This is a genomic window from Streptomyces yangpuensis (assembly GCF_001005295.1).
GTDB classification, from domain to species: Bacteria; Actinomycetota; Actinomycetes; order Streptomycetales; family Streptomycetaceae; genus Streptomyces; species Streptomyces yangpuensis.
In genome coordinates, this window is record NZ_LBMK01000001.1 from 440,406 (window position 1) to 552,373 (window position 111,968).

At 72.2% G+C, this 111,968-nt stretch carries 107 protein-coding genes, 3 tRNA genes and 1 pseudogene (2 of these 111 cut by a window edge); 54 read left to right on the forward strand and 57 right to left on the reverse strand.

The features are described from left to right. From AAT21_RS01900 to era, 7 genes are all read left to right on the forward strand, one after another. On the forward strand, positions 1–238 hold the 3' portion of the coding sequence (locus AAT21_RS01900) for a PhoH family protein (protein ID WP_079025385.1). 800 nt of this gene lie to the left of the window's left edge; 238 of the gene's 1,038 nt are visible here — the last part of the coding sequence; its start codon lies beyond the left edge, outside the window; its stop codon occupies positions 236–238. A 13-nt stretch (positions 239–251) separates the two neighbouring features. Continuing rightward, the gene (gene ybeY / locus AAT21_RS01905; protein WP_046774947.1) at positions 252–749 is read left to right on the forward strand and encodes an rRNA maturation RNase YbeY; all 498 of its coding nucleotides are present in this window, start codon (positions 252–254) and stop codon (positions 747–749) included. Beyond that, complete coding sequence (locus tag AAT21_RS01910; protein WP_046774948.1) at positions 746–2,050, forward strand: hemolysin family protein; 1,305 nt, start codon at positions 746–748, stop codon at positions 2,048–2,050. Before ybeY ends, AAT21_RS01910 begins: the two co-directional genes overlap by 4 nt. Then, entirely contained in the window at positions 2,047–2,400 is a 354-nt protein-coding gene (locus AAT21_RS01915; RefSeq protein ID WP_046774949.1) for an MmcQ/YjbR family DNA-binding protein, read from the forward strand. The genes AAT21_RS01910 and AAT21_RS01915 overlap by 4 nt, the downstream gene beginning before the upstream one ends. A gap of 80 nt (positions 2,401–2,480) precedes the next feature. Continuing rightward, complete coding sequence (locus AAT21_RS01920) at positions 2,481–2,837, forward strand: cytidine deaminase (RefSeq protein WP_046775520.1); 357 nt, start codon at positions 2,481–2,483, stop codon at positions 2,835–2,837. Positions 2,838–3,342: 505 nt separating this feature from the next. Beyond that, the gene (locus AAT21_RS01925; protein WP_046774950.1) at positions 3,343–4,635 is read left to right on the forward strand and encodes a WxL domain-containing protein; all 1,293 of its coding nucleotides are present in this window, start codon (positions 3,343–3,345) and stop codon (positions 4,633–4,635) included. Positions 4,636–5,615: 980 nt separating this feature from the next. Continuing rightward, entirely contained in the window at positions 5,616–6,566 is a 951-nt protein-coding gene (era, locus tag AAT21_RS01930; RefSeq protein WP_030649798.1) for a GTPase Era, read from the forward strand. A 55-nt stretch (positions 6,567–6,621) separates the two neighbouring features. Here the strand turns inward: era and AAT21_RS01935 are convergent, their stop codons facing one another. From AAT21_RS01935 to AAT21_RS01950, 4 genes are all read right to left on the reverse strand, one after another. Next, on the reverse strand, positions 6,622–7,317 hold the full coding sequence (locus AAT21_RS01935) for a class I SAM-dependent methyltransferase (RefSeq protein WP_046774951.1): 696 nt from the start codon (positions 7,315–7,317) through the stop codon (positions 6,622–6,624). Positions 7,318–7,469: 152 nt separating this feature from the next. Continuing rightward, on the reverse strand, positions 7,470–8,297 hold the full coding sequence (locus AAT21_RS01940) for a GNAT family N-acetyltransferase (RefSeq protein ID WP_046774952.1): 828 nt from the start codon (positions 8,295–8,297) through the stop codon (positions 7,470–7,472). A 27-nt stretch (positions 8,298–8,324) separates the two neighbouring features. Next, the gene (locus AAT21_RS01945) at positions 8,325–8,594 is read right to left on the reverse strand and encodes a protealysin inhibitor emfourin (protein ID WP_046774953.1); all 270 of its coding nucleotides are present in this window, start codon (positions 8,592–8,594) and stop codon (positions 8,325–8,327) included. Between the two features lie 10 nt (positions 8,595–8,604). After that, positions 8,605–9,678 carry a M4 family metallopeptidase gene (locus AAT21_RS01950; RefSeq protein ID WP_046774954.1) on the reverse strand — a complete coding sequence of 358 codons (1,074 nt, stop codon included), beginning with the start codon at positions 9,676–9,678 and terminating at the stop codon, positions 8,605–8,607. 406 nt (positions 9,679–10,084) lie between these two features. Between AAT21_RS01950 and leuA the strand changes: the two genes are divergently transcribed. Next, positions 10,085–11,848 (forward strand): 2-isopropylmalate synthase, encoded by a 1,764-nt coding sequence (gene leuA / locus AAT21_RS01955; RefSeq protein WP_046774955.1) that lies wholly within the window; start codon positions 10,085–10,087, stop codon positions 11,846–11,848. A 68-nt stretch (positions 11,849–11,916) separates the two neighbouring features. Here the strand turns inward: leuA and AAT21_RS01960 are convergent, their stop codons facing one another. Further along, on the reverse strand, positions 11,917–12,675 hold the full coding sequence (locus tag AAT21_RS01960; protein WP_046774956.1) for an SDR family NAD(P)-dependent oxidoreductase: 759 nt from the start codon (positions 12,673–12,675) through the stop codon (positions 11,917–11,919). Positions 12,676–12,825: 150 nt separating this feature from the next. Between AAT21_RS01960 and AAT21_RS01965 the strand changes: the two genes are divergently transcribed. From AAT21_RS01965 to AAT21_RS34305, 6 genes are all read left to right on the forward strand, one after another. Next, a complete protein-coding gene (locus tag AAT21_RS01965; RefSeq protein ID WP_046774957.1) occupies positions 12,826–13,521 on the forward strand; it encodes a TerB family tellurite resistance protein in 696 nt (231 codons plus the stop codon). Positions 13,522–14,069: 548 nt separating this feature from the next. Continuing rightward, positions 14,070–15,593, forward strand: coding sequence for a nucleobase:cation symporter-2 family protein (locus AAT21_RS01970; RefSeq protein ID WP_046774958.1), 1,524 nt, complete (start codon positions 14,070–14,072; stop codon positions 15,591–15,593). Positions 15,594–15,705: 112 nt separating this feature from the next. Next, positions 15,706–17,049, forward strand: coding sequence for a phospholipase D-like domain-containing protein (locus AAT21_RS01975; RefSeq protein ID WP_167350553.1), 1,344 nt, complete (start codon positions 15,706–15,708; stop codon positions 17,047–17,049). A gap of 63 nt (positions 17,050–17,112) precedes the next feature. Continuing rightward, the gene (recO, locus tag AAT21_RS01980) at positions 17,113–17,859 is read left to right on the forward strand and encodes a DNA repair protein RecO (protein ID WP_046774960.1); all 747 of its coding nucleotides are present in this window, start codon (positions 17,113–17,115) and stop codon (positions 17,857–17,859) included. A gap of 11 nt (positions 17,860–17,870) precedes the next feature. Then, complete coding sequence (locus AAT21_RS01985; RefSeq protein ID WP_030840962.1) at positions 17,871–18,689, forward strand: isoprenyl transferase; 819 nt, start codon at positions 17,871–17,873, stop codon at positions 18,687–18,689. Positions 18,690–18,738: 49 nt separating this feature from the next. Beyond that, positions 18,739–19,275 carry a YcxB family protein gene (locus AAT21_RS34305; protein WP_052757615.1) on the forward strand — a complete coding sequence of 179 codons (537 nt, stop codon included), beginning with the start codon at positions 18,739–18,741 and terminating at the stop codon, positions 19,273–19,275. Positions 19,276–19,306: 31 nt separating this feature from the next. Here the strand turns inward: AAT21_RS34305 and AAT21_RS01995 are convergent, their stop codons facing one another. From AAT21_RS01995 to AAT21_RS02010, 4 genes are read right to left on the reverse strand one after another with little or no spacing between them, the layout of a single operon-like run. Continuing rightward, a complete protein-coding gene (locus AAT21_RS01995; RefSeq protein ID WP_079025387.1) occupies positions 19,307–19,735 on the reverse strand; it encodes a Fur family transcriptional regulator in 429 nt (142 codons plus the stop codon). Positions 19,736–19,787: 52 nt separating this feature from the next. After that, a complete protein-coding gene (locus AAT21_RS02000; RefSeq protein WP_046774962.1) occupies positions 19,788–20,651 on the reverse strand; it encodes a metal ABC transporter permease in 864 nt (287 codons plus the stop codon). Further along, positions 20,651–21,469 carry a metal ABC transporter ATP-binding protein gene (locus AAT21_RS02005; protein ID WP_046774963.1) on the reverse strand — a complete coding sequence of 273 codons (819 nt, stop codon included), beginning with the start codon at positions 21,467–21,469 and terminating at the stop codon, positions 20,651–20,653. Before AAT21_RS02005 ends, AAT21_RS02000 begins: the two co-directional genes overlap by 1 nt. Next, a complete protein-coding gene (locus AAT21_RS02010) occupies positions 21,469–22,494 on the reverse strand; it encodes a metal ABC transporter substrate-binding protein (RefSeq protein ID WP_046774964.1) in 1,026 nt (341 codons plus the stop codon). Before AAT21_RS02010 ends, AAT21_RS02005 begins: the two co-directional genes overlap by 1 nt. Positions 22,495–22,650: 156 nt before the next feature. Here AAT21_RS02010 and AAT21_RS02015 point away from each other — a divergent pair, with 156 nt between their 5' ends. Next, positions 22,651–24,033 carry a glycine--tRNA ligase gene (locus AAT21_RS02015; RefSeq protein WP_046774965.1) on the forward strand — a complete coding sequence of 461 codons (1,383 nt, stop codon included), beginning with the start codon at positions 22,651–22,653 and terminating at the stop codon, positions 24,031–24,033. A gap of 82 nt (positions 24,034–24,115) precedes the next feature. Here the strand turns inward: AAT21_RS02015 and AAT21_RS02020 are convergent, their stop codons facing one another. The 3 genes from AAT21_RS02020 to AAT21_RS02030 all read right to left on the reverse strand — a co-directional run bounded on the left by AAT21_RS02020 (position 24,116) and on the right by AAT21_RS02030 (position 26,218). Next, on the reverse strand, positions 24,116–24,709 hold the full coding sequence (locus AAT21_RS02020; RefSeq protein WP_046774966.1) for a TetR family transcriptional regulator: 594 nt from the start codon (positions 24,707–24,709) through the stop codon (positions 24,116–24,118). Positions 24,710–24,730: 21 nt separating this feature from the next. Further along, a complete protein-coding gene (locus tag AAT21_RS02025; protein WP_046775522.1) occupies positions 24,731–25,780 on the reverse strand; it encodes an aldo/keto reductase in 1,050 nt (349 codons plus the stop codon). Between the two features lie 93 nt (positions 25,781–25,873). Continuing rightward, positions 25,874–26,218: a DoxX family protein gene (locus AAT21_RS02030; RefSeq protein ID WP_046775523.1), complete on the reverse strand. Its 345-nt coding sequence runs from the start codon at positions 26,216–26,218 to the stop codon at positions 25,874–25,876. Between the two features lie 91 nt (positions 26,219–26,309). Between AAT21_RS02030 and AAT21_RS02035 the strand changes: the two genes are divergently transcribed. Next, positions 26,310–26,765 carry a MarR family winged helix-turn-helix transcriptional regulator gene (locus AAT21_RS02035; RefSeq protein WP_046775524.1) on the forward strand — a complete coding sequence of 152 codons (456 nt, stop codon included), beginning with the start codon at positions 26,310–26,312 and terminating at the stop codon, positions 26,763–26,765. A 261-nt stretch (positions 26,766–27,026) separates the two neighbouring features. Here AAT21_RS02035 and AAT21_RS02040 read toward each other — a convergent pair whose 3' ends face one another. Then, positions 27,027–28,475: an MFS transporter gene (locus AAT21_RS02040; RefSeq protein ID WP_046774967.1), complete on the reverse strand. Its 1,449-nt coding sequence runs from the start codon at positions 28,473–28,475 to the stop codon at positions 27,027–27,029. Positions 28,476–28,526: 51 nt separating this feature from the next. Between AAT21_RS02040 and dusB the strand changes: the two genes are divergently transcribed. The 3 genes from dusB to AAT21_RS02055 all read left to right on the forward strand — a co-directional run bounded on the left by dusB (position 28,527) and on the right by AAT21_RS02055 (position 34,129). Then, positions 28,527–29,669, forward strand: coding sequence for a tRNA dihydrouridine synthase DusB (gene dusB, locus AAT21_RS02045; RefSeq protein WP_046774968.1), 1,143 nt, complete (start codon positions 28,527–28,529; stop codon positions 29,667–29,669). A gap of 364 nt (positions 29,670–30,033) precedes the next feature. Further along, positions 30,034–32,742 (forward strand): pyruvate, phosphate dikinase, encoded by a 2,709-nt coding sequence (gene ppdK, locus AAT21_RS02050; protein WP_046774969.1) that lies wholly within the window; start codon positions 30,034–30,036, stop codon positions 32,740–32,742. A gap of 388 nt (positions 32,743–33,130) precedes the next feature. Next, positions 33,131–34,129 (forward strand): ArsR/SmtB family transcription factor, encoded by a 999-nt coding sequence (locus AAT21_RS02055; RefSeq protein WP_079025389.1) that lies wholly within the window; start codon positions 33,131–33,133, stop codon positions 34,127–34,129. Positions 34,130–34,237: 108 nt separating this feature from the next. Here the strand turns inward: AAT21_RS02055 and AAT21_RS02060 are convergent, their stop codons facing one another. Beyond that, positions 34,238–35,398 (reverse strand): alkaline phosphatase PhoX, encoded by a 1,161-nt coding sequence (locus tag AAT21_RS02060; RefSeq protein ID WP_046774971.1) that lies wholly within the window; start codon positions 35,396–35,398, stop codon positions 34,238–34,240. Between the two features lie 448 nt (positions 35,399–35,846). Here AAT21_RS02060 and AAT21_RS02065 point away from each other — a divergent pair, with 448 nt between their 5' ends. Both AAT21_RS02065 and AAT21_RS02070 read left to right on the forward strand, forming a co-directional pair. Beyond that, positions 35,847–36,302, forward strand: coding sequence for a group III truncated hemoglobin (locus AAT21_RS02065; protein ID WP_046774972.1), 456 nt, complete (start codon positions 35,847–35,849; stop codon positions 36,300–36,302). Between the two features lie 123 nt (positions 36,303–36,425). Then, a complete protein-coding gene (locus AAT21_RS02070) occupies positions 36,426–36,839 on the forward strand; it encodes a VOC family protein (RefSeq protein WP_046774973.1) in 414 nt (137 codons plus the stop codon). Positions 36,840–36,861: 22 nt separating this feature from the next. Here AAT21_RS02070 and nirD read toward each other — a convergent pair whose 3' ends face one another. The 3 genes from nirD to AAT21_RS02085 are packed head-to-tail and all read right to left on the reverse strand — an operon-like array spanning position 36,862 to position 41,001. After that, on the reverse strand, positions 36,862–37,194 hold the full coding sequence (gene nirD, locus AAT21_RS02075; protein WP_046774974.1) for a nitrite reductase small subunit NirD: 333 nt from the start codon (positions 37,192–37,194) through the stop codon (positions 36,862–36,864). Next, positions 37,191–39,716 (reverse strand): nitrite reductase large subunit NirB, encoded by a 2,526-nt coding sequence (gene nirB, locus AAT21_RS02080; protein WP_046774975.1) that lies wholly within the window; start codon positions 39,714–39,716, stop codon positions 37,191–37,193. The genes nirD and nirB overlap by 4 nt, the downstream gene beginning before the upstream one ends. Position 39,717: 1 nt before the next feature. Beyond that, positions 39,718–41,001 (reverse strand): NAD(P)/FAD-dependent oxidoreductase, encoded by a 1,284-nt coding sequence (locus tag AAT21_RS02085; RefSeq protein WP_046774976.1) that lies wholly within the window; start codon positions 40,999–41,001, stop codon positions 39,718–39,720. 157 nt (positions 41,002–41,158) lie between these two features. Between AAT21_RS02085 and AAT21_RS02090 the strand changes: the two genes are divergently transcribed. Both AAT21_RS02090 and AAT21_RS02095 read left to right on the forward strand, forming a co-directional pair. After that, positions 41,159–42,454: a ferredoxin reductase family protein gene (locus AAT21_RS02090; protein WP_046774977.1), complete on the forward strand. Its 1,296-nt coding sequence runs from the start codon at positions 41,159–41,161 to the stop codon at positions 42,452–42,454. A 553-nt stretch (positions 42,455–43,007) separates the two neighbouring features. Then, entirely contained in the window at positions 43,008–43,784 is a 777-nt protein-coding gene (locus tag AAT21_RS02095) for a sulfite exporter TauE/SafE family protein (protein WP_046774978.1), read from the forward strand. 15 nt (positions 43,785–43,799) lie between these two features. Here AAT21_RS02095 and AAT21_RS02100 read toward each other — a convergent pair whose 3' ends face one another. Both AAT21_RS02100 and AAT21_RS02105 read right to left on the reverse strand, forming a co-directional pair. Continuing rightward, positions 43,800–44,429 carry a class F sortase gene (locus AAT21_RS02100; RefSeq protein ID WP_046774979.1) on the reverse strand — a complete coding sequence of 210 codons (630 nt, stop codon included), beginning with the start codon at positions 44,427–44,429 and terminating at the stop codon, positions 43,800–43,802. Between the two features lie 129 nt (positions 44,430–44,558). Further along, positions 44,559–45,089, reverse strand: coding sequence for a hypothetical protein (locus AAT21_RS02105; RefSeq protein WP_046774980.1), 531 nt, complete (start codon positions 45,087–45,089; stop codon positions 44,559–44,561). Positions 45,090–45,401: 312 nt separating this feature from the next. On the opposite strand from AAT21_RS02105, the gene AAT21_RS02110 reads away from it, so the two are divergent. Beyond that, positions 45,402–45,896, forward strand: a complete 495-nt coding sequence (locus AAT21_RS02110; protein ID WP_079025390.1) for a gamma-glutamylcyclotransferase family protein — start codon at positions 45,402–45,404, stop codon at positions 45,894–45,896. On the opposite strand, the gene dnaG is transcribed toward AAT21_RS02110, so the two are convergent. From dnaG to AAT21_RS02130, 4 genes are all read right to left on the reverse strand, one after another. Further along, positions 45,893–47,848 (reverse strand): DNA primase, encoded by a 1,956-nt coding sequence (gene dnaG, locus AAT21_RS02115; protein WP_046774981.1) that lies wholly within the window; start codon positions 47,846–47,848, stop codon positions 45,893–45,895. The genes AAT21_RS02110 and dnaG overlap by 4 nt on opposite strands. Before the next feature lie 34 nt (positions 47,849–47,882). After that, positions 47,883–49,157, reverse strand: a complete 1,275-nt coding sequence (locus tag AAT21_RS02120; RefSeq protein ID WP_046774982.1) for an NAD(P)/FAD-dependent oxidoreductase — start codon at positions 49,155–49,157, stop codon at positions 47,883–47,885. A 93-nt stretch (positions 49,158–49,250) separates the two neighbouring features. Continuing rightward, positions 49,251–50,576, reverse strand: coding sequence for a deoxyguanosinetriphosphate triphosphohydrolase (locus AAT21_RS02125; RefSeq protein WP_046774983.1), 1,326 nt, complete (start codon positions 50,574–50,576; stop codon positions 49,251–49,253). Positions 50,577–50,612: 36 nt separating this feature from the next. After that, positions 50,613–51,335: a sirohydrochlorin chelatase gene (locus AAT21_RS02130; RefSeq protein ID WP_046774984.1), complete on the reverse strand. Its 723-nt coding sequence runs from the start codon at positions 51,333–51,335 to the stop codon at positions 50,613–50,615. Between the two features lie 480 nt (positions 51,336–51,815). Between AAT21_RS02130 and AAT21_RS02135 the strand changes: the two genes are divergently transcribed. From AAT21_RS02135 to AAT21_RS02140, 3 genes are all read left to right on the forward strand, one after another. Further along, positions 51,816–52,472 carry a SanA/YdcF family protein gene (locus tag AAT21_RS02135; RefSeq protein WP_107081175.1) on the forward strand — a complete coding sequence of 219 codons (657 nt, stop codon included), beginning with the start codon at positions 51,816–51,818 and terminating at the stop codon, positions 52,470–52,472. Between the two features lie 27 nt (positions 52,473–52,499). Further along, positions 52,500–52,652 carry a hypothetical protein gene (locus AAT21_RS37310; protein ID WP_157879608.1) on the forward strand — a complete coding sequence of 51 codons (153 nt, stop codon included), beginning with the start codon at positions 52,500–52,502 and terminating at the stop codon, positions 52,650–52,652. A gap of 68 nt (positions 52,653–52,720) precedes the next feature. Further along, a complete protein-coding gene (locus tag AAT21_RS02140) occupies positions 52,721–54,808 on the forward strand; it encodes a molybdopterin oxidoreductase family protein (protein ID WP_046775526.1) in 2,088 nt (695 codons plus the stop codon). Between the two features lie 51 nt (positions 54,809–54,859). On the opposite strand, the gene AAT21_RS02145 is transcribed toward AAT21_RS02140, so the two are convergent. Genes AAT21_RS02145 through AAT21_RS02155 form a run of 3 tightly spaced genes read right to left on the reverse strand, consistent with a single transcriptional unit; the run spans position 54,860 to position 57,132 of the window. Beyond that, positions 54,860–55,324: a hypothetical protein gene (locus tag AAT21_RS02145; RefSeq protein WP_030841074.1), complete on the reverse strand. Its 465-nt coding sequence runs from the start codon at positions 55,322–55,324 to the stop codon at positions 54,860–54,862. Between the two features lie 3 nt (positions 55,325–55,327). Next, positions 55,328–56,689, reverse strand: coding sequence for a hypothetical protein (locus AAT21_RS02150; RefSeq protein WP_046774986.1), 1,362 nt, complete (start codon positions 56,687–56,689; stop codon positions 55,328–55,330). After that, entirely contained in the window at positions 56,689–57,132 is a 444-nt protein-coding gene (locus tag AAT21_RS02155) for a hypothetical protein (protein WP_046774987.1), read from the reverse strand. Before AAT21_RS02155 ends, AAT21_RS02150 begins: the two co-directional genes overlap by 1 nt. A 250-nt stretch (positions 57,133–57,382) precedes the next feature. Between AAT21_RS02155 and AAT21_RS02160 the strand changes: the two genes are divergently transcribed. Then, a complete protein-coding gene (locus AAT21_RS02160) occupies positions 57,383–58,435 on the forward strand; it encodes an RNA polymerase sigma factor (protein WP_046774988.1) in 1,053 nt (350 codons plus the stop codon). 63 nt (positions 58,436–58,498) lie between these two features. Here the strand turns inward: AAT21_RS02160 and AAT21_RS02165 are convergent, their stop codons facing one another. From AAT21_RS02165 to AAT21_RS02180, 4 genes are all read right to left on the reverse strand, one after another. Then, a complete protein-coding gene (locus AAT21_RS02165) occupies positions 58,499–60,421 on the reverse strand; it encodes an ABC transporter ATP-binding protein (RefSeq protein ID WP_046774989.1) in 1,923 nt (640 codons plus the stop codon). Further along, the gene (locus tag AAT21_RS02170) at positions 60,418–62,151 is read right to left on the reverse strand and encodes an ABC transporter ATP-binding protein (protein ID WP_046774990.1); all 1,734 of its coding nucleotides are present in this window, start codon (positions 62,149–62,151) and stop codon (positions 60,418–60,420) included. Before AAT21_RS02170 ends, AAT21_RS02165 begins: the two co-directional genes overlap by 4 nt. Before the next feature lie 153 nt (positions 62,152–62,304). Continuing rightward, the gene (locus AAT21_RS02175; protein ID WP_046774991.1) at positions 62,305–63,753 is read right to left on the reverse strand and encodes an FGGY family carbohydrate kinase; all 1,449 of its coding nucleotides are present in this window, start codon (positions 63,751–63,753) and stop codon (positions 62,305–62,307) included. A 99-nt stretch (positions 63,754–63,852) separates the two neighbouring features. After that, entirely contained in the window at positions 63,853–64,158 is a 306-nt protein-coding gene (locus AAT21_RS02180) for a hypothetical protein (protein WP_046774992.1), read from the reverse strand. A 145-nt stretch (positions 64,159–64,303) separates the two neighbouring features. Here AAT21_RS02180 and AAT21_RS02185 point away from each other — a divergent pair. The 3 genes from AAT21_RS02185 to AAT21_RS02195 all read left to right on the forward strand — a co-directional run bounded on the left by AAT21_RS02185 (position 64,304) and on the right by AAT21_RS02195 (position 64,713). Next, positions 64,304–64,376: transfer RNA gene (locus AAT21_RS02185), tRNA-Asn, on the forward strand. Between the two features lie 5 nt (positions 64,377–64,381). After that, positions 64,382–64,454 (forward strand) — tRNA-Asn (locus tag AAT21_RS02190). Between the two features lie 185 nt (positions 64,455–64,639). After that, positions 64,640–64,713 (forward strand) — tRNA-Ile (locus AAT21_RS02195). 64 nt (positions 64,714–64,777) lie between these two features. Here the strand turns inward: AAT21_RS02195 and AAT21_RS02200 are convergent. Then, on the reverse strand, positions 64,778–65,935 hold the full coding sequence (locus AAT21_RS02200) for a carboxylate-amine ligase (protein ID WP_079025391.1): 1,158 nt from the start codon (positions 65,933–65,935) through the stop codon (positions 64,778–64,780). A gap of 215 nt (positions 65,936–66,150) precedes the next feature. On the opposite strand from AAT21_RS02200, the gene AAT21_RS02205 reads away from it, so the two are divergent. Beyond that, positions 66,151–67,413: an MFS transporter gene (locus AAT21_RS02205; protein ID WP_046774993.1), complete on the forward strand. Its 1,263-nt coding sequence runs from the start codon at positions 66,151–66,153 to the stop codon at positions 67,411–67,413. A 130-nt stretch (positions 67,414–67,543) separates the two neighbouring features. Here the strand turns inward: AAT21_RS02205 and AAT21_RS02210 are convergent, their stop codons facing one another. Then, entirely contained in the window at positions 67,544–67,906 is a 363-nt protein-coding gene (locus AAT21_RS02210) for a cupin domain-containing protein (protein ID WP_046774994.1), read from the reverse strand. A 48-nt stretch (positions 67,907–67,954) separates the two neighbouring features. On the opposite strand from AAT21_RS02210, the gene AAT21_RS02215 reads away from it, so the two are divergent. Beyond that, positions 67,955–68,776 (forward strand): helix-turn-helix domain-containing protein, encoded by an 822-nt coding sequence (locus AAT21_RS02215; RefSeq protein ID WP_046774995.1) that lies wholly within the window; start codon positions 67,955–67,957, stop codon positions 68,774–68,776. A gap of 38 nt (positions 68,777–68,814) precedes the next feature. Here AAT21_RS02215 and AAT21_RS02220 read toward each other — a convergent pair whose 3' ends face one another. Both AAT21_RS02220 and AAT21_RS02225 read right to left on the reverse strand, forming a co-directional pair. Continuing rightward, positions 68,815–70,164 (reverse strand): carboxyl transferase domain-containing protein, encoded by a 1,350-nt coding sequence (locus tag AAT21_RS02220; protein ID WP_107081177.1) that lies wholly within the window; start codon positions 70,162–70,164, stop codon positions 68,815–68,817. Positions 70,165–70,460: 296 nt separating this feature from the next. Continuing rightward, positions 70,461–71,141 carry a hypothetical protein gene (locus tag AAT21_RS02225; protein WP_052757617.1) on the reverse strand — a complete coding sequence of 227 codons (681 nt, stop codon included), beginning with the start codon at positions 71,139–71,141 and terminating at the stop codon, positions 70,461–70,463. A 70-nt stretch (positions 71,142–71,211) separates the two neighbouring features. Between AAT21_RS02225 and AAT21_RS02230 the strand changes: the two genes are divergently transcribed. Next, positions 71,212–71,652 carry an Lrp/AsnC family transcriptional regulator gene (locus AAT21_RS02230; RefSeq protein WP_046774996.1) on the forward strand — a complete coding sequence of 147 codons (441 nt, stop codon included), beginning with the start codon at positions 71,212–71,214 and terminating at the stop codon, positions 71,650–71,652. Positions 71,653–71,717: 65 nt separating this feature from the next. Here the strand turns inward: AAT21_RS02230 and AAT21_RS02235 are convergent. Continuing rightward, positions 71,718–72,428, reverse strand: a pseudogene (locus tag AAT21_RS02235) (sensor histidine kinase); the annotation flags it as partial. 50 nt (positions 72,429–72,478) lie between these two features. Then, positions 72,479–73,516 (reverse strand): rod shape-determining protein, encoded by a 1,038-nt coding sequence (locus AAT21_RS02240; protein WP_030957548.1) that lies wholly within the window; start codon positions 73,514–73,516, stop codon positions 72,479–72,481. A 221-nt stretch (positions 73,517–73,737) separates the two neighbouring features. On the opposite strand from AAT21_RS02240, the gene AAT21_RS02245 reads away from it, so the two are divergent. Both AAT21_RS02245 and AAT21_RS02250 read left to right on the forward strand, forming a co-directional pair. Beyond that, positions 73,738–74,448 carry an esterase/lipase family protein gene (locus AAT21_RS02245; protein ID WP_046774997.1) on the forward strand — a complete coding sequence of 237 codons (711 nt, stop codon included), beginning with the start codon at positions 73,738–73,740 and terminating at the stop codon, positions 74,446–74,448. A 107-nt stretch (positions 74,449–74,555) separates the two neighbouring features. After that, positions 74,556–74,981, forward strand: a complete 426-nt coding sequence (locus AAT21_RS02250; protein ID WP_052757618.1) for a hypothetical protein — start codon at positions 74,556–74,558, stop codon at positions 74,979–74,981. A gap of 42 nt (positions 74,982–75,023) precedes the next feature. On the opposite strand, the gene AAT21_RS02255 is transcribed toward AAT21_RS02250, so the two are convergent. Further along, positions 75,024–75,605 carry a hypothetical protein gene (locus tag AAT21_RS02255; protein ID WP_046774998.1) on the reverse strand — a complete coding sequence of 194 codons (582 nt, stop codon included), beginning with the start codon at positions 75,603–75,605 and terminating at the stop codon, positions 75,024–75,026. A 78-nt stretch (positions 75,606–75,683) separates the two neighbouring features. Here AAT21_RS02255 and AAT21_RS02260 point away from each other — a divergent pair, with 78 nt between their 5' ends. Beyond that, complete coding sequence (locus tag AAT21_RS02260) at positions 75,684–76,394, forward strand: SCO2400 family protein (RefSeq protein WP_046774999.1); 711 nt, start codon at positions 75,684–75,686, stop codon at positions 76,392–76,394. A 35-nt stretch (positions 76,395–76,429) separates the two neighbouring features. Here AAT21_RS02260 and AAT21_RS02265 read toward each other — a convergent pair whose 3' ends face one another. Next, positions 76,430–76,852, reverse strand: coding sequence for a MarR family winged helix-turn-helix transcriptional regulator (locus tag AAT21_RS02265; protein WP_046775000.1), 423 nt, complete (start codon positions 76,850–76,852; stop codon positions 76,430–76,432). A 96-nt stretch (positions 76,853–76,948) separates the two neighbouring features. Here AAT21_RS02265 and AAT21_RS02270 point away from each other — a divergent pair, with 96 nt between their 5' ends. From AAT21_RS02270 to AAT21_RS02280, 3 genes are all read left to right on the forward strand, one after another. Beyond that, on the forward strand, positions 76,949–77,971 hold the full coding sequence (locus AAT21_RS02270; protein ID WP_046775001.1) for an NADP-dependent oxidoreductase: 1,023 nt from the start codon (positions 76,949–76,951) through the stop codon (positions 77,969–77,971). A 65-nt stretch (positions 77,972–78,036) separates the two neighbouring features. After that, positions 78,037–78,459 carry an organic hydroperoxide resistance protein gene (locus tag AAT21_RS02275; protein WP_046775002.1) on the forward strand — a complete coding sequence of 141 codons (423 nt, stop codon included), beginning with the start codon at positions 78,037–78,039 and terminating at the stop codon, positions 78,457–78,459. 65 nt (positions 78,460–78,524) lie between these two features. Further along, a complete protein-coding gene (locus tag AAT21_RS02280; RefSeq protein WP_046775003.1) occupies positions 78,525–79,325 on the forward strand; it encodes an EI24 domain-containing protein in 801 nt (266 codons plus the stop codon). A 60-nt stretch (positions 79,326–79,385) separates the two neighbouring features. On the opposite strand, the gene AAT21_RS02285 is transcribed toward AAT21_RS02280, so the two are convergent. Further along, a complete protein-coding gene (locus AAT21_RS02285; RefSeq protein ID WP_046775004.1) occupies positions 79,386–80,279 on the reverse strand; it encodes an imine reductase family protein in 894 nt (297 codons plus the stop codon). 96 nt (positions 80,280–80,375) lie between these two features. Between AAT21_RS02285 and AAT21_RS02290 the strand changes: the two genes are divergently transcribed. The 3 genes from AAT21_RS02290 to AAT21_RS02300 all read left to right on the forward strand — a co-directional run bounded on the left by AAT21_RS02290 (position 80,376) and on the right by AAT21_RS02300 (position 84,208). Further along, entirely contained in the window at positions 80,376–80,711 is a 336-nt protein-coding gene (locus AAT21_RS02290; RefSeq protein WP_046775005.1) for a winged helix-turn-helix transcriptional regulator, read from the forward strand. 214 nt (positions 80,712–80,925) lie between these two features. Further along, on the forward strand, positions 80,926–82,608 hold the full coding sequence (locus AAT21_RS02295; RefSeq protein WP_046775006.1) for a hypothetical protein: 1,683 nt from the start codon (positions 80,926–80,928) through the stop codon (positions 82,606–82,608). A gap of 13 nt (positions 82,609–82,621) precedes the next feature. Beyond that, positions 82,622–84,208: a DUF2142 domain-containing protein gene (locus AAT21_RS02300; RefSeq protein WP_046775007.1), complete on the forward strand. Its 1,587-nt coding sequence runs from the start codon at positions 82,622–82,624 to the stop codon at positions 84,206–84,208. Between the two features lie 70 nt (positions 84,209–84,278). Here the strand turns inward: AAT21_RS02300 and AAT21_RS02305 are convergent, their stop codons facing one another. Together AAT21_RS02305 and AAT21_RS02310 are read right to left on the reverse strand one after the other, a co-directional pair. After that, positions 84,279–84,995 (reverse strand): carbon-nitrogen hydrolase family protein, encoded by a 717-nt coding sequence (locus tag AAT21_RS02305; protein ID WP_046775008.1) that lies wholly within the window; start codon positions 84,993–84,995, stop codon positions 84,279–84,281. A gap of 4 nt (positions 84,996–84,999) precedes the next feature. Then, positions 85,000–85,908 carry a LysR family transcriptional regulator gene (locus AAT21_RS02310; RefSeq protein ID WP_412180291.1) on the reverse strand — a complete coding sequence of 303 codons (909 nt, stop codon included), beginning with the start codon at positions 85,906–85,908 and terminating at the stop codon, positions 85,000–85,002. Positions 85,909–86,000: 92 nt separating this feature from the next. On the opposite strand from AAT21_RS02310, the gene AAT21_RS02315 reads away from it, so the two are divergent. After that, the gene (locus AAT21_RS02315; protein WP_046775009.1) at positions 86,001–86,324 is read left to right on the forward strand and encodes a putative quinol monooxygenase; all 324 of its coding nucleotides are present in this window, start codon (positions 86,001–86,003) and stop codon (positions 86,322–86,324) included. Positions 86,325–86,370: 46 nt separating this feature from the next. Here the strand turns inward: AAT21_RS02315 and AAT21_RS02320 are convergent, their stop codons facing one another. Next, positions 86,371–86,946 (reverse strand): TetR/AcrR family transcriptional regulator, encoded by a 576-nt coding sequence (locus AAT21_RS02320; RefSeq protein ID WP_030957523.1) that lies wholly within the window; start codon positions 86,944–86,946, stop codon positions 86,371–86,373. Positions 86,947–87,123: 177 nt separating this feature from the next. Between AAT21_RS02320 and AAT21_RS02325 the strand changes: the two genes are divergently transcribed. Beyond that, a complete protein-coding gene (locus AAT21_RS02325; RefSeq protein WP_046775010.1) occupies positions 87,124–89,577 on the forward strand; it encodes a beta-glucosidase in 2,454 nt (817 codons plus the stop codon). 88 nt (positions 89,578–89,665) lie between these two features. Here the strand turns inward: AAT21_RS02325 and AAT21_RS02330 are convergent, their stop codons facing one another. After that, complete coding sequence (locus AAT21_RS02330; protein WP_046775011.1) at positions 89,666–90,562, reverse strand: SGNH/GDSL hydrolase family protein; 897 nt, start codon at positions 90,560–90,562, stop codon at positions 89,666–89,668. Positions 90,563–90,812: 250 nt separating this feature from the next. On the opposite strand from AAT21_RS02330, the gene AAT21_RS02335 reads away from it, so the two are divergent. Then, positions 90,813–91,307 carry a DUF3145 domain-containing protein gene (locus AAT21_RS02335; RefSeq protein ID WP_046775012.1) on the forward strand — a complete coding sequence of 165 codons (495 nt, stop codon included), beginning with the start codon at positions 90,813–90,815 and terminating at the stop codon, positions 91,305–91,307. A gap of 76 nt (positions 91,308–91,383) precedes the next feature. On the opposite strand, the gene fabF is transcribed toward AAT21_RS02335, so the two are convergent. From fabF to AAT21_RS02360, 5 genes are all read right to left on the reverse strand, one after another. Further along, complete coding sequence (gene fabF / locus AAT21_RS02340) at positions 91,384–92,649, reverse strand: beta-ketoacyl-ACP synthase II (protein ID WP_046775013.1); 1,266 nt, start codon at positions 92,647–92,649, stop codon at positions 91,384–91,386. 79 nt (positions 92,650–92,728) lie between these two features. Next, a complete protein-coding gene (locus tag AAT21_RS02345) occupies positions 92,729–92,977 on the reverse strand; it encodes an acyl carrier protein (RefSeq protein ID WP_030227178.1) in 249 nt (82 codons plus the stop codon). Between the two features lie 56 nt (positions 92,978–93,033). Continuing rightward, positions 93,034–94,038 carry a ketoacyl-ACP synthase III gene (locus AAT21_RS02350; protein ID WP_046775014.1) on the reverse strand — a complete coding sequence of 335 codons (1,005 nt, stop codon included), beginning with the start codon at positions 94,036–94,038 and terminating at the stop codon, positions 93,034–93,036. A gap of 19 nt (positions 94,039–94,057) precedes the next feature. Beyond that, positions 94,058–94,975, reverse strand: coding sequence for an ACP S-malonyltransferase (locus AAT21_RS02355; RefSeq protein ID WP_046775015.1), 918 nt, complete (start codon positions 94,973–94,975; stop codon positions 94,058–94,060). Between the two features lie 89 nt (positions 94,976–95,064). Continuing rightward, complete coding sequence (locus AAT21_RS02360; RefSeq protein ID WP_046775016.1) at positions 95,065–96,282, reverse strand: PucR family transcriptional regulator; 1,218 nt, start codon at positions 96,280–96,282, stop codon at positions 95,065–95,067. Positions 96,283–96,374: 92 nt separating this feature from the next. On the opposite strand from AAT21_RS02360, the gene AAT21_RS02365 reads away from it, so the two are divergent. Further along, entirely contained in the window at positions 96,375–97,031 is a 657-nt protein-coding gene (locus tag AAT21_RS02365; protein ID WP_046775017.1) for a pirin family protein, read from the forward strand. Here AAT21_RS02365 and AAT21_RS02370 read toward each other — a convergent pair. Then, positions 97,028–97,846 carry a serine hydrolase domain-containing protein gene (locus AAT21_RS02370; RefSeq protein WP_046775533.1) on the reverse strand — a complete coding sequence of 273 codons (819 nt, stop codon included), beginning with the start codon at positions 97,844–97,846 and terminating at the stop codon, positions 97,028–97,030. The genes AAT21_RS02365 and AAT21_RS02370 overlap by 4 nt on opposite strands. Positions 97,847–97,924: 78 nt before the next feature. On the opposite strand from AAT21_RS02370, the gene AAT21_RS02375 reads away from it, so the two are divergent. Both AAT21_RS02375 and AAT21_RS02380 read left to right on the forward strand, forming a co-directional pair. Next, positions 97,925–98,335 carry a MerR family transcriptional regulator gene (locus AAT21_RS02375; protein ID WP_046775018.1) on the forward strand — a complete coding sequence of 137 codons (411 nt, stop codon included), beginning with the start codon at positions 97,925–97,927 and terminating at the stop codon, positions 98,333–98,335. Further along, the gene (locus tag AAT21_RS02380) at positions 98,332–99,354 is read left to right on the forward strand and encodes an aldo/keto reductase (RefSeq protein ID WP_046775019.1); all 1,023 of its coding nucleotides are present in this window, start codon (positions 98,332–98,334) and stop codon (positions 99,352–99,354) included. Before AAT21_RS02375 ends, AAT21_RS02380 begins: the two co-directional genes overlap by 4 nt. Positions 99,355–99,369: 15 nt before the next feature. Here the strand turns inward: AAT21_RS02380 and AAT21_RS02385 are convergent, their stop codons facing one another. From AAT21_RS02385 to AAT21_RS02410, 6 genes are all read right to left on the reverse strand, one after another. Beyond that, positions 99,370–100,284 carry an ABC transporter permease gene (locus tag AAT21_RS02385; protein WP_046775020.1) on the reverse strand — a complete coding sequence of 305 codons (915 nt, stop codon included), beginning with the start codon at positions 100,282–100,284 and terminating at the stop codon, positions 99,370–99,372. Beyond that, positions 100,281–101,165: an ABC transporter ATP-binding protein gene (locus AAT21_RS02390; RefSeq protein ID WP_046775021.1), complete on the reverse strand. Its 885-nt coding sequence runs from the start codon at positions 101,163–101,165 to the stop codon at positions 100,281–100,283. The genes AAT21_RS02385 and AAT21_RS02390 overlap by 4 nt, the downstream gene beginning before the upstream one ends. Then, positions 101,162–101,548 (reverse strand): GntR family transcriptional regulator, encoded by a 387-nt coding sequence (locus tag AAT21_RS02395; protein WP_046775534.1) that lies wholly within the window; start codon positions 101,546–101,548, stop codon positions 101,162–101,164. The genes AAT21_RS02390 and AAT21_RS02395 overlap by 4 nt, the downstream gene beginning before the upstream one ends. A 119-nt stretch (positions 101,549–101,667) precedes the next feature. Then, a complete protein-coding gene (locus AAT21_RS02400; RefSeq protein ID WP_046775535.1) occupies positions 101,668–102,510 on the reverse strand; it encodes a DUF4429 domain-containing protein in 843 nt (280 codons plus the stop codon). 75 nt (positions 102,511–102,585) lie between these two features. Continuing rightward, the gene (locus tag AAT21_RS02405; protein ID WP_235438686.1) at positions 102,586–103,815 is read right to left on the reverse strand and encodes an alpha/beta hydrolase; all 1,230 of its coding nucleotides are present in this window, start codon (positions 103,813–103,815) and stop codon (positions 102,586–102,588) included. A gap of 148 nt (positions 103,816–103,963) precedes the next feature. Continuing rightward, a complete protein-coding gene (locus AAT21_RS02410) occupies positions 103,964–104,611 on the reverse strand; it encodes a TetR/AcrR family transcriptional regulator (RefSeq protein WP_046775537.1) in 648 nt (215 codons plus the stop codon). 425 nt (positions 104,612–105,036) lie between these two features. Between AAT21_RS02410 and AAT21_RS02415 the strand changes: the two genes are divergently transcribed. Further along, entirely contained in the window at positions 105,037–105,462 is a 426-nt protein-coding gene (locus tag AAT21_RS02415; RefSeq protein ID WP_046775022.1) for a peptidase inhibitor family I36 protein, read from the forward strand. Here the strand turns inward: AAT21_RS02415 and AAT21_RS02420 are convergent. Further along, entirely contained in the window at positions 105,443–106,237 is a 795-nt protein-coding gene (locus AAT21_RS02420) for a potassium channel family protein (protein WP_046775023.1), read from the reverse strand. The two genes, AAT21_RS02415 and AAT21_RS02420, sit on opposite strands and share 20 nt — an antisense overlap. Before the next feature lie 81 nt (positions 106,238–106,318). Continuing rightward, positions 106,319–109,051 (reverse strand): pyruvate dehydrogenase (acetyl-transferring), homodimeric type, encoded by a 2,733-nt coding sequence (aceE, locus tag AAT21_RS02425; protein WP_046775024.1) that lies wholly within the window; start codon positions 109,049–109,051, stop codon positions 106,319–106,321. A gap of 490 nt (positions 109,052–109,541) precedes the next feature. Between aceE and AAT21_RS02430 the strand changes: the two genes are divergently transcribed. The 4 genes from AAT21_RS02430 to AAT21_RS02445 form a co-directional block, all read left to right on the forward strand. Further along, positions 109,542–109,970, forward strand: coding sequence for a DUF3052 domain-containing protein (locus tag AAT21_RS02430; protein ID WP_030841248.1), 429 nt, complete (start codon positions 109,542–109,544; stop codon positions 109,968–109,970). A gap of 185 nt (positions 109,971–110,155) precedes the next feature. Further along, positions 110,156–110,614, forward strand: coding sequence for a peroxiredoxin (locus tag AAT21_RS02435; protein ID WP_046775025.1), 459 nt, complete (start codon positions 110,156–110,158; stop codon positions 110,612–110,614). A 139-nt stretch (positions 110,615–110,753) separates the two neighbouring features. Then, the gene (locus AAT21_RS02440) at positions 110,754–111,329 is read left to right on the forward strand and encodes a TerD family protein (RefSeq protein WP_030026013.1); all 576 of its coding nucleotides are present in this window, start codon (positions 110,754–110,756) and stop codon (positions 111,327–111,329) included. 135 nt (positions 111,330–111,464) lie between these two features. Further along, a protein-coding gene (locus AAT21_RS02445) for a TerD family protein (RefSeq protein WP_030841252.1) crosses the window boundary here: on the forward strand, positions 111,465–111,968 show its 5' portion. 72 nt of this gene lie beyond the right edge of the window; only the first 504 of its 576 coding nucleotides appear in the window; it begins with the start codon at positions 111,465–111,467; its stop codon lies beyond the right edge, outside the window.

Consider the following 111,968-nt stretch of genomic DNA (forward strand, 5'->3'; position numbering starts at 1 on the left):
GCTCGGCTTCGACTCGAAGATCGTGATCACCGGTGACATCACCCAGGTCGACCTGCCCGGCGGGGCCAGGAGCGGTCTGCGCCAGGTTCAGGAAATCCTGGACGGGGTACCGGACATCCACTTCTCCAGGCTCACGTCCGAGGATGTCGTCCGGCACAAGCTGGTCGGCCGTATCGTCGACGCGTACGAGAAGTACGACGACGGCCAGCAGGCCGCCAACGGCTACCAGCGGAAGTAGAACCCAGCGCACCATGTCGATCGACGTCAACAACGAGTCCGGAACCGAGGTCGACGAGCAGGCGATCCTCGACATCGCCCGCTACGCGCTCACCCGGATGCGGATCCACCCGCTCTCGGAGCTCTCCGTCATCGTCGTCGACGAGGACGCCATGGAGCAGCTCCACATCCAGTGGATGGACCTGCCCGGCCCGACCGACGTCATGTCCTTCCCGATGGACGAGCTCCGTCCGCCGTCGAAGGACGACGAGGAGCCCCCGCAGGGACTCCTCGGCGACATCGTGCTCTGCCCCGAGGTCGCGAAGAAGCAGGGCGAGGAAGCCCCGACGCAGCACTCCATGGACGAGGAGCTCCAGCTCCTGACCGTCCACGGAGTGCTGCACCTGCTCGGCTACGACCACGAGGAGCCCGACGAGAAGGCCGAGATGTTCGGCCTCCAGGCGGCCATCGTGGACGGCTGGCGCGGTGAGCGCGGGCTCACCGGCCCGTCCCCGGCTCCCACCGTCTCGTGAGCGCCCCGCAACTGATCACCGGCGCGGTGCTGCTGGTGATCGTGGCCTGGTTCGCGGCGTGCGCGGAGTCCGGCATCGCCCGTATCTCGATCTTCCGCGCCGAGCAGGCCGTACGGGAGGGCAGGCGCGGCAGCGAGAAGCTCGCCCAGGTCGCCGGCGACCCCACCCGCTACCTCAACGTGGCGCTGCTGGTCCGGGTCACCTGCGAGATGGCGGCCGGGGTCCTCGTCACCTACGTCTGCCTCGACACGTTCGGCGAGAACTGGACCGCCCTGCTCGTGGCCATCGCCGTGATGGTGCTGGTCTCCTTCGTCGCCGTGGGCGTCTCCCCCCGCACGATCGGCCGCCAGCACCCGCTGAACACGGCGACGGCGGCCGCGTACGTCCTCGTACCGCTCGCCAGGATCATGGGGCCGATCCCGCAGCTGCTGATCCTCATCGGCAACGCGCTCACGCCGGGCAAGGGCTTCCGCAAGGGCCCCTTCGCCTCCGAGGCCGAGCTGCGGGCCATGGTCGACCTCGCCGAGAAGGAATCGCTCATCGAGGACGACGAGCGCCGGATGGTGCACCAGATCTTCGAACTCGGCGACACCCTCGTGCGCGAGGTGATGGTGCCGCGCACCGACCTCGTCTGCATCGAGCGCTACAAGACGGTCCGTCAGGCGACCACGCTCGCCCTGCGGTCGGGTTTCTCGCGCATCCCGGTCACCGGGGAGAACGAGGACGACATCGTCGGGATCGTCTACCTCAAGGACCTGGTCCGCAAGACACACGTCAACCGTGAGTCCGAGACCGACCTGGTGTCGACGGCGATGCGGTCGGCCGTCTTCGTGCCGGACACCAAGAACGCGGGCGATCTGCTGCGCGAGATGCAGCAGGTGCGCAACCACGTGGCCGTCGTCATCGACGAGTACGGCGGCACGGCCGGCATCGTCACCATCGAGGACATCCTCGAGGAGATCGTCGGCGAGATCACGGACGAGTACGACCGGGAGCTCCCGCCGGTCGAGGACCTGGGGGAGGACCGCTACCGGGTCACGGCGCGCCTGGACATCACCGACCTCGGTGAGCTGTTCAAGGTCGAGGCCTTCGACGACGAGGACGTGGAGACGGTCGGCGGACTGCTGGCGAAGGCGCTGGGCCGGGTGCCGATCGCGGGAGCCTCGGCGGTCGTGGAACTGCCCGACGGCCGTCCGCTGCGGCTGACGGCGGAGGCGCCCGCGGGCCGGCGGAACAAGATCGTGACGGTGCTCGTCGAACCGGTGGCCGCGGCGGAGGCCGCGGGGGAGGAGGGGGAATGACCCCGGCGCAGCTGCGGGAGTTCTGTCTGGGCTTCAACGCGGCGGTGGAGGAGTTCCCCTTCACCCCGGAGACCTCGGTGTTCAAGGTGAAGGGCAAGATGTTCGCCCTCAGCACGCTGGACGCCGAGCCCCTGAAGATCAACCTCAAGTGCGAGCCGGAGCTGGCCGTGCGGCTGCGCGAGGAGCACGAGGCGATCGCGCCGGGCTACCACATGAACAAGCGGCACTGGAACACGGTGACGGTGGGCGGAATCCCCGACGTGATGCTGCGCGAGCTCGTCGAGGACTCGTACGACCTGGTGGTCGCGGGGCTGCCGCGGGCGGAGCGGCTGAAGCTCGACCGGCCCTGACCGTGGCCGATCCCGGGCCGGTCCGGGCCGCGGCGGGGTCGTTGCGCGGCCCGGGCGGGGGGCTCCCTATGCTTTCGACCATGACGGAGAGCACCGGGATCGACCCCGAGGACAGCAAGATCATCACGCTGGCGCGCAGCGCCCGGGCCCGCAACGGGGTGCCCGAGGGGGCGGCGGTGCGGGACGAGACGGGACGGACGTACGTCGCGGGCACGGTGGAGCTCGACTCCCTGAAGCTGAGCGCGCTGCAGACCGCGGTCGCGATGGCCGTGGCCAGCGGGGCGCGGTCCCTGGAGGCCGCGGCAGTGGTGAGCGCGGCCGACGCCCCGGCCGAGGCCGACCGGGCGGCGGTCCGCGACCTCGGCGGCCCGGACACCCCGGTCCTCCTGGCGGCCCCGGACGGCACCCTGAAGTCCACGACCCCGGCCGGCCGGTAGCCTCTGGCCTCCCGGCGGGGTCGCTGTCCCGTGTTCGGCCGCGGCCCGGCAGGCTCTGCCCGCCGATGCGGCCCCGCCCGGCCATTCCAGCCTCGGCCACATCCAGCCTCGGGCGGGCAAAGCCGGCCCCGCCGGCCTTTGAGGCGCGGGGTCCGGGGCGGCGCCCCAGGAAACCCGGCTCCGCCGGGCGCCGGCCTCCGCCCGGACCCTCCCCCGGCTACCGCTGGTTCGGGACGGCGCACTCGCTGCGCCAGTACGTGCATGCGGCGCTCGGGGTGAGCCCGACGGCCTACCGGCCGTCCTTCCGGGCCACCGGAGGAGCGGGAGGGGGCGGTGCCACGCCGCCATCTCCTGATGGGCCATCAGTTGATGCCGGGTCCGTGCATTGACTTCTCCCGTCGCCCGCTCGTGAATGGGCCCCTGCGCGGGGCGCGGCGCGAGGCAACCCAGGGGGCGGGCAGTGCGAACACGGGCGCGGAACCGGAGATGGTCGGCAGCCGTCGGCATGGCCGCTCTCGCGGCCACGGCCGGGGGCGCCCTCGGCGCACCCGCCGCGGCCGAGGGGGAGACGCCCCCGGGACAGGTGGACTTCCCCACGCAGTGCCTGGCGCCCCAGGAGGCCGGACTCCCGCCCGCCGACGGGCGGACCACCGCCAGGATCACCGTGGACGACCCGGCACCCCGGCTCGGCGACACCGTCACCGTGACCTACCAGGTCCTCGGGACCCCGGCCCTGAACCCGGTCGGCGGCGAACTCCCCGCCGACACGCTCACCCCGGCCGGCCGGATCCTGCTCGGGGGCGCCCAGAGCGGCGAGGTCACCGTCGTCGGCGCCCAGCGCAACGACCCCGTCCCGGCCGGCGCGCCCCTGCCCGCGGTCACCATGACCGGCACCTTCACCGTCACCGCGCCCGGCGAGATCACCCTGGCACCCGGCCCCTACACCCTGCACACCGGCCAACTCGTGGATCTCGACACCAGCTGCACCGCCTCCGGTCCGGCCCCGGCCCCCGTCTCGGCACGCCTCACCGGCACCGCACTGCCCACGGCCAACCTGCGCACCGTCCGCCTCGCCGCCGCCCACGGCAGACCCGGAGCCGGGGTGAAGGTCACCGCCGCCGGGTTCCCGCCGGGCGCCTCCGTGACCGTCGCGGGGCGGGCCGGCGCCGCCGAGACCGCCGACCGGGTGCGCGCCACCGCCGACGGCCTGGGCACGGCCGTCGTGGAGCTGCCGGTCACCGACCGCACGACCACCGCGGTCGTCGCCTACGAGGGCACGGCCTGGTCCGCGGGCCAGGGCTCCGGCCCTGCGGCGTACACGGTCGTCGACGCCGCCCCGCCGCCGGCCGCCACGCAGAAGGTCACCGCCACCGTCGAACCGGGCGCGCTCGGCATGACCCAGGCAGGCGAGGACATCACCCTCGGCGCGGTCCCGTACGGCGGTGGCGGCCCGGCGCCCGGCCGGATCGGCACCGTGACCGTCACCGACGCCCGCGGCGGCCCGGCCGGCTGGTCCCTGACCGGCAAGGTCACCGACTTCACCGGCCCCGGTGGGATCCGCATCCCGGGCGCGTCCCTGTCCTGGACCCCGTCGTGCGTGGCGGCCCCGGGCAGCCTCAGCCCCTGTACGCCGGGCAGCGCGGGCGCCGTCGGCCCCGAGGGTGCGCTCCTGGCCTCCACCCCGGACGGCCCGCTGGCCGGCGGCACCTTCACGGTCGACGCGACGGTCACCCTGCGCGTGCCGCCGTACACCCCGCCGGGCGCCTACACGGCGGTCCTGACCCTGACCCTGTCGTGACCCGTACGACCCCGTCGGCGTCCGGGGCGCGGCGTGCGGGGCACGGCCCCGGGAAGCGGTCGAGGGACGGGGTGGGGAGAAGGCTCCGGGCGGTCACAGCGCCGGTGCTCGCCGCCGCCGCGCTCGTCGCCGCGACCGCCGGGACGGCCGGGGCCGAGGACGGCCAGTGGTCCGTGCTGCCCGCCGCGAACACCCTGGGACAACGGCCGTGTTTCTATCTTGCCGCCGCACCCGGCCAGCACGTCACCGACGCCGTCACCCTCACCAACCGCGGCGACCGACCCCGCACCTTCCGCCTCTACGCCGCCGATGCCCACCACACCGCCCGCGACGGCGGCTTCGCTCTCCGCGGGCCCGACGAGCCGCGCCGGGCCGTCGCCGCGTGGACGAAGCTCGACCGGGAGCGGGTCACCGTCCCGGCCGGTGGCACGGTCCGGGTCGGCTTCACGCTCACCGTCCCCGACCGCGCCGCACCGGGGGACCACCCTGGCGCCGTGGCCGCCCTGGAGGAACGGCCGGGCGAAGCCGCCGCCGCGCGGATCATCGGGGTGCGGCAGGCCGTCGCCGCCCGGCTGTACCTGCGGGTCATTGGCCCCACCGCGCCCGCCCTCGCCGTCCGGGACGTCACCGTGGACCGCCGGGGCGGCGCCGCGGCGGAGGTCTCGTACACCCTCCACAACACCGGTAACGTCACCCTCCGGCCCCGGGTCACCCTCACCGCCTCCGGCGCGCTCGGCCGCCGGCTGCTCGACCGCGGGCTCACCGGGCTGCCCGCCGAACTGCTGCCGGGTCAGGAGGAGCGCCTGCAGGCCCGCTGGGACGGCCCGCCCACAGTCGAATGGGCCCGGGTGACGGTGCGGGCGCGGGCCGACGGAACCACAGCTCAGGGCCGTGCCGCCTACGCCGCGCACCCGCCTCTCGCGGCTGTGCTCGCCGTCACCGCCCTGGCCTGGTCGGCGCTGGGAGCGGCATCGGGGAGAATGGCCCGTATGAGCGATCGTTCCCCCGAGTCCACCGCCCCGCACCGTGCGGGCTTCGCCTGCTTCGTCGGCCGTCCCAATGCCGGGAAGTCGACCCTCACCAACGCACTCGTGGGCACGAAGGTCGCGATCACCTCCAACCGGCCGCAGACCACCCGCCACACCGTCCGCGGCATCGTGCACCGCCCCGACGCCCAGCTCGTCCTCGTCGACACGCCCGGCCTGCACAAGCCGCGCACCCTGCTCGGCGAGCGCCTCAACGACGTCGTGCGCACCACCTGGGCCGAGGTCGACGTCATCGGCTTCTGCCTGCCGGCCGACCAGAAGCTCGGCCCCGGCGACAAGTTCATCGCCAAGGAGCTCGCGGGGATCAAGAAGACCCCCAAGATCGCCATCATCACCAAGACCGACCTGGTCGAGTCCAAGCAGGTGGGCGAGCAGCTCATCGCCGTGCACCAGCTCGCCGAGGAGCTCGGCTTCGAGTGGGCCGAGATCGTCCCCGTCTCGGCGGTCGGCGACAGCCAGGTCCAGCTGCTGGCCGACCTGATCGCGCCGCTGCTGCCGGAGAGCCCGCCGCTGTACCCGGAGGGCGACCTCACCGACGAGCCCGAGATGGTCATGGTCGCCGAGCTGATCCGCGAGGCCGCCCTGGAAGGCGTACGGGACGAGCTCCCGCACTCCATCGCCGTGGTCGTCGAGGAGATGATCCCGCGGGAGAACCGCCCGGCCGACCGCCCGCTGCTCGACATCCACGCCAACGTCTACATCGAGCGGCCGAGCCAGAAGGGCATCATCATCGGCCCGAAGGGTTCCCGCCTGAAGGAGGTCGGGATGAAGTCGCGCAAGCACATCGAGGCGCTGCTCGGCACCCCCGTCTTCCTCGACCTCCACGTGAAGGTCGCCAAGGACTGGCAGCGGGACCCCAAGCAGCTGCGCAAGCTCGGCTTCTGACCGGTCGCCCGGGCCCGCCCCCGCGGGCGCTCCACGACAGGGCAGTACACCTGGGCTAGGCGAGGCGCCGGATCTTCAGCGCGTTGTCGGGACGGGTCCCGGGACGGCCCTCCGGGTCGGTCATGGCCTGCACGTGCTCGGCCGCGGTGAGGACCTCCCAGCCGCCCTGCGGCAGTTCCAGCTGCGCCAGGACCTCGTGCGGGGTGGGGAAGTGGATGTCGGCGAGGGCCTCCGGGTTCCACGACGGCCCGCCCGCGTGGCCCACCACGAGGAGGGTCCCGCCGGGGGCCACCGCGGCGGCGGCCCGGCGCAGGATCCGCTCGCGCGGGAAGTCCCCGTAGCTGTGCAGGAAGCACGCCGAGACGAGGTCGAACTCCCCCTCGGGGAAGGACTGCGCGAAGTCGTGCTGCTGCCAGTCGACGAGGTCCCCGACCCCGGCCTCGGCGGCGTGCTCGGCGGCGCGGCCGAGGGCCACCTTCGAGATGTCGGCGGCGGTGACCCGCCATCCGCGGCGGGCCAGCCAGACGGTGTCCGCACCCTCCCCGCACCCGAGGTCGAGGGCCCGGCCGGGGGCGAGGTCCTGGGCCTCGCGGACCAGAAGGGCGTTGGGGTTGCCGCTCCAGATGCGCGTGCTCTCGCCGTAGCGCTCGTCCCAGAACTCCGCGCCGCCTGCGACGGGCCCGTTCCCGTTCTCCTGCGTCCCGTGCGTGTGCTCGTGCGTGTGGCCGTGGTCGTGGTCGTGCGTCGTCATGGGTGCCTCTTCCGCTCGCGGTCTTCGTGCCCCCGATGCTGCGCCCACCCCGCCCCCCTCGGCAAACAAAGTTGCCGACCCGGCAAACGCGAACGTGGCCGGCCCCGCCTGCCGGTCGGCGCGCCCGCGGCGCGGCAGCCGGAGCACGCCGGTCAGGCCCCGGGCTCGGCGGGCGGTTCGGCGATCAGGGCGGTGCCCACCCGGCGGAAGCCGGCGCGGCCGTAGATCCGGGCCACGTCCTCGTCGCCCGCCGAGAGGAAGACCGTACGGGCGCCGCGTGCGCGGGCCTGCGCGACAAGGGCCGAGGTGACCCCGAGGGCCAGGCCCTGGCGGCGGGCGGACGGGAGGGTGCCGACGCCCACGACCTCGGCGACGTCCCCGACCGGGTTGAACATGCCCGAGCAGAGCACCACGCCGTCGCGCACGGCCGCGGCCATCCCCGAGGTGCCCGCCGCCAGCTTCGCCGAGACGCTCGCCCGGCGGCTCTCCACCGACGGGTCCTCCAGCGCGGCCGCCAGCTCCGCCGGTCCGGCCTCGCCCACCGCCGTGCCCGGGTCCGCGAAGGCCAGCGAAGGTACCGCCAGCGCGGCCGACAGCAGCGGGTCCTCGGCGTCGAGCAGCCGCACCTCCGGGTGCGGGGGCAGCTCCTCGGAGGTCTCCAGCACCATCAGCGGGTGCGCGTGGACGTGCAGCCCGGCCGCCTCCGCGGCGGCGCGCAGCGCCGGGCTGGTCTCGGCGACCCACTCGAAGGACTCGGGCACGCCGAGTTCGCGCTGGCGGGCGAGGACCCGCTCCACGTCGGCGGCGGTCGCGTCGGAGCCGCCGAGCGCGGGCCGCGCGTAGTACGGCCAGCCCGCGCCCTCCTGGACGAACAGGGTCAGCGGTCCGAAGTCCTCGGCCCGGGCCCCGCCCACCCGCGGCACCGTGTCGTAGTACCGCTCCAGCTCGGACAGCGGCGAATCGATCATGTGATGGGTCATCCGGCCATCCAAGCAAAGGGCCGGTGGTCAGGCACCCTCTTTCAGGACCCGGGAGATCAGCGCCCGCTGGGCCTCCGACAGGCGCGGCTCGGCGCAGGAGACCGTCCGGCCGTCCACCGTGATCCGGTAGGCGAAGCCGTCCCGCACCCGGTCCGCCGGGTCGCCGGGCGGACCGGGCCGCAGCGCGAGCTGGGCCAGGGCCTGCCACTCGTCCTCGTCCGGCAGGCCGGAGGTGTCCACCTCGGCCCGTCGCTCGATGCCCGCGAAGCCGCCCGTCCGTACCACCAGAATCCGCATGGGAGCCGTCCTACCCCGAGAACGGGACGCCCACCACCGACCATGCCTTCTGGAGTGCCTGGTGCTCCGCCCCGCCGTCCCCGTAGCGGGTGGCGGCGGCCGCCGTCGAGAGCCGGGCGAACTCCGCGAAGTCCGCCTTGGGGGTGAGGTCCCCGCCGGTCAGGGTGTCGTACCAGATCTGTCCGGCCCGCTCCCAGGCCTTGCCGCCGAGCTCGGTCGCCGCGATGTAGAAGGCGTGGTTGGGGATGCCGGAGTTGATGTGGACGCCGCCGTTGTCGCTGTGGGTGTTGACGTAGTCGTCCATGGTGGCCGGCTGCGGGTCCTTGCCGAGCTCGTCGTCGTCGTAGGCGGTGCCCGGCGCCTTCATGGAGCGCAGGGCGACCCCGGTCACGTTGGGTCCGAGCAGTCCGGCCCCGATCAGCCAGTCGGCCTGGTCGGCGGTCTGTTCCAGCGAGTACTGCTTGATCAGGGAGCCGAAGACGTCCGACATCGACTCGTTCAGGGCGCCCGACTGGCCGCGGTAGCGCAGGTTCGCCGTGTACTGGGTGACGCCGTGGGTCAGCTCGTGCCCGATGACGTCCACCGACACGGTGAAGTCGAGGAAGAGGTCCCCGTCCCCGTCGCCGAAGACCATCTGCTGCCCGTCCCAGAAGGCGTTGTTGTAATCCTCGCCGTAGTGGACGGTGGCGTCCAGCGGGAGCCCGGAGTCGTCGATCGAGCGGCGCCCGAAGCCCTTCAGGAACAGCTCGTACGTCGCCCCGAGGCCCGCGTAGGCGCGGTTGACGGTGGCGTCCTTGCTCAGCGGGTCGCCCTCCTCGCGGACCTTCGTCCCCGGCAGCTGCGTACGGTGCTGGGCGTCGAAGATCGTCCGCTGCGGATCGTCGCCCGCCGGTGCGGCGAGGGTGGGCACGATCCCGCGCACGGCGGTGACCCGGCGCCGGGTGCGCAGCAGGGAGTCGCGCTCCAGGGTGCGCTGGGCGAGGTCGGCGCGCCGGGTGTCCGCGGAGAGCGCGGCCTTGTCGAGGAGGTGCGGCGGCACGACGGTGCAGAAGACGGGGTGGCGGTGAGTGTGGGAGGCATCCATGCCCGGCAATGTGGCACCGAGTCACCGTCATGTCACCAGTTGCAACCATGATTCATTCGGTTGTGTCACCTTCCGTCGCTGCAGAAACGTGCCTGGTGTCTTTGCGCGGCCGGACCGGGGCGCTTTTGGGGGGATCACCCCGACCTGGGGGAGAAAAGGAGGCTTGGCTCACATTTGGTGCAAATCGGACGCCCGGGTCTTGCATACTGAAACAGGTCCTCGCGTTACGGCGCGGCTCGGCTAGGCTCGGCCCATCATGCGTTTCGGGCTGCTTCTCCTTAGCTGCCGCGGCGAGGGTCTGTAGTCGTAGGCCGGCCCCCTCCCCGCGGAGTTTGGTGTTGCGGTTTTCACTACCGCCGTCGGCCGTCCCAGCGAACTACCGCGGACACGCGAGGAGCCCAACGCCATGAGCCAGCAGCCTTTTGTCGGTCGCCCCACGCCCATCACGAACGCGACCCACACCCAGAAGTCCTCCGGGATGCCGATCCACAAGTACGGCGCGTACGAACAGGTGGACATCCCGGACCGCACCTGGCCCGATGCCCGCGTCACCAAGGCCCCCCGCTGGCTGTCCACCGACCTGCGGGACGGCAACCAGTCGCTGATCGACCCCATGACCCCCGCCCGCAAGCGCGAGATGTTCGACCTGCTGGTGCGCATGGGCTACAAGGAGATCGAGGTCGGCTTCCCGTCCTCCGGCGAGACCGACTTCGCCTTCGTGCGTTCCATCATCGAAGAGGGCGCGATCCCGGACGACGTCACCATCTCCGTACTGACCCAGGCCCGCGAGGACCTGATCGAGCGGACCGTGGAGTCCCTGGTCGGCGCCAGGCGCGCCACCGTGCACCTGTACAACGCGACCGCGCCGACCTTCCGCCGGGTCGTCTTCCGCGGCTCAAAGGAGCAGATCAAGCAGATCGCGGTCGACGGCACCCGCCTGGTGATGGAGTACGCCGAGAAGCTGCTGGGCCCCGAGACCACCTTCGGCTACCAGTACAGCCCCGAGATCTTCACCGACACCGAGCTGGACTTCGCCCTGGAGGTCTGCGAGGCCGTCTGTGACGTCTGGCAGCCGTCCGAGGGCCGCGAGATCATCCTGAACCTGCCCGCCACCGTGGAGCGTTCGACGCCGTCCACGCACGCGGACCGCTTCGAGTGGATGGCCCGCAACCTGACCCGCCGCGAGCACATCTGCATCTCCGTGCACCCGCACAACGACCGGGGCACCGCCGTCGCCGCCGCCGAGCTGGCCCTGATGGCCGGCGCCGACCGCATCGAGGGCTGCCTGTTCGGACAGGGCGAGCGCACCGGCAACGTCGACCTGATCACGCTGGGCATGAACCTGTTCTCCCAGGGCATCGACCCGCAGATCGACTTCTCGCAGATCGACGAGATCCGCCGCACCAGCGAGTACTGCAACCAGATGCCGGTCCACCCGCGCCACCCCTACGCGGGCGACCTGGTCTACACCGCCTTCTCCGGCTCCCACCAGGACGCCATCAAGAAGGGCTTCGACGCGATGGAGGCCGACGCGGCCGCCGCGGGCAGGACCGTCGACGACATCGAGTGGGCCGTGCCGTACCTGCCCATCGACCCCAAGGACGTCGGCCGCTCCTACGAGGCGGTCATCCGGGTCAACTCGCAGTCCGGCAAGGGCGGCATCGCGTACGTCCTGAAGAACGACCACAAGCTGGACCTGCCGCGCCGCATGCAGATCGAGTTCTCGAAGATCATCCAGGCCAAGACCGACGCCGAGGGCGGCGAGGTCACGCCGAAGGCGATCTGGGACATCTTCTCCGACGAGTACCTGCCCAACCCGGAGAACCCGTGGGGCCGCATCCAGCTGCGCTCCGGCTCGACGGCCACCGACAAGGACGGCACGGACACGCTGACCGTCGAGGCGGTCGTGGACGGCGTGGAGACGGTCCTGAACGGCACCGGCAACGGTCCGATCTCGGCGTTCTTCGACGCGCTGGCCGGCATCGGCGTCGACGCCCGCCTGCTGGACTACACCGAGCACACCATGAGCGAGGGCGCGTCCGCCGTGGCCGCCTCCTACATCGAGTGCGCGATCGACGGCCGGGTCCTGTGGGGCATCGGCATCGACGCCAACACCACCCGCGCCTCCCTGAAGGCGGTCATCTCCGCCGTCAACCGAGCGGGCCGCTGACCACTCGCACGTGAACCCCGCTCCTCCTTCCGGAGGGGCGGGGTTGCGTCGTTCCCGGGCCTGCGGCCTCAGCGGGCCAGGTAGCCGCCGTCCACCGGAAGGACCACCCCCGTCACGAAAGACGCCGCGTCCGAGGCGAGGAAGGCGATGACCCGGGCCACCTCCTCCGGCTCGCCGAGCCGGCCCATCGGGTGTGCCCCCGTGACCTCCGCCAGGTACTCCGGCCCGCCCGGCTCGTCCTGCAGCGCGATCACCCGCTCCGTTCGGATCGTTCCGGGAGCCACCGCGTTGACGCGGATCCCGTGCGCCGCCCACTCGACCGCGAGGTGCTTGGTCAGCCCCGACGCGACGAACTTCGCCGGTCCGTACGCCGCCTGGCGGGCCTGCCCCGCCACACCCGAGATCGAGGACACGCAGACCAGCGCCCCGCCCGGCCGCGGCTGCGCGGTCATCGCCTCGATGGCGTACTTGCAGGTCAGGAACATCCCGCGACCGTCGACCGCCATGACGTGGTCCCAGTCCCGCGCGGTGGTCTCGCGTACATCCGAAAGAGGGAGCACCCCGGCGTTGGCCACGGCGACGTCGAGGCGCCCGTAGGCCTGCACCGCGGCGGCGACCATCGCCCGGTTGTCGTCCGGATCGGAGACGTCACCGACCACCACGGTGATCGGGCGGCCCTCGGCGGCCAGATCCGTACGCAGCGCCTCGACCCCGGGGCCGTTGATATCGGCCGCGGTCACCCGGGCTCCGGAGCGGGCGAGCAACACGGCGGTGGCGCGGCCGATCCCGCTCGCGGCCCCGGTCACCAGACACGACTTCTCCTTCATGCGGCAGACCCTAAGCGGAACCGGGGATGCAGATCGGCCAAGTCCCGCGCGCGGGACATGTTGTCTTGTCGCACGACTGACGCATCCTCACCGATGTGGCTAACATCACGCCAACCCGGCGATGCTGCCGGACGACCACGGAGGTGCGACGTGCTGCCAGTTCGGGGTGGGGACGGCCGGAAGCTGACGGTCTGGGGCATCCGTACCACCTGGAGCACCGTGGGTGACGGGGAGTTCTTCTGCCCGGACTGCGGTGGGGACCGCAACTACCGCAGGCGCACCGGCCGCCGCCGGTTCACCGTCCTCGGGGTGCCGCTGCTGCCGCGCGGGCAGGCGGGGCCCGTCGTCGAGTGCCAGGGCTGCCGGGAGCGCTTCGGCACCGACGTACTGGACCACCTCACCACCACCCGGTTCACGGCCCTCCTGCGGGACGCCGTGCACACCGTCGCCCTGGCGGTGCTCACTGCGGGCGGGACGGCCTCGCGCAGCGCGCTGGAGGCCGCCGTGTGCGCCGTACGGGCCGCCGGCTTCCAGGAGTGCACCGAGGAGCAGCTGGAGTCGCTCGTGGAGGCGCTGTCCACGGACGAGGGCCGGCTCGGGCTGTACGACATCCCGGAGTGCTGCGGGGCCGCGCTGTCGATAGAGCTCCACGAGGCGCTGGAGCCGCTCGCCCCGCACCTGGCCGGTCCGGGCCGCGAGTCGATCCTGCTGCAGGGTGCCCGGATCGCCCTCGCGGACGGCCCGTACATCCCGGCCGAGCGCGAGGTGCTGGCCACCGTCGGATCGGCGCTGCGGATCGGCGTGGACGAGGTGGCGCGGCTGCTGTCGGCGGTGCGCGCGCCCTGAGCGGAGCCGCAGCCGTTCCGGAACCGGCCGGAACACCGTGGTCCGACGTAACGATCCGGCCTCGCGTGGGGCCAAAATCTCGCCTGGTGAACACCTTGTGAACAGCCGAGCCGATGGCTCCGGGCCCGTTCAGGCTGCCTCCGAGGCCGCCGGAACGGGCCTGTTCGTTTTGCGTCACCAAACGGTCGCGAAGTGCGTCATGGCAGGTCGCGGCATGTAGCGGTCGGTGCGCTTCGCACTCGCACGGCCGGAACGGCCTGCTGCGGAAGGCCCGTCCCATACGCCTGCGCCGGTTCCGCCACCACTGGAGAAATCTACAGATCTGAAGCCTGGGATGGTCAACAGTTTGTAGAAGTCGACGATATCTGTGAGGCCTCCCACAGGCGTTCAATTCCGGTCACACGCCGAGAAGCCGCCGCCCCGCACAGCGGGACTTCGACCCACGTGAACGTACTGAAAACCCTGGCGAACCAACGGGTTAACGACCCACTTCGCCCAGGGATAACCAGATCTCCTCTCACTTACCTACCTTGAAGGGCAAGGCTGAGATGGCACGTGTCGCCGCCCGGCTTTCCACCGACGGAAAGCAGAGCACGCACCCGGTCGACGAGGTGCTCCCCGTCCCCAAGCTCGCGCTGTACGGCTTCCAGCACGTACTCGCCTTCTACGCCGGCGCGGTGATCGTCCCGATCATCGTGGGCAGCGCGCTCAAGCTGAGCCCTGAACAGCTGGTCTACCTGATCAACGCGGACCTCTTCACCTGCGGTATCGCGTCGATCATCCAGGCCTGGGGCATCGGCCGGATCGGCGCGCGACTGCCGTTGATCCAGGGCGTGACCTTCACCGCCGTGTCCCCGATGATCGCCATCGGCCTCGGCGCGGGCGGTGGAACGGCCGCCCTGCTGGTCATCTACGGCGCGGTCATCACCGCCGGTATCGCCACCTTCGCCTTCGCCTGGCTGCCGGCCAAGGCGTTCCGGGCGGTGATGCGGCTCTTCCCGCCGGTCGTCACCGGCACGGTGATCACCGTGCTCGGCATCGTCCTGATCCCGGTCGGCCTCAACGACGCGGCCGGCGGCCTCGGCAGCCCCGACTTCGGCGAGCCGAAGAACTTCGCCTACGCCGGCGGCACGATGCTCTTCATCCTGATCCTGATGAAGCTCGGCAGGCCGTTCCTCTCCAGCATCGCGATCCTCCTCGGCCTGGTCGTCGGCACCGGCGTCGCCTTCCTCCTCGGCGACGCGCAGTTCGCCGACGTGGGCAAGTCCGACTGGATCGGCGTCACCACCCCCTTCTACTTCGGCGTCCCGAAGTTCGAGTGGTTCCCGATCGTCCTGATGCTCATCGTCATGCTGATCACCATGGTCGAGACGACCGGTGACACGTACGCCGTCGGCGACATCGTCGGCAAGGAGGTCGACAGCGAGACCGTGGCCCGCGCCCTGCGTGCCGACGGCGCCGCCACCGCCCTCGGCGGCGTCCTCAACTCCTTCCCGTACGTCGCCTTCGCGGAGAATGTCGGCCTGGTGCGGATGACAAAGGTGAAGAGCCGGTTCGTGGTCGTCGCCGCAGGCGTCTTCATGATCATCCTGGGTCTGCTGCCCAAGGCCGCGGCGATCGTCGCCGCCGTCCCGCACGGAGTCCTCGGCGGCGCCGCGACCGTCATGTTCGCCATGGTCGCCCTGGCCGGTATCCAGACCCTGGGCAAGGTGGACCTGAAGGAGGAGAAGAACGCGCTGATCGTCGGCGTCTCCCTCGCCTTCGCCCTGCTCCCGGCGACCGTCCCGGTCTTCTTCACCAAGCACATGGACGCGGACCTGTCCTCGCTGCTCAACAGCGGTGTCACGCTGGGTGCCACGGCCGCCATCGTGCTCAACCTCATCCTCAACGGCCCGGCGAAGGACAACGCCCACGACACCCCCGCGGCCGGAACCCCGGCGGACGCCCCGGCCGCCGCCCCGGCCGAGGACGCCAAGGTCCCCGCGGCGGTGCCGGCCCAGGCTGCCGCCCCCGCCCCCGCAGCCGAGAAGGCGGACGGCGCCGGCCCCTCGCCGTCCCCGTCCGCTCCCTGACCTCCCAAGGGGTGCCGACCCCTCGTCCGGGCCGACGTCCGGACGAGGGGTTATCACCGCGCATACCATGATCGTCTGTGCATATGATCACGAGCCCCTCACGGGGCAATCGATGACCATTGATCGGACAACTCATATGCACATCAGCGCGATCAAGCGCCTCGCAGCGGCCTCGGCGCTCGCCGTGACCGCCTCGCTCCTGGGGGCGTCCCAGGCCACCGCCGCGGACCCGGCCCCGGTGACGCCCAAGGCCGTCTTCAACGACCCGGTGGCCGCCCCGACCGCGATACGCGACGAACTCATCAGGCTCATCCGGAATACGGAGAAGAACGGCCTGATCCGCGGGTCGATCTTCCTCTTCACCGATCACGACGTGGCTGCCGCGCTGGAGAAGGCCTCCAGGGAGAACAACGTCAAGGTCCAGATCCTCTTCGACAACCGCGCCGAGGCCGACCAGGTCCTGAAGAACGGCGTCCTGGAGAACACCGGCAGCGAGTACTCGTGGCTGCGCGGCAAGTTCGCCCAGAAGGTGGAGGAAGGGCAGGCGGTGGACGCCGACGCCGTCGGCTCCTTCGCCTACGCCTGCCCGGAGAAGCGCGGCTGCATCGGCAACCGCGTGATGGAGCAGGCCGACGGCGACGTCGAGTACGCCATCAACCACAACAAGTACTTCACCTTCTCGAAGGTCGGCGCCACCGAGAAGGTCGTCTTCCAGGCCTCGGCCAACCTCACGGCCAGCCACCTCAACCGCATGTACAACAACGCGGTGGTCGTTCCCGACGCGACGCTCTACGACGGCTACAGCGCCTACTGGAAGGACCAGCTCAAGGAGGGCACCACCGGAACCGGTGCGCCCGACTACTACAGGACCGCGTCCGCCGGGATCTACAAGGCCTACTTCTTCCCGCGCATCGAGTCGGACCGCAGCATCGACCCGAAGTCGGCCGTGGACCCGCGCAAGGACCCGTCCACCGACACGATCGTCAACGTGCTGGAGAAGGTGGACTGCACCGTCGCCCCGGCCAGGATCCGGATCGGGATGTACGCCTTCACCCGCACCCAGGTCGCCGACCGGCTCCGCACCATGTCGAACGAGGGCTGCGACGTGCGGATGGTCCTCAACGGCGACTCGGGCAGCGTGGGCAACGGCGTGCGCGACATCCTCGCCACGGCTCCGAAGATCAAGGTGAACGTGTGCGAGGGGGTCGACGGCAGCAAGACCACCCTGGGCATCCACTCCAAGTACATGATGATCGACGGCGCGTACCTGGGGGAGCGGAGCCAGTGGGTCTTCACCGGTAGCCACAACTACACCTACCCGAACCTCCGCTCGCAGGACGAGACCCTGCTGAAGATCCAGAACCCGGAGATCTACGAGGGCTTCCGGAAGAACTTCGACGAGACCCTGCTGCGCAGCGCCGCCTGCCAGCGGCCGCTCGCGGTCCCCTTCCAGTAGGACCCGCCCGTCGGGCGGTGGCCGGCGCCCGTTGTCCCGCATCCGGTGCGGGACAATGGGCGCATGAGTCTGTTCCGCGACGACGGCATCGTGCTGCGCACCCAGAAGCTCGGTGAGGCGGACCGCATCATCACGCTGCTGACCAGGGGCCACGGAAGGGTGCGGGCCGTCGCCCGCGGGGTCCGGCGCACGAAGTCCAAGTTCGGCGCCCGGCTGGAACCTTTCTCCCATGCCGACGTGCAGTTCTTCGCCCGCGGCAGCGAACTGGTCGGCCGCAGCCTCCCGCTCTGCACCCAGACCGAGATCATCGCCCCGTACGGCAACGGCATCGTCACCGACTACGCCCGCTACACCGCCGGCACCGCCATGCTGGAGACCGCCGAGCGGTTCACCGAGAACGAGGGCGAGCCCTCCGTGCAGCAGTACCTGCTGCTCGTCGGAGCCCTGCGCACCCTCTCGCGCGCAGAACACGAGCCGCACCTCATCCTGGACGCCTTCCTGCTGCGTTCCCTCGCCGTCAACGGCTACGCGCCCAGCTTCGAGGACTGCGCGAAGTGCGGCATCCACGGACCCAACCGGCACTTCTCCGTCGCCGCGGGCGGGGTCATATGCGGGGACTGCCGGGTGCCCGGCAGCGTCGTACCCTCGTCGGAGGCCATCGCCCTGCTCAGCGCACTGCTGACGGGCGACTGGGGGCATGCCGACGCGTGTGAGGCGCGTCACGTGCGGGAGGGCAGCGGGCTGGTCTCCGCCTATTTGCACTGGCATCTGGAGCGCGGGCTACGCTCCTTGCGATACGTCGAGAAATAGGAGCTGGGCACATGGCACGACGCGGGATTCTGGGACGCTCTCGCCGGGAGTACAAGGTTCCCGAGCCGCACCCCTCCGGTGCGGTCCCGCCGAAGATCCCCGGCGAGCTGGTCCCGAACCACGTCGCCGTCGTCATGGACGGCAACGGCCGCTGGGCCAAGGAGCGCGGCCTGCCGCGCACCGAGGGGCACAAGGTCGGCGAGGGCGTCGTCCTCGACGTGCTGAAGGGCTGCCTGGAGATGGGCGTCAAGAACCTCTCCCTGTACGCCTTCTCGACGGAGAACTGGAAGCGCTCGCCCGACGAGGTCCGCTTCCTGATGAACTTCAACCGCGACGTCATCCGGCGCCGCCGCGACGAGATGAACGAGCTCGGCATCCGCATCCGCTGGGTCGGCCGGATGCCGAAGATGTGGAAGTCGGTCGTCCAGGAGCTCCAGGTCGCGCAGGAGCAGACCGTCGACAACGACGCCATGACCCTGTATTTCTGCGTCAACTACGGCGGCCGCGCGGAGATCGCCGACGCGGCACAGGCCATCGCCCGGGACGTGGCTGCGGGCAAGCTCGACCCCTCGAAGGTCAACGAGAAGACCTTCGCCAAGTACATCTACTACCCCGACATGCCGGACGTGGACCTGTTCCTGCGACCGAGCGGCGAGCAGCGCACCTCCAACTACCTGCTCTGGCAGAGCGCGTACGCCGAGATGGTCTTCCAGGACGTGCTGTGGCCGGACTTCGACCGCCGCAACCTGTGGGCGGCGTGCCTGGAGTACGCCCAGCGCGACCGCCGCTTCGGCGGCGCGGTCCCCAACCAGCCGGACGCCACCGCCTGACGGGGGCGCGTGACCGCCGGATTCCACCCCGCCGGTAGGGTCCGCTGTCATGAACACGGATGGGGATCATGCACAGCGGACCGCGCAGGCCGCCTTCGTCTACGAGCTGACGCTCGCCGACCTTCAGGGCGTCGTCCGGGTGCGTGCCCGGCGGACGGGAGCCGGGCGTGTGGAGACGCTCCTGGTTCCCCTGGCGACCATTGCTCCCGTGGTGGTGTTCTCGCTGTTCCGCGGGCTGCTGCCGGTCGCCGTCGTGACCGGCGCGGTGCTGGGGCTCGGTGCCGGAGTCCTCGGAGTCGTACGGAGCCGGCGCGGCATGGCGCGTCGGCTTCACGCGGTGTGGGCTGCGTACGGGCAGTGCCGAACGGTGGTCGACGACCGGGGCGCCGCGACGACGGGCGAGACCATGTCGTACACGGCCGACTGGAAGCTCTTCACGCACTACGCCGAGACGCCGGACCTCTTCGTCCTGGTCGGGGGCCCGCGTGCGAGCTGCCTCGCGGCGGTGCCGAAGCGGGGAGCCGAGAAGCCCGCCGACGTCGACCGACTGCGGGCGATCCTGGACGCGCACCTGAGGCGGCTCTAGACACCCCTGGGCCCGGCTCCGGCCGGGCCGGTCAGCCCGCGGAGGCGCAGTCGGCGCAGGTGCCGAAGATCTCCACCGTGTGGGCGACGTTCACGTAGCCGTGCTCGGCGGCGATGGACTCCGCCCACTTCTCCACGGCCGGGCCCTCCACCTCGACGGCCCTGCCGCACTTTCGGCACACCAGGTGGTGGTGGTGATCGCCGGTGGAGCAGCGGCGGTAGACGGACTCGCCGTCGCTGGTGCGCAGGACGTCGACCTCGCCCGCGTCCGCCAGGGACTGCAGGGTGCGGTAGACGGTGGTCAGGCCCACGGAGTCACCGCGGTGCTTGAGCATGTCGTGGAGTTCCTGGGCGCTGCGGAACTCGTCCACCTCGTCCAGCGCGGCCGCCACCGCGGCCCGCTGGCGGGTGGATCGTCCTCGTACTGGCGCGGTATTCATCTCGCCAGGCGCAGTCGCCACCGGTTCCTCCTCGTATAGGGCCTGCCGCCATTGTGCCAGCCCTTCAAGGCTCCTAGACCTTCACGTCGTCGCGCGTGCAGACCTCTTCGGCCGTCTGTGCGGCCTTGGCCCGGCGGCGGGCCAGGGGGGCGGAGAGGGCGGTCAGCACCATGAAGACGCCGATCGCGAGCAGCACGATCGTCGCGCCCGAGGGCACGTTGATGTAGTAGGTGGCAGCGGTGCCGGTCAGGGAGACGGTCACGCTGATCGCCATGGCCAGACCCAGCGTGGTGGCGAAGCTGCGGGTGAGCCGCTGGGCGGCGGCGACCGGGATCACCAGCATCGCGCTGACCAGCAGCAGGCCGACGATGCGCATGGCGACGGTGACGGTGACCGCGGCGGTGACCGCGATCAGCAGGTTCAGGGCGCGTACGGGCAGGCCGGTGACCCGGGCGAACTCCTCGTCCTGGCAGACGGCGAAGAGCTGCCGGCGCAGGCCGATCGCGACGGCGAGGACGAAGGCGGCGAGGATCGCCATCGCGGTGACGTCCTCGGCGGCGACCGTGGTGATCGAGCCGAACATCGAGCCCAGGAGGCTGGCGGTCTGGCCGCCGCCGAGGTTGATGATCATGACGCCGCCGGCGAGGCCGCCGTAGAAGAGCATGGCGAGGGCGACGTCCCCGCTGGTCCTGCCGCGGGCGCGGATCAGTTCCATGCCGACGGCGCCGACGACGGCGACCAGGGTCGCCATCCAGACCGGGCTGGACTGCAGCACGAAGCCGAGGGCGACACCGGTCATGGCGACGTGGCCGAGGCCGTCACCCATGAGCGCCTGGCGGCGCTGGACGAGGTACGTGCCGATGGCGGGGGCCGTGACGCCGACCAGGGCGGCCGCGATCAGCGCGCGCTGCATGAAGGCGTAGTCGAGGATGTCCATCAGCTCAGCAGTCCCGTCCGCAGGGGCTCGGCGTCGTGCGCCGCGTGGGGGTGTACGTGGTCGTGGCCGGGCAGGGCGTGCTGGCCCACGGCCTCCGGGGGCGGGCCGTCGTGGACGACGCAGCCGTCGCGCAGGACGACGGCGCGGTCGATCAGGGGCTCCAGCGGGCCCAGCTCGTGCAGGACGAGCAGGACGGCCGAGCCGGCTTCGACCTGCGTGCGCAGGGCGCTCGCCAGGACCTCCTGGTTGGCGAGGTCCACACCCGCCATCGGCTCGTCCATGATCAGCAGTTCGGGTTCGACGGCGAGCGCCCGGGCTATGAGGACGCGCTGGTGCTGGCCGCCGGAGAGGGCGTCCACCGAGACGTCGGCGTGCGCGTCCATGCCGACGAGTGCCAGGGCGTGCTCGATGGCGGCCTTGTCGGCCTTGCGCAGGAGGCCGAAGCGGGAGCGCGCGAGGCGGCCGGAGGAGACGACCTCGCGGACGGTGGCCGGGACGCCGCCGGCGGCGGTGGTGCGCTGCGGGACGTACCCGATGCGCGACCAGTCGCGGAAGCGCTTGAAGTCGGTGCCGAAGAGGCTGAGGGAACCGTCGGTCAGCGGGACCTGCCCGACCACGGCGCGGACGGCCGTGGACTTGCCGGAGCCGTTGGCCCCGAGCAGGGCGACGACCTCACCGCGGTGGACGGTGAGGTCGATTCCGCGCAGCACGGGGCGCGAGCCGAGCGAGGCCTTGGCCCCGCGCAGGGATATGACGGGCCGGTCGTCGGCCGGCCGGGGCGTGGACTGCATGGCGCGCGCCTCCGTTGCTGCTGTCATCACTTGGCTCCGAGTGCCTTCTGGAGGTTCTTCAGGTTGGACCGCATGACCTCGAAGTAGTCGGTGCCCTGGGACTTGTCGGTGATGCCCTCAAGGGGGTCGAGGACGTCGGTCTTCAGGCCGGTGTCGGTCGCGAGGGTCTTCGCCGTCTTGTCGCTGGCCAGCGTCTCGAAGAACACGGTGGTGACATTGTCCTTCTTCGCGACGGCCTGAAGATCCTTCATCCGGGCCGGGCTGGGCTCGGACTCGGGGTCGACGCCGGCGATGCCCTCCTGGTCGAGGCCGTAGCGCCCGGCGAGGTGACCGAAGGCGGAGTGGGTGGTGATGAAGGTCCGGGAGGCCGTGTTCTTCAGGCCGTCCTTGAACTCGGTGTCCAACGCGGCCAGTTTGCCGACCAGTTCGTCGGTGTTCTTCCGGTAGTCCGCGGCGTGGCCGGGGTCGGCCTTCTCCAGGGCCGAGCCCACGCCCTTGGCGATCTCCGCGTACTTCACGGGGTCGAGCCAGACGTGGGGGTCGGTGCCGTTCCCGCCGTGGTCGTGGCCCTCGTGCTCCCCGGCGTGCTCACCGGTCTGTTCTCCGGCGTGCTCCCCGGTGTGCTCGTCGCCCTCCTGGTGCGCGTGGCCCTCCTCGCCGTGGCCCGGCCCGGCGCCGTGGGCCTCCGCCGAGGTGAGGGTGGCGGCGTCGACGATGTTCTTCACGCCGGACTGGGCGACGGCCTTGTCGACGGCGGGCTGCAGGCTCTTGAGGTAGAGGATCACGTCGGCCTCGCCGAGCTGCGCGGTCTGCTTGGGCGTGATCTCCAGGTCGTGCGGTTCGACGCCCGGCTTGGTCAGAGCGTCGACCTTCACGTGCTCCTTGCCGATCTGCTCGGCGAGGAACTGCAGCGGGTAGAACGACGCCGTCACGCCGAGCTTGCCGTCCTCGCCGCCGGTGGCGCCCGCTCCGGAGCAGGCGGTCAGGGCCGTGGCGCCGAGGGCGACGGCACCGGCGAGGGCGGCGGTGGGTATGAGGCGTCGTACGTTCATGACATCCATTTTCATCAAAAATGGAAACGGTTGTCAAAAACCCAGGTGGAGGAGCCGGGGTGGGCGGGCGCGGAAGGGGAACCGATTTGAAAGGGGGGGTGCGGGCGCCGGTAACCTAAGGACTTCGCCGTTCGTCCTCGTAATGAAGAGAGCACCGTGGCCGCCGACAAGATCGACACCATCGTCAGCCTGAGCAAGCGCCGTGGCTTCGTTTTCCCGTGCAGTGAGATCTACGGCGGCTCCAAGGCCGCCTGGGATTACGGTCCGCTGGGTGTCGAGCTCAAGGAGAACATCAAGCGCCAGTGGTGGAAGGCCATGGTCACCGGGCGTGAGGACGTCGTCGGGCTCGACTCGTCCGTGATCCTGGCTCCCGAGGTCTGGGTGGCCTCCGGCCACGTCGCCACGTTCTCGGACCCGCTGACCGAGTGCACCTCCTGCCACAAGCGCCACCGCGCCGACCACCTGGAAGAGGCGTACGAGGCCAAGCACGGCCGCGTGCCCGCCAATGGTCTGGCCGACATCAACTGCCCCAACTGCGGTGTGAAGGGCCAGTTCACCGAGCCGAAGCAGTTCTCCGGCATGCTGGAGACCCACCTCGGCCCGACCCAGGACACCGGCTCCAAGGCGTACCTGCGCCCCGAGACCGCCCAGGGCATCTTCACGCAGTTCGCCCAGGTCCAGGTGACCTCGCGCAAGAAGCCGCCCTTCGGTATCGCGCAGATGGGCAAGTCCTTCCGCAACGAGATCACGCCGGGCAACTTCATCTTCCGCACCCGCGAGTTCGAGCAGATGGAGATGGAGTTCTTCGTCAAGCCCGGCGAGGACGAGCAGTGGCAGGAGTACTGGATGCAGGAGCGGTGGAACTGGTACCGCGACCTCGGCATCCGCGAGGAGAACATCCGCTGGTACGAGCACCCGAAGGAGAAGCTGTCCCACTACTCGAAGCGCACCGCCGACATCGAGTACCGCTTCAACTTCGGTGGCAGTGAGTTCTCCGAGCTCGAGGGCGTCGCCAACCGCACCGACTACGACCTCAAGGCGCACTCCGCGGCCTCCGGCCAGGACCTCTCCTTCTTCGACCAGGAGGCCGGCGAGCGCTACACCCCGTTCGTCATCGAGCCGGCGGCCGGTGTGAACCGCGCCATGCTCGCCTTCATGCTCGACGCGTACAACGAGGACGAGGCCCCCAACGCCAAGGGCGTCATGGAGAAGCGCACCGTGATGCGCCTCGACCCGCGCCTTGCCCCGATCAAGGTCGCCGTCCTGCCGCTGTCCCGCAACGCGCAGCTGTCGCCGAAGGCCAAGGGCCTCGCCGCCGACCTGCGCAAGAACTGGAACATCGAGTTCGACGACGCGGGTGCCATCGGCCGCCGCTACCGCCGCCAGGACGAGATCGGTACGCCGTTCTGCGTCACCGTCGACTTCGACACCCTGGACGACAACGCGGTGACCGTGCGCGAGCGCGACACCATGAAGCAGGAGCGCGTCTCCCTGGACCAGATCCAGGGCTACCTCGGCAGCCGCCTGCTCGGCTGCTGACGACCGTCGCACGAACGACCCGGTGGCCCGGTGCGCACACTGCGCACCGGGCCACCGGCCGTTCTCCCGGCTCCGGCGCATGTCAGGCGCGCAGGCCCCGGATCACCAGTGCCGTGACCGCCTCGAACTCCGCGGCGATGGTGGGGGAGAACCACTCCGCCGCGTACTGCGGGTCGTGGAAGCGGCCGGTGGCGTCGAAGACCGCGCGGGCCGCAGCCGGCACGTCCCGGGCCGCGAGTGAACCGTCGGCGACTCCCTGGGCGATGATCCGCGCCAATTGGTCGATCAGCTCCGTCAGATGCTGCTCGACCGTCCCGCTGTTCTCGGCGAGGAGCACCGTGTACGTGGCGAACAGCTCGGGATCGTCGCCGGCCTTGTGGCGCTTGGCCTCGAACAGCGCCTCCAGCCAGGCCTCCAGCTTGCCGGGCGCGCTCTCGGCGGGGGCCGAGGTGATCTGCTCCAGCATCACGACGCTCTTGGCGAGCCAGCGGTCCGTGACCGCCTCGCGCAGCGCGGCCTTCGAGGGGAAGTGCCGGTAGACGCTGCCGTGGCTGACGCCCAGGGCGCGCGCCACGTCCACGACGGTCGCCTTGGTGGGGCCGAAGCGGCGCAGCACCTCCTCGGTGGTCTCGAGGATGCGCTCGGGGGTCAGGGGCTCGGCGGCAGCGGGTGGCATGGGTACGACCGTACCGCCCGCTCAGTGCTCGCTGTCGAGGTGGGCCATCTGCGCCGCGGGATACCGGTCGCCCGCCGCCGCGCCGGCGGGCACGGCCGCCGCGATGGCGGCCAGGTCCGCCGGGCCGAGGTCTATGCGCAGCGCACCCAGTGCCTCGGTGAGGCGGTCCCGACGCCGGGCGCCCACCAGCGGCACTATGTCCTCGCCGCGCGAGAGCACCCAGGCGATGGCGGTCTGGGCGACGCTCACGCCCTTGTCGTCGGCGACCTTGCGCAGGGCGTCGACCAGATCCAGGTTGCGCTGGAGGTTGTCGCCCTGGAAGCGGGGGCTCATCCCGCGGAAGTCGTCCGGTGCAAGCGCCCGGTCACGGGTGAAGTGGCCGCTGATCAGACCGCGGGACAGCACCCCGTACGCCGTGACGCCGATGCCGAGCTCCCGCGCGGTCGGCAGGATCTCGTCCTCGATCCCGCGCGAGATCAGCGAATACTCGATCTGGAGGTCGGAGATCGGGGCCACGGCGGCGGCCCGGCGCAGGGTGTCGGCGCCGACCTCGGAGAGGCCGATGTGGCGCACGTGCCCGGCCTCGACCGCTTCGGCGATGGCCCCGACGGTCTCCTCGATCGGCACGTCCGGGTCCACCCGGGCGATCCGGTAGACGTCGATGTGGTCCCGGCCGAGCCGCTGGAGCGAGTAGGCCAGGAAGTTCCTGACGGCCGCGGGCCGGCCGTCATAGCCGGTGAAGCCTCCCTCGACCGTGCGCAGCGCGCCGAACTTCACGCTGGTCAGTGCCCGGTCGCGGGCCGCCGCGGGTGCCGTGCGCAGGGCTTCGTGGATCAGCAGTTCGTTGTGGCCCATGCCGTAGAAGTCGCCGGTGTCGAGCAGTCCCTTCGCCCCCTCGGGGACCGCGTCCAGATACGCGTGGATGGTCGCGATGGACTCGGAACGGTCGGCCGCCCCGTAGAGGGCGGACATCCCCATGCAGCCCAGCCCGACCGGGAAGACGGCGGGGCCGGTGCTCCCGAGGCGCCGGCGGGCGGTCGTGGTCGGGGCGGCGGCCGTGGTGGTGGCCATGGTGCCGGTGGTCGCGTCGAAGCTCTCGTTCGTGGTCATGGAACGAGAATGGCATGACGGGTGACAGATTTCAATATCTGTCACCCGTCGGTGTCATGCGAGGGCCCGCAGTGTCAGCGCCGCCGCCGCGACCAGCGTGAGGGCGGCTGCCGGCGCCAGCTCGTAGTCCTTGACCCGCAGGTGACTGATGACGGCGCCGGCGAAGTAGAGGGTCACGCCGACCGCCGCGGCCACCCCGAGCGGAGTGATCCAGAGGCCCGCGACCAGGCCGATCGCGCCCGCGGCCTTGAGGGTGGCCAGTCGTGGCAGCCAGGAGTCGGGGACCTGGACCTTTCGCATGCTCGCGACGATCTGGTCGTTGCGCTGGAGGGTGAAGGTGGCGGAGGCGGCCAGGACGAGGGCGAGCAGGCCGCCGACGACGGCGTAGGCGATGAACATGAAGCGCTCCAACGATTGGTGATGTCGGATCATTGAATAGCATCAACGATATCTCCATTGCAATCATTTCTTGCTTGCTACGATGTGGACCATGACGGCAGACCAGGACGGATCGCACCCCCCGCAGCGGCTGGGCCTGCTGCTGGCCTGGCACGGAGCCGTCACCCAGACCCGCATGAAGCGCGCCCTCGGTGCGGCCGGGCTCACCCCGCGGCACGCGATGACGCTGATGCACCTGGAGGGCGGCCCCATCAGCCAGCGGGCGCTCGCCGACCGGCTGGAGGTGGACCCGAGCGTCCTCGTCGGGGTCCTGAACGACCTGGAGGGCGAAGGCCTCGCCGAACGCCGCCGCGACCCCGCCGACCGCCGCCGGCACAACGTGGCCATCACCCCTGCCGGTGCAGCCGCCCTGACGAAGACGAACACCGCCCTCGACGAGGTCGAGGACGGCATGTTCGCCGGCCTGTCAGCCCCGGAACGCGGCCAGCTGCGCGCTCTCCTCGACCGGGTCAACGCCTCGGCCGAGGACTTCGCCTGCGACGAGTGACCCGCGCCGTGACCGGCAGGACCCGAAGGGGCGCGCCAGAGGGCGCGTCCGCGACGTAGCGCCGCCCGCCCGGTGCCCCGCACGGCGGAGGGCGCCCGTGTGGGGCACCGGGCGGGCGCACCCCGGCACCCCGGCACCCCGGCAACGCGGCGAGGCGTGGGCCGCGGGCGGGCGGGACCTTGCGGACACGTCCCGGCCGTACCCCGGCCGCACCTCGACACGCCCCCGGCCGCACTCCGGCGGATCAGGGCCGGGCAGTGCCTAGCCGCGCGGGGAGCCCACGGGTGCCGTGGGGCCTGTCGACTCCTCCAGCCTGCGGGCCGTGCGCTCCGCCGTCCCGCGGGCCCAGGTGCCGCTCGTCGCCGCGCCCACGACCAGGACGAGCAGCCCGCACAGCGTGATGATCCACCAGGCCGGCTGGGCCGCCCCGGAGAAGTCGGCGCCGCCGGCCAGCCCCGCCGCCAGCACCGAGCCGATGACCGCGACGCCCAGCGTGCCGCCCGTCTGCCGGCTGGTGGAGGCGATGGCCGCCGCGACACCCGCCTGGGAGCGCGGCATCCCCGAGACCGCCGTGTTGGTGATCGGCGCGTTCACCATGCCGAAGCCGAGCCCGAACAGCACGTACCCCGTGAAGAGCAGCGGGTTGGAGGTCTCCGCCTCGAACAGGGCGAACAGCAGCCCGCTCGTCGCCATCGCCACCCCCGCGATCAGCAGGCAGATCCGCGGCCCCCGGCTGCCCACCAGCCGCCCCGCCAGCGGCGCGAACAGCACGGTCAGGCCGGCCATCGGCAGCATGTACAGACCGGCGTGCAGGGCGCTGAGCCCCCGTACGTCCTGCAGGTAGAGCGTGTTCAGGAAGAGGAAGCCGGCCAGCCCGGCGAAGGCGCTGATCGCGATCACCGTCGAGCCGCTGAACGGCGCACTGCGGAAGAACCGGAGGTCGATCAGCGGCTCCGCGCGCCGGGGCTCATGGATCAGCAGCCCGACGAAGGAGGCGACGGCCACCACCGCGCACCCCATGATCAGCGGCGAGCGCCAGCCGGCGGCGGGCGCCTCGATGATCCCGTACGTCAGGCTGCCGAGCAGCGCGATGACCAGCACCTGGCCCAGTGGGTCCGGGCGGCGCGGGCGGGCCGCCCGGGACTCCGGGATGTGGCGCAGGGTCAGTGCGAGCGCCGCCAGGCCGATCGGCACGTTGATCAGGAAGATCGAGCGCCAGCCCACCGAATCCACGAGCACCCCGCCGATCAGCGGGCCCGCCGCCATGGAGATACCGCCGACCGCGCCCCACACGCCGATGGCCCGGGCCCGTTCGGCCGGGTCCGTGTAGGTGTTGGTGATGATCGACATCGCGACCGGGTTGAGCATGGCGCCGCCGACCGCCTGCACCATCCGGAAGACGATGAGCCAGCCGAGGCTCGGCGCGAGCGAGCAGAGCAGGGAGCCCAGAGCGAAGGTCAGCAGACCGGCGACGAACACCTTGCGGCGGCCGATCCGGTCGGCCGTGGATCCCGCGAGCATCAGCAGCGAGGCCAGGACGAGCGTGTACGCGTCGATGGTCCACTGGAGGCCCGCGACCGAGGCGTCCAGCTCGCGGCGCATCGACGGGAGCGCGACGTTGAGCACGGTGTTGTCGAGGCTGACGATGAGCAGGCTCATGCAGCAGATCGCCAGGACGATCGTGCGCTGCCGGTGACTCGGCTCGATCATGCGCCGATGCTACGTCCGCCCGACCCCCTCGGCATGCGGGACAATGGGCGGATGACCACGCTCCCCCCGCCGCTCGTGATCGGCCCGCACACCGTGCAGCCCCCGGTGGTGCTCGCACCCATGGCCGGCATCACCAATGCCCCGTTCCGTACCCTCTGCCGGGAGTTCTCGGGCGGCAAGGGGCTGTTCGTGAGCGAGATGATCACGACCCGCGCCCTGGTCGAGCGCAACGAGAAGACCATGCAGCTGATCCACTTCGACGAGACCGAGAAGCCCCGGTCGATTCAGCTGTACGGGGTCGACCCGGTGACGGTGGGCAAGGCGGTCCGCATGATCGTCGAGGAGGACCGCGCCGACCACATCGACCTCAACTTCGGCTGCCCGGTGCCCAAGGTCACCCGGAAGGGTGGCGGCTCGGCGCTGCCCTACAAGCGCAACCTGCTGCGCGCCATCCTGCGCGAGGCCGTCGCCGGGGCCGGTGACCTGCCGGTGACCATGAAGATGCGCAAGGGCATCGACGACGACCACCTCACCTACCTCGACGCCGGCCGCATCGCCGTCGAGGAGGGCGTCACCGCGATCGCCCTGCACGGGCGGACCACGGCGCAGCACTACGGCGGCACCGCCGACTGGGACGCCATCGCGCGGCTCAAGGAGCACGTGCCGGAGATACCGGTCCTGGGCAACGGCGACATCTGGTGTGCCGAGGACGCGCTGCGCATGGTCCGCGAGACCGGCTGCGACGGCGTGGTCGTGGGCCGTGGCTGCCTGGGGCGCCCGTGGCTGTTCAACGACCTGGTGGCGGCCTTCGAGGGGCGGCCCGAGGACTTCCACCGGCCCGCGCTGCGCGAGGTCGCGCAGACGATGCACCGGCACGCCCAGCTGCTGGGAGAGTGGATCGGCGACGAGACGCGTGGCGTGATCGACTTCCGTAAGCACGTCGCCTGGTACCTGAAGGGCTTCTCGGTCGGGTCCGAGATGCGCAAGAAGCTCGCGGTCACCTCTTCCCTGGCCGAGTTGGACGCTCATCTGAGCGAGCTCGATCTGGATCAAGAGTGGCCGGAGAGTGCGGACGGCCCGCGCGGCCGGACGTCCGGAAACAACCGAGTTGTCCTGCCGGACGGCTGGCTGAAGGACCCGTACGACTGCGCAGGCGTGAGCGAGGACGCGGAACTGGACACCTCCGGAGGCTGACAAATCGCCCTCCGTGGTGCGTGATATACGCCACGCATGGGAGAGGTTTCGCTCAGATGAGCGCGTAAGTCACGGGTAAGACTTTCAAAGGGTGGCACTGGGTGCCACCCTTTGTGTGTTCAACACTTGAACGCAAATGTATCGATGATCGCTCATCCGAGCGTAGACAGGCCTCAGGGGCCCCCTGCCCCTTCGGGATCTGAACGCTCTTCGTACTTTCTGGTTACCCCTGAGTTACTTTCGATCTGCTGGCGCACGGGTGGTTACGTCCGTATGACGGCCAAGTGGACGTACCCAGAAGCCTTCGATCTGGGTATGTTCCTGGCCGTCAGGGCAGCCACCGAGCCTCGAGGAGTCGAGACCCGTGTCGGAAAACAAAGATCAGAAGTTCGTCTACGACTTCACCGAGGGCAACCGCGACCTCAAGGACCTTCTCGGTGGCAAGGGTGCCAACCTCGCCGAGATGACCAACCTGGGTCTGCCGGTCCCTCCCGGCTTCACCATCACCACCGAGGCCTGCAAGGTCTACCTCGAAAGCGGCTCGGCCCCGGCCGCGCTGCGCGACGAGGTCAGCGCCCACCTTGCCGCCCTCGAGTCGAAGATGGGCAAGAAGCTCGGCCAGTCGGACGACCCGCTGCTGGTCTCCGTGCGTTCCGGCGCCAAGTTCTCGATGCCCGGCATGATGGACACCGTCCTGAACATCGGCCTCTCCGACGAGTCGGTCACCGGCCTCGCCTCCCAGGCCGGCGACGAGCGCTTCGCGTGGGACTCCTACCGCCGCCTGATCCAGATGTTCGGCAAGACCGTCCTCGGCGTCGAGGGCGAGCTCTTCGAGGACGCCCTCGACGAGGCCAAGGCCGCCAAGAAGGTCACCGTCGACACCGACCTCGACGCCGCCGACCTGAAGAAGCTCGTCAAGGTCTTCAAGAAGATCGTGGCGAAGGAGGCCGGCCGCGAGTTCCCGCAGGACGCCCGCGAGCAGATGGACCTCGCCGTCGAGGCCGTCTTCAACTCGTGGAACACCGACCGGGCCAAGCTGTACCGCCGTCAGGAGCGCATCCCGAGCGACCTGGGCACCGCGGTCAACATCTGCTCCATGGTCTTCGGCAACCTGGGCCCCGACTCCGGCACCGGCGTCGCCTTCACCCGTGACCCCGCCAGCGGCCACGCGGGCGTCTACGGCGACTACCTCCAGAACGCCCAGGGCGAGGACGTCGTCGCGGGCATCCGCAACACCGTGCCCCTCGCGGACCTGGAGGCCATCGACAAGGCCTCGTACGACCAGCTCATGACGATCATGACGACGCTGGAGACCCACTACAAGGATCTCTGCGACATCGAGTTCACGATCGAGCGCGGCCAGCTGTGGATGCTCCAGACCCGCGTCGGCAAGCGCACCGCGGGCGCCGCCTTCCGCATCGCCACCCAGCTCGTGGACCAGGGCCTGATCGACGAGGCCGAGGCGCTCCAGCGCGTCAGCGGCCACCAGCTCGCGCAGCTGATGTTCCCGCGCTTCGACGAGGGCGCGAAGACCACCCTGCTCGGCCGCGGCATCGCCGCCTCCCCGGGCGCGGCGGTCGGCAAGGCCGTCTTCGACTCCTACACGGCCGTCAAGTGGTCCCGCTCCGGCGAGAAGGTCATCCTGATCCGCCGCGAGACCAACCCGGACGACCTTGACGGCATGATCGCCTCCGAGGGCATCCTGACCTCGCGCGGCGGCAAGACCTCCCACGCGGCCGTCGTCGCCCGCGGCATGGGCAAGACCTGCGTCTGCGGCGCCGAGGAGCTCGACGTCGACACCAAGCGCCGCCGCATGACGGTCGGCGAGACGGTCATCGAAGAGGGCGACGTCGTCTCCATCGACGGCTCCACCGGCAAGGTCTACCTCGGTGAGGTACCCGTCGTACCGTCCCCGGTCGTCGAGTACTTCGAGGGCCGCATGCACGCCGGCGCCGACGACGCCGACGAGCTCGTCGCCGCCGTGCACCGGATCATGGCGTACGCGGACCGTGTCCGCCGCCTGCGGGTGCGCGCCAACGCCGACAACGCCGAGGACGCGCTGCGCGCCCGCCGCTTCGGCGCCCAGGGCATCGGCCTGTGCCGCACCGAGCACATGTTCCTCGGTGAGCGCCGCGAGATGGTCGAGCGCCTGATCCTCGCCGACACCGACGGCGAGCGCGACGAGGCACTCAGTGCCTTGCTGCCGCTGCAGAAGAAGGACTTCACCGAGCTGTTCGAGGCGATGGACGGTCTGCCCGTCACCGTCCGCCTGCTCGACCCGCCGCTGCACGAGTTCCTGCCCGACATCACCGAGCTGTCGGTGCGCGTCGCCCTCGCCGAGTCCCGCAAGGACGCCAACGAGAACGACCTGCGCCTGCTCCAGGCCGTCCACAAGCTGCACGAGCAGAACCCGATGCTGGGTCTGCGCGGTGTCCGCCTGGGCCTGGTCATCCCCGGTCTGTTCGCCATGCAGGTCCGGGCGATCGCCGAGGCCGCGGCCGAGCGCAAGAACGCCAAGGGCGACCCCCGCGTCGAGATCATGATCCCGCTCGTGGGCACCGTCCAGGAGCTGGAGATCGTCCGCGAGGAGGCCGACGCGGTCATCGCCGAGGTCGAGGCCGCCACCGGCACCACCCTCAAGCTCTCCATCGGCACCATGATCGAGCTGCCGCGCGCCGCGCTGACCGCCGACCAGATCGCCGAGGCCGCGCAGTTCTTCTCCTTCGGTACGAACGACCTGACCCAGACGGTGTGGGGCTTCTCCCGCGACGACGTCGAGGCCAGCTTCTTCACCGCGTACCTGGAGAAGGGCATCTTCGGGGTCTCGCCCTTCGAGACCATCGACAAGGACGGCGTCGGCTCGCTGGTCCGGCACGCGGCCAAGCTGGGCCGGGCCACCCGCCCCGACCTCAAGCTCGGCGTCTGCGGCGAGCACGGCGGTGACCCCGAGTCGGTCCACTTCTTCCACGAGGTCGGCCTCGACTACGTCTCCTGCTCGCCCTTCCGGATTCCGGTGGCGCGCCTGGAGGCCGGCCGTGCCGCCGCCGAGGCGAAGGGCAGCGACAGCCGCTGACCCACCGGCCCCTCACAAGGGCCCCACAGACCGCGCCTGTCCCCGGGTTCCCTGACTGCCCGGGGGCGGGCGCGCCTCAATTTTTTTGTTCAACAACTCTTTACGCCAGCAGGCGGTGGACGGATCCCCACCCGTCCACCGCCGCTGTCATTCTGCCGGGCACGTCGGCGCTTCCCGGTGCGACCGACCGCCAGGCCCCGCAAAGCCCCCCACGGCCTTCGCGGAGCGTTTCGGTCGCACCGGAGTGTGCCCGGCGGAGTACAGGATTTCGGTTGTCACGCCCCTGCCGAAAGGGGTTTCAACTGTGGCCGAAAGGGCGTGGTGACCACGTGTGACTGCGTGCATACTCATGGGGCGGGGGGATTGCGGTTGCACAGGTGGGGGTTCGGTGCTGCGTATCCATTTCACTGGAGTGGACCTGGCACGCGTACGGATGGCAGGGCGTCCCGATGCGTTGTGGGAGACGATTCTCAGCTTTCACCGCTTAAGAGACCGGCGCGATGCCCGGTTGTTCGGTGAATGGCGTACGGAAACCCGGAGCAGGTTGAATAGTGAAACACGCACGCTCGGTATGCTCATACCGAGTCGCGGTTATTTCCCCGATTTCCTGACCCCTGTGGAGGGGCAGTACGGGTGGGACGTGGGCCTCGACGCGTTGCGCGGGATCCGTCCCGAGCGCATGCGCCGGGAGCTCCAGCTGCTGGGCGCCGGAGCGCCCACGACACCACGGCTGCGGGACTTCATGGAGGGCGGCACCAAGCAGCTCCCGCGGCTGATGGGCGAGCTGCGCGCCTACCACCGGGCCGCCGTGGAGCCGTACTGGACCCACATACAGGCCCAGATAGAAGCCGAACGGGCGGCACGCGGCCGCGCGTTGCTCGACGGCGGAGCCGACGAGCTGCTGGCCTCGCTGCCGCCCATGCTGCGCTGGCGGGCCCCGGTACTGGAGTGCGACTACCCGGTGGACCGGGACGTACGGCTGCGGGGGCGCGGGCTGCTGCTCCAGCCGTCCTTCTTCTGCCGGCGCACCGCGGTGACCCTGCACGACCCCGAGCTGCCGCCGGTGCTGGTCTACCCGGCCGCCGCGCAGCTGGCCTCCGCGCCGGGGAGCGGCGAGGCGGCCCGGCCCGCCGAGGAGCAGCGCCAGCGCACCCTGGGCAAGCTGGTCGGGCACACCCGCTCGGTCGTGCTGCGGGCCATCGGGGACGGCGCGACCACCAGCGAGCTGGCCCGGCGGGCCGGGGTCTCGCTGGCCTCCGCGAGCCAGCACGCCTGTGTGATGCGCGAGGCGGGCCTGGTCACCACCCTGCGCCACGGCAACGCGGTCCTGCACACGGTGACCCCGCTGGGAGCGGCGCTGCTCAAGGGCGGGGCCGTGGCCTCCTGAGACGCCGACGGCCCCCGGCCCGGGAAGAGCCGGGGGCCGAAGACCGCGGGCCGAGGGCCGGGGATCGAGGGCCAGGGCCCGGGGGCCGGGGGCCGCCGGGTACGACCGTCAGGTCCGGAACGGGCCCGTCACCTCATAGGTGATGCCGCCGGAGGAGCTGCCGCTCGTGCCGCGCTGGCTGGAGAAGTAGAACCGGTTGCCGGCGGGCGAGAAGGCCGGGCCGGTGATCTCCGAGGAGGACTGTCCGGTGATCCGCAGGAAGGGTGCCACCACGTCGTCCGGGGTGATCACGCAGATCTCCATGTTGCCGCCGTCCTCCGCGACGTACAGGTCGCCGTAGGAGGAGCCGGTGACGTTGTCGACGCCCGTCAGCGGGGCCGCGCCGCCGGGTACGAGCGAGTCGTCGTAGGCCAGCTCGTAGGTGTTGTTCGTGAGGTTGAGCTGCCAGACCCGGTTGTCGCCCTTGGTGGTGAACCAGACGGTGTCGTTGGCGTAGTGGCAGCCCTCGCCGCCGTTGAACTTCTTGGAGCCGGAGACCTGGCTGCGGGTCGCCGTCGGGGAGCCGTCCGGGTCCGGGACGTTCTGCCAGGTGAAGGAGCCGGAGGTGGCCGTGCCGGCCTTGAGGACCTGGAGGGTGCCGGAGGAGAGATTGCCCCAGGTGGTGGGGACGAAGCGGTAGAAGCAGCCGCTCGACTCGTCCTCCGTCAGGTAGATCACCCGGCGGACCGGGTCGGCGGCGGCCGCCTCGTGCTTGAAGCGGCCCATCGCCGGGCGCTGGACCGCCGCGTTCACGCCGTACGGGTCGGTCTCGTAGACGAAGCCGCGGTCGACCTCCTCGCAGGACAGCCAGGTGTTCCACGGGGTCGCGCCGCCCGCGCAGTTCTGCCGGGTGTTCGACAGGATCCGGTAGGCGCCGGTGACGGTGCCGGAGGAGTTGAACCTCACCGCGCTCGCGCCGCCGGAGGGGTTGATCTCCGAGTTCGACACGTAGATCCAGCCCGAGCCGTCGGAGTAACAGGCACCGCCGTCGGGGGCGCTGTGCCAGGTGTACGAGGTGCCGCTCACGGTCTGGCCCGAGCGGGCGATCACCCGGCTGGTGAAACCGCTCGGGAGCATGATCCCGTTGGCGTCGGCGGCGCCGAGCGCCCCGTAGGGACCGGCACCGGGCTGGGCCGGCGCCGCGTAGGCCGCCCCGTGCATCAACGTGCCGCCGAAGGCGGCGGCCGACGAACCGATCACTGCGCCGCGCAGGAAGGTACGACGTTCCACGGTCACTCCTGTGGGAGGAAGGCCCCGCGGCCGGTCGGACGCGGGGTCGCACGCGTCGAGGAACCTAGGAGACGCCAGTTGACGTGGCGCCAAATCCTCATTACGCCCGAGCGACCGCTCGGCGTTCAATCCCTCGGCGGGGATTTCCGCGCCGCCCGCCCCCGGCTTTCCTTCCCCGGGGCCCTTCCGGCCCGCGCGGCATCGGCACCGGCGGGATTCCCGCGCCCGGGCCGGCGTACGGCCGACGGCGTTCGCACAGCGCCGCGTCCGCGAAGACACCGGCGGCCCGGCGTCCGCCGGGGGGCCGTCCCGGCGCGCCGCACCCGCCAGTTCCGGCCTGTCTCGGCCCCCGGGGTTTAGGAGGTGTTCCGCACACGGTGGCGTGAAATGACCCATGACAGGACCTTGGGCCCTGGGAAGGTGCCGGAGGGAGGAGGACGGTGGAGGTATGAACCGTTTCGCCGCGGACATCTCGGGCCGTGCCGACCTCGACATCGTGCTGCGCCGCTTCTACACGGCCGCCTTCGCCGACCCGCGGATCGGGCCGTACTTCACCCGCATCGCGGGCACGGACCTGGAGGTCCACCTGCCCCGGATCACCGACTTCTGGGAGCGCGCCCTCTTCCGCACCGCCCCCTACCGGCGCAACGCCTTCGCCCCGCACGCCGCGCTGCACTCGGTGCGGGCGCTGACCGCCGCCGACTTCGGCCGCTGGGTCCAGCTGTGGCACGCGACGATCGACGGGCTGTACAGCGGGCCGAACGCCGGGCGGGCCAAGGCCCAGGGCGAGCGGATCGCGCTGACCCTCCACCGGCGCCTCGCCGGCCCGGACGCCGACCTGCGGGGCGAAGGCACCACGGGCTTCGTCCCCCTCGCGGCGCTGGAGCTGCGCTCGGCCGCCTGACCTGCGATTTCGCCGGCCGGGAAGAAAACTTCAAAAAATCTTCGCGAGCGGCGATGAGTTTCCCGCGGCCCCTCGGTCTACCTCTCGAAAGCACCGACCGAGCAGCAGGAAAGAGAGACCTCGATGTCCGCGACCATGATCTTCGTCAACCTGCCCGTCAAGGACCTGGACGCCAGCAAGGCCTTCTGGGGCAAGCTGGGCTACTCCTTCAACGCCCAGTTCACCGACGAGAACTGCGCCTCCATGGTCATCAGCGACACCATCGTCGCGATGCTCCTGACCGAGGCCCGCTACAAGGACTTCACCCACAAGGAGATCGCGGACGCCACGAAGACGTCCGAGGTCCTGCTGTGCCTGAGCGCCGAGAGCCGCGCCGCCGTCGACGAACTGGTGGACGGGGCCCTGGCGGCCGGCGCCACCGAACCCCGCCCGGCCCAGGACCACGGCGTCATGTACGGCCGGGCCTTCGACGACCTCGACGGCCACACCTGGGAGATCATGTGGATGGACCCGGCCGTCGTCCAGAAGCAGGACTGACCGGCCGGCCCACCCCCTGCCGTCAGGAGGTCGCGGCGGTCCGCACCGGGTAGGTACGGACCGCCACCTCCTCGTCGTCCAGGCAGCGCCCCGTCTCCAGGTCGAAGCGCTGCTTGAGCAGCGGGGAGGCCACGAAGGGCCGGCCCGCCGCCGCCCCCACCAGGCCGCGGGAGAGCACGTGCGCGCCGGTGAAGGGGTCCTGGTTGCCGATGGCGTACGCCCGGCCCGCGCGGTCGACGAACACCGCGGCCTGGCTCCCGTCGGGCAGCAGCGCGGCGACCCCGCGCCCGGGGACGAGCGCCGAGAGCTCGCACACCGTCAGCCAGCCCTGCGCCACTTGCAGTTCCACGGTCATCGGACGGAGCCTCCTATGGTCAGGACGGCCAGGTCGGGCTTGACCTGGTCGCGCTCGGGGACGAACTTCACGGTCGGGTCGGGCGCGCCCGGCGCGTTCACGAAGGACACGAACCGGCGCAGCCGCTCCGGGTCCTGGAGCGTCTCGGCCCATTCGTCCCGGTAGTGCGCCACGTGGTCGGCCATCAGGGACTCCAGCTCGGCGCACAGCCCCAGCGAGTCGTGCACGACCACGTCCCGCAGGTGGTCCAGGCCGCCCTCCAGCCGCTCCAGCCAGGTGGAGGTCCGCTCCAGCCGGTCGGCGGTGCGGATGTAGAACATCAGGAACCGGTCGATCAGCCGGATCAGCTCCGCGTCCGACAGGTCCTGGGCGAGGAGGTCGGCGTGGCGCGGAGTGGCGCCGCCGTTGCCGCCCACGTAGAGGTTCCAGCCGCTCGCCGTCGCGATGACCCCGAAGTCCTTGCTCTGCGCCTCCGCGCACTCGCGGGCGCAGCCGGACACCGCCGACTTCAGCTTGTGCGGGGCGCGCAGGCCCCGGTAGCGCAGCTCCAGGTCGATGGCCATGCGCACGCTGTCCTGGACGCCGTAGCGGCACCAGGTCTGCCCGACGCAGGACTTCACCGTCCGCAGGGCCTTCCCGTAGGCGTGACCGGACTCGAACCCGGCGTCGACGAGCCGTGCCCAGATCCGCGGGAGCTGGTCCACGCTCGCGCCGAACAGGTCGATCCGCTGCCCGCCGGTGATCTTCGTGTAGAGGCCGAAGTCGCGGGCCACCTCGCCGATCACGATCAGCTTGTCGGGGGTGATCTCACCGCCGGGGATCCGCGGCACGACCGAGTACGAGCCGTTGCGCTGCATGTTCGCGAGGAAGTGGTCGTTGGTGTCCTGGAGGGCGGCCTGCTCCCCGTCCAGGACGTAGCCGCTCGCGCCGAGCGTCGCCGCGAGCGAGGCGATGATCGAGCCGACGGCCGGCTTGCAGACCTCGCAGCCGTCGCCGCCGCGGGCCTCGGGACGGCCGTGGCCGTCGAGGATCCGCTCGTACGAGGTGAGCCGGCGGGTGCGGACGATCTCGTAGAGCTCGGCCCGCGTGTACGGGAAGCAGCCGCACAGTCCCTTGTCGGCGGCGGCCGGGAGCAGCTGGCCGATCACCTTGATGCAGCTGCCGCAGCCGGTGCCCGCCTTGGTGCACTTCTTGACCTCGGGGAGCGTGGAGCAGGCGGTGATGGCCTTCTTCGTGACGTTGTGGCAGGAGCAGATCACCGCGGTGTCGGGGAGGGCGGACGGGCCCAGCGCGACGGGTGCGCCGACGCCCGCGGGCAGGACCAGCTGCTCGGGGGCGACGGGCGGGACGCTGCCGGTGAGCGGGCGCAGCAGGCCGTAGGCGTCGGCGTCGCCGACCAGGACCCCGCCGAGGAGGACCCCGTCGGGGGAGACCACCAGCTTCTTGTAGATCCCGGAACGGGAGTCGGACCAGACGACGTCGAGGCTGCCGGGGGTGTTGCCGTGCGCGTCGCCGAAGGAGGCCACGTCCACGCCGAGCAGCTTCAGCTTGGTGGAGAGGTCGGCCCCGGTGAACTCCTTCTCCCGGCCCAGCAGGTCCTCGGCGGCGGTCTCGGCCATCTCGTAGCCGGGGGCGACCAGGCCGTAGACACGGCCGTCGACCGCGAGGGCGCACTCGCCGATGGCGTAGACGTGCGGGTCGGAGGTGCGGCAGTGGGCGTCGACCGCGATGCCGCCGCGCTCGCCGACGTCCAGCCCGGCGTCGCGGGCCAGCTGGTCGCGGGGGCGGACACCGGCGGAGAAGACCACGAGGTCGGTGGCGACGACGGAGCCGTCGGAGAGCCGCATTCCGCTGACGCGGCCGTCCTCGCCGGTCACCACCTCCTGGGTGCCGACACCGGTGTGGACGGTGAGGCCCATGGACTCGATGGTGCGCAGCAGGGCGGCGCCGCCGCCCTCGTCGACCTGGACGGGCATCAGGCGCGGGGCGAACTCGACGATGCGGGAGGCGAGACCGAGCCCCTGGAGGGCGCCGGCGGCCTCCAGGCCGAGGAGTCCGCCGCCGACGACCGCTCCGGTCGTCTTGTCCTTCGCGTACTCCTCGATGGCGAGCAGGTCCTCGATGGTGCGGTAGACGAAACAGCCGGGGGCGTCCTTGCCGGGGACGGGCGGCACGAAGGGGTAGCTGCCGGTGGCCAGGACCAGCACGTCGTACGGGAACACCTGCCCGGAGCGGGAGGTGACGGTGCGGGCCTCCCGGTCGATGTGTTCGGCCGGGTCATCGAGGTGGAGGGAGATGCCGTGCTCCTCCATGAACCCGGCGGGCGTCATGGAGAGGTCCTCGGGGGTGCTGCCGGAGAAGTACGAGGTCAGGTGCACGCGGTCGTAGGCGGGCCGGGGCTCTTCGCAGAGCACGGTGATCCGGTGCGTGGCGGTGACCCCGCGCTCGGCGAGCGCTTCGAGGTAGCGCTGGCCGACCATGCCGTGCCCGATGAGCACGATCGTGGGCGAGGGCTCGGTCATGTCAGTGGCCTCCGTCGTCGGTGAGCAGGTGGAACAGGTCGTGCGGTGCTTCCCCGCCCTCCCAGGTGCGGGCGAGGGCCCCCACCGTGGAGAGCTCGCCGAGCAGCACCCCGCCGACGAGGCGGTCGCCGCGCAGGACGACCTTGCGGTAGGTCCGCCGGGTGCCGTCGGTGAGGCGGACCACGTCGTCGCCGGGGAGGGGGGTGGTCTCGCCGAAGGCGGCGAGGTCCAGGGAGCCGTCGCCGGTCCCACCGAGGGTGAGGCGGGTGAGGGCGCGGGTGCCGCTGTACGGGGCGGAACCGCCGGTCAGGACCGCGGCGAGGGCGTCGGCCTGCTCCAGGGCGGCGCCGGCCAGGCCGTAGACCTGCCCGGCGTGCTCGGCGCAGTCGCCGATGGCGTGGATGCGAGGGTCACTGGTGCGGAGCTCGTCGTCCACGACGATGCCCTTGCGGATCTCCAGACCGGCGGCCTGCGCCAGGCCGGTGCGGGGGCGCACGCCGCAGGCGAGGACGACGACGTCGGCGTCCAGCCGGTAGCCGTCGGCGAGCTCGACGCCGGTGACGCGCCGCTGCCCGGAGGCGGCGCCGTTGCCGGGGGCTCCGCCCCCGGGCCCCCGCGTCCCGAGCGCAGCCGGGGCCGCAGCGGTCGTCGTCAGCCCGCGGACCCGGCATTCGGTGTGGATCTCCACGCCGAGCCCGGTCAGGTGCGTCGCCAGCAGGGCGGAGGAGTCCGCGTCCAGCTGGCGTTCCATCAGGCGCTCGCCCTGCTGGGCCAGGACCACCACCGCTCCGCGCGCGGCGAGCGCCCGGGCGGCCGAGACGCCCAGCAGACCTCCGCCGATCACCACCGCCCGCACCCCGGGGCGTACGGCCGCCGAGAGCGCGAGGCAGTCGTCCATCGTGCGGAACGCGTGGACCCCCTCCGGCAGTTCCCGCCCCTCGGGCTCGAACAGTCCGCGCAGCGGCGGGAGGACCGCGTTCGAGCCGGTGGCCAGTACCAGCGTGTCGTAGCCGGCCACCGTGCCGTCGTCGCAGTGCACGGCCTGCTCCGCCCGGTCGACGCGCACGGCACGGACCCCGCGCCGCAGCACCGGGCCGGGGGCCGGCAGGGCGGTCACCTCCGGCGCGTACCGGCCGGCCAGGACCTCGGCGAGCAGGACCCTGTTGTACGGGACGTGGGACTCCTCGCCGAGGACGGTCACCGCCGCGGCCGGGCCCAGCCGGTCCGCGAGCCGCAGGCCCGCGAGGCCGCCGCCGATCACCACCACACGCTTTTCCGAGGTCATGCCATGAGGGTGCGCGGCCGCTGTTTCCCCTCCGCATCGCCTCTGTTACCCGGACGGAACGCCGACCTCAGCGTCCGGTTTAAGGGTCGGTGAGGCCTTCCTCAAGGCCGCCTTAAAGCCCATCGGGGCCGCTGCCGGGGCCCTTAGCGTGATCCGCATGCGAGATGCTGCGGTGCGGGTCAGGGGCGGGATCCTGGGCGGGGCGGGGGTGGTGGTCCTGCTCTGGGCGGTGCAGGTCCGGCCCTCGGCGCGGCCCGACGCGCTCTTCGCCACCGCCGCGCACCTGACCGGTCTGCTCGCCGGTTACGGGGTGCTCGTGCTGCTGTTCCTGATGGCCCGGGTGCCCGCGGTCGAGCACGGGGTCGGCGCCGACCGGCTCGCCCGCTGGCACGCGTTCGGCGGCCGCCACGTCCTGCTCCTCTGCTTCGGCCACGGGCTGTTCGCCCTGCTCGGATACGCCGTGCACACGGGGGCCGACCTCGTCCGCGCCGTCCGGGAACTGCTCGGCTACCCCGCCATAGCCGCCGCCGCGGCCGGAACCGTCCTCCTGGCCGCGGTCGGTGCGACGTCCGCCCGGGCGGTACGCCGCCGGACGTCGTACGAAACCTGGCGCGGGGTGCATCTGCTCGTATACCTCGCGGCCGCCCTCGGCTTCGGCCACCAGCTCGCCGGGCCCGACCTCGCCGCCGCGGCCTGGTTCTGGGCGCTCGCCCACACCGTGGTCGCCGCGCTGCTGGTCTGGTACCGCGCCGTGGTCCCCGTACGGCAGGCCCTGCGGCACGCGCTGCGGGTCGCGGAGGTCCGCTCCGAGGGACCGGGCGTCGTCTCCGTCGTCGTCCGCGGCGAGCACCTGGCGGAGCTGCGCGCGGAGCCGGGGCAGTTCCTGCGCTGGCGGTTCCTGCAGCGGGGGCTGTGGCCGACCGCCCTGCCGTTCTCCCTCTCCGCGCCGGTCCGCGGTGACACACTGCGGATCACCGTCAAGGGGCTCGGCGGCCACTCCCGCCGCATCCGCCGACTGCGTCCCGGCACACGGGTCCTCGCCACCGGGCCGTTCGGCGCGCTGACCGCGGCCCGGCGGACCAGGCCCAAGGTGCTGCTGATCGCCGGCGGGGTCGGGATCACCCCGATGCGGGCCCTGTTCGAGACGCTGCCGGGCGGCCCGGGGGACATCACCCTGCTCTACCGGGCCGGCGCCGAGGAGCATCTGGTGCTGCGCGCCGAGCTGGAGGCCATCGCCGCCGAGCGGCGGGCGGGGCTGCACTACCTGCTCGGGCCGTCGGGCGCCGCCTACGACCCGCTGGCCCCGCAGGCGCTGGCCGCGCTGGTGCCCGACCTGGCCGAGCACGACGTGTACCTGTGCGGGCCGCCGGGGATGGCCGAGGCGACCCGGGGAGCGCTGCTGCGGGCCGGGGTGCCGGCCGGACGGATCCATACGGAGTGCTTCAGCTTCTGAGCCGGGCCGGACGCGCCCGGTCCGCACCCTGCCGCGCCCACCGCGCCCGTCGTCCCCGCCGCGCACCGCCTCCCGACGCCGTTCCGACGGCATCCTCCACCGCCTGCCGCAGTCCCTGCTCCCCCCGCCGCACCCTGCTTCCCCCGCGTCACTCCGCCGACCGCCTTCCCCAGGGAGTCCCCGCCCGATGCGCCACCCTCTGCACGTCGCCCTGCCCGTACCCGTCGGGGTGCCGGCCCCCGCCCCCGCCCCAGCCCCAGCCCCGGCCCCGGCCCCGGCCCCCGCCCCGGCGACGGCCGCCCGGCACCGTAAGCCGCGCAGACCCTCGCCGGTGCGGACCGCACTGGCCGCGCTGGCCCGCGTACCCCCGGCGGGGCGGCTCGCGGCGGGGCTGGGGGCTGCCAGCGTGCTGGCCGCCACCGCGCTCACGGCGGTCGTGGAACCGGCCGCTCCGGTGGCTCCGGACCGGGTCCCGGCCCGGCAGAGCTCAACCTTTGCTCAACTTTCCGGGAATTGAATGGTCCCTGCACCGACAGCTCCATAGGGTCGGTTCGTGCCTGACATATCAACGACCATGATCATCGTGCTGTGCGTGGCGGCCGCTGCCGCGGGCTGGATCGACGCGGTGGTGGGCGGCGGCGGCCTGCTGCTCCTGCCCGCGCTGCTGCTGGGCCTGCCCAACGCCCACCCCGCCACCGTCCTCGGCACCAACAAGGCCGTGGCCATCGTCGGCACCGCCGGCGCGGCCGTGACGTACGTCCGCAAGGCCCCGGTGGATGTGAAGCTGGCCGTCCGCATCGGCCTGGCGGCGCTCGCCGGATCGATGGGCGGCGCCGCGCTCGCCGGGGGCATCAGCAAGGACGCGCTCCGGCCGATGATCATGGTGGTGCTCGTGATCGTCGCCGGTTTCGTGCTCTTCCGGCCCGGCTTCGGCACTGCCCCCTCCACCTCGCCCGTCAGCCGTGCCCGGGTGCTGCTCGCCATCGCTCTGGCCGGCCTCGGCATCGGTTTCTACGACGGCCTCATCGGGCCGGGCACCGGCACCTTCCTGGTGCTCGCGCTCACGGCCCTGCTCCACCTCGACCTGGTCGCCGCCTCCGCCACCGCCAAGATCGTCAACTGCTGCACCAACGCCGGGGCGCTCGCGATGTTCGCCTACCAGGGCATGGTGCTGTGGCAGCTCGCCGCCCTGATGGCGGTGTTCAACCTGGCCGGCGGCATGATCGGCGCCCGCATGGCGCTCAAGAAGGGCAGCGGCTTCGTCCGCGGGGTGCTGCTGACCGTGGTCGGAGCGCTGGTGGTCAAGCTCGGCCTGGAGCAGTGGGGCTGACCGGCCCCGGGTCGCTCAGTACGTCGCGGTGAGGTGGGCGAAGACGACCACGTTGCCGCGGTAGCCCGTACGCGGTGAGAAGCCGCCACCGCAGGTGATCACCCGCAGCTCGGCGCGCGAGGAGGGGCCGTACACCCGGGTGTCCGGGAAGGTCCTGGCGTCGTGCACCTCGACCGCGTGGACCGTGAACACCGCCGTACGGCCGTCCGCGCGCGGGACCTCGATCGAGGCACCGCGGCGCAGCGCACCCAGGTGGTAAAACACCCCCGGCCCGGCGGAGTCGTCCACGTGCCCGGCGATCACGGCGGTGCCGGTGGCGCCCGGGGTGATGCCCTCGCGGTACCAGCCGGCGAGGTCGCGCCGGTCGGGCGGAGGCACTTCGAGGTGGCCGCTGCGGTCCAGGCCGAGCCCGATCAGCGGGGCGTCCACCCGGATGGAGGGGATCCTGATCCGCCCGGGCGGCGAGCCGACCAGAGGGGCGATGCCGGGGCCCACGACGCCGGCGGCGGTGAGTGCTTCGGCGGGGGAGGGCAGCGGGGGCCCGACCGGCTCCCGGGAGCCGCTGGTCACGAGCCAGACGCCGATGCAGGCGGCGAGTGCGACGAGGCCGCCGTGCCGGGCGGTCGGGCGGAAGTCGCGGGCCATGCGTACCCCCTCCGCCTCTCGTCCGAGGTGACTGGCCGTCGCCCGGCCCCGCGAACGGGGGGACCTCGCGGGGCGGGCGACGGGGGACGGTACCGGTCGGACCGCGGCCGGAGCCGCGGTGGGCGTCCGTCAGCTCCGCGTGCCGCTCGCCCGGCGACGCAGGAGCCAGGTACCGCCGACGGCGGTGACGGCCAGTACGGCCGCTCCCGCCGCGATCTTGGCGGGGTCGGTGGTGGTGGTCGTGCCACCGCCCACCCCGGAGTTGACGTGACCCTGCGGGCCGCGTTCGGTGACCACCAGGTCGCCGGTCGCGAACTTGCCGTTCGCGCAGGTCGCGCCGATGCCGTAGGTGCCGGGACGGGTGCCGCGGGCCACCTGGAACTGCCCCACGACCACTTCCTTGTGAGTGCCCGGGACCAGCTTGAACCGGCCGCCGCCGACCGTGGTGGCATCGCCGTCCGCGTGGCTTCCGGGGCCGCAGGCCGTGGTGTTCACGGTGACGGTCGCGCCCGGGGCGGCGGACTTCGGCCAGACCTCCAGCGTCGCGAAGTCCCCGGGTGCGAAGCCCACCATGCCGAGGTCCGCGGCGGCGACCGGGCCGGTGAACGCGACGGCGGTCAGCGCGGTCGCGGTCAGCACGTGTGCGGTACGTCGGCGCATGGGACTCTCCCTGAAGACACGGGGTCGTGTATCCGAGGAAACCCGGCCCGCCCGCCATGCGCCTGCTGATGTTCCGTCAGCTCGGCCCCGTCGCGCCTGGCTGCGGGACGTTCCCACAGGTCAGGGCGGGAGTGCGGCCATCCGGGCCGCCCGCGCCGTCCGGGTGACCGGCCCCCCGGACGGCCGCCGGCGGCTGTGGCGCACCACCACCGGCCGGTCGTGCACCAGCGGTGCGTACGGTGGTGGGGCGCAGCGGAGCCGGGCCTCCCGGCCCGGCCGCGGAGCGCTGCGCCACATCCGAGGGAGGGTTTCGTGACATCGGTCGAACGGCCGCAGGAGACGACCATCGCCGCGCTCCCGTTCTTCGTGTACGGGACGCTGCGCCCCGGCGAGGTCAACCACACGCTGTTCCTGCGCGGCCGCACGGCCGCCGAGGAGCCCGCCACCCTGCCCGACGCGGCCCTCTACGACGGTCCGGGCTATCCCTTCGCGGTGCACCGGCCCGGCACCGCCGTCGTCGGGGAGCTGATCACCGCCGAGCCCGGCGCATACCGGGAGCTGCTGGCCGAGCTGGACCGGCTGGAGGAGTACGAGGGGCCGGGGCGGCCGGGGAACGTCTACGACCGGTTCGCCCGTCAGGCCCTGCGCCCCGACGGCACCGCGGTGCGCGCCTGGGTCTATCTGGCGTCCCCGCTGATCGCCCGCGACCTGCGTAGAAGCGGGACGGAGATACCTGGGGGAGACTGGTTCAACCGCTCGGCCCGGCTGTCCGGACACCCCTCGGAGTCCGGCCGGGACGTGTCCTAGAGTCCCTCGGCGCCACGGTTGCGCAGGCGCTGTCCGTACTGCTGGAGCACCCACAGCTCCTCCTGGACCGCCGCCAGTTGCTCCGGCGGCGCCTGCGCGCCGAGCCGGGACAGCGAGCCCTGGATCTCGTGCACCCGACGGTCGACCGCGCGCAGCCGGACCTGGACCAGCTGGACACCCGCGTAGACCTCGTCGACCGTCTTCGCGTGGATCGCCTCCACCGCCAGCTCGGTGACCAGGGCGCGCACGGTGTCGTTCGGCGCGGCTTCGCGCACCCGGGCCACATAGTCCTCGGCGGCGGGGGCGGCGCCGCCCGCGTCCTGGATCGCCTGGCGCACGGCCGCGTACGGCGGCGCGGTGAACTCGTCGATCCCGTACGCGTCGAAGGCCGGGGACACCAGCGCGGGCCGCTGCAGGGCCAGCTTCAGCAGCTCGCGCTCGGTGCGGTGGGCGGGGCTGCGCAGGTTCAGCGCGGGGCCGCCGGCCGGCTGGGCGGCGGGCGCGGGAACGTCCTCGTAGGCCTGACGGCCCCGCTGCTGGTTCCCGCCGGGTCGCTGCTGGTTCCCGCCGGGCCGGCCACCCTGCGGTGCGCCGCCCTGGCCGCCCTGGCCGCGTTCGCGCGCCCACCGGGCGAGCTGCGCGACCCGCTTGACGACGAACTGCTCGTCCCGGATGCCCAGCATGCCCGCCAGCTGCACTGCCGACTCGTGCTGGATGGCGATGTTCTTGATGTTGGCGACGACCGGCGCCGCCTCGTCCAGCGCGGCGGCCCGCCCCGCCGGGTTCTCCAGGTTGTGCCGGGAGACGATGTGCCGCAGCGCGAACTCGAAGAGCGGGGTGCGGGCCTCCACCAGGTTCATGACGGCCGCGTCGCCCTGTGCGAGGCGCAGGTCGCAGGGGTCCATCCCGCCGGGGGCGATGGTGATGGAGGTCTCCGCCGCGAACTTCTGGTCGTCCTCGAAGGCCCGCAGGGCGGCCTTCTGCCCGGCCGCGTCACCGTCGAAGGTGAAGATCACCTCGGCGGTCGCGTTGTCCATCAGCAGACGGCGCAGGATCTTGATGTGGTCCCCGCCGAAGGAGGTGCCACAGGTCGCGATGGCGGTGGTGACGCCCGCCAGGTGGCAGGCCATGACATCGGTGTAGCCCTCGACGACCACGGCCCGGGAGGTCTTGGCGATCTCCTTCTTGGCCAGGTCGATGCCGTACAGCACCTGGGACTTCTTGTAGATCGCGGTCTCGGGCGTGTTCAGGTACTTCGGCCCGTTGTCGTCGTCGCGCAGCTTGCGCGCGCCGAAGCCGACCACCTCGCCGCTGGTGTCGCGGATCGGCCACATCAGCCGGCCGCGGAAGCGGTCGATGGGCTTGCCGCTGCGGCTGTCCTGGGCGAGACCGGAGGTGATCAGTTCCTTGTCGGTGAAGCCCTTGCCGCGCAGGAAGCGGGTCAGGTGGTCCCATCCGGCCGGGCTGTACCCGACGCCGAAGTGGGCGGCCGCGGCCTGGTCGAAGCCGCGCTCGGCCAGGAACCTGCGGCCGATCTCGGCCTCGGGCCCGTCCAGCTGGTCGACGTAGAACCGGGCGGCCTCCCGGTGTGCCTCGACCAGCCGGATGCGCTCACCGCGGCCGCTGGTGCCGGCGGTGTAGCCGCCCTCCTCGTAGCGCAGGGTGATCCCGGCCAGGCCGGCCAGGCGCTCGACCGCCTCGGAGAAGGAGAGGTGGTCGATCTTCATGACGAAGTCGAGGGTGTCCCCGCCCGCCTGGCAGCCGAAGCAGTGGTAGAGGCCTTTGCTGGGGCTCACCTGGAAGGAAGGGGACTTCTCGTCGTGGAAGGGGCACAGGCCCTTGAGGTTGCCCCCGCCCGCGTTGCGCAGCTGGAGGTAGTCGGAGACCACGGCGTCGATCGGGACCGCGTCCCGTACCGCCTTCACATCGTCGTCGTTGATCCGTCCTGCCACCCGTGAAGTCTACGGCCGGGCGCGGACAAACCCGTCAGGCCCCCTCCGCCGGGATCAGCGAGGCAAGCGGAACTGACGGGTCCGCGAGGGCCTCGCGGTCCACCGGCGCCTTTGACCTGATCAGGGCCTGGATGTGCTCGGTGACGTCCCACACGTTCACGTTCATTCCGGCGAGGACCCGCCCCTCTGACAGCCAGAAGGCGATGAACTCCCGCTTGCCGGCATCGCCGCGGATCAGTACCTGGTCGTAGCCGCCGGGCGGGGCGTACCCGGAGTACTCCAGGCCCACGTCGTACTGGTCCGAGAAGAAGTACGGCACCCGGTCGTAGGTGACGTCGTGCCCCAGCATCGCCCGGGCGGCGGCCGGGCCGCCGTTCAGCGCGTTGGCCCAGTGCTCGACCCGCAGCCGGGTCCCGAGTACGGGGTGGTGGGCGGCCGCCACGTCACCGACCGCGTGGATGTCGGGGTCGGAGGTGCGCAGGGCGGCGTCCACGGCGATCCCGCCGCCGTGCTCCCGGTCGACGAGGGCCAGCCCGGAGGTCTCGGCGAGGGCCGTCCGCGGCGCGGCCCCGATCGCGGCGAGCACCGCGTGCGCGGGGTGCTCCTCGCCGTCGTCGGTACGGGCGGCCAGCACCATGCCGTCCTGGCCGATGATCTCGGTCAGCCGGGCGCCGAAGTGGAAGCGGACCCCGTGGTCGGCGTGCAGGTCGCCGAAGAGCCGGCCGATCTCGGGGCCGAGCACGGCGTGCAGCGCGGTGGCCTCCGGCTCGACGAGGGTCACCTCGGCGCCGTACCCGCGGGCCGCGGCGGCGACCTCCAGGCCGATCCATCCGGCGCCCGCGATCAGCAGGTGGCCGTTGTCCCGGCCGAGGCCCGCCAGGACGTGGCGCAGCCGCTCGGCGTGCGCGAGCCGGCGCAGGTGGTGCACCCCGGCCAGCCCGGTGCCGGGGATGTCCAGGCGGCGCGGCTCGGCGCCGGTGGCCAGCAGCAGCTTGTCGTAGTGCACGACCGTGCCGTCCCCGAGGACCACCTTCTTGGCCTCCCGGTCGAGGTGGACGGCCGGCTGGCCGAGGTGCAGCTCGATGTCGGAGGCTGCGTACCAGGACGGTTCGTGCACGAAGACGCTCTCGCGCTCCTCCTTGCCCGTCAGGAACCCCTTGGACAGCGGGGGGCGCTCGTACGGATGGTCACGCTCGTCGCCGATGAGGATCACCCGCCCCGTGAACCCCTCGGACCTCAGTGTTTCGGCCGCCTTCGCCCCGGCGAGCCCTGCGCCGACGATGACGAATGTCCGGTGTGCGTCGACCACCTGATGCCTCCTCATAACCTCTACGCCACATGCGACCACATGCGAGCGTCCCGCACTGAGCCTGCCGCGTGAAGGGGGAGTGGCTCGATCGGCTCACCCTTCGGCGCGTCGGGTGCGGCGGGTGAGACGCGCGTGCAGGGAACGGGCGGAAGCGTCGGTGAGACACGCGATCTGATCGATGACCGCCCGCTTCCTGGCCCGGTCGTCCGGGGCGGCGTCGAAGATGGCCCGGAACTGCGGGTCCAGGCCCTCGGGGGCGCGGGCGCTGAGCGCCTCGGCCAGTTCGGCCAGGACGATGCGCTGGTCGGCGCGGATGCGCTCCTGCTCGTCGCGCTGCATGACGTACAGGTCGGCGACCGCCTTGAGGACCGCGCACTCGTTGCGCGCCGCGCGCGGGACCACCAGTTCGGCGCCGTACCGGGTGAGGCGGCCCGAGCCGTACGCCTCCCGGGTGGCTCCTTCGGCGGCCAGGCAGAAACGGCCGATCAGCTGGCTCGTGGCGTCCTTCAGACGGGCCTGGGCGACCGCGGAGCCGTCGTACCCGTGCGGCCACCACTCCTGCTCCATCAGCCGGTCGAGGGCGGCCCGCAGCTCCTCGGGGGAGGTGTCGGCGGGGACGTAGCGGCCGATGGCGACCTGCCAGATCGCCGCGCGCTCGGGCTCGGCGAACAGGAGGTTGGGGTCGAGGTGCCCGGCGTGCAGGCTGTCCTCGAAGTCGTGCACGGAGTACGCGACGTCGTCCGCCCAGTCCATGACCTGCGCCTCGAAGCACTTGCGGTCGGCGGGCGCACCGAGGCGCAGCCACTCGAAGACCGGCAGGTCGTCCTCGTACGCCCCGAACTTGACCGAGTCCGGGTCGGTCGGGTGGCCGCCGCGGGCCCACGGGTACTTGGTGGCGGCGTCGAGGCAGGCCCGGGTGAGGTTGAGGCCGACGCTGACGGGCTCCCCGCCCGCCGGGCCGGGCACGAACCGCTTGGGCTCCAGCCGGGTCAGCAGGCGCAGCGACTGGGCGTTGCCCTCGAAACCGCCGCAGTCCTTCGCGAACTCGTTGAGCGCCTCCTCGCCGTTGTGGCCGAAAGGCGGGTGGCCCATGTCGTGCGAGAGGCAGGCGGCCTCGACGAGGTCGGGGTCGCAGCCGAGCGCGGCGCCGAGCTCCCGTCCGACCTGGGCGCACTCCAGGGAGTGCGTGAGGCGGGTACGGGGGCTGGCGTCCCAGTCGTAGGAGCGCGTGCCGGGGGTGACCACCTGGGTCTTCCCGGCGAGGCGGCGCAGCGCGGCGGAGTGCAGGACACGGGCGCGGTCGCGCTGGAAGGCGGTGCGGCCGGGGCGTTTGTCGGGCTCGGCGGCCCAGCGTTCGGTGTCGGTGTGGCTGTAGGGCGAGCCTGGGGGGTCTGCGGGGGCGTGCGTGGTGCCTTCCATGACAAGACGGTAACCGCAACGACTGACAAACCGGGATCAGGCGGAGACGAGTTCCGGCCGGGTGCGGCGGGCGGGGCGGCGCAGGGCCTCGTCGTAGCGGTGCAGCAACAGCCGGGCCAGGGCCGGGTGGTCGCCCAGCGGGGCGGCCGCGAGGGCGGGCGAGGCCGCGGCGGTCTGGGCGGCGAACCGGCCGGGAGCGGCGAAGTACGAGGCCACTGCGATCCGGTGGTGGCCGCGGGCGGCGAGTGCCCGGACGGCCTCGGGGGCGGTGGGCGCGGCGGCCGAGGCGTAGCCGGGCACCACCGGGACATCGCCGAGGCGGCCGGAGAGCAGTGCGGCGGTGCGGCGGGTGTCGGCGGCCGACTCGGGGTCGCGGGAACCGGCGGCGGCGAGCACGACGGCGGTGCCGGCGGTCCAGCCGGCCTCCACGAGCCGTTCGTACAGGGCTTCGACGAGCAGCGGGTGCGGTCCCAGCGGGGCGGCGACGCGGGTCTCCAGGTGGGTGGCCCGGGCGGCGGCCTCGGGCAGGTCACGCTTGACGTGGTACCCGCGGCCGAGCAGCAGCGGGACGAGGACGGCGGCTCCGGACACCGCGCGCAGGGTGTCGTCGAGCAGCGGCTCGTTCAGCTCGATGTGGCCGAGCCGGACGTCGAGCCGCGGGCGGAGCTCGCGGACCCGTTCGAGGAGGGCGAGGGCGGTGTGCAGGGCGCGCGCGTCACGGCTGCCGTGGGCCACGGCGACGAGGGTGGGCTGCTGCATGGGAGGTCTCCGAGGGGGCGGGTGCGGGGCGGTCGCAGTCCGCTGAGCTGCGTGCCGAGCTGGGCGGTGATCCGGGCCAGCAGCTCGGCCGCGCTGCCGAACGGGAGGGAATGCAGGGAGGGCCGGGAAGGCAGGGAGAGGCTGTCGGGAGGGTGCACCGGCTCCGTCATGAACCGATCCTGCGGGGTGCAGATTGCGGGTGCGTTGCGCCGGGGTGACAGGTGTTTGCGAAGGGCTCACCCGTTCATTCGTGCGAGTGAAAGGGGGCGGCGGCGGAACTCCCGGGCCGGTGGTGATCGTCAATGTGTGCGAACGGTGTGTGCGGGAGGGGCGGTCATGAAGATCAAGGGCTGGTCGACGGCAAGGGCGCGGGCGACGGCGATGGCGACAGCGATGGCGACGGTCAGGGCGCGGGCGAGGGCGCGCGCGGGCGTGGCGGTGAGAGCGGTGGCGGACCGGCGGGCGGGGCGGCCGCGGCGGATGCGGGGAGTCCCGGGCAGACGGCTGACGGTGCAGGCCGTGATGGCGGGCTGTGTGCTGGCGCTGCTCCCGTCGGCGTGGACGCACGCGTCGGCCGCCGACCGGCTGCGGTCGACGGCCGACGCACCCGCCGCCGACGTGGCGGTGGTGTTCGGAGCCGGCCTGTGGCGGGGGCGGCCCACGCCCTACTTGGCCGACCGGCTCGACGCCGCCGCCGAGCTGTACCGCACCGGCAAGGTGCGGGTGGTGCTGGTCACCGGGGACAACAGCCGCAAGGAGTATGACGAGCCCGACGCGATGCGCACCTACCTGACCGGGAAGGGGGTGCCGGACGAGCGGATCGTCAGCGACTACGCGGGCTTCGACACCTGGGACTCCTGCGTGCGGGCCAAGGAGATCTTCGGGGTCGACCGGGCCGTGCTGGTCACCCAGGGCTTCCACATACGCCGGGCCGTCGCCCTCTGCCAGGCGGCGGGGCTGGACTCGTACGGTGTCGGGGTCGCCGACGTGCACGACGCCACCTGGCGCTACGGCCAGGCGCGCGAGTTCCTCGCGGCCGGCAAAGCCGCCGTGGACGCGGCCTTCAAGCCAGCCCCGCACTTCCTGGGGCCGAAGGAGCACGGGGTGTCGCGGGCCCTGGCGGCCCTGGCAGAGTGAACACCGCCGCATATGACACATCGTCATATGCGAGGTCGGCCGGTACGAGCCCTCCCGGCCCGCGGGTGCCTGATCCTCGGCGTCGTCCACGGCCGGATCATGTTCGTGGAGGTCCTGGACCGGCCCGAGCCGCGGCCGGTGCTGCGCGGCGCCCTCACCGGGGGCGGCGGGCCGCGCTGAGGTGGAGCACCCCGAGCCGTAACGCGGGACGGCGGCCCGTGTAACACCGCCGACGCATGCTGAACCGTATGCACACGCCGGGATCCACCACCGCCACGCACTGCCCCTACTGCGCGCTGCAGTGCGGGATGAACCTGCGCCCCGAGCCCGGCGGCGCGGCTGTGACGGTGGAGGAGCGCGCCGACTTCCCGGTCAACCGGGGCGCACTGTGCGGCAAGGGCCGTACCGCCCCCGCAGTGCTCTCCTCCCGGGTGCGTCTCACCGAGCCGCTCGTCCGCACCCACGCAGGGCGGCTCGAACCCGCCACCTGGGAGGAGGCCCTCGACGCCGTGGCCGCGGGCCTCGCCCGTACGGCCCGCGCGCACGGACCGGACGCGGTCGGCGTCTTCGGCGGCGGCGGGCTCACCAACGAGAAGGCGTACGCGCTCGGCAAGTTCGCCCGCGTCGCCCTGCGCACCTCGCAGATCGACTACAACGGACGCTTCTGCATGTCCTCGGCCGCCGCCGCGCACCAGCGGGCATTCGGGCTCGACCGCGGCCTGCCCTTCCCGCTGGAGGACATCCCCCGCACCGGCTGTGTGATCCTCGTCGGCTCGAACCTGGCCGAGACCATGCCGCCCGCCCTGCGCTACCTCACCGAGCTCAAGGCCAACGGCGGCACCCTCATCGTCATCGACCCGCGCCGCACGCGCACCGCCGAACAGGCCGACCTGCACCTGGCCCCGCGCCCCGGCACCGACCTCGCCCTCGCCCTCGGCCTGCTGCACCTCGTGGTCGCCGACGGCCGCACCGACGAGGAGTTCATCGCCGCCCGTACCACCGGCTGGGAAGAGGCCCGGGCCGCCGCCATGGCCCACTGGCCCGAGCTGGTGGAACGCATCACCGGCGTCCCGGTCCCGGCCCTGCGCGAGGCGGTCGGCCTCTTCTGCGCCCCTGACTCCGCGATGGTGCTGACCGCCCGCGGCCCCGAGCAGCAGTCCAAGGGCACCGACACCGTCGGCGCCTGGATCAACCTGTGCCTGGCCACCGGCCGGGCCGGCCGCCCGCTCTCCGGCTACGGGTGCCTCACCGGGCAGGGCAACGGCCAGGGCGGCCGCGAGCACGGCCAGAAGGCCGACCAGCTTCCCGGCTACCGCAAGCTCACCGACCCGGCCGCGCGGGCGCACGTCGCCGGGGTCTGGGGCGTCGACCCCGACAGCCTCCCCGGACCCGGCCGCAGCGCCTACGAACTCCTCGACGCCCTCGGCACCGACGTGAAGTCCCTCCTTCTGATGGGCTCCAACCCGGTCGTCTCGGCCCCCCGCGCCGCACACATCGAGGACCGGATCCGCTCACTGGACTTCCTCGCCGTCGCCGACGTCGTGCTCTCCGAGACGGCCGCCCTCGCGGACGTCGTCCTCCCCGTCACCCAGTGGGCGGAGGAGACCGGCACCACCACCAACCTGGAGGGCCGCGTCCTGCTGCGGCGCCGAGCCCTGACCCCGCCCCCGGGCGTCCGCAGCGACCTGGACGTCCTGCACGGGCTCGCCGCCCGCCTCGGCGTCGAGAAGGGCTTCCCCACCTCCCCCGAAGAGGTCTTCGACGAACTGCGCCGCGCCTCCGCCGGCGGCCCGGCGGACTACTCCGGCATCACCTACGACCGCATTGAGGCCGAACAGGGCGTCTTCTGGCCCTGCCCCGAGGGCTCCACGGGCACCGAACGCCTCTTCCTGGACCGCTTCGCCACCGACGACGGCCGGGCCCGCTTCGTCCCCGTCGCCCACCGTGACGCCGCCGAGGTCCCCGACGCGGAGTACCCGCTCCTGCTCACCACCGGCCGCGTGGTCGCCCAGTACCAGTCCGGCGCCCAGACCCGCCGGGTGGACGAGCTCAACGAGGCCGCACCCGGCCCGTTCGTGGAACTGCATCCCCGCCTCGCCGCCCGCATAGGCGCGGTCGACGGCAGCCCGCTGGCCGTCACCTCCCGTCGCGGGCGCGCCGTGGCCCCGGCCCGCATCACGGACGCCATCCGCGCGGACACGGTCTTCATGCCCTTCCACTGGCCGGGCGAGGGCCGGGCCAACACCCTGACCAATCCGGCCCTCGACCCCACCTCCCGCATGCCGGAGTTCAAGATCTGCGCGGTCCGCGTCGAGCCGGTCCAGGGTCCGGTCTGACCGGCGGGACGGGCCCGGGGGCGCCGCGGAGCAGCCCCCGGGACCGCCCGCCTACTTCGCCGGGAGCGGTTCCAGGACCACGCTGCCGGGCAGTGCCGCGGCCATGTCGTAGGCGTAGACCCCGGGCCGGACCCAGATGAACCAGTTGCCGGCGGCGACGATGGTGTGCCCGTACGCGCGGCGCCCCACCTCGATGCTGTCGCCGACCTCGTCCCTGCTGAAGCGGGCCGTGCTCAGCACGTCGATGTCGTTGTAGACCGTGGTTCCACGATGCTGCACCTCGCAGACGGCGTTCGACCCGTGCGGGAAGATGTTGCGCACCGTCACCTTGCAGTCGAAGCCGCCCTTCCCCAGGGCGGTGACCACGTCGTCGACCGAGGCGTACTCGGGGCCGGTCGGCACGTTGCTCGGCATCGGCGTCAGCGGAGGGCGCCCCCGGTCCCGGTCGACGAGACCGCACGCGCTCAGTGTCAGCAGCATCCCCAGCAGCAGGGGGACGCACTTCGGTGTGCGCATGCGTCAGTTGCTCCTCGGCGGTGTGGGCGCCGGGCCCGGGCTGGGGGAAGGAGTGCCCGGTTCGGCGGGACCGGTTCCCGTTCCGGTGTGCGGCCCGCCGCCCTCCTGGTAGATCGGGTCGACGGAGACGTGGTGTCCGGCCGGGGTCTGCGACTCCAGCTGCCGTACGGCGGTGGCTCGCTGCTCCTCGGTGAGGGCGTGCCAGGCCATGGCGTCGTCCAGGTGCGGTTCCAGCCTGTCCCAGTTCTCGCCCCGGGTCTTGATGTCGAAGGCCCGGTTGCCCGACTCGTCGCCGTACTGCTCGTTCAGCTCCCGTACCTCGGGGGTGTCCGCCGCGTACAGGGTGAAGAGCTGCTTGTCGGTCCTCGCCCCGTAGGGCTCTTCCTGCATGCGCCGGAGGTGGTAGGCGCTCATGCGGATGTTCTCGTCGGGGTTCTCCTCGATGTACTTGGTGAGCCGGGCGTCGTCGAGGTCCCCGAGGAAGGTGCCGTCCCGGAGGGTGAACGCCTCCCGGTTGTGCTCCATCACCTCCCGTGCGGTGTCCGGCTTCATGTGCGTGATGCCGAGGGACTTGTCGGGCTTGAGGGTCTGCTGCAGCGTCCAGTTGAAGATCCGTCCCGCCTGGGCCAGCGGACCGGTCAGGCCGGGGCTGAAGTTCTGGTACCACTGCTGCTCCTGCCACAGGATCGCCAGGAGCAGCTTGCGGCTGATGCCGGTCTCGGCCGCGGCCCGGTTCACCGCGGCGAACTGGGCCGGGGAGACGTTGATCGGGTGCAGTCCGTCCGTGCCGCCCGCCAGGGCCAGGGCGACGGCCAGCGGGGACCCGGGCGTCAGGGCCTCCTTGGCCAGCTTGGGGTCGGAGACGGCGGTCAGCCCCTCGATCGTGCGCAGGGCGCGCGCCGTGTCCACGTCGGCCTGGCCGGCCTTGCGCAGGGCTTCGGTGATGATGCCCTGCGCGTGGTTGACCGGTTCGAGGTGCTCGGTACTGCCCTGCGGCACCATGACGGGCTTCGACAGCTGGACCCGGCCGCTGTCGTCGACCTTCAGGTCACGGGCGCGGGCGTAGTCCAGGGCGCTGTTCAGGTCCCGCTGTGTCCCCGTGATCGCCTCGGCCAGGTCGTCGTAGACCTTGGCCATCGCGCGCAGGGCCAACGCGGACGTCTCGTAGTCGTCGGCGTGCTTCACGAACCGTTCCGTGGCGGCGCGTCCGGCCTCGCCGACCCAGCACCGGTCGACCGTCCGTGCGACGTCCTGGCGCGCGTACGAGGCGAGGCCGTCGCACTGCTTCGCCACGGCCACCGCGTCGTCGGCCGCGGTGCGCCACTTCTGCGGATCGGCCTGCTTCAGCTCGGATACGGAAACCATCAGGCGTCCTCCAGCACGCCGCCGGCCGCGCGCAGCCGGTCGGCTATCGCCTGGTCCTCGGCGTTGACGGCGTTCGTGCCCGTGGTCAGGGCGTCGGCCGCGTCGTCGACCAGGTCGGCGAGGTCCCTGAGCCGGCGCTGCCAGGCGGCCACGCAGTCGTTGCTGGCCGTCCCGGCCGCCCATCCGGCGTGGCTGCGGCCGACGGCCTCGGCGTCGTCGAGCGTGGACTTTCCCCGGGCCTCGGCGTTCGCCGTACGGATCCCGGACGCCTTGGAGCGCACGGGGCCGTGGACGAGGGCGAGGTCGGGGTCCCCCGTGGCAGGGGCCGGGGTCGCGGAGGGGCTCGCTGAGGGAGCCGGTGACGGCGACGGACCGGCCGAGGCCAGACGCAGGGCGGCGTCCCCCTTCGCCCGTGTCCATTCCGCTTCGAAATCGAACGTCATGTCCCCAGCCTTGCACACCACGATTCGCTGTGCGGTGACTGTTTTTGACAGAACATCAGCCGCATGCGCAGCGGTCCGGCAGCCGATCATCTCGGACATGCGTCCGATCCGCATCGGGGTTCCCGGCCGGGGGTAACCATCGGTCACGTACCGGACTCAGAAAGTGCTCGCACGCCCCTCGTGGCAGCCATGTGTCTTACCCCACACTGAATGCGGTGCCCCCGTCCTCGGAGCCCTGGAGGTCGCCCCCGTGCAGACCCGGACCCTGACCGTGAACGCGAGCGAGTCCTCGGAGGCCGAAGCCGTGGACGAAGAGCCCGAGGTACTGGAGCTGATCGAGCCGGTACCTGTGCAGCGCAGGCGGGACAGCGACGGGAGCGGGGGCGGAGCGGGACCCTCCGCCGACCTCTTCCGGCAGTACCTGCGGGAGATAGGCAGGATCCCGCTGCTCACCGCCGCCGAGGAAGTGGATCTGGCGCGGCGCGTCGAAGCCGGACTGTTCGCCGAGGAGAAGCTCGGCAACACCCCCGACCTCGACTCCCAGCTCGCCCTCGACCTCGACCGGCTCGTCGTCATGGGGCGCATGGCCAAACGCCGGCTCATCGAGTCGAACCTGCGGCTGGTCGTCTCCGTCGCCAAGCGGTACGTGGGCCGCGGGCTCACCATGCTCGACCTGGTCCAGGAGGGCAACCTCGGGCTGATCCGGGCCGTCGAGAAGTTCGACTACGCCCGCGGGTACAAGTTCTCCACCTACGCCACCTGGTGGATCCGGCAGGCGATGTCCCGCGCCCTCGCCGACCAGGCCCGCACCATCCGCGTGCCCGTCCACGTCGTCGAGCTGATCAACCGGGTCGTCCGCGTCCAGCGCCGCATGCTCCAGGAGCGCGGCTACGAGCCCACCGCCGAAGAGGTGGCCGTCCACCTGGAACTGACCCCCGAGCGGGTCCTGGAAGTGCTGCGTCTCGCCCAGGAGCCGGTCTCCCTGCACGCCCCCGTCGGCGAGGAGGAGGACGTCGCGCTCGGTGACCTCATCGAGGACGGGGACGCCACCTCCCCCGTGGAGTCGGCCGCCTTCTTCCTGCTGCGTGAGCACCTGGAAGCGGTCCTGTCGACCCTCGGTGAACGCGAGCGCAAGGTCGTGCAGTTGCGGTACGGGCTCGCGGACGGACGGCCGCGCACCCTGGAGGAGATCGGCCGCATCTTCGGCGTGACGCGCGAGCGGATCCGCCAGATCGAGTCCAAGACCCTCAACAAGCTGCGCGACCACGCCTTCGCCGACCAGCTGCGCGGCTACCTCGACTGACGCGGGCACCCGGCCGGAACGGGAAGGGCGCCCCGAAGGACGCCCCACCCGCTCATGGCCGGCTCAGTCGACCTCGGCGACCGCCTGGGCGAACTGCGCCGCGTACAGCCGGGCATAGGCCCCGCCCGACGCGAGCAGCTCCTCGTGCGTGCCCTGCTCCACGATCGAGCCGCTCTCCATCACCAGGATCAGGTCGGCGTCGCGGATCGTGGAGAGCCGGTGCGCGATCACGAAGGACGTACGGCCGTGCGCCAGACGCGCCATCGCCTTCTGGATCAGCACCTCGGTACGGGTGTCCACCGAGCTCGTCGCCTCGTCCAGGACCAGGATCACCGGGTCCGAAAGGAACGCCCGGGCGATGGTGATCAGCTGCTTCTCGCCCGCGCTGACACCCGCGCCCTCGTCGTCCAGCACCGTGTCGTAGCCGTCCGGCAGCGTCCGGATGAAGCGGTCCGCGTGCGCGGCCCGCGCCGCCTCCTCGATCTCGGCGCGCGTGACCTCGCGCGAAGCGCCGTAGGCGATGTTCTCCGCGATGGTCCCGCCGAACAGCCAGGTGTCCTGGAGCACCATGCCGATACCGCCGCGCAGTTCCTCGCGGGTCATCTTGGCGATGTCCACCCCGTCCAGGGCGATCTCCCCGCCCGTGACCTCGTAGAACCGCATCAGCAGGTTCACCAGGGTGGTCTTGCCGGCGCCCGTCGGGCCGACGATCGCGACCGTGTGGCCCGGCTCCACCGAGAGCGAGAGGTTCTCGATCAGCGGCCGGTCCGGCTCGTAGCGGAAGGCCACCTTGTCGAAGGTGACCTGGCCGCGCAGCTCCTGCGGACGCTCCGGCACATCGGCGTCACGCTCCTGCTCCGGGGCGTCCAGCAGCTCGTACACCCGCTCCGCCGAGGCGACACCGGACTGCACGAGGTTCGCCATCGACGCGACCTGCGTCAGCGGCATCGAGAACTGCCGCGAGTACTGGATAAAAGCCTGCACGTCACCGATCGACAGGGTGCCGGAGGCGACCCGGAGCCCGCCGACCACCGCGATCAGCACGTAGTTGATGTTCGAGATGAAGAACATCACCGGCTGCATGATGCCGCTGACCAGCTGCGCCTTGAACGAGGCCCGGTACAGCGCCTCGTTCTGCTCGGCGAAGAGCGCCGCGGACTCCTTCTGCCGGCCGAAGACCTTGACCAGGTTGTGCCCGGAGTACATCTCCTCGATGTGGGCGTTGAGCGTGCCGGTCGTCTTCCACTGCTCCACGAACTGCGGCTGCGACTTCTTGCCGATCTTCGCCGCGACGTAGACCGAGACCGGTACGGTCCCCACCGCGACCAGCGCCAGCAGCGGCGAGATCCAGAACATCATCGCCAGCACGCCGACGATGGTCAGCAGCGAGTTCAGCAGCTGCCCCATCGTCTGCTGGAGCGTCTGGCCGATGTTGTCGATGTCGTTCGTGGCCCGGCTCAGCACCTCGCCGCGCTTCTGCTGGTCGAAGTACGACAGCGGCAGCCGCGACAGCTTCGCCTGGAGCTCCTCGCGCATCCGGTACAGGGTGCCGTTCATGACGTGGTTCGACAGCCGGGTCGCGACCAGCATCAGCAGCCCCGCCAGGGTGAAGACCACCAGCGCCCAGACCGCCACGACCCCGACGGCACCGAAGTCGATGCCCTGGCCCGGGGTGAAGTCGGTGCCGGACAGCATGTCCGCCATGCCCTCGTCGCCGCGGGCGCGCATCCCGTCCAGCGCCTGCTGCTTGGTCACACCGGCCGGCATCTCCCGGCCGACGATCCCCGCGAAGACCAGGTCGGTCGCCTCGCCGAGGATCTTCGGTCCGACGACCGCGCAGGCGACGCTGCCGACGACGGCCAGGACCATGCCCCACAGCTTGGTCCGGTCCTGCGCGAGCCGGGCCAGCAGCCGCCTGCCCGATCCCCTGAAGTCCAGGGACCGCTGGGCCGGTCCCATCATCATCCGTCCTCCGGGCCCGCTCATGCGGCCTCCGCCTCCGTCAGCTGGGAGAGCACGATCTCCCGGTAGGTCTCGTTGCCGGCCATGAGCTCGTGGTGGCGTCCCTCACCCACGACCTGCCCCTCGTCCAGGACGATGATCCGGTCGGCGTCGCGGATCGTCGCGACCCGCTGGGCGACGATGACCACGGTCGCGTCCTCGGTCTCGCGGGCGAGCGCCGCGCGCAGCGCCGCGTCCGTCGCGTAGTCCAGGGCCGAGAAGGAGTCGTCGAAGAGATAGATCTCCGGGCGCTGGACCAGCGTGCGGGCGATGGCCAGACGCTGGCGCTGGCCGCCGGAGACGTTGGTGCCGCCCTGGGTGACGGGGGCCTGAAGGCCGCCCTCCAGTGCCGCGACGAACTCCCTGGCCTGGGCCACCTCCAGGGCCTGCCACAGCTCTTCGTCGCTGGCGTCCGGGCGCCCGTAGCGCAGGTTGGAGGCGACGGTGCCGGAGAACAGGTAGGGCTTCTGCGGCACCATGCCGACCGTCTTCGCCAGCAGTTCGGGGTCGATCCGGCGTACGTCCTCGCCGTCGACGAGCACCTCTCCGCCGGTCGCGTCGAACAGCCGGGGGACCAGCCCCAGGAGCGTGGACTTGCCGCTTCCGGTGGAGCCGATCACCGCCGTGGTCTCGCCGGGGCGGGCCAGCAGGTCCACGCCGCGCAGGACCGGGGCCTCGGCGCCCGGGTAGCGGAAGTCGGCGCCGCGCAGCTCCAGGACGCCGCGGCGGGTGAGTTCGCGCACCGGGTCGGCGGGCGGGACGACGCTGGACTCGGTGTCCAGCACCTCCTGGATGCGCTCGGCGCAGACCTCGGCCCGCGGCACCATCATGAACATGAAGGTGGCCATCATCACGGCCATGACGATCTGCATCAGGTAGGCCAGGAAGGCCGTCAGCTGGCCGATCTCCATGCCGCCGCTGTCGACGCGCATCGCGCCGAACCAGATCACGGCGACGCTGGAGATGTTCACGACCAGGATCACGGTCGGGAACATGAGCGCGAGGAGCCGGCCCGAGGCGAGCGAGACGCCGGTGAGGTCGGCGTTGGCCTCGCGGAAACGGTCCTTCTCGTAGTCGTCGCGGACGAAGGCGCGGATCACCCGGTTGCCGGTGATCTGCTCGCGCAGCACCCGGTTCACGGTGTCCAGGCGGTCCTGCATCCGGCGGAACAGCGGCCGCGTCCTGAAGACGATGGCGCCGACCGAGATCCCGAGCACGGGCACCACGGCCAGCAGGACGCCCGACAGCCGCACGTCCAGCGAGAGCGCCATGGCGATGCCGCCGACGCACATGATCGGCGCCGAGACCATCAGGGTGAAGGTCATCAGCACCAGCATCTGGACCTGCTGGACGTCGTTCGTCGTACGGGTGATCAGGGACGGGGCACCGAAATGGCCCAGCTCACGGGCGGAGAAGCTCTGCACCCGGTCGAAGACACCGGCCCGGATGTCGCGCCCGACGGCCGCGGCCGTGCGGGCGCCGTAGTAGACGGCTCCCACGTTGCAGACGAGCTGGACGAGCGAGACACCCAGCATCAGCGCGCCGAAGCGCAGGATGTAGCCGGTGTCGCCGTTGACGACACCGTTGTCGATGATGTCGGCGTTCAGGGTGGGCAGGTAGAGGCTGGCGCTGGTCTGCAGGAGTTGCAGCAGGACCAGCGCCGCGACGGGTTTCCGGTACGGACCCAGATGGGTCCGCAGAAGTCGTATGAGCACGCGCAGGCTCCGGTCGGCACGATCGAGGGGGTTCAACCCATCTTCGGCCAATCGGCCCGACGATCCCCACCGGATTTCGCAAAGGCCGGTCAAAAGGACCAGCCGCGCGGCGCGGGTCCTACGACCCCCGCGCCCGCCCGGATCCGGCGGCGCTCAGAACGCCCCGGGGTGGATCTGCTCCCGCGTCGCCGCGTACTGCTGGCGCACGCCCTGCCAGGCCGCGAAGTCCTCGCCCGGCTCGAAGACCTGGGCCGCGGGGGCCGGCCAGACCGGCGGGGTGTGCGGCGCCAGGGTGCCCTGCGCCACACCGAGGGCCCAGGCAGCCTGGCGGGCCGCGCCCAGCGCCGCGTAGTCCGCCGGCGCGGGCACGACGACCTGGGTCCCGAACAGCCCGGGGGCCGCGGCCTGCACGGCGGGCAGCTCGGCGGCCGCGCCCAGCAGGAACACCCGGCGGATCTCGACCCCGCGCGAACGCAGCACGTCGAGGGCGTCCACCAGCCCGCACAGCATGCCCTCGAAGGCCGCCCGGGCCAGGTGCTCGGGCTTCATCGAGTCCCGGCGCAGCCCGGTGAGGGTTCCGGCGGCGAGCGGCAGGTTCGGCGTCCGCTCACCCTCCAGGTACGGCAGGAGCACCAGGCCGTGCGCGCCCGGCGTGGACTTCAGCGCGAGCTCGGACAGCCCCCCCAGGTCGGTGCCGAGCAGCTCGGCGGTGCCGCGCAGGGCCCGGACGGCGTTGGAGGTGTTCACCACGGGCAGGTGCATGCCGCTGGCGTCGGCCAGCGAGGTGATCAGCCCGCCCGGCTCCGACAGTGCCTCGTGGTGCACCGCCATCACCGAACCGGAGGCACCGAGGGAGACCACCGCGTCGCCGTGGCCCAGCCCCAGGCCGAGGGCCGCGGCCATGGTCTCGCCGGTACCGGCGGAAATCAGCAGCCCCTCGGGCGTGGTCCCGGCTGCGTCGGCCGGGCCGAGGACCTCCGGCAGCAGGGCCCGGTGCCCGAGCGCCAGCTCCACCAGATCGGGCCGCCAGGCTCCGGCGGCCGCCGACCAGTAGCCGGTTCCCGAGGCGCCGCCGCGGTCGGTGGTACGCCGGGCCGGGCGGCCCAGCAGCTGCCAGACCAGCCAGTCGTGCGGCGACATCAGCACGGCCACCCGGCGGGCCGCCTCGGGCTCGGTGCGGGCCAGCCAGGCCAGCTTCGCGACGGGCTGCGCGGAGTGCGGGACCGAGCCCACCGCCTCGGCCCAGGCGTGCCGCCCGCCGAGTGCCTCGGTGAGGTCGACGGCCGCGACCTGGCCGCGCTTGTCGTTGCCGACGAGGGCCGGGCGCACCAGCGCGCCCTGCGGGTCCAGCGGCAGCAGGGCGTGCTGCTGCGCGGAGACACCGATGGCCTGGACGCCCTCCAGGATCCCGCCGCCGGCGGCCTCGCCGAGCGAGAGCAGCCAGGCCTGCGGGTCGGTGTCGTGAGGGCTGGCGCCGTCGGGTTCGCCCACGGGCTGCGGATGGGGTGCGTACCCCTGGCGCAGCACGGCGCCGGTCTCGGTGTCACAGACGACGATGCGTGTGAACGCGGAAGAGCTGTCCAGCCCGGCGACTATCCCCATGCGGAGAATTCTGCCGCACGCGGGGCCGGTCCTGACCGTCCCGGAGCCCCTGAAACCACATGGGTCCCAGGGGCTCCGGGTACGGCGGCCGGTGACGCATCAGGTGTTGCTGGTGCCCCAGTCGTCGTCGCCGACCCCGCCACCCGTACGGCCGCGCAGTCCGGGCACCCGCCGGGCGAGCGATTCCGGCACGGCGCCGCCGGCCCTCTCGCTCACCACGGCGAAGGCCTTCCCGGCGTACTCCCGGCCGGTGTGGCCGGCGCTCTCGGCGGCGTTGCGCACCGCCGGGTTCTGCGCGATCTGCCGGGCGGACTTCTTGAGCTGCTCGTAGCGCTCGCGCCCGGCCCGGCTTCCGAGCACGTACCCGAGGGCCAGTCCGACCACGAACGTGACCTTGTACCGCATGCCTGTCACCCTTCGTCGTGTGGTGCCCGGCCTGCTGCCGATACCGATTGGCGGAGCACCCCCCTGCTTGCGCTAATCTATGTCTCGCAACGGGCGCTCGCCCCCCGGCAAGGCCGGAGGTGGGCCGTTCGATGCAACGCAGCAATCCCCTGTAGCTCAATTGGCAGAGCAGCCGGCTGTTAACCGGCAGGTTACTGGTTCGAGTCCAGTCGGGGGAGCGCAGTCCCCTGTAGCTCAATTGGCAGAGCATTCGGCTGTTAACCGGAGGGTTGCTGGTTCGAGTCCAGCCGGGGGAGCAAGGAGAAGAGGACCCTACGGGGTCCTCTTCTGTCTTTGTCGCCCGTTCCGGGAACCGGGCAGGCCTCAGCGCGGTCTCTCTGAGCAGACGAAGCCGATCATGCGAGGCATCCGAAGCAGGAGATCGTATGAGCGGCTATGCTGCGGCAGACGGCGCGCACACGTGTACGCGCCACGCCGTGAAGGGGCGGTAGCTCAGCCGGTTAGAGCAGCGGACTCATAATCCGTCGGCCGTGGGTTCGAGTCCCACCCGCCCCACCGCAAGCCGCAGGTGCAGAAACGATTGCACCTGCGGCTTCGGCGTTTTCCGGGGAGCGCCCGGCTAGAAGTCCTCCGTTTCGTCCACGAGGTGGCGCAGGACGTCCGTCAGGTCCTGGCGGCGGGCGTAGGCCGTGCGCTGGCGGTGGGCGCCCGAGCCGTCACGCAGGAGCCCGGCGAGGGTCTTGGCGGCGTGGTCCAGGTCGCCGGCGGCGGCCAGTTCCGGGGCGACCAGGTCCAGCAGGGCCTCCGCGAGGTCGGCCGCCGGGAGTTCCGTGCCCGTGTACGGGTCGAGGCCGAAGCCCTCCAGGCCGTCGTGGGCGGCCCGCCAGCGCGCGAGGCGCAGTACGTCGTCCCGTACGGCCGGCTCCGGACGCTGTTCGGCGATCTCGCGGAGCGCCGTGGCCACCAGCGCGCGGGCCAGTTCGGCCTGGAGGACCGCCGAGTCGACGCCCGGGGACATGTCCGGTGCGCGGAACTCCAGCGTCGGCCAGTGCCCGGAGGGCCGGAGGTCCCAATAGACCATCTTGGTGTCCAGGGCCGCCCCGGAGCCGAGCAGGGTCTGCACGGAGCGTCGGAAGTGGGCCGTGGACGTGAAGTGCGGAGGCGGGCCCGCCGAGGGCCACCCGGACCAGGCCATCGCCCGCCAGCTGCAGTGACCGGTGTCGCGGCCGCCCCAGAACGGCGAGTTGGCGGCCAGCGCGATCAGCGTGGGCAGCCATGGTCTGATCCGGTTGGACACCGCCACCGCCGTGTCCACGTCGAGCGTGCCGATGTGGACGTGGCGGCCGCAGCTGACCAGGGTGTCGGTGAGCGCGCCGAAGCGGCGGTGCTGCTCGCGCTGGCGCGGCTCGTCATCCGTCAGGTGCAACGGCCCGTCGACCGCGACGACCGGCGAGGGCGCGGCCAGGAGCCGGCAGCCGTGGGCGCGGGCCGCCCGGCCGAGGGTGCGCCGCAGCGCGGCGAGCTCGGCGCGCAGCGAGGACGCCGAGTCGGCGACCGGGGTGGATATCTCCACCTGGTAGCGGGTGGCCTCGGGATGCATCTCGCCCGGCAGCCCGGCGGCCGTCGCCAGGACCAGCGGGGCGGCGGGGACCACCCGGAGGGTGCGGGCGTCGACGAGCAGGAACTCCTCCTCGACGCCGACGGTGAGGGGAACGGTGGGGCGCACCGTGTTCTGCGTCGTGCCGGTGCTCGTGGTGCTGTTGCCAGGATCGATCACTACGCCTCCCTGGACATACGCGTCTTTTCATCATGAGCTGAACACGAGGGGAGGAGCGCGCGGCGAATCAGTCAAATGTCCGGTGATAGTGGCGAGTTACCGGCAACGAGCCGCTCGCGCCGGGAGCCCGGAGCAGGATGGGGCCACTGTTGCCGGTGGGTGAAGCGGGCGGGCGCACCCTGGGGGCGCCGACGGGCCGGTGCTTATCATCCGATGTGACTCGTACTAGTGCGCCAACCCGCCCCCGACGCCGGTTATTCGCCGACCTGACCCCGCTGCGCACGTCCCCGGACTACCGGAGACTGTGGCTGGGCGGGACGATCTCCTGGGTCGGCCAGGCGATGACCGCCCTCGCGATCTCGCTCCAGGTCTACGACATCACCCGCTCCAGCTTCGCCGTCGGTCTGGTGGGGCTCTTCTCCCTCGTCCCCCTGATCGTCTTCGGCCTCTACGGCGGGGCCATCGCCGACACCGTGGACCGGCGCAAGCTCGGCCTCTACAGCTCCCTCGGCGCCGCGGGGCTGTCGGTGGCGCTCGCCGTGGCCGCACTGCTGGGCCGGCACCACGTCTGGTTCCTGTACGCCGTCGTCGCGCTCCAGGCCGTCTGCGGGGCGCTCACCGGTCCGGCGCGGTCCGCCATGATCCCGAGGCTGCTGCCGGCGGAACAGCTGCCCGCGGCCAACGCCCTGAACTCCGTGACCATGACCTTCGGGACGATGGTCGGCCCCGCCCTGGGCGGCCTGATCGTCGCCCTCGGGGGATACGAGTGGGCGTACCTGATCGACGCCGTCACCTTCACCGCCGCGCTCTACGCGATGTGGCGGCTGCCGTCGATGAAGCCGGACCGGGCGGAGGGCGCGCGGGGGCGGGCCTCCGTCGTCGACGGACTGCGCTTCCTCGGCACCCGGCCCAACATCCGGATGACGTTCTTCACCGACATGGCCGCCATGGTGCTGGCCCAGCCGAAGGCGTTGTTCCCCGCCGTCGCCGTGCTCTGGTACGGGGACGACGCGAAGACGGTCGGCCTCATGATGGCCGCGATCGCCGCCGGGGCGCTGCTCGGCGGGCTGTTCTCCGGCTGGCAGGCACGGATCCGGCGGCACGGGCTGGCGATCCTGCTCGCCGTCGCGGGATGGGGGCTGGCCATCGCGGTGTTCGGCCTCACGCGGCACCTGTGGCTCGGGCTGTTCTTCCTGGCGCTGGCCGGGTACGCGGACACCGTCTCGATGGTGTTCCGCACCACCATGCTGCAGGCCGCCACCCCCGACGACATGCGGGGGCGGCTCCAGGGGGTCTTCATCGTGGTCGTCGCGGGCGGGCCCCGGCTCGGCGACTTCTTCGCCGGGACCGTCGGCGACCTGACCTCCCCGGCCGTCGCGATCACGGGCGGCGGGCTGGCCTGCGTGCTGGTGGTGGGCCTGCTCGCCCTGCGCTGGCGCAACTTCGCCCGCTACGACGCGCACTCCCCGCAGGCCTAGCCGCTGGGCCCGCTGGGCCCGCTGGGCCCGCGGCGACCGCCGGGCCCGACGGTCCGGGGCGCCGGCTGCCGTGCCGGGCCCGGGCGTGGCCGCGGCTGCCGGCCCGCGCGGATCCCGGTCCGGGCGCCACCTACGCGTCGACCGGGTCGCGGGTGCGTTCGCCGCCCGCGGTGCCGGTGTTGACGGTGCCGGACGGTTCGAAGAGCAGGATGTGGGCCTCCTCGTCCGCCGACGGGCAGTGCTCCGCCCCGCGCGGGACCACGTACATCTCGCCGGGTCCCAGGACCACGTCCCCGTCGCGCAGACGGATCGTCAGGGTGCCGGCGACCACGAGGAAGAGCTCGTCGGTGTCCTCGTGGGTGTGCCACACGAACTCGCCCCGGACCTTGGCGACCTTGACCTCGTAGTCGTTGACGCGGGCGATGCGGCGCGGTGCCCACTGCTCGGTGAAGCCGGCCAGCTTCCCGGCGATGTCGATCTTCTGTGTCGTCATACGGACAGCCTGGCGGCCGGAGCGCGGGGGGTCTTGTACGTTCCTGACATGGCCGCGATACGTCCGCGCAGCACGGTCAGCGCCTGGCAGCCGCCGGTGAGGGGCATCGCCGAGGTCTTCCACGCCCGCTTCACCGAGCACGCGTACCCGGCCCACGTGCACGACACCTGGGCGCTGATGATCGTGGACGGCGGGCGGGTGGACTTCGCCCTCGACCGGGAACGGCACGGCGCCGGAGTGTCGGACGCGGTGGTCCTGCTGCCGCCCGGGGTGGTCCACGACGGGCGGACCGTGACCGAGGCGGGCTTCCGCAAGCGCGTCCTGTACCTCGACACCTCGGTGCTGCCGGAACGGCTGACCGGAGCCGCCGTGGACGCGCCGCTGCTGGCCGATCCCGCGCTGCGCGAGCGCGTGCACGGGCTGCACCTGGCGCTGGGGGAGCAGGACCCCCTGGAGGCCCAGTCGCGGCTGGCCTTCGTGCAGGATCGGCTCCACGGGTGGCTGGCGGGCCGCGGGGGGCCGCCGGTGGCGACCGGGGCGGCGCCGGATGCGCGGCTGGCCGTACGGCTGCGTGAGCTGCTGGACGCGCGAGTGGTCGCCGGGATCACCCTGGAGGAGGCCTCGGCCCGGCTCGGCCACGTCCACCCCACCCATCTGATCCGCAGTTTCCGGACGGCCTTCGGGCTGCCGCCGCACGCGTACCTGACGGGGCGGAGGGTGGCGGTCGCGCGGGGGCTGCTGCTGGCGGGGGCGAGGCCGGCCGAGGCGGCCACGGAGGCCGGCTTCTACGACCAGGCCCATCTCGCGCGGCACTTCGCACGGCACGTCGGGACCACCCCGGCCCGCTTCGCCCGATCCGGCCCGGTGTGAGTGAGCCGAGTCCGCCTCGGGCGGCAGGGCGGTCCGCTTCAGGCGGGTGCCGGGCCGACGATTCCGCGGGCCACGCCCAGGGAGACCAGGTCCTGCGGGCGGATGCGGAGCTGGTCGGCCGTGGCCGCGGCGGCCGACGGGGGGCGCTTGAGGATGGCCGCGGCCAGTTCCGGGGCGATGACCGAGAAGTAGCTGTCCGGGGTCACCCAGGTGTTCCCCGGGGCGGCCAGCGCGAGGGCGCCGCCCGAACCGCCCTCGCCGATCAGGAGGGTGGTGACGGGGACGGTGGCCGCCGCCAGCGCCGCGAAGGCGTCGGCGATGGCCGGGCCGGCGCCCGCGTGCTCGGCGGCGGCGTCGTTGGCCGCGCCCGGGGTGTCCACCAGGGTGAGGACGGGGACGCCGAGCCGGTCCGCGAGGCGGACCACGCGGGCGGCCGTGCGGTAACCCGCCGGGCGGGTGGCCGTCCCGCACTGGGCTGCGTAGGCCACGGCCCGGCCCTCCCGCAGCCCGAACCCGCACAGCATCCCCGCGTCCGTGCCGCCTGCCCGGTCCCCGGACAGGTGCAGGCGCAGCTCGAAGTACGCGTCCAGGTACGCCTCGGCACGCGGCCGACCGGGGTCGCGGGCCTGCCGTACCGCGTCCCAGCCGGTGGCGGGCGGGCGTACGTCGGCCAGCGCGGCCGGGGGTTCGACCGGCTCGCCGGAGCGGGGCGCGGCGAGGACCCGGAGCCAGCGCGCGAGGGTGCCTGGCAGGTGGGCGGCCGGGACCACGGCGTCGACGTGCCCGGCGGCGTGCTGGCCCTCGGCGCTGTACGCCGCCGGGTCCGCGTCCGCCGGCCGCACCCGGGACCCGGCGAAGCCGACCTGGGCGCCGGGCAGCGCGAGGACCACGTCGGCGCCGGCCCCGAGGGTGGCCCAGCCGCCACCGGTGGTCGGATCGCGCAGGACGGCGAGCTGGGGGAGCCCGGCGGCCCGGGTCAGGACACTCTGGCGGGCCACACGCTGCAGTTGCGTCAGCGCGAGCATGCCCTCCTGCATCCGGGACCCGCCCGTGGCGATGAGCGAGACCAGGGGCAGGCGGTGCTCGCGGGCGTGCGTGTACGCGGTTTCGAGCCGGTCGCCGGTGCGCTGCCCCAGGGAACCGCCCAGGAAGCCGAACTCGAAGGAGATCAGGACGGCTTCGCGGCCGCCGATGAGGGCGGTGCCGGTGACGGCGGACTCCTGCTCGCCGGTGCGCTCGGCGGCGCGGGCGCGGGAGGCGTCGTACCCGGACCAGGCCAGCGGACCGTCGGCGGGGCACTCCCGGTGGGGTGCGGGCAGTTCGGCGAAGGAGCCGGGGTCGGTCACGGAGGCGATGGCCGCGCGGGCCGAGAGGCGGGTCGTCGTCACGGGTGCACCCCAGGTCGGATCGGTCGAAGTCGTCTCCGGGCGACAGTACTTCGGCCGGGCGGCGAGGGTCAGCCCACGAACTGGACGGGGTGCAACGCCCCGACGGCCGTCGCCAGGCTCGGGCAGGCGGTGTCGGAGCCGGGCGCCCGGGCTTCCGCCGATCAGGCCGCCGGCCCCGTACGACAGCCCGCAGAGCCGGTGCGTAGGTGGCGGCGCCGACGGCCGAGTGACGAAGGCCGCGGCCGGGGCGGCGGGCGGGACGGCGGCGACCGGCGCCCCGCGGCGCCGGCAGGCGGTCACGGCAGGGGGAGGGCGATCTTGACCGCGTAGGCGGCGACCAGGCCGTAGCCCAGGCGGAAGGTCCAGACGCGGGCGGTGGCGGAGATGCGGGCGCCCGCGAGGGAGCCGAGCGCCACGAGGGCCTGCTGCCAGAGGAGGGAGGCGGCGCCGACGCCGACGAGGAACGCGGCCCCCGACGGGCCGGAGCCGAGGGTGGCGCCCTGGGCGGTGGTGAGGGCGGCGAAGTAGAGGGCGGTGGTGGGGTTGATCGCGGTCAGGGCGACATAGCGGGCGAACGCCTTGGCCGGCCGCAGGCCGGTGGCCGTTCGCGTGGTGCCCCCGGTGCCGGCGTCCTGCCCGGGATCAGGCACCGCCGGGACCGGCGGGACCGGCGGAACCGCCGGCTTCGGGCGGGCTCCGGAGAGGCCGTGGGCCGCGATGGCCAGCAGGATCACGGCCGAGGTCAGCCGGACCCAGGCCTCGACGGGCGCGACGTGGGAGGCCATCCAGGGGCCCAGGGCGGTGGCGAGGGCGGCGTAGCCGAGGTCGACCGCCGCGATGCCCGTGGCCGCGGCCACCGCAGTCCGCCGGTGCCGCATCGCCTCCTGGAGCAGCAGCACGCTCATCGCACCCATCGGCATCGCCACGCCCAGACCGGCGGCGGCGCCCGCCAGGGCCGGTGTCATCAGTTCGCTCATACGGGCGAGGGTCGGGCTCCGGGCCCGCGCTATGGACGCGAATATCGGGTGCGGCTGCGAGAATCGCGGCATGGACCGCCTCGACAGGGAAATCCTCGGCATCCTGCAGCAGGATGCGCGGATCTCGTACCGCGATCTCGGCGTCCGCGTCGGCCTCAGCGCCAACGCCACCGCGGACCGGGTGCGGCGGATGCGCCGGGACGGGGTGATCCGCGGGTTCACCGTCGTGGTGGACCCGGCCGCCGACACAGCCGGCGGTCTCGTTGTCTTCATCGACGTCACCCTCCGCCAGGACACCACCAACGAGGAGTTCGAGCGTCGGGTCGCGGGGCTGCCCGGGATCACCGAGGTGGTCCATGTGACCGGCGCGCACGACTACCTCGTACGCGCCCGGGCCGCCGATCCCGCAGCCCTCGACGGCCTGCTGCGCCGCCTGAAGCGGGAGGCCGGGGTGGCCCAGTCCAACACCCGGATCGCCCTGCGCGCGGCCGACCGCCCCGGCCGGCCCTGACACTCATGAGCCCGCTCTGACACACCCCCGGACGGCCGCACCCCCGGCCGGCCGTGCCGGCGCCGTCAGAGTGCCGACTCCCACGCCACCGTCGTGCCCCGCGCCCCCGCTTCCGTGCGCCCGTCGTCCGTCACGGTCAGGCGGACCCGGCCCGGGGACGACGCGTCCACCACCACCTCGATCGAGGTGACCGGGTTGCGCCGGTGCGCGGTGGCGAGGGCGCCGCGCAGGGCCGTGAGCAGGTCGCCCGCCACGGCCGGCGGGAGCAGGGCGTCCACCGCGCCCGCGAAGTGCACCGACGGCTGGAAGCCGAGCAGGACCGCCGCGCCGTCCGTCTCGCGCAAGACCCGCCCCCGGAAGGTGGTCGGGGCGTCGGTCGGCGGCTGCTGGAGGGCGAAGACGGCCGTGCGGACCTCCTGGATGGTGGAGTCCAGCTCGTCGACGGCGCGGGTGAGTTCGTCGCCGACGGTGTCCCCGGAGGGGGCGTTCTCGGCGCGCCGCCGCGTGCTCTCCAGCATCATCTCGGTGGCGAGGAGCCGCCGGACCACCAGGTCGTGCAGGTCCCGCGCGATCCGGTCGCGGTCCTCGCACACCGCGAGCTGCTCCCGGTCGTGCTGGGCGTCGGCCAGGACGAGGGCCAGCGCGGCCTGCGAGGCGAACTGCGAGGCGAGCAGCCGGTCCACCGCGTCGTACGCCGGGCCGCCCCGGGCGCGCGGCAGGGCCAGGGTGCCGATCAGCCGGCCGCCGCTCTGGAGCGGAAGCATCATGCAGAGGCCCGCCGGGTCCTCGTCGGACCGGTCGGCGGGCCTCTGCTGACCTGCGTCCGTCATCCGGCCAGCGGGTTGAGGACCATGGGTGCGATCTTCCCTTCGAGCATCGCGCCGAGCCCCAGTACGGCGCACACGTCCGGCCGTTCGGCGATGGCGACGGGCATTCCGGTGGCGTCCCGCAGCATCTGGTCCAGACCCGGCAGCAGGGCACTGCCGCCCACCATCATGATTCCGCGGTCCGTCAGGTCGGCCACCAGGTCGGGCGGGCAGTCGCGCAGCACCTTGCCGATCCCGTCGAGGACGGCGGTCAGCGGGGTGTGGATGGCGTCGCGCACGGCCGCGGTGTCCACGTGGACCGAACGCGCCAGACCGGTGGCCACGTCACGGCCGTGGATGAGGGTGGACGCCGGGCCCTCGGAGGTGAGGCCGTTGCCGTGCAGGGCCAGTTGGAGCGGCCGGACGGCCTGGCTGGGCAGCATCAGCTCGTGAGCGTGGCGCAGGTGCTGGACGACGGCGTGGTCGATGGCCTCGCCGCCGACGGGGATCCGCTGGGCGGTGACGATCGAGCCGAGGGAGAGGACGGCGACCTGGGTGGCCGCGGCCCCGCACACCATGATCATCGTCGCGGTCGGCTGCTCCACGGGCAGTCCGCAGCCGACGGCCGCCGCGATCAGGGTGTCGACCAGTTCGACGCGCCGCGCCCCGAGGCCGACCAGGGTCTCCACGGCGGCCCGCTGGGCGAGCGGGTCCGCGTCGTGCGGGGTGCAGGCCGCCGCCCGCAGCCGGGGCTTGCGCCGCAGGGCGCGCCGCAGCTTCTCGCCGAGGAGGTGGCGCAGCATCCGCTGGGCCATCTCGATGTCGACGACGGTGCCGCCGGAGACGGGGCGCACGACCCTGATGTAGTCGGGCGTGCGGCCGGTCATCCGCTCGGCGAAGGTGCCGACGGCGATGAGTGCGCCGGTGCGCGTGTTGACCGCGGCGACGCTGGGTTCGTCGACCACGAGGCCGGCGCCCTTGACGTACACGCGGGTCCTGGCCGCCCCCAGGTCGACGGCGACGTGGCAGCGGCGCAACTGCTCAAGACTGACGGTCACGGCAGTACCTCCCGAGAGCGCTGACGCAAGAGGACCGGCGGAGTGCCGGTCGCTTGTCCTATCATCTCGGGCATTTCGGGCTATCCGCCCGTTGTAATGCTCCGGTCGTGGGTGTGTCGCGGCCGTGCCGCGCCTGCAGGGGGGTGGATTTCTGTACCGACAGGCGCCACCATGCCCGCACCGCACGCGCTACTTGCGCGTAACAAGGTAAGGGGGCCCCGATGCTGACGGTACGACAGGGACTGGTCGCGCTCCTGGCGCTCTGCCTGGCGCTCACGGCGTCCGCCGCGGCCCATGCCTCCGGCCGGGTCGCGGCCCCCGCCGCTGACCGGGCATCACCGCGCAGCCCGGTGGTCTTCGTGCACGGCTACAACGCCGACCCCGGCGTCTGGGGAGCCCTCCGCGCCGACCTGCGCGCCGACGGGTACACCGACGCGGAGCTGTTCTCCTTCGGCTACGACACCCACCAGTCCGTCAACGAGGTCCTCGCCGGGCGGCTCGGCGCCTACGTCGAGCAGGTCCGCCGGGAGACCGGCGCCGCCACGGTCGACCTCGTGGCGCACTCCTTCGGCTCGCTGGTGAGCCGCTGGTACGTCAAGTTCGGCGGCGGCACCGCCACCGTGGACCACTGGGTGTCGCTGGCCGGCCCCAACCGCGGCACCTCCACCGCGTGGGCCTGCGCTCTGTGGGACCAGGCGTGCCGGGACATGACCCCCGGGTCGTACGTGGTGAAGAACCTGGGCAGCGGGGACGCCACGCCGGGCGCGGTGAAGTACGCGACCTTCTGGTCGAACTGCGACGAGGTGATCAACCCCGACGACAGCGTCCCGCTCACGGGCGCCAGCAACACGCCGGTCGGCTGCCTGGCACACAACGACCTGCTCGGCGACGACGGGACCTCGGCCGGAGTGCGCGCCTTCCTCGCGTCGTAGCGTGCGTCCCGCGCCGGGTGGTCGGCGGACCGGCCGGCGCTGACGCGCTGCTTAGGGGGTACGGGCGACAGTGGGGGAGGCCGCCGCGCCCTGAGGGGGAAGTACCGATGCCGGACCGGGTCCGCGCCCGCACCACCGACGAACGGCCCGCGCCGCCGCGGCGTCCCGTCACCCGTCTGCGCCTCACCTGCCTGTACGGCGGGGTGTTCATGGCGGCCGGGACGGCGTTCCTGGCCGTGACCCTCCTGCTGGCCGAACAGGCCGTGAGCAAGGGGAACGGCCCCCTTCTCGAAGTGGGCCCGCAAGGCCCGGTCGTCCTGGCGGCCGCCCGCTGCCCGGCGCCGGCGAACGAGGGGCCGCCCTCCTGCGAGTCCTCCGGGCGGGACCGCGCCCACGACCCGCTGTTCCTGTCGGCCCTGCCGGTCCTGGCCGTGCTCGGCCCCTTGTCGGCCGGCGCGGGGTACCTGACGGCCGGGTACGCGCTGTCGCCGCTCCGGCGGATGACCCGCACCGCCCGCGCGGCCTACCGTTAGGCCCTGTCGCGGGCCCTGTCGTCCGCCAGGGGCGTCTCGCCGTCATGCCGGGCTCGTGGGCCCGGCCGGCACGCCCTGGAAGCCCACCCGCTGGAGCAGGCCGTAGGTGAACTCCGCCACGCAGGGCCGCCCCCGCGCGGTGAAGGCGAGGCGCCAGCGGGTCGGCGCGGTGCCCTCCATCGGCCGGACCGGCGCGAAAGCCCGCGCCACCTCGTCCACCGTTGCCGACCAGGGCAGCAGGTCGTCCGGCGACTCCAGTACGGGCCCCCGCGCGCCCGGGGCCCGTACGAGCCACTCGTTCCACACCGCTCCGTCCGGCGCGGCCAGCACCTCGAAGCGCAGGTCCGGCCAGAGCGGCAGCGGCCACAGCAGGGCCTCGCACTCCAGGTCGCCGATCGCTCGGTGCCCGGTGGACTCGGGCGGTCCGAGCACCGAGCGGTACCGGGCCAGCGCCCCGCGCGAACGCGGCGAGCGGAGCATCGCCTGCCAGCGCCTGTTCGCCTCCCGCTGGTCCGCGAGGGAGGCGCCCAGCCGCCGGCGGGCCTCGTCGGCGAGATCCGGCTGGAAGTCCGCCATCCGCCGCAGCAGCACCAACTGGAACGCGGCCGGCCCGAAAGAAGTCATGGAGGGAACGATTCCACACAGGATCCTTACGTTCTCGGGATCCGGATGTTGTCCCCCAGCGCGTAACCTGCGGGCGCCATGAACTATTGCCACGCCTGCCGGAGGCACCTCAACGGCGCACTGGCGTGCGCCGGATGCGGAACGCCCGCCGAGTACCTGATACCCGCCTCCCCCACCGCCGGGCCGCCGGCGCCGCCCGCGGCCCGGGGGCCCGCCGCCGATCCGCCGGCCGCCCTGGCGGACGTGTTCGCCGACTCCCTCGTGGTGCTCTCCGCCCCGGACGGAGGCAGGTCCGGCGCCCGCCGCCGGGCCGCGAACCGGCGCCGCCGCCGCACCGTGGTGTCACTCTCGCTCGGGGTGCTGCTCGCCGCCGCGGGCTCCGTGCTGGTGGCGGGCATGGCCGCCGACGGGGAGCGCACCGACCGGGCCTCCGACGTCGTCCTGACGGACGACGCACCCCGGGAGCCCGCTCCGCTGCCGGACGCGCCGACGGCCGGCGCGCCCACCGGTCCGGGGAAGGCCACCGTGAAGGCCCCGGTCGCGGCCACGAAGAAGGCCGGCTCCCCGGCGCCCTCCGCGAGCGTCGCGCAGCCCGGTCCGGCCGGCGCCGCGTCCGCCGCCGCCCCCACCTCGTCGGCGCGGGCCTCCCGCACCCCCGCTCCGGGGCCGTCCGTACAGGGCGGCGGTTCGGGTTCGCCGTCGCCCGGCGGCAGCCCCACCCCGACCTCGACCCGCACGCCGACACCCGAGCCGACCCAGGACTGCTGGATCTTCTGCGGCTGGTTCTGAGCGGCCCGCGGGGTCGCCAGGGGGTGTCCGGTGGATCAGCCCAGCATCCGCTTGAGCAGGTCCCGCAGTACGGCCCGCTCCGCCGGGGACAGCCCGGCCAGCGGCTCGCGCGCGAAGTCCAGCGACTCGCGCAGCCGCTCCGCCGTACGCAGCCCCTCCTCGGTGGGGGCGGCCAGCTTGACCCGCCGGTCGGCGGGGTCCGGACGGCGCTCCACCAGACCGCGGCCCTCCAGCCGGTCGATGATGCCCGTCACGTTCGAGGGCTCGCACCGGAGCTTCTGCGCGATGCGGCGCATGGGCGTCGGCTCCAGGGAGAGCAGGTTCAGCACCTTGGCCTGGGCGCCGGTCAGCTGATGGCTGGCGGCCGCGTGCTCGTACTCCATGTGGTACCGGCTCACGACGTCACCGATGAGTTCGACGACCTCGACGGTCACTGGGTCTGCGCGATGACTGGGCATGGATCCAGCGTACCCATTTACTTGACAACATGAAATATCCAGGCGCATGGTTGTTTCACCTAGTGAACCAATTTCGTTCTGACCAGGAGCGCCGCAATGTCTGAGATCCCCGCCGTGAGCCGCGAGTGGCACCTCGTCCGTCGCCCGCAGGGCTGGCCCGTCGCCGAGGACTTCGCCCTGCGCGAGGTGCCCGTGAACGCCGAGCCCGCCGCCGGCCGGATCCTCGTGCGCAACCTGCACATGTCCGTGGACCCGTACATGCGCGGCCGGATGAACGATGTGAAGTCCTACATCCCGCCCTTCCAGCTCGACCGGCCGATGGAGGGCGGCGCGGTCGGTGAGGTCGTCGCCTCCGGCGCCGAGGGCTTCGCCGTCGGCGACCACGTCCTGCACGGCCTGGGCTGGCGCGAGTACGCGGAGCTCGACGCGAAGCACGCCACCAAGGTCGACGCCTCCCTCGCCCCGCTCTCCACCTACCTCGGTGTCCTCGGCATGCCGGGCCTGACCGCCTACGCGGGCCTCTTCGAGGTCGCTTCCTTCAAGGAGGGCGACTCCGTCTTCGTCTCCGGCGCCGCCGGCGCGGTCGGCGGCCTCGTCGGCCAGTTCGCGAAGATCAAGGGCGCGTCCCGGGTCGTCGGCTCCGCCGGCTCGGACGAGAAGGTGACGCTCCTCACGGAGAAGTACGGCTTCGACGCCGCCTTCAACTACAAGAACGGCCCCGTCGCCGAGCAGCTGCCCGCCGCCGCCCCCGAGGGCATCGACGTCTACTTCGACAACGTCGGCGGCGACCACCTGGAGGCGGCCATCTCCTCCATGAACGTGAACGGCCGCGCCACCCTCTGCGGAGCGATCGCCCACTACAACGACACCGAGGCCGCCCCCGGCCCGCGCAACCTGATGCAGGTCATCGGCAAGCGGCTGCGCCTGCAGGGCATCCTCGTCAACGACCACGCCGGACTCCAGCAGCAGTTCGTCCAGGACGTCGCCGGATGGCTGCGCTCCGGTGAGCTGCGCTACGACGAGACGGTCGTCGAGGGCGTCGAGAACGCCACCTCCGCCTTCCTCGGCATGCTCCGCGGAGAGAACACCGGAAAGATGATCGTTTCCTTCACCGGTTAGGCTCACCCCACAACCGTCGTGACCGTGGGCGCGAGTCGCGGCGATTACCAGGAGGAACATTCTTCATGTCCATCCAGCAGTCCGACGTCGCGTACACCGCCGTGGCCACCGCCGAGAACGGCCGCGACGGCCGCGTGGCCACCAGCGACGGCCGGCTCGACGTCGTCGTGAACCCGCCCAAGGAGCTCGGTGGCTCCGGCGCCGGCACCAACCCGGAGCAGCTCTTCGCCGCCGGCTACAGCGCCTGCTTCCAGGGCGCCCTGGGCGTCGTCGCCAAGAACGTGAACGCCGACATCTCCGGCTCCACGGTCACCGCCGAGGTCGGCATCGGCAAGAACGACGACGGTTTCGGCCTGATCGTCAAGATCTCCGCCGTGATCCCGAACGTGGACGCCGCCACCGCCAAGGAGCTCATCGAGAAGGCCCACGAGGTCTGCCCGTACTCCAAGGCCACCCGCGGCAACATCACCGTCGAGCTCGCCGTCTGATCCGGCAGCCGCACAGCGAGGGCCGCACTCCGATCGGGGTGCGGCCCTCGCCGTAGACTGACGCCATGCACGATCTTGCGGGGGGCTTCCGGTACCTGCTGGCCGGACAGCGATGGGTGTTGCGACACGGCCGGTGGCTGGGCTTCGGGCTGCTGCCCGGGCTCGTCTCGCTCGCCCTCTACGCCGGCGCCCTCATCGGGCTCGGCTACGGCGCCGACGACCTGACCGCCTGGGCGACCCCGTTCGCCGACGACTGGTCCGCCTTCTGGCTCGGCCTCTTCCGCGGCTTCCTCACCGCCCTGTTCTTCGGCCTCGGGCTCTTCCTCGCGGTGATCACCTTCACCGCCGTGACCCTGCTGATCGGCCAGCCCTTCTACGAGTCCCTCTCGGAGCAGGTCGACCGCAGCGAGGGCGGAGAGGTCCCGCAGTCCGGCCTCCCGCTCTGGCGGGAGCTGTGGATCTCCGCCCGCGACAGCGTCAAGGTGCTCGGCCGGGTGGTGCTGTACGGCATCGGACTCTTCGTGCTCGGCTTCGTCCCGGTGATCGGCCAGACGGTCGTCCCGGTCCTCGGTTTCTGCGTCTCCGGCTACTTCCTCACCCAGGAGCTCACCTCCGTGGCGCTCCAGCGCCGCAAGATGGAGCTGCCCGAGCGGCTGGTGCTGCTGCGGTCGCGGCGGCTGCTGGTGCTGGGCTTCGGAGTGCCGCTGGTGCTGGCGTTCCTGGTGCCGCTCGTCGCGGTGTTCCTGATGCCGGGCGCGGTGGCGGGGGCCACGCTGATGGCGCGCGACCTGACGCGCACCGACGACACCCCGGCCGCCGAGGCCGCACCCGCCGGCTTCGGACCGCCGCCGCCCGCGTTCTCGTAGGCCGTCCGCAACCTCGTAGGCCGTCCCCCGCGGAGCCCTGCGACACCAGCTGACAAAGCCCTACTGGCGCTTCTTCAGCAGCAGGATGGCCCCCGCCGTGTCCTCCCCGCCGTGGGCGGCCGGGTCCGCGGCCAGCCGGCGGTGCATCAGATCCAGGTACGGGGAGATCAGCTCGGCGCTGACCTGCTGCTCCTCGGCGGTGCGCAGCAGGGTGCCGGTCGCCGCGACCTGCATGGCGAGGTTCGACACCACCCCGGAGGTGAAGTCCCGCGAAGTGAGCCGCTCGGCGGCGTTGCCGATGAAGAAGCCCATTGCGCCCAGCCACTCGGACAGCAGCGGAGACAGGTCCTTCGGGGCGATGTCCTCGCCCTCGGTCAGCGCGAAGGCGTGCGAGATACCGGCGAACATCCCGTACATGGCGCTGAGCAGCGCCACGTCGTGCAGGGCGGCGTGCCCGGGGTCCTCCCCGACGAAGCGGGCGCCGGCCGGGATCTCCAGCGTTGCGTGGTGGGCGTCGAAGAGGGTTTGCGAGCCGCTGTAGAAGACGTATCCGCCGGCCTCCGGGACGCCGATCATGTCCGGTGTGGCCATGATCCCGCCGTCCGTGTACCGGGCGCCGCGGGCCTCGGCCCAGGCGGCCCGGGCCCGGGCCTCGGCCGGGGTGCCGGTGGTGAGGTCGACGAGGTCCTTGCCGGTCAGGTCGATGCCGTCCAGGGTGGAACGCACGCTGGCGTCGTCCAGCAGACAGGTCACGACCAGCTCGTTCGCCGCGACGGCCGCCGCGGCGCTCGGGGCGACGACGGCGCCCTCGGCGGCGAGCGGTGCGGCCTTGGCGGCGGTGCGGTTCCAGACGGTCGGGGAGTGCCCGGCGGCGAGCCAGGTGCGGGCGAGGGCGGTGCCCATGTCGCCGAGTCCGAGCAGGGTGAGCGATTTCCGCGATGTGGTGTCGGTCATGGCGTTTAGCCTGGTTGCAGGCAGTGCGGTGCTCAAGTACGCACTTCGGAGTGGGTGGTTACCCCGAAGTGAGCGAGCAGGTGGGGAGGATGCGCGATGGCGTTGACACGAAGGCCCGGTGCGGACGAGTGCGGGATCGCCGCGGCGATGTCCGTGATCGACGGCAAATGGAAGGTGTCGCTCCTGTGGACGCTGGAGCAGCGCCCGCGCCGCTTCGGCGAGCTGCGCCGGCTCGTCCCCGGCGTCTCCGAGAAGGTCCTCGCCGCCCAACTGCGCGAGCTCGAGACCGACGGCATCGTCCACCGCGAGGTGTACGACGAGGTCCCGCCGCGCGTCGAGTACTCCCTGACCCCGCTGGGACGGGACCTGAACGCGGCCCTGGAGCCGTTGGGGGAGTGGGGCACGAAGCACCTCCTCCCGGATTCGGCCTAGGTGCGTTGCCGGCCGGGCCGGAGATCGGTTGCCGGCCGCCGCCTGCCCCCCGGCGGGCCCGTAGTATGCATGGCAGCAAATGCCAAGGCTGTCTCCCACTGCCCTTGAGTCCGCCCTGGCCCGGAGCTTCGGCGGGGGGCCGGAGTCGCGCAGCGGCTTGCCGAGCCACGACCGGCCACCGGGCCGAGGACCGACCAGCAGTAGGGACACAGCAGTGACAGTCAGTACCGAGGGCACGGCGACCGTGCTGCCCCCGGGCGGACCGGCCGCGCCCGCCCGCCCGATACCGGCCACCCGGCGGGGGACCGGCTCACGCGGCACGCTCCTGCTCCTCGAAGCCGTCGTCGCCTTCGCCGCGGCGCTCGTGCTCCCGCTGCTGGCCCGCGGCTTCAAGCTGAACCCCCTGGACCGGATCGCGCAGGTCAGCGGCCTCGCCGCGATCCAGCTGCGGTTCGCGCTCATAGGCCTGGTGTTCATCGGCGCGGTGGCGCTGGCCGTACGACTGCGCGGGGGCCGGCACCTCGACCTCGCCACCCGGTTCGCCTCCGCCGCCCTCGCCGGCCTGGCCAGCGGTTTCGTCGCCGCCGGAGCGGTCGTCGCGCTCCACGGGACGCCCTGGCCGATGTTCGGCCTCAACGGCGACAGCGGCCGCATCGTCGAATGGGCCCAGGCGGTGGCCAACGGCCGTCCCTCGGGCTCGCCGGTCTACCCCCCGGCCCCCCTGTACACCCTCGGCCACTACGCCGAATGGTTCCGCGGCGGCAACACCGCGTACGCCTTCAAGGACCTCCAGATTCTCGGCGCCGCGGCGTTCGGACCGCTGGTCTACCTGTGCTGGCGCATGCTCCTCGGCCCGGTCCGGGCCCTCGCCTTCGGCGTCGCCCCGGCCTTCGCGCTGATCGACGCGTACAAGCCGTACAGCCAGACCGTCCTCGTCGTGCTGGTCCCGGTCCTGGTGGCGATGGTGGTGTCGCTGAGCCGCAGCGGCGCGTGGAACTGGCGGCCGCTGCTGCTCAAGGGTGCGGGATTCGGCGCGCTGCTCGGCCTGATGTTCCTCACCTACTCGGGCTGGTTCCTGTGGAGCGCGGGGGGTGTGCTGTTCGCCGCGCTGCTGTACTTCCCGTGGCGGGACGGCCGGCTCGGCCGTCTCAAGGGCGCGGCCTTCCTCGGCGCCTCCCTGGCGGCGTTCCTCGTGGTCGCCGGGCGCTACCTCATGGTCATGCTGACCGAGGGCCAGACCACCAAGGACTACAACTTCCGGTTCGACAACTTCACCGACCCGGCGTACTACCTCATGTGGCGCACGGACATGCCCGGCAAGGTCGGCGAGTGGCCGCTGCCCGGCGAGTACGGCGGGGTCGGGCTGTTCGCCCTGGTCACCTTCGCCGGCCTCGGCGCCGCGATCTGGCTGGGCCTGCGCAAGCCGATGGTGGTCACCATCGCCGCCATGTTCATCAGCGCGTGGGTGATGCGCATGTACATCGCCTCGCACATGTACGAGACGCAGACCGTCCAGCTCTACACCCGCACGAACAACCAGCTGCTCTACTGCGGGCTGCTGCTGTGCGCGCTGGTCGTCCACCTGGTCTCGCTGCGGATGGCCGAGCGCCGGACGCAGCCCGCGGCGGACGCCGGGCCGGCGCGGACCACGCCGGGCACCGGCTTCCCCGGCCGTGAGGGCGCGGTGATCGGAGCCCTGTGCGCCCTGCTGCTCCTCCTCGGCACGGTCTCCTCCTCGATGGCCGACCGCTACATGCCGGCCAAGGAGAACACGTACCGGATCCTGCCCTGGGTGTCGCACACCATCACGGAGCGGGACGGGAGCTGCCCGAAGTACGCGCCCGGCGGCACGTGCTCCAAGGACGGCGACCAGAGCTGGCTCGGCTTCATCCGATGACCCCGGGGGACCGATGACTTCCGCACTGACACGACTCGCCGACTGGCCGGCCGGAACCCCCCGACGGCTCTGGCTGATCTCGTTCGCGCTGTTCTTCACGCTCACGGGCTCGTGGGCGGCCGCCAGTCCCGTCGGAAGCTCCCCGGACGAGCACGCGCACTTCATCCGTGCCGCCGCCGTCGCCCGGGGTCAGATCGGCGGCACCGAGGTGATGGTCCCGCACACGGTCGCGGGCATCGAGGGGCACTTCGCCGAGACCGGCGTGCAGCTCCCCGAGTGGTACCGGAACCTGCCCACCGTCCACGAGTGCTACTCGTGGAAGGAGCGGCAGCCCGCCTCCTGCGCGCCCTCGCTCGGCAACTCCGGGAAGACCGCGCAGGCCACCACGGCGGCCGGCCGCTACCACCCGGGCTACTACCTGGTGACCGGCTGGCCGAGCCTGCTGGTCGACGGCCCCAAGGGGCTGTACCTCATGCGCTTCATGTCGGCGCTGCTCTGCTCGGCCCTGCTGGCGAGCGCGGTGGTCACGGCCGCCGAATGGCGGCGGCGCTCGCTCGCGATGCTCGGCGTGTTCGCCGCGGCCACTCCGATGACGCTCTACATGTCCGGCATGGTCAACCCCAGCGGCGGCGAGATCGCCGCCGGGATCCTGGTGTGGACGGCCCTGCTGTCGATCGTCCTGTCGCCCGACCCCGTGCTGCTCAACCGCAGACTGGCCCGGCTCGGCATCGGCGGCCTGGTGCTGATCAACATCCGGCCGCTCGGGCTGATCTGGTTCGGCGGGGCGGTCGTCTTCTGCCTGCTGCTGACACAGCGGCGCGGGCTGCTGGGACAGGTGCTGCGCCGCAAGGACCTGTGGCTCTGGACGGCCCTGCTGGGCCTGGCGACGGCCGGTGCGCTGCTCTGGGCGGCGAAGCACCCCGACAACTCGAAGATCGACATCCCCGACTCGCTGACCACCGGCGTGGCCGCGAAGCGGACCCTCGGCAACACCGAGGTCTACATCAAGCAGATGCTCGGCTTCTTCGGCTGGCTCGACACCCCCGCCCCGGCCTTCATGTACCTGGTGTGGATGGCCGTACTCGCCACCGTCGTGGTGCTGGCGCTCGTCCATGGCCGGGCCCGCGAAGTCGTTGCCCTGCTGGGCATGCTGGTGGCCGTCGTGATGGTGCCGGTGGTCGCGCAGGCCTCGCAGGCGGAGCGGATCGGCATGGTGTGGCAGGGCCGCTACCTGCTGCCCTTCGCCGTCGGCCTGCCGCTGATGGCCGTGGCCGTCTGCGCCACGCGCGCCCCCGAGCGCGGCCTGCCCTGGCGGCGGCTGGTCGGCCTCTGTGTAGGCACCCTCGTCCTGGCAGACGTGGCGGCCTTCTACTGGACGCTGCGCCGGTTCGCCGTCGGCACCGGGGGCTCGTGGGTGGCGACCTCGGCGCACTGGGCTCCGCCCGGCGGGTGGGTGTTCTGGACCTGCCTGTACGCGGTGGCTGCCTGCGCCGTCGTACTGCCGGCCCTGCTCCCGGACCGCAGGGACGAGGCCGCACGGTTCCCGGACCTGGACAGTTCGCGTACGGGCGGCCGCTCGCGGGTGCCCGAGCCCGCCTGACGCACACCGCCGGACGCCGTCGCGCCGGACGCCGTCGCGTCCCGTGCCGCCCCGTCCGGGACCGGCCCCGTCAGACGGCGGGACCGGTCTCGGCGGTCACCACCGACGGGGTGCGGTCGTCGGCCTCGGCGAGCAGCGCCCCGCCCGGGGCCCACACGGCCGAGCGGCCGCAGCCGGTCCACGGGCCCGCCGGGCCGACGTGGTTGGCGAGGACGACGTACAGGCCGTGCCGTTCGGCGATCCCCGGGTGCACGGTGGCCCGCTCGCGGATCCCGTCGCCGGTCCCGTACAGGGAGCTGGCCAGGTGGACCCGGCAGCCGGCGGCCGCGCCCCGTCCGGGCAGTTCGGGGAAGTGGTTGTCGTAGCAGACGCCCAGCGAGAAGCGGACCCCGAGGAGCTCGAAGCACCCGTCGCCCGTGCCGGGCTCGAAGAGGTCCTGCTCGTGCCGGAACAGGTGCTGCTTGCGGTACGTCGTCACGTGCGCGCCGTCCGCGTCGTGGACCAGCGTCGCGATGGCGGGCCGCGGGCCGTCGCCGGGCAGGGCCACGTTGACCGCGGTGGCGATCCCGGCGGCGCGCAGCGGGTCCAGCCGGGGGTCGTCCGCGCCGGTCCACAGACCGGGGTCGGCGGCGAGCGCGTCGAGTTCGTAGCCGGTGAGCGTGAACTCGGGGAACACCACCAGTGCGGCGCCCTGCTCACGGGCCGTCACGGCGAGGGCGGCGGCCCGGGCGGCGTTGGCGCGGACATCGGCGGGGGCGCACGTCATCTGTGCGGCGGCGATCTTCACCGGTTCAGGATGCCAAGCCGTCCGCGGCCTCCTTCAGCAGGGTCAGCAGGGCCGAGGCGGCGGGTGAGGGGGAGATCCCGCGCGGGGTGGCCGCGTAGACCCCGCGGCGCGGGGCGTCGTCCGGGTGCAGGGGGACGAGTACGAGGTCGGGCCGGACCGAGGAGGCGGCGAGCTCCGGGACCAGCGTGACGCCGAGCCCGGCCGCGACGAAGCCCTGCTTGGCGATCCAGTCGGCGGCGACGAAGCCCGTACGGGGGCGGAAGCCGCTCGCCAGCGCGGAGTGCATGAGGGTCTCCTCGGGGCGGGTGCCGGCGGCGATCCAGTCCTCGTCGGCCAGTTCGGCCAGCCGCAGCCCGCTGCTCCCGGCGAGCCGGTGGCCGATCGGCAGGGCCACGTACATCCGCTCGTCGAGCAGGTGGTGCGGCGTGCAGTCCCGGGGCGGCCGTCCGGAGGTGTCGGCGACGACGGCGAGGTCCAGTTCCCCGGCCGCGAGGAGGGCGAGGTGCTTGGCGGACGGACCTTCGGTCCGGGTGACCGTGACAGCGGGGTGCCGGGCCCGGAAGGCGGCCAGCGCGCGCGGCAGCAGCGCGGCGTCCGCGGTGGAGAAGGAGCCGATCCGCAGCCGCCCGGCGCCCAGGGTGCGCAGCGCGTCGAGCTCGGCGCGGGCGGTGCGCAGGCGTTCGCCGACGGCCTCTGCGTGCGGGAGCAGGAGCCGGCCGGCCTCGGTGAGGCGGACGCCGCGCGGGAGGCGGTCGAAGAGCGGGGTGCCCCACTCGTCCTCCAGGCACTGGATCTGCCGGGAGACGGCGGACTGGGTGTACCCGAGGGAGCGGGCGGCGGCCGTGAAGGACGCCAGCCGGGCGACGTGCAGGAAGACCTCGTACAAGCTGTGCGGAGTCGGCATGACGGCCATGCTAGGGATGTGCCGTCCTCATGGACGGTCCGTCACCCGCCGTGCGGTGGCCATGGGCTGACGGTGTAAATCAATCTGCATAAAATGCGTGTGTGATCTTCATTGTGGTGAAATTCCCCGTCAAGCCCGAATACGTCGACGCGTGGCCCGACAAGGTCGCGCCGTTCACCCGCGCCACCCGCGCCGAACCGGGCAACCTCTGGTTCGAGTGGTCGCGGAGTCTGGAGGAGCCGGACACCTACGTGCTGGTCGAGGCCTTCCAGGACGACGCCGCCGAAGCGCACGTCACCTCCGAGCACTTCCGTGCCGCGCTGGAGACCATGCGGCCGATGGTGACCCGTACGCCCGAGATCGTCAGCACCACCATCGAGGGCGCGGCCGGCTGGAGCCGGATGGGCGAGCTCCAGGTCGACTAGTGCTGTGACCCGGTGAGCCTTTCCGGTCACAGCACTAGACGTGCCTTCAGGCTTCCGGGCCCCGCAGCAGGGTCAGGAAGGCGCGGAAGGCGGCGGGCATGTCCACGGACTCCGGGTCCAGCAGCCACTGGTACTGGAGGCCGTCCATGACCGCCGTCAGCAGCGGCGCCGCCTCCTGCGGGGTGAGACCCGAGGGGAGGCGGTCGCCGAACTCCGCGCGCAGCACCGCCGCCATCTCCGCGCGGACCTGGGCGTAGCGCTCGGTGAAGAACTCCCGGGCCGGGTGCCCGTCCGTGACGCTCTCGCCCAGCAGCGCCGAGAAGGTCTGCACGATGCCCGGGCGCATCGCGTTGTAGTCCACCAGTGAGGCCAGCAGGTCCAGCCGCCAGGTGCCCGCCGCCGCGCGCGAGCCGCCTCCGGTGTCCCACCGGTCGCGCTCCTCCAGCACCGCGACGAGCAGCGCCTCCTTGGTCGGGAAGTAGTGCAGCAGCCCCTGCTGGGTCAGGCCCACGCGCTCCGCGACCGTGCCCAGGGACGCCCCCCGGTAGCCGCGCTCCGCGATCACCTCGACGGCCGCGCGGACGATCTCCCCGCGGCGCTCCTCGCTCCTCGCCCTGGCCATCGCCATGGCACCCCTTCCGTCCACTCCCGTCGGCAGGACCGTAGGAGGACCGTACGGCATTCGAATATCACGAAGAGATGACAACACCTACCGTTCAACAGGTGTCAGGTTCACCATGGGGGCACCCGCACCGCGCCGCACCGCGCAACCGCACGCTCTCGACGAGGAGGCTCGGCCGTGACCGACGCCGATCAGGTCCGCGATCAGATCCGGGAAGGCGCCGTGGAGGCGGCGCTCGACAAGCTCGACCTCGACACCAAGACCCTGCTCCTGGCGGGCCAGGACATGTGGTCCCTGCCGGCGGTCCCTGCCATCGGGCTGCGTTCCCTGGTCATGTCCGACGGCCCCATCGGGGTGCGCGGCGTGCGCTGGACCGCCGACGACCCGTCCGTCGCCCTGCCCTCCCCGACGTCGCTGGCCGCCGCCTGGGATCCCGGGCTCGCCCGCCGCGCCGGCCGGCTCCTCGCCCAGGAGGCCCGCCGCAAGGGCGTCCACGTCCTGCTCGCGCCGACCGTCAACCTGCACCGCTCGCCGCTCGGCGGCCGGCACTTCGAGTGCTACTCCGAGGACCCGTACCTCACCGGAGTCATCGGCAGCGGCTACGTGAGCGGCGTCCAGGACGGCAGCGTCGGGACCACGGTCAAGCACTTCGTCGGCAACGACGCCGAGACCGACCGGTTCACCGTCGACAGCGTCATCGCCCCGCGCCCGTTGCGCGAGCTGTACCTGGCCCCCTTCGAGGCCATCGTCGAGAACGCCCGTCCGTGGGGCATCATGACCGCCTACAACCAGGTCAACGGCACGACGATGACCGAGCACCACCACCTGGTGAACGAGGTCCTGCGCGGCGAGTGGGGCTTCGACGGCTGCAACGTCTCCGACTGGATGGCCGCCCGCTCCACCGCCGGCGGCATCCTGGGCGGCATGGACGTGGCCATGCCCGGCCCCACCACCGTCTACGGACCCGCCCTCGCCGAGGCCGTCCGCGCCGGGGAGGTCCCCGAGTCCGCCGTCGACGACGCCGTGCGCAACGTCCTGCGCCTCGCCGCCCGCGTCGGGGCCCTGGAGGGCGCCCCCGCGGTCGTCGAGACCCCGCCGGCTCCGGTCGACGGCCAGGCGCTGGCCCGTGAGCTCGCCGCCCGCGGCTTCGTCCTCGTGCGCAACGAGGACGGCGCCCTGCCGCTGGACGCCTCCGCCGGCCGCACCGTCGCCCTCCTCGGGGCCGCCGCGCGCGACGCCCGGGTGCTCGGCGGCGGCAGCGCCACCGTTTTCCCCGAGCGGATCGTCTCCCCGCTCGAAGGGCTGGCCGCGGCCCTCCCGGACGGGTCCCTCACCTACGCCGTCGGTGCCGACCCCTGCGAGGAGCCCGCCCCCGCCGACAAGGGCTTCGCGCTCGTCGCCGTGTGCCGCGACGCCTCCGGGGCCGTCCTCGGCGAGGGCGCCCTGCCCACCGGGCAGGTCCAGTGGATCGGCGACGACCTGCCCGTGGGCGCCACCTACGAGACCATGGCGAGCATCGAGGTCCGCGGTACGTTCGTACCGCGCGAGAGCGGCGAGCACGCCTTCGGCACCCGCGGACTCGGCGCCTTCTCCCTCGCCGTCGGCGGACGGCCGCTGTGGAGCGGCGTCCAGGAGATGGGCGACGAGACCGACCCCTTCGAGGCCTTCTTCGGGGCGCCCAGCGTGCGGGGCCGCGTCACCCTCACCGCGGGCGAGCCCGTCGAGGTGTCGCTGACCTACCAGGTCCCCGACACGAGCGGGCTCCCGATGCGGGCCGTCGTGTTCTCGCTGCTCCACCTCGGCCCGCGGCGCGACCCCGACGAGCTGATCGCCGAGGCGGTCGCGGCCGCCCGCGCCGCCGACACCGCCGTCGTGGTCGTCGCCACCACCGAGCGCGTGGAGTCCGAGGGCTTCGACCGCAGCGACCTCGCCCTCCCGGGCCGCCAGGACGACCTGGTGCGTGCGGTGGCCGCCGTCAACCCGAACACCGTGGTCGTCGTCAACGCAGGCTCCCCGGTGGAGCTCCCGTGGCGCGAGGACGTCGCCGCCGTCCTGCTGACCTGGTTCCCCGGGCAGGAGGGCGGGGCCGCGCTGGCCGACGTACTCCTGGGCGAGGCGGAGCCGGGCGGGCGGCTGCCCACCACCTGGCCCGCGCGGTTCGCGGACGCGCCCGTCACCGAGGTCGTGCCCGCCGACGGGCGCCTGGAGTACGGCGAGGGCCTCTTCATCGGCTACCGGGCCTACGAGAAGCACGGCGTCGCCCCCGCCTACCCGTTCGGGCACGGCCTCGGCTACACCGACTGGGCGTACGAGTCCCTGGAGGCCACGGCCGACGCCGTGCGGGTCCGCCTCACCAACACCGGCACCCGGCCCGGCCGCGAGGTCGTCCAGGTCTACCTGGCGCCCCTGGCGGACACCGTGGAGCGGCCGGCGAGCTGGCTGGCGGCCTTCGCCGGCGTCACCGCGGGCCCCGGCGAGAGCGTCGAGACCGAGATCCCGCTGCCCGCCCGGGCCTTCGAGATCTGGGACGAGGAGGCCCGCGCCCGGCGGCGGATCGGCGGCGCCTACGAGGTCCGCGCGAGCCACGCGCACGGCGACACGCGGCTGACCGCCACGCTCGACATCGCGTGACACACCGTATGGCCGGAAATCACCCCTGAAAGCCGGTCCGGGGGCGGGACCTGACACCCGCCCCCGGACCCTGCGCGCACGGCCGGCGTCAACGCGGCGGTTCGGCGGCCGTTACCTGGCGGTGCGCCAGTTCCGCCAGCCGCGCCTGCCCCTCCTTGCCCGGGTGGAACCAGTCCCAGCGGCTCAACTGATCCGCCGCGAAGGGGTACTGGAACACCGCGCCGCCGTCGTAGCGGCACAGCGCGTCCTTCCCGCAGACCTCGCGCAGCACCTGGTTGTACTCCACCACCCGCGCCCGCACCTGCTCGCGCCGGGACGTCGCCCCCGTGGCCAGCGACAGCGGATCGGCGAGCATCGACTGGCAGATGCCCAGCTTCCACACCTGGCGCACCATCGGGAGGTCCTTGCCCTGCTCCCACAGCCGTTGCAGGTCGGGCACGCTGGAGACGTACACCTGGGAGGCCGGGGACGCGGCCCGCAGCTGCGCCAGGGCCTGCTCGAAACCGGACCGGAACTCCGCCACCGGGGTCATCGACGAAGCGGTGGGCCGGCAGGCGTCGTTCGACCCCACCATCACCGTGACCAGGTCGGGCTTGTGCGCGGCGGCCGCCGCCAGCTGGCCCGGCAGGTCCGCCATCCGCGAGCCGGTCACCGCGTAGTTCCAGCTGCGCTCGGGCACCGCGGCGTCCCCGAGCAGCCGGGCGGCGAGGGAGCGGACGGCGGGGTCGTTGCCCGTGGCCCAGGAGACCTCGGGGCAGTCGGCGAGGACCGAACAGGCGTCGAATCCACGGGTGATGGAATCTCCGGCGGCCGCGATCGAGGTGGGCGCCGTGTTCCAGCGCGGCGCCGACTGTGACCCCCGCTCGCCCGGATCGGCCGGCCCGCCCGACTGACACCCGGTCAGGGTCCCGGCCAGCAGAGCGACCACCGCGCCCGCGCCCGCGAGAGCACGGCGCGCGCGGCGGCGGGCAGGGGTGGTGCGCATGGGAAGGACCCCTCCTTGTCGACCCCGCGTCGTCCGGGGGGTCCTGCTGAGTGAAAGCTCCGTGTTTTACCGGCCTTGGAGCGACCGTACGTCACACCAGGACCCCTGGCGCACGGTAGCTTTTTCCCGTGGCGTTTCAGCCGCAGGTCCCGTAGCGCAATGTCAGATAATTTCCGTTACATTACATCACGTCACAAACTGTCCCTTTTCTGGAGTTTATTCCCGACCTCGTCCACCACTGGAGGTCCCGGTGACGACACGTGGAGTTCTGTACGTGCATTCCGCACCGCGCGCGCTCTGCCCGCACGTGGAATGGGCCGTAGCGGGCGTGCTCGGGGTGCGGGTGAACCTCGACTGGATCAGGCAGCCCGCCTCCCCGGGCACCTGGAGAGCCGAGTTCTCCTGGCAGGCCGAGGCGGGCACCGCCTCGAAGCTCGCCTCCGCCCTGCGCGGCTGGCACCTGCTGCGCTTCGAGGTGACCGCGGAGCCCTGCCCGACCGCCGAGGGCGAGCGCTACAGCTCCACACCGGAGCTGGGCATCTTCCACGCCGTCACCGGTCTGCACGGCGACATCCTGATCCCGGAGGACCGGCTGCGCGCCGCGCTGGCCCGCTCCGTGCGCGGCGAGACCGACCTGGAGGCGGAGATCTCCAAGCTGCTCGGCAAGCCCTGGGACGACGAACTGGAGCCCTTCCGCTACGCGGGCGAGGGCGCACCCGTCCGCTGGCTCCACCAGGTCGTCTGAGCCGGGACGCATCCCGTACACGTGAAAGGGCCCTGCACGGCGACTGCCGTGCAGGGCCCTTTCACATGGAGCCGGTTCAGACGCTGCGGAACGCCAGGGTGACGTTGTGGCCGCCGAAGCCGAAGGAGTTGTTGATCGCGGAGATCGGGCCGTCGGCCGGCAGCTTGCGCGGCTCGTTCACGACGATGTCCGCGTCGATGTCGTCGTCGAGCGCGTCGACGTTGATCGTCGGCGGGGCCACGCGGTGGTACAGCGCCAGCACGGTCGCGACGGTCTCGATGCCGCCCGCGCCACCCAGGAGGTGACCGGTCATCGACTTGGTCGCGGAGATCGCGATGTGGTCGAGGTCGTCGCCCAGGACCTTGCGCAGGGCCTTGATCTCGGCCGTGTCACCCTGCGGGGTGGACGTGGCGTGCGCGTTGACGTGGACCAGCTCGGCCGGGTCGAGACCCGTGTTGTCGAGCAGGTTCTGCACCGCGGCCGCGACACCGCGGCCGGTCGGCTCCGGCTGCGCGATGTGGTGGCTGTCCGCGGACAGGCCCTGGCCCAGCACCTCGCAGTAGACCCGGGCGCCGCGCGCCGCGGCGTGCTCGGCGGACTCCAGGACGACGACGCCCGCGCCCTCGCCCAGGACGAAGCCGTCACGCGCCTTGTCGTACGGACGGGAGGCCGTCTCGGGGCTCTCGTTGTTCTTCGACATCGCCATCATGTTGGCGAAGGCGGCGATCGGCAGCGGGTGGATCGCGGCCTCGGTGCCGCCCGCGACGACCACGTCGGCGCGGCCGGTACGGATCATCTCGACGGCGTAGCCGATGGCCTCGGCGCCGGACGCGCAGGCGCTGACCGGGGTGTGCACGCCCGCCTGGGCGTTGACCTCGAGGCCGACGTTGGCCGACGGGCCGTTCGGCATGAGCATGGGGACGGTGTGCGGGGAGACCCGGCGCACACCCTTTTCCTTCAGTACGTCGTACTGGTCGAGCAGAGTGGTGACACCGCCGATACCGGAGGCGATCACGGTGCCCAGGCGGTCGGGCGCGACGGACTCGTCCTCGCCCGCCGGGGCGGTGTAGCCGGCGTCGGCCCACGCCTCGCGGGCCGCGATGACGGCGAACTGCGCCGAGCGGTCCAGCTTGCGGGCCAGCGGCCGGGGCAGGACCTCACTCGGGTCCACGGCGACCGGGGCGGCGATCCGTACCGGGAGTTCGGCGAAGCGCTCGCCCTCCAGGGGCTTGACACCGGAACGGCCGGCGAGCAGACCTTCCCAGGTCGAAGCGCTGTCGCCACCCAGCGGAGTGGTTGCGCCGATACCGGTGACGACCACGGTGCGATTGGTCGGGCTCACAGGAATTCTTTCTCCACGTCTCAGAGGGTGCTGAATTGTCACGGCGCCACCGCCGGGTGGCGACAAACGCTCGTCAGGCTCAGGCCTGGTGCTTCAGGATGTAGTCCGCGGCGTCGCCGACCGTCTTGAGGTTCTTGACGTCCTCGTCCGGGATCTTGACGTCGAAGCGCTCTTCGGCGGCGACGACGACCTCGACCATGGACAGGGAGTCGACGTCCAGGTCGTCGGTGAAGGACTTGCCGATCTCGACGTCCTCGACCGGGATGCCCGCGATCTCGTTGACGATCTCGGCGAGGCCCTCGACGATCTCTTCCTGCGTGGCGGCCATGTGGCGCTCCTTCTCTGGGTAACTGGGTAAGACAGACCGGGATGCGGATCCCGGCCCTAGGGGAGGGTAACGACCGTCGCGGCGTAGACGAGCCCCGCCCCGAAGCCGATGACGAGCGCGGTGTCGCCGCTCTTCGCCGCTCCGGTCGCCAGAAGCCGCTCCATGGCGAGCGGGATCGAGGCGGCCGAGGTGTTGCCGGTGGTCTCCACGTCACGGGCGACCGTGACGTGCTCCGGCAGCTTCAGAGTCTTCACCATCGAATCGATGATCCGCATGTTCGCCTGGTGCGGGATGAAGACGTCCAGGTCGTCCGCGGTGATCCCGGCGGCGTCGAGCGCCTGCTGGGCCACCTTGGCCATCTCGAAGACGGCCCAGCGGAAGACCGCCTGACCCTCCTGCGTGATGGCCGGGAACTTCTCTCCGGCGTCCCTGCCGAGGTACTCGTCCCACGGCACGGTCTGCTTGATCGTGTCGGACTTGTCGCCCTCCGAACCCCACACCGTGGGGCCGATGGCCGGCTCGTCCGAGGGACCGACGACGACGGCGCCGGCGCCGTCACCGAACAGGAAGGCCGTCGCGCGGTCCTCCAGGTCCGTGAGGTCCGAGAGCCGCTCCACGCCGATGACGAGGACGTACTCCGCGGAACCCTCCACCACCATGCCCTTGGCGAGCGTCAGGCCGTAGCCGAAACCGGCACAGCCTGCGGAGATGTCGAAGGCGGCGGGCTTGACCGCGCCGATCCGGTGCGCGATCTCGGTCGCGACGGCCGGGGTCTGCTTGAAGTGCGAGACCGTGGAGACGATCACCGCACCGATCCGCTCGGGGGCGACACCGGCGTCGGCCAGCGCCTTGCCCGAGGCCTCCACCGACATCGCGGCGACGGTCTCCTGGGGCGAGGCCCAGTGCCGGGTCGCGATACCGGAGCGGGAACGGATCCACTCGTCGGACGAGTCGATGGTCTCGAGGATGACCTCGTTGGGCACCACACGGGTCGGGCGGTAGCCGCCGACACCGAGGATGCGGGCGTAGGGGGAGCCCTTGGCCGGCTTGATCTTGGACATGCTGTGTGGGCTCCTTCTCTCAGGCCGTCAGTTCGGCGACCAGCGCCGCGGCCTTCTCGAGATCGTCCGGGGTCTTCAGCGCCACGCTCGGTACGCCCTTCAGCGCGCGCTTGGCCAGACCCGTCAGGGTGCCACCGGGGGACAGCTCGATGATCCCCGTGACGCCCAGTTCGGCGAACGTCTCCATGCACAGGTCCCAGCGGACCGGGTTCGCGACCTGGCCGACCAGGCGGGCGACGACGTCGGCACCCGTGGCGACGACGAGGCCGTCCTTGTTCGAGACGTACTTCAGGGCCGGGTCGGCCGGGGACAGGGCCTCGGCGGCCTTCTCCAGCTCGGCGACCGCGGGGGCCATGTGGTGCGTGTGGAAGGCGCCCGCGACCTTGAGGGGAACGACCTTCATGGAACCCTCGGGCTTGTCGGCCTGCAGGGCTTCGATCTGCTCCATCGTGCCGGCGGCCACGATCTGGCCCGCGCCGTTGATGTTGGCCGGGGTCAGGCCGAGCTTCTCGAGGTGTGCGACGACGACGGCGGGTTCTCCGCCGAGCACCGCGGCCATGCCCGTCTCAGTGACGGCGGCGGCCTCCGCCATGCCCAGCCCGCGGGTCCGGACGAACGACAGCGCGTCCTTCTCGGGCAGTACGCCGGCGATGGCCGCGGCGGTGATCTCACCGACGCTGTGGCCCGCGACGGCCCCGAAGGCCGAGGTGGAACCCAGTGCGGAGGCGGACAGCAGACCGGCGGCCACCAGCAGGGGCTGGGCCACCGCGGTGTCGCGGATCTCCTCGGCGTCGGCCGTCGTGCCGTAGCGGGCGAGGTCCAGCTTGATGGCGTCCGACCACTCGGCGACGCGGTCAGCGGCACCGGGGAGGTCGAGCCAGGGGGTCAAGAAGCCGGGCGTCTGAGCGCCTTGGCCGGGAGCGACGAGTACGAGCACCCTCACACTCTCTCTTGTGGAGGGTCCCTGCCGCCCGTGGGGACAGGGACCAAGAACCGTCGGGGTAATTGTTGATGTCCAACAAAATGCTAGGACTGCGTGTCGCCGTCGGCCAGACGCCCCAGAATCAGGGCGATCCGCAGGGTGAACGCCGATCGGACATCGGACGGCGACCATCCGGTGACGTCGGTCACACGTCGCAGCCGGTAGCGCACCGTATTGGGGTGCACGAACAGCATCCGGGCAGCCCCTTCGAGGCTGCTCGCCTGCTCCAGGTAGACGCTCAACGTCTCCAGCAGTGCCGACCCCGCCTCCTCAAGCGGTCTGTAGATCTCCTCCACCAGTTGTTCCCTGGCTGCCGGATCGGAGGCGATCGCGCGTTCCGGCAGGAGATCATCCGCCAGGACCGGCCGCGGCGCGTCCTGCCACGCCGTACAGGCCTTCAGTCCGGCCGCGGCGGCCTGCGCCGACTTCGTCGCGTTCAGCAGGTCGGCCACCACCGGGCCGGCCACCACCGGACCCGCGGCGAACGGCCCGATCAGGGACTTCGCCACCTGCATCGGGTTGTCGCTGCCACCCGCGATCACGACCAGACGGTCCCCGAGCACACCCGTCAGGACCTGCAGCTTGTGGTGGCGGGCCGCGCGCCGGATCGCCTCGACCGTCAGCTCGCTGTCGCCCTCGGGCGCGGTGCCCAGCACCACGCACACGTGCTCCGGGGAGTTCCAGCCCAGCGCCGCCGCCCGCGACAGCGCGCCCTCGTCGGCCTCGCCCGACAGCACCGCGTTGACGACCAGGGACTCCAGCCGGGCGTCCCACGCCCCGCGCGCCTCGGCGGCCTGCGCGTACACCTGGGCGGTCGCGAAGGCGATCTCCCGCGCATACACCAGGAGCGCCTCACGCAGGATCGACTCGTCACCGGGGGCAGCGACCTCCTCGATCGCGGTCTCCATGACCTCGATCGTGGTGCGCACCATCTCGACGGTCTGGCGCAGGGTGATCGCCCGGGTCAGCTCGCGCGGAGCCGTACCGAAGACATCGGTGGAGATCGCCTGCGGGGTCTCCGGATGCCGGAACCACTCGGTGAACGCGGCGATACCGGCCTGCGCGACCAGGCCGATCCACGAGCGGTTCTCGGGTGGCATCGCCCGGTACCACGGCAGGGTCTCGTCCATGCGCGCGATCGCGTTGGCGGCGAGCCGGCCGGAGGACTTCTCCAGACGGCGAAGCGTCGCGGCGTGCGGATGCGCGGGAGCGGGATGCGCGGAGTGTGTGGCGGGGGAATGCTCACGTTCGGGTTGAGGCACGGGACAAGACTGCCTTATCGGGAGGGCTGCGCCGAGTCCGGTCCCGTGTCCGGGCCCGGCCCCGTCCCGCCGCTGGGGCTACCGTGGCCCTCATGATTGATGTACGCCGAGGCGCCGACCGGTACGAGGGAGGGGACCCGGCCGCCGGGATCACCACCCGGCACGCCTTCTCCTTCGGGTCCTTCTACGACCCGGACAACCTGCGCTTCGGCCCCGTCCTGGCCTGCAACGAGGAGACCCTCGCGGCCGGCGCGGGCTTCGACGAGCACCCGCACAGCCACACCGAGATCGTGACCTGGGTGATCGACGGCGAGCTCACCCACCAGGACAGCACCGGGGAGAAGAGCCTCGTCCGGCCCGGTGACGTGCAGCGGCTCAGCGCCGGATCCGGGGCGCGCCATGTCGAGCGCAACGACGGCGACCGGCCGCTGCGCTTCGTGCAGATGTGGCTCTCGCCGCTCGCCGCGGGCGGCGACCCCTCGTACGAGGTGCTGCGGGGTCTCCCCGACGGCACGCCCTACGAGGTCCGCGCGGCCGGGGCCGCGTTGCACGTGCGGCGGCCGGGCGCGGGCGAGCGGGTCGCGGTACCGGCCGCCGAGCGGGTGTACCTGCACGTCGTACGCGGGGACCTGCGGCTGGACGGGGCGGAGCTGGGCCCCGGGGACTCGGCGCGGATCACCGCCGAGAAGGGACTGGAGATCGTCGCCGGGTCCCCGGGGGAACTGCTGATCTGGGAACTGCCCGCCTAAGCGGAGCGCAGTTCGGCCAGGACCGCGTCGGTGAACGGGGTCCAGGCCTCCACCGCCCACGGGCCGAAGGGCCGGTCCGTCAGCGCCACGCACGCGGCGCGCGCGTCCGGGTCCACCCACAGGAAGGTGCCGGCCTGGCCGAAGTGGCCGAAGGTACGCGGGGAGGAGGTCAGGCCCGTCCAGTGCGGGGACTTGCCGTCGCGGATTTCCATGCCGAGGCCCCAGTCGTTGGGGGACTGGCTCCCGTATCCCGGCAGGACGCCCTTGAGCCCGGGGTGGACGACGGAGGTGGCCTCGGCGACGGTGCGGACGTCGAGCAGCCGGGGAGCCTGCAGTTCGGCGGCGAAGCGCAGCAGGTCGGCAACGGTGGAGACGCCGTCCTTGGCGGGCGACCCGTCCAGGGTGGTCGACGCCATGCCCAGCGGTTCGAAGACGGCCTGGTGCACGTACTCCGCGAAGGGGATGCCGGTGGCCTTGGCGATGTGGTCGCCGAGCTCCTCGAAGCCCGCGTTCGAGTACAGCCGGCGGGTACCGGGCGCGGCCATGGCGCGGTGCTCGTCGAAGGCCAGGCCGCTGGTGTGCGCGAGCAGGTGACGGACCGTCGACCCCTCGGGCCCCGCCGGTTCGTCCAGCTCGATCGCCCCTTCCTCGTAGGCGACGAGGGAGGCGTACGCGGCGAGCGGCTTGGTGACCGACGCCAGCGCGAAGCGGTGTCCGACGGGCCCGTGCGAGCCGGCGAGGCTCCCGTCGGCACGTACGACGGCCGCCGCGGCGGTGTCCACGGGCCAGGTATCGATGATCCGCAGGCTTTCCATGCCGCTCACGGCGTCCTTGCTGTCCATGCGGCCGAGCCTACTTGCTTGGAGTGCACTCAAGGGTTTTAGCGTGGGGCCATGAGCCAGAGCCAGAGCCTGAGCCTGACGCAGACGCGGTACACGATCAGCGAGGTGGAGGCCCGGACCGGTCTGAGCCAGCACACCCTGCGCTGGTACGAGCGGATCGGCCTGATGCCGCACGTGGACCGCTCGCACTCGGGTCAGCGCCGCTTCACCGACAAGGACCTCGACTGGCTGCGCTTCGTGGGCAAGCTGCGTGCCACGGGGATGTCGGTGGCGGACATGGTCCGCTACGCCGAGCTGGTCCGCGAGGGCGAGCACACCGTCGAGGAACGCCGTGACCTGCTGGAACGGACACGGAACGAGGTGCGGGCGCGGATGGCGGAGCTGACGGACGCACTGGCCGTACTGGATTACAAGATCGACATGTACGCGATGAAGACGGTCTCGGGGAAGGAACGGCGATGACGGAGTACGAAGACACCCTGGAGCAGGCCGAACTCGGCAGGGGCGGCCCGCTGGTCGGCGTCCAGGGCCTGGGCTGCATGGGCATGAGCGAGTTCTACGGGGACACCGACGAGCCGGCCGCCCGGGAGACCCTGGAGGCGGCGCTGGACGCCGGGGTCACCCTCTTCGACACGGCGGACGTCTACGGCCGCGGCCGCAACGAGGAGTTCCTGGCCCCGTTCGTGGCCGCGCACCGGGACGGGATCACACTGGCGACGAAGTTCGCCATAGAGCGCAACGACGACCCGTCCTTCCGGGGCGTCCGCAACGACCGCGCGTACGTCCGCGCCGCCGTCGAGGGCAGCCTGCGCCGGCTCGGCGTGGACGTCATCGACCTCTACTACATGCACCGGCGCGACCCGGCTGTGCCGTTCGCCGAGTCGGTGGGCGCCATGGCGGAGCTGGTGCGGGAGGGCAAGGTGCGCCACCTCGGGCTGAGCGAGGTCACCGGGGCGGAGCTGCGCGAGGCGCACGCCGTGCACCCGATCGCGGCGCTCCAGTCCGAGTGGTCGCTGTTCAGCCGGGACGTGGAGCGCAGCGCGGTGGCCGCTGCGGCGGAGCTGGGTGTGGCCTTCGTGCCCTACTCCCCGCTCGGCCGGGGCTTCCTGACCGGGGCCTTCGCGGACGCGTCGGCCGAGCTGTCGCGGGACGACTTCCGGCGCCACCAGCCGCGGTTCACCGGCGACAACGCGAAGGCCAACGCGGCGCTGCTGGCCCCGGTCCGGGAGATCGCCCGGGAACTGGGGGCGAGCCCCGCGCAGATCGCCCTCGCCTGGGTGCACCGGCGGGCGGCGGTGCACGGGCTGACCGTGGTCCCGATCCCCGGCACCCGCCGGGCGGAGCGCCTGCGCGAGAACGTCGCGGCGGCCCGTATCACGCTCACACCGGCGCAGCTGGCGCTGCTGGAGCCGATCGCGTCGCAGGTCGCCGGGGACCGCTACCCGGACATGACCTTCACCTCGGCCGCCCGGGAGGCGTAACGCCGCCCCGGCCCCTCAGGGGTGGCGCTTCCGCAGCACCGCGAAGGCACCCCGGACGGCGAGGGCGGCCAGGACCAGGACGACGGCCGTCTCGATGGACTGGGTCGGCCAGTAGTGCGTGACCGGGTGGTAGTCGACGTACCACCCGGTCACGTTCATGTCCGGTGGGCACTGGCTCATGCTGCGGGTGTGCGCGAAGCAGGCCCCCTCGGGCAGGCGGCCGCCCGAGGCGGTGGTCAGTCCGAGGTCCATCATGAGGGCGTCCCTCGGCAGCTTCGGGACCCCGGGCGCCGTGGGCGTGGTGAGCGTCCGTACCGGCAGGAGGGACCACCGCAGGGCGCCCAGCACCACCATCACCAAGCCGGTGGCGAGGCCGGTGACCGCCATGGCGGCGATCGTGCGCCGTACGAGCTGGCCCACCAGCGCTCCGACAGCCACGCCGAGGAGGTAGTACGCGACGATCACCGTGCCGGTCGCCTCGTACGGCCCCCGGTCGGCCCAGTGGAACTGGTACGTGCCGTTGAGCGGCATCCAGCCGAGACGGTAGACCCCGGCCAGGGACGCCGAGCAGGCCACGGCGGCCACCGAGGCCACCGTGATCTTCGCGGCGAGCCAGGCCCGGGGTGTCGAGGACTGGGTCAGGGCGAGCCGGTAGGTGCCGCTCTCCAGCTCACGGGCGACCATCGGACCTGCGACGAAGGCCCCCACCAGCAGCGGCAGGAGCAGCATCCCGATACCGGCGACGTCCATCGCGGACCGCAGCGGGCCGTCCGGGCTGCTCGGGTACAGGTCGGCTCCGTAGGCCGCCCACCCGCGCAGCGCGACGACGCCGGCCAGGCTCGTCGCGACGACGGCGGACAGCATCCACAGGACGCGCCGGTGCTGGCGGACGGTGACCCAGCGCGGGCCCGTCAGGATCGGCGTGCTCATGCCCCCACCGCCTCGGTGGCGGGAGCGAGGGCGAGGGCCGGGGCCCCGGGGGAACGCAGGTGGGCGAGCAGGATTTCCTCCAGGGACGGTTCGGCGGTCTGCCAGGTGTCCGCGTCGACGGTGCCGTGCGGTCTGGCGAGCGCGGTGAGTTGGCGGCCCGTCGTCCGTGACTCGACGACGGTGTGCGCCGCGAGATCGGCGACGGCGGTGGCGGGGCCGGTGAGCAGGCAGTGGGCCGCGAGGAGATCGTCGACGGCGCCGGAGAGACGGACCCGCCCGCCGTCGACGAGCAACAGGTGGTCGCAGGCACCTTCCAGCTCGGCGAGGATGTGCGAGGACATCACCACGGACGTGCCGTGGTCGGCGGTGTCGGCCATCAGCGCCCCCATCAGCCGGTGCCGGGCCAGCGGGTCGAGGTCCGCCATCGGTTCGTCCAGCAACAGCAGCCGGGGGCGCTTGCCGAGGGCGAGGGCCAGGGCGACCCGGGTGCGCTGGCCGCCGGAGAGGGACCGGATCCGGACGCTGCCGTCGAGCCCGCCCTCCCCGACGATCCGCTCGGCGCTCTTCGCGTCCCAGCGGCCCGGGTTGAGCTCACGTCCCATGCGGAGGGTCTCGTCCACGGTCAGCTGCGGATAGAGGGGCTTGTCCTGGCCGACGTACGCCATCTCCTCGCGCGGCGGTGCGCCGATGGTGCCCTCGGTCGGCCGGAGCAGGCCCGCGGCGAGCGCCAGCAGGGTCGACTTGCCCGCGCCGTTGGGGCCGACGAGCGCGCACACGCGGTGGGCAGGCAGCCGGAAGGAGCAGTCGCGCAGGGCCCAGCCGCGCCGTCGTGCGTAGCGCACGCCCAGCCCCGTCGCCTCGATCACCGGATCGTCCGTCACGTGTCGTCCCCCTTGAAGTGTTGGTCCAGTACGGAAGTGAAGAGCGCGGCCACGTCGTCCCGTTCCATCCCCGCGGCGCTCGCGCGCCGTGCCCAGTCGGCCAGTTCCGCGCGCAGGGGCGAGTCGGCCGGGGCACCCCCCAGGGACCTGCGCACGAAGGTGCCCATGCCCCGGCGTCCCTCCACCAGGCCCTCGCGCTCCAGCTCCCGATAGGCCTTGAGCACCGTGTTCGGGTTGATGGCCGTCGCCTCGACGACCTCGCGCGCGGTGGGCAGCTGATCGCCGGGTGCGAGCAGGCCCAGGCGCAGCGCCTGCTTGGTCTGGTGGACGATCTGCAGGTAGGTGGCCATGCCGCTGCGCCGGTCGATGCGGTACTCCAGCACGTCCAGCACCCTTTCACTAGTTAAGTAGTGAAAGGGTGCTGGACGGGGCGCCGCATGTCAACGGGCGTTATCGCCGGGCGCGTCGAGGAAGGCTGGTGCGACTGGTGCGACTGGTGCGACTAGCGCGACTCGGCGGCGAAGCGGTCCCGGAGGGTGGCGTACTCGACGTCGGTCAGAAGGCCGGCCGAGTAGAGCTCGCTCAGGTGCCGCAGCCGCTCGTCGCCGGAGCGGCCGCGGGCGGCGGCGACCGGGGTGCGGCTGCGCGTGGCGGCCAGGACGGCCGCGGCGAACGGCAGTGACTCGTGCACCGCCCCGTAGCCCACGCCGAAGACGGCCGTCGAGAGGTCGTGGTCGGGGCGGGGGTCGGCCGGGGTCTGCTGGGGCTCGCGCAGCAGCAGCCGCAGGTGACCGCCCGCGCCGCCCGGGGAGCGCCATTCGACGTCGGCCAGCTCGGCCAGCGGGTACTGCTGGTCGCCCGCCTTCCACTTCGTGCCCGTGGCGCCGGTGCGCGACCAGTGGAAGACGACCGAGGAGCCGTCGAAGGCCACCCGCGCGTCGTGCGCCTTCAGCTGGAGCGGCGGCTCCGGTACGTCGACCAGGAAGTGCGGGGCCGGCTCGGCGGCGTCCGGCCCGAGCCGCGAGCGCAGGGCGGCGGCGAAGGCCGCGGCCGATGTCGCGCGCTCGCCCGGCAGCACCATCCGGTACGGGTCGCACGCCTCCTTGAGCTGACCCGCGGCGGCCTCCATCAGCGGATCGGCGCCCGGGCGCGGGACGGCACGCAGAACCACCGTGTCCCGCCTTCCGGCGGTCACGGTCACGGTGGACACCGCTTCCAGGGGAATCCGGCGCGAACCCAGTGCTTGCCACAGTCTCGGCGTTCGCATCCCCCGTGCGAAGCGGATGAGCACCGAGTCCGAGTCGAACTCCCAGACGGCATGGTTTCCGGCCAGTACGTCACCCATGCGCCACATGGTAAAGGGCGCCACCTCCGTGCGTCCCCCTCGATGCAGTGGCCGATTTCCGCGCCTCTACGCGCGTCAGTCCTGCTCTGTCCCGGAAATTCCCCGTCGGCACACGTCGTCGCCGGTCGCGCACACAACGGAAGCGAAGCTGCCGGTTCCGATCTTGGCGAAGTTGGCGACCGAGTCCGTACCTGGCGCGAAATAGCCGGTGTGGCTCTTCGCCCGGGCCGAGGACAGCAGCCGCGCGCCGAACTCCGGGGACACCGGATCGGCTCCGTGGCCCACACCGCCGAGCTCCAGGTGCGGCACGTCCGCGATCCAGTCGCCCTCGTCGCGGGTCGCCCAGACCCGGGCCGAGGTGCGCAGGTCCTGGACGTTCTCCGCCCGCATGCCGGGGCTGCCCGCCACCACCACGTCCGTGACCCGCTTGGGCAGCTCGCGCGCGGCGACCCCGCACACCACCGACCCGTAGCTGTGGCAGAACAGCGCCACGCTGGAGTTCCCGGGCAGGGACACCGTCAGGTCCTTCAGGCGGACGGCGCCGTCGAAGGCCAACCGGCCCGTGGCGGCGTCCACGCCGACCCCGGTGGGGGAGGTGTAGCCGGCCCACGCGATGACCGCCGTCCGGCTCTTCGGCGCGGCCGCCCGCTCGGCCCCGTACAACGCCTCTGCCATGCCGACCGGGGAGGTCAGCCGGCGCTGGGTGCGCTCGAAGGTGAGGAGATCGGTGTCCACGCCCGGAACGATCACCGAGACCCGCTCGGCGTCGTCGAGGTCTCCGAAGACCTCGGCCACCCGGCCGCCGCCGGTGGGGTCGAAGACGAGGATCTGCCGGCCCGGTTCGGCGAGCGAGGCGAAGCGGTGGGAACGCCGGGTGGCCTCGGCCCGGTCGGCCGGGGTCAGCGCGACGTCGTGGCTGCGGGCCTCCTCCACCAGGCGGGCCTTCTCCAGGCCGCGTTGGTTGGCCCGGTAGCGCGTGGTGACCGGCGCCCCGTCGAGGTTGCCCACGACGAGCGGGTGACTGTCGGCCAGACGGGCCCGCTGCGCACCGTCGAGGGCGGCGAAGAAGCGGGCCACCGTCCGCACGGGGGCGTCCGCCGGCGGCACCGGGCGGCCGTCCAACAGGGCCGTGGACCAGGCGTCGAGGGCGGCGGCCCGCAGCGGCGTGCCCCCCTCGGGCCGGTGCACGGCCGTCCAGCCGGTCGTCGCCAGCATGATGAAGACGACCGCCAGCGCGAGCAGGGTGCGCAGGGCGGCCGGGCGCGGGTCGGCGCCGGGAACGGTGGGGTGGGCGAGGCCGGGCAGATTCACTGAGACCAGCCTAGGAGACCGATTCCGGCCGTGGCGCGCCGGGTGACGGGGGTCACGCCCGACCGTGGGACCCCCTACGGGGTGGAGCCGGGGCCGCCGAACTTCGGAGGAAAGATCCGGAATGCCGCTTTTTGGTGGTGACTCAGCGCCAGCTCCCCGCCAGAGCGGGGGTGATGCCGTCGAGGTACGTGTCCGTCAGCCGGCGGATCGCTTCCACGCTGGTGTCGTCCCCCTGCCCCCAGAGCCGCCCCGTGACCCTCATCACTCCGAAGAACGCGGCGACGGCCACCCGGGGCCGCGGGTCGGCGTCCACGTCCAGGCCCTCGCGGGCGGCGATCAGCCGGGAGATCCGCTCCTCCAGGCCCGTGGAGCGCCGCAGGTGCACGGCGAGCAGGGCAGGCGTGGACTCGATCAGCCGGTAGCTGCGCATGTAGAGGTCGACCGGGACCACCCCGCCGAGGGCGCCGTCGACCGTGTCCCACGCGGCGAGCACGGCGCCCCGCAGCGCTTCGAGAGGCCCCTCGGACGGCGGCCGGGCGTGCAGCTCGGCGACGAAGTGCGACTCCATCAGGTCCTGGACGGCGAAGACGACCTCTTCCTTGTTGGCGAAGTAGCGGAAGAAGGTGCGCTGGGACACGGCCACCGCGGCGGTGATCTCGTCGACGGTGGTGCGCTCGTACCCCTGGGACACGAAGAGCACGAGCGCGGCGCGCAACAGCGCGCTCCGGGTACGCCGTTTCTTGCGTTCGCGCAGTCCGGTCACCCCGGTCACCGCGGTCCCCCCGGTCACCGCGGCCGCCGGGGTGGCCGGCGCGGTCCGCTCCTCGATCGTCACCGCCGGGCTCCTTTCTGACGCCGAGGGCGGTCAGAGTACCCGTGACCGACGGCGCGGCGGCCGATCCTCCGAGCCGTTTCGCGAAGGCGCGGCGACCCCGTCCGGTCACGCGATCGGGGGTCGCGGATGACACGTCCGGGTCGGCCGTGAACGGCGTCCGCAGCCGTACCAGGGCGGGCGCGGGCCCGCCGCGAGGGCGCCCGGAGGGGTCAACTCCGTACGGGTGGACGGCCCGCCGGACGGTTCCGCCCGGGCTGTCGCCTATCAGGGTGGACCCGGCCGGCCTCTCTTCCGTACGACCGTCACCGCAGGTCAGCGTGGTGTCGGCGGAGCACCGGAAGCGGTCCGGGCGCCCGCCGTCCACAAGGAGTTGACCCGTCATGCGTACGTGTGGAATCACCCGCGTCACCACCGCCCGAGCCACCACCGCCCGCGTCACCACCACCCTCGCCGCGACCGCCCTGGCCCTCACCGCCCTCATCCCGACCGCCGCCGGTACGGCGCATGCCGCGGGCCCGCCGGGCCTCGGGGCCTGCGCGAGCGGACAGCTGTGCCTGTGGGCGAAGCCGGAGTTCAAGGGCACCCGGCAGACCCACGAGCTGAGCACCCTGGACATCAACAGCTGCACCGCCCTGCCCGCCGGCACCAGCGCCCAGTCGCTGGTCAACCGGACCGGGCGGCCGGTCACCACGTACCAGTCGGCGGAGTGCGCGGAGACCGGCGAGTTCCAGACCTATCCGGGCGACGGGGTCTGGCTGCCCCAGTCCCCGTACCAGGTACGCGCCTTCAAGGTGTGGGAGCGGTAGCCCCGCGCTGCGCCGGCGCGGCGGGAGCCGGCGGGACGGTGGCCGGGTCCGCCGTCCCGCCCAGCCGGGCGACCTCGCCGCGCAGCGCCCGCACCTCCGCCTGGAGTTCCAGGATCGCCGCCAGGTGGAGCCGCTCCGCCTGGTCGTCGCGCTCGAAGCGGGAGATGAACCACGCCGCGATGTTGGCGGTCACCACACCGAGCAGGGCGATCCCGGACAGCATCAGGCCGACCGCCAGGACCCGGCCGAGGCCGGTGGTGGGCGAGTGGTCGCCGTACCCGACCGTCGTCATCGTGGTGAAGGACCACCACACGGCGTCGCCCAGGTTCCTGATGTTCCCGTCGGGCGCGTCCCGCTCCACGCTCAGCACGGCCAGCGAGCCGAACATCATCAGCCCGACGACCGACCCGGCCACGTACGTCGTCAGCTGGATCTGCGGGGCCATCCGGGCCCGCCGGCCCACCAGCAGCAAGGTGGCCACGAGCCGCAGCAGCCGCAGCGGCTGTACGAGCGGCAGCACCACGGCCGCCAGGTCCAGCCAGTGGGTCCGTACGAACCGCCCGCGCTCCTCGGAGAGGGCCAGCCGCACCAGGTAGTCGGCGGCGAAGGCACCCCACACCACCCACTCCACAGCGGTGCAGGCGCCGTGCACCCGGGCACTGGCGTCCGGAGCGACGATGGGCACGGCGTACGCCACGGCGAAGGCCACGGCGAGGACGAGCAGCGGGGTCTGGCTCCGCCGCTCCCAGAGCAGCCGGCGGGATGGTTCCTTCATGCGGAGCATCGTAGGCAACGCGCAAAGGGGCGCGGGCCCCGGCCGGAGCCGGGACCCGCGCCCACGCCCGCCGCGAGGCGACTACGCGTCGCCGCCGGCCGCGCCCGGGTCCGCGGCCGCCACGTCGAGCAGCTGGTACTTGTCGACGGCCTGCTTCAGCACCGAGCGGTCCACCTTCCCCGCCTTGGCCAGCTCGGTCAGCGTCGCCAGCACCACCGACTGGGCGTCGATGTGGAAGAAGCGCCGGGCCGCACCGCGCGTGTCCGCGAAGCCGAAACCGTCCGCGCCCAGCGAGGTGTACGCGCCGGGCACCCACCGCGAGACCTGGTCCGGAACGGACCGCATCCAGTCCGAGACCGCCACGAACGGCCCCTCGGCGCCCGACAGCTTCCGCGTCACATACGGCACGCGCTGCTCCTCCTCCGGGTGGAGCAGGTTGTACTCCTCCACCTCGACGGCCTCGCGCCGCAGCTCGTTCCAGGAGGTCGCCGACCAGACGTCCGCCCGGACGTTCCACTCCTCGGCGAGGATCCGCTGCGCCTCCAGCGCCCACGGCACCGCCACGCCGGACGCCATGATCTGCGCCCCGATGCCGCCCGCCGTGCCCTGCGAGACGCGGTGGATGCCCTTGAGGATGCCGTCCACGTCCACGTCCGCCGGCTCCGCCGGGTGCTGGATCGGCTCGTTGTAGACGGTCAGGTAGTAGAAGACGTCCTCCGCCTCGGGGCCGTACATCCGGCGCAGACCGTCCTGGACGATGTGCGCGATCTCGTAGCCGTAGGCCGGGTCGTACGCCACACAGCCCGGGTTCGTCGAGGCCAGCAGCTGGGAGTGACCGTCCGCGTGCTGCAGGCCCTCACCCGTGAGGGTGGTCCGCCCGGCGGTCGCACCCAGTACGAAACCGCGCGCCAGCTGGTCGGCCATCTGCCAGAACTGGTCACCCGTGCGCTGGAAACCGAACATCGAGTAGAAGACGTAGACCGGGATCAGCGGCTCGCCGTGCGTCGCGTACGCCGAACCCGCGGCGATCAGCGAGGCCGTGCAGCCCGCCTCCGAGATGCCGTCGTGCAGCATCTGGCCCGTCGGGGACTCCTTGTACGCGAGCAGCAGGTCGCGGTCGACCGCCTCGTACTGCTGGCCCAGCGGGTTGTAGATCTTGGCGCTCGGGAAGAAGGCGTCCATACCGAAGGTCCGGTACTCGTCGGGCGCGATCAGCACGAACCGCTTGCCGATCTCCTTGTCCCGCATCAGGTCCTTCAGGATGCGGACGAAGGCCATCGTGGTGGCGATCGACTGCTGGCCCGAGCCCTTCTTGGCGGCCGCGTAGGTCTTCTCGTCCGGCAGCGGGAGCGGCTGTGCGCGCACCACACGGGTCGGTACGTACCCACCGTGCGCGCTGCGCTGGTCGTGCATGTACTGGATCTCGGGCGAATTGCGGCCCGGGTGGTAGTACGGCGGCGCGCCGCTCTCCAGCTGCGCGTCCGTGATCGGGATGTGCAGCCGGTCGCGGAAGCCCTTGAGGTCGTCGACCGTCAGCTTCTTCATCTGGTGCGTGGCGTTGCGGCCCTCGAAGTTCGGGCCGAGCGTCCAGCCCTTGACCGTCTGCGCCAGGATCACCGTCGGCTGGCCCTTGTGCGCCTTGGCCGCCGCATACGCCGCGTAGACCTTCTTGTGGTCGTGACCGCCGCGGCCCAGGTGCTGGATCTGGTAGTCGGTCATGTTCTCGACCATGGCGCGCAGCCGCTGGTCCCCGCCGAAGAAGTGCTCGCGGATGTACGCGCCCGACTCGGTGGCGTACGTCTGGAACTGGCCGTCGGGGGTGGAGTTCATCTTGTTGACCAGGATGCCGTCGCGGTCCTGGGCCAGCAGCGGGTCCCAGGAGCGGTCCCAGATCAGCTTGATGACGTTCCAGCCGGCGCCCCGGAACTGCGACTCCAGCTCCTGGATGATCTTGCCGTTGCCGCGCACCGGGCCGTCGAGGCGCTGCAGGTTGCAGTTGACGACGAAGGTCAGGTTGTCCAGGCCCTCGCGGGCGGCGATCGACAGCTGGCCGAGCGACTCGGGCTCGTCCATCTCGCCGTCGCCGAGATACGCCCAGACGTGGGACCTGGAGGTGTCCGCGATCCCGCGCGCCTCCATGTACCGGTTCATCCGGGCCTGGTAGATCGCCCCCAGCGGGCCGAGGCCCATCGAGACCGTCGGGAACTCCCAGAAGTCCGGCATCAGCCGCGGGTGCGGGTAGCTGGAGAGGCCGTACGGGGCCTTCGACTTCTCCTGGCGGAACGCGTCGAGCTGCTGCTCGGTGAGCCGGTCCAGGAGGTAGGCGCGGGCGTAGATGCCGGGGGAGGCGTGGCCCTGGAAGAAGATCTGGTCGCCGCCGTCGCCCTCGTCCTTGCCCCGGAAGAAGTGGTTGAAGCCCACGTCGTAGAGGGAGGCGGAGGAGGCGAAGGTCGCGATGTGGCCGCCGACGCCGATCCCGGGACGCTGGGCGCGCGAGACCATGACGGCCGCGTTCCACCGGGTGGCGTTCAGGACCTTGCGCTCGATCTCCTCGTTCCCGGGGAAGAAGGGCTCGTCCTTGGTGGCGATCGTGTTGACGTAGTCCGTGCTGCGCATCTCGGGCACGGCCACGCGCTTCTCGCGCGCCCGCTCGATCAGCCGCAGCATGAGGTAGCGGGCGCGTTCACGGCCCCGCTCGTCGACCGCTGCGTCCAGGGAATCGAGCCACTCCTGGGTCTCCTCCGGATCGAAGTCCGGGACCTGACTCGGGAGGCCGCCAATGATGATCGGATTGCGATCGGATGCGGAAGCCACGCTGTTCCTTCGCTGTCGGGGGAGTCGTGCTGAGGCCGTCACTGGGGGGCGCCGCCTCCCATGGTCTTACGCTCGGCCGTCTTCGTCATCCGTACCAATGGGTAATCCCTGCTATCGACGGGGATGCCCGGCAGGCTGGAGGGGCCCGGCGAGGTGCGGACGGGTCCGGTTCCGCGGTGCGGGGTGGCGGGTGCGACCAAATCGCAACCTTACGCCCAAGGCGGTCGCCGGCTCCGGGAGGCCGTTCGTCCCTCAAACAGGTAGGAAAGTCCTCATGCGATGCGAATGAGCTGGAATGGTGTGGGATGAATCACCAGAGGTGCACACGGGCACGCTGAAAGTTGCGGCGAGACGGCCGTAATCGTCACCGTTTCGACGGTCTCGGCGGCCGGGTACTTGCGCGATCCGCCGCGCCCGTGTGGACTACGCCCAATGCTGCGCGTACGCGCGCCGCCGAAGACATTCACCGAACATGAGCAGGAGGCACCCCGTGAGCGCGACCGCGGACCACGCGGAGAGCCTGGCCGCCCGGCTGGGTTTCCAGTCCGAACAGGTGGTCCAGGAGATCGGCTACGACGACGACGTCGATCAGGAATTCCGTGACCTCGTCGAAGAGCTCGTCGGCGAACTCGTCGACGAGGAGTACGACGACGTTGCCGACGCGGTTCTGCTGTGGTTCCGCGAGGACGACGGCGATCTGACGGACGCGCTGGTCGATGCCACCGAGCTGGTCGAGGACGGCGCACTGATCCTGCTGCTGACCCCCAAGACGGGCCGTGACGGCTACGTCGAGGCCAGCGACATCAGCGAGGCCGCCGAGACCGCCGGTCTCTCGCAGACCAGGAGCGTCAGCGTCGGCAAGGAGTGGGCCGCCACCAAGCTGGTGACCCCCAAGACCGCCGCCAAGTCCAAGCGCTGAGCCGCGCCCGCTGCCGAGCGGACACGCTTCCACACCCCGCCGACCAGGTGATCCCGGTCGGCGGGGTGTGTGCGTTTCCCGTGATTTCGTGTGTTTCGCGGATCCGGGTGCGCCAGGTCAGGATCTAGGCTGTGACTCACCCGAACAGCCCAACGCGGGGATGCGGGAACGAAGGGATGCGAGAGATGGCGATCGAGGTCGGCGACAAGGCCCCGGACTTCGAGCTCAAGGACAACCACGGCGCCACCGTGCGGCTCTCCGGCTTCCGGGGGGAGAAGGCCGTGGTGCTGCTCTTCTACCCGTTCGCCTTCACCGGTGTCTGCACCGGCGAGCTGTGCGAGCTGCGCGACCAGCTCCCGCGCTTCCAGAACGACGACGTCCAGCTCCTCGCCGTCTCCAACGACTCCGTGCCGACCCTGCGGGTCTTCGGGGAGCAGGAGGGCCTGGAGTACCCGCTGCTGTCGGACTTCTGGCCGCACGGCGAGACCTCCCGCGCGTACGGCGTCTTCGACGAGGACAAGGGCTGCGCGGTCCGCGGCACCTTCATCATCGACAAGGACGGTGTGGTGCGCTGGACTGTCGTCAACGGACTGCCCGACGCGCGTGACCTGAACGAGTACATCAAGGCGCTCGACAGCCTCTGAGCGCGACTGCGCGGGCCGTTACGCGCAGTTCCCTGCGAAAACCGCCAACCGGCGGGAACCCGTCACTAGGATCGAAACGTTGATCCGGTAGCAACCGCACGACGGGGCACCGCCCCACACAGAACCCAATGGAGGACCCGTGGGAGTCAGCCTCAGCAAGGGCGGCAACGTCTCGCTGACCAAGGCCGCGCCTAACCTGACGGCGGTCATCGTCGGTCTGGGCTGGGACGCTCGCACCACCACCGGTGTCGACTTCGACCTCGACGCCAGCGCGATCCTGACCAACGACCAGGGCAAGGTCGCCAGCGACGCGAACTTCGTCTTCTTCAACAACCTGAAGAGCCCCGACGGTTCGGTCGAGCACACCGGTGACAACACCACCGGTGAGGGCGAGGGCGACGACGAGGCGATCAAGGTCAACCTCGCCGGCGTCCCGGCCGACGTCGCCAAGATCGTCTTCCCGGTCTCGATCTACGAGGCCGAGACCCGCCAGCAGAGCTTCGGCCAGGTCCGCAACGCCTACATCCGCGTGGTGAACCAGGCCGACAACACCGAGCTCGCCCGCTACGACCTCTCCGAGGACGCCTCGACCGAGACCGCCATGGTCTTCGGCGAGCTCTACCGCAACGGCGCCGAGTGGAAGTTCCGGGCCATCGGCCAGGGCTACGCCTCGGGCCTGCGCGGCATCGCGCAGGACTTCGGCGTCAACGTCTGAGTCCGAGAGCAGTTCGTCCGTCCGGCGCCGTGCACTGTGTGTACGGCGCCGGACGCGCTTCGCCCGCCGCACCGCTTCACCCGCAGCACCGCAGCAACCGTCACATCGCCACCGTCGTCCGGGGAGGACCACAACATGGGCGTCACACTCGCCAAGGGGGGCAATGTCTCCCTGTCCAAGGCCGCACCGAACCTCACCAGGGTTCTGATCGGTCTCGGATGGGACGCGCGCTCGACCACGGGAGCCGACTTCGACCTCGACGCCAGCGCGCTGCTCTGCAACGGCGGCCGGGTGCTGGGGGACGAGTACTTCGTCTTCTACAACAACCTGAAGAGTCCCGACGGCTCCGTCGAACACACGGGGGACAACCTCACGGGCGAGGGCGACGGCGACGACGAGTCGATCATCATCGACCTCACCAAGGTGCCGGCGAACGTGGACAAGATCGTCTTTCCGGTCTCCATCCACGAGGCGGACAGCCGTCGGCAGAGCTTCGGCCAGGTCAGCAATGCCTTCATTCGCGTGGTGAACCAGGCCGACGGCCAGGAACTGGCCCGCTACGACCTCTCCGAGGACGCCTCCAGCGAGACCGCGATGATCTTCGGCGAGGTCTACCGGTACGGGGGTGAATGGAAGTTC

Bases quoted from the DNA above. Each gene is read 5' to 3' on its own strand.
- ybeY (WP_046774947.1), top strand. From the start codon at position 252: ATGTCGATCGACGTCAACAACGAGTCCGGAACCGAGGTCGACGAGCAG.
- AAT21_RS01915 (WP_046774949.1), top strand. From the start codon at position 2,047: ATGACCCCGGCGCAGCTGCGGGAGTTCTGTCTGGGCTTCAACGCGGCG.
- AAT21_RS01920 (WP_046775520.1), top strand. From the start codon at position 2,481: ATGACGGAGAGCACCGGGATCGACCCCGAGGACAGCAAGATCATCACG.
- AAT21_RS01925 (WP_046774950.1), top strand. From the start codon at position 3,343: ATGGCCGCTCTCGCGGCCACGGCCGGGGGCGCCCTCGGCGCACCCGCC.
- era (WP_030649798.1), top strand. From the start codon at position 5,616: ATGGCCCGTATGAGCGATCGTTCCCCCGAGTCCACCGCCCCGCACCGT.
- AAT21_RS01935 (WP_046774951.1), bottom strand. From the start codon at position 7,317: ATGACGACGCACGACCACGACCACGGCCACACGCACGAGCACACGCAC.
- AAT21_RS01940 (WP_046774952.1), bottom strand. From the start codon at position 8,297: ATGACCCATCACATGATCGATTCGCCGCTGTCCGAGCTGGAGCGGTAC.
- AAT21_RS01945 (WP_046774953.1), bottom strand. From the start codon at position 8,594: ATGCGGATTCTGGTGGTACGGACGGGCGGCTTCGCGGGCATCGAGCGA.
- AAT21_RS01950 (WP_046774954.1), bottom strand. From the start codon at position 9,678: ATGGATGCCTCCCACACTCACCGCCACCCCGTCTTCTGCACCGTCGTG.
- leuA (WP_046774955.1), top strand. From the start codon at position 10,085: ATGAGCCAGCAGCCTTTTGTCGGTCGCCCCACGCCCATCACGAACGCG.
- AAT21_RS01960 (WP_046774956.1), bottom strand. From the start codon at position 12,675: ATGAAGGAGAAGTCGTGTCTGGTGACCGGGGCCGCGAGCGGGATCGGC.
- AAT21_RS01970 (WP_046774958.1), top strand. From the start codon at position 14,070: ATGGCACGTGTCGCCGCCCGGCTTTCCACCGACGGAAAGCAGAGCACG.
- AAT21_RS01975 (WP_167350553.1), top strand. From the start codon at position 15,706: ATGACCATTGATCGGACAACTCATATGCACATCAGCGCGATCAAGCGC.
- recO (WP_046774960.1), top strand. From the start codon at position 17,113: ATGAGTCTGTTCCGCGACGACGGCATCGTGCTGCGCACCCAGAAGCTC.
- AAT21_RS01985 (WP_030840962.1), top strand. From the start codon at position 17,871: ATGGCACGACGCGGGATTCTGGGACGCTCTCGCCGGGAGTACAAGGTT.
- AAT21_RS34305 (WP_052757615.1), top strand. From the start codon at position 18,739: ATGAACACGGATGGGGATCATGCACAGCGGACCGCGCAGGCCGCCTTC.
- AAT21_RS02000 (WP_046774962.1), bottom strand. From the start codon at position 20,651: ATGGACATCCTCGACTACGCCTTCATGCAGCGCGCGCTGATCGCGGCC.
- AAT21_RS02005 (WP_046774963.1), bottom strand. From the start codon at position 21,469: ATGACAGCAGCAACGGAGGCGCGCGCCATGCAGTCCACGCCCCGGCCG.
- AAT21_RS02010 (WP_046774964.1), bottom strand. From the start codon at position 22,494: ATGAACGTACGACGCCTCATACCCACCGCCGCCCTCGCCGGTGCCGTC.
- AAT21_RS02020 (WP_046774966.1), bottom strand. From the start codon at position 24,709: ATGCCACCCGCTGCCGCCGAGCCCCTGACCCCCGAGCGCATCCTCGAG.
- AAT21_RS02025 (WP_046775522.1), bottom strand. From the start codon at position 25,780: ATGGCCACCACCACGGCCGCCGCCCCGACCACGACCGCCCGCCGGCGC.
- AAT21_RS02030 (WP_046775523.1), bottom strand. From the start codon at position 26,218: ATGTTCATCGCCTACGCCGTCGTCGGCGGCCTGCTCGCCCTCGTCCTG.
- AAT21_RS02035 (WP_046775524.1), top strand. From the start codon at position 26,310: ATGACGGCAGACCAGGACGGATCGCACCCCCCGCAGCGGCTGGGCCTG.
- AAT21_RS02040 (WP_046774967.1), bottom strand. From the start codon at position 28,475: ATGATCGAGCCGAGTCACCGGCAGCGCACGATCGTCCTGGCGATCTGC.
- dusB (WP_046774968.1), top strand. From the start codon at position 28,527: ATGACCACGCTCCCCCCGCCGCTCGTGATCGGCCCGCACACCGTGCAG.
- AAT21_RS02065 (WP_046774972.1), top strand. From the start codon at position 35,847: ATGAACCGTTTCGCCGCGGACATCTCGGGCCGTGCCGACCTCGACATC.
- AAT21_RS02070 (WP_046774973.1), top strand. From the start codon at position 36,426: ATGTCCGCGACCATGATCTTCGTCAACCTGCCCGTCAAGGACCTGGAC.
- nirD (WP_046774974.1), bottom strand. From the start codon at position 37,194: ATGACCGTGGAACTGCAAGTGGCGCAGGGCTGGCTGACGGTGTGCGAG.
- nirB (WP_046774975.1), bottom strand. From the start codon at position 39,716: ATGACCGAGCCCTCGCCCACGATCGTGCTCATCGGGCACGGCATGGTC.
- AAT21_RS02085 (WP_046774976.1), bottom strand. From the start codon at position 41,001: ATGACCTCGGAAAAGCGTGTGGTGGTGATCGGCGGCGGCCTCGCGGGC.
- AAT21_RS02090 (WP_046774977.1), top strand. From the start codon at position 41,159: ATGCGAGATGCTGCGGTGCGGGTCAGGGGCGGGATCCTGGGCGGGGCG.
- AAT21_RS02100 (WP_046774979.1), bottom strand. From the start codon at position 44,429: ATGGCCCGCGACTTCCGCCCGACCGCCCGGCACGGCGGCCTCGTCGCA.
- AAT21_RS02105 (WP_046774980.1), bottom strand. From the start codon at position 45,089: ATGCGCCGACGTACCGCACACGTGCTGACCGCGACCGCGCTGACCGCC.
- AAT21_RS02125 (WP_046774983.1), bottom strand. From the start codon at position 50,576: ATGGAAGGCACCACGCACGCCCCCGCAGACCCCCCAGGCTCGCCCTAC.
- AAT21_RS02130 (WP_046774984.1), bottom strand. From the start codon at position 51,335: ATGCAGCAGCCCACCCTCGTCGCCGTGGCCCACGGCAGCCGTGACGCG.
- AAT21_RS02135 (WP_107081175.1), top strand. From the start codon at position 51,816: ATGCGGGGAGTCCCGGGCAGACGGCTGACGGTGCAGGCCGTGATGGCG.
- AAT21_RS37310 (WP_157879608.1), top strand. From the start codon at position 52,500: ATGCGAGGTCGGCCGGTACGAGCCCTCCCGGCCCGCGGGTGCCTGATC.
- AAT21_RS02140 (WP_046775526.1), top strand. From the start codon at position 52,721: ATGCACACGCCGGGATCCACCACCGCCACGCACTGCCCCTACTGCGCG.
- AAT21_RS02145 (WP_030841074.1), bottom strand. From the start codon at position 55,324: ATGCGCACACCGAAGTGCGTCCCCCTGCTGCTGGGGATGCTGCTGACA.
- AAT21_RS02150 (WP_046774986.1), bottom strand. From the start codon at position 56,689: ATGGTTTCCGTATCCGAGCTGAAGCAGGCCGATCCGCAGAAGTGGCGC.
- AAT21_RS02155 (WP_046774987.1), bottom strand. From the start codon at position 57,132: ATGACGTTCGATTTCGAAGCGGAATGGACACGGGCGAAGGGGGACGCC.
- AAT21_RS02165 (WP_046774989.1), bottom strand. From the start codon at position 60,421: ATGAGCGGGCCCGGAGGACGGATGATGATGGGACCGGCCCAGCGGTCC.
- AAT21_RS02175 (WP_046774991.1), bottom strand. From the start codon at position 63,753: ATGGGGATAGTCGCCGGGCTGGACAGCTCTTCCGCGTTCACACGCATC.
- AAT21_RS02180 (WP_046774992.1), bottom strand. From the start codon at position 64,158: ATGCGGTACAAGGTCACGTTCGTGGTCGGACTGGCCCTCGGGTACGTG.
- AAT21_RS02210 (WP_046774994.1), bottom strand. From the start codon at position 67,906: ATGACGACACAGAAGATCGACATCGCCGGGAAGCTGGCCGGCTTCACC.
- AAT21_RS02215 (WP_046774995.1), top strand. From the start codon at position 67,955: ATGGCCGCGATACGTCCGCGCAGCACGGTCAGCGCCTGGCAGCCGCCG.
- AAT21_RS02225 (WP_052757617.1), bottom strand. From the start codon at position 71,141: ATGAGCGAACTGATGACACCGGCCCTGGCGGGCGCCGCCGCCGGTCTG.
- AAT21_RS02230 (WP_046774996.1), top strand. From the start codon at position 71,212: ATGGACCGCCTCGACAGGGAAATCCTCGGCATCCTGCAGCAGGATGCG.
- AAT21_RS02245 (WP_046774997.1), top strand. From the start codon at position 73,738: ATGCTGACGGTACGACAGGGACTGGTCGCGCTCCTGGCGCTCTGCCTG.
- AAT21_RS02250 (WP_052757618.1), top strand. From the start codon at position 74,556: ATGCCGGACCGGGTCCGCGCCCGCACCACCGACGAACGGCCCGCGCCG.
- AAT21_RS02255 (WP_046774998.1), bottom strand. From the start codon at position 75,605: ATGACTTCTTTCGGGCCGGCCGCGTTCCAGTTGGTGCTGCTGCGGCGG.
- AAT21_RS02260 (WP_046774999.1), top strand. From the start codon at position 75,684: ATGAACTATTGCCACGCCTGCCGGAGGCACCTCAACGGCGCACTGGCG.
- AAT21_RS02265 (WP_046775000.1), bottom strand. From the start codon at position 76,852: ATGCCCAGTCATCGCGCAGACCCAGTGACCGTCGAGGTCGTCGAACTC.
- AAT21_RS02270 (WP_046775001.1), top strand. From the start codon at position 76,949: ATGTCTGAGATCCCCGCCGTGAGCCGCGAGTGGCACCTCGTCCGTCGC.
- AAT21_RS02275 (WP_046775002.1), top strand. From the start codon at position 78,037: ATGTCCATCCAGCAGTCCGACGTCGCGTACACCGCCGTGGCCACCGCC.
- AAT21_RS02280 (WP_046775003.1), top strand. From the start codon at position 78,525: ATGCACGATCTTGCGGGGGGCTTCCGGTACCTGCTGGCCGGACAGCGA.
- AAT21_RS02285 (WP_046775004.1), bottom strand. From the start codon at position 80,279: ATGACCGACACCACATCGCGGAAATCGCTCACCCTGCTCGGACTCGGC.
- AAT21_RS02290 (WP_046775005.1), top strand. From the start codon at position 80,376: ATGGCGTTGACACGAAGGCCCGGTGCGGACGAGTGCGGGATCGCCGCG.
- AAT21_RS02300 (WP_046775007.1), top strand. From the start codon at position 82,622: ATGACTTCCGCACTGACACGACTCGCCGACTGGCCGGCCGGAACCCCC.
- AAT21_RS02310 (WP_412180291.1), bottom strand. From the start codon at position 85,908: ATGGCCGTCATGCCGACTCCGCACAGCTTGTACGAGGTCTTCCTGCAC.
- AAT21_RS02320 (WP_030957523.1), bottom strand. From the start codon at position 86,946: ATGGCCAGGGCGAGGAGCGAGGAGCGCCGCGGGGAGATCGTCCGCGCG.
- AAT21_RS02330 (WP_046775011.1), bottom strand. From the start codon at position 90,562: ATGCGCACCACCCCTGCCCGCCGCCGCGCGCGCCGTGCTCTCGCGGGC.
- AAT21_RS02345 (WP_030227178.1), bottom strand. From the start codon at position 92,977: ATGGCCGCCACGCAGGAAGAGATCGTCGAGGGCCTCGCCGAGATCGTC.
- AAT21_RS02350 (WP_046775014.1), bottom strand. From the start codon at position 94,038: ATGTCCAAGATCAAGCCGGCCAAGGGCTCCCCCTACGCCCGCATCCTC.
- AAT21_RS02365 (WP_046775017.1), top strand. From the start codon at position 96,375: ATGATTGATGTACGCCGAGGCGCCGACCGGTACGAGGGAGGGGACCCG.
- AAT21_RS02370 (WP_046775533.1), bottom strand. From the start codon at position 97,846: ATGGAAAGCCTGCGGATCATCGATACCTGGCCCGTGGACACCGCCGCG.
- AAT21_RS02375 (WP_046775018.1), top strand. From the start codon at position 97,925: ATGAGCCAGAGCCAGAGCCTGAGCCTGACGCAGACGCGGTACACGATC.
- AAT21_RS02380 (WP_046775019.1), top strand. From the start codon at position 98,332: ATGACGGAGTACGAAGACACCCTGGAGCAGGCCGAACTCGGCAGGGGC.
- AAT21_RS02385 (WP_046775020.1), bottom strand. From the start codon at position 100,284: ATGAGCACGCCGATCCTGACGGGCCCGCGCTGGGTCACCGTCCGCCAG.
- AAT21_RS02400 (WP_046775535.1), bottom strand. From the start codon at position 102,510: ATGGGTGACGTACTGGCCGGAAACCATGCCGTCTGGGAGTTCGACTCG.
- AAT21_RS02415 (WP_046775022.1), top strand. From the start codon at position 105,037: ATGCGTACGTGTGGAATCACCCGCGTCACCACCGCCCGAGCCACCACC.
- AAT21_RS02420 (WP_046775023.1), bottom strand. From the start codon at position 106,237: ATGAAGGAACCATCCCGCCGGCTGCTCTGGGAGCGGCGGAGCCAGACC.
- AAT21_RS02435 (WP_046775025.1), top strand. From the start codon at position 110,156: ATGGCGATCGAGGTCGGCGACAAGGCCCCGGACTTCGAGCTCAAGGAC.